Origin of the sequence: Aeromonas sp. ASNIH2, assembly GCF_002934795.1 — a bacterium.
In the GTDB taxonomy this organism is placed as follows: Bacteria; Pseudomonadota; Gammaproteobacteria; order Enterobacterales; family Aeromonadaceae; genus Aeromonas; species Aeromonas caviae.
On sequence record NZ_CP026406.1, the window covers coordinates 2,982,672 to 3,072,500 of the forward strand.

At 62.4% G+C, this 89,829-nt stretch carries 80 protein-coding genes, 14 tRNA genes and 1 pseudogene (2 of these 95 running past the window's edge); 64 read left to right on the forward strand and 31 right to left on the reverse strand.

What is annotated here, in order from left to right; genetic code table 11:
- The 28 genes from ruvA to C3F36_RS14315 form a co-directional block, all read left to right on the forward strand.
- Positions 1-527, forward strand: the 3' portion of a protein-coding gene (gene ruvA / locus C3F36_RS14180; RefSeq protein WP_010672867.1) for a Holliday junction branch migration protein RuvA. Its footprint begins 88 nt before the window's first position; 527 of the gene's 615 nt are visible here — the last part of the coding sequence; its start codon lies beyond the left edge, outside the window; its stop codon occupies positions 525-527.
- Positions 528-535: 8 nt separating this feature from the next.
- Positions 536-1,546: a Holliday junction branch migration DNA helicase RuvB gene (gene ruvB, locus C3F36_RS14185; protein WP_041211014.1), complete on the forward strand. Its 1,011-nt coding sequence runs from the start codon at positions 536-538 to the stop codon at positions 1,544-1,546.
- A gap of 10 nt (positions 1,547-1,556) precedes the next feature.
- On the forward strand, positions 1,557-1,799 hold the full coding sequence (locus C3F36_RS14190) for a hypothetical protein (RefSeq protein ID WP_029313687.1): 243 nt from the start codon (positions 1,557-1,559) through the stop codon (positions 1,797-1,799).
- Between the two features lie 686 nt (positions 1,800-2,485).
- Positions 2,486-4,042, forward strand: coding sequence for a cytochrome ubiquinol oxidase subunit I (locus tag C3F36_RS14195; protein WP_010672869.1), 1,557 nt, complete (start codon positions 2,486-2,488; stop codon positions 4,040-4,042).
- A gap of 12 nt (positions 4,043-4,054) precedes the next feature.
- A complete protein-coding gene (cydB, locus tag C3F36_RS14200; RefSeq protein ID WP_010672870.1) occupies positions 4,055-5,191 on the forward strand; it encodes a cytochrome d ubiquinol oxidase subunit II in 1,137 nt (378 codons plus the stop codon).
- 14 nt (positions 5,192-5,205) lie between these two features.
- Entirely contained in the window at positions 5,206-5,322 is a 117-nt protein-coding gene (gene cydX / locus C3F36_RS14205; protein WP_005331536.1) for a cytochrome bd-I oxidase subunit CydX, read from the forward strand.
- Complete coding sequence (locus C3F36_RS14210) at positions 5,309-5,620, forward strand: cyd operon YbgE family protein (protein WP_039039483.1); 312 nt, start codon at positions 5,309-5,311, stop codon at positions 5,618-5,620. The genes cydX and C3F36_RS14210 overlap by 14 nt, the downstream gene beginning before the upstream one ends.
- Before the next feature lie 286 nt (positions 5,621-5,906).
- Positions 5,907-6,314 (forward strand): tol-pal system-associated acyl-CoA thioesterase, encoded by a 408-nt coding sequence (ybgC, locus tag C3F36_RS14215; RefSeq protein ID WP_010672872.1) that lies wholly within the window; start codon positions 5,907-5,909, stop codon positions 6,312-6,314.
- Positions 6,304-6,990, forward strand: coding sequence for a protein TolQ (gene tolQ / locus C3F36_RS14220; protein ID WP_010672873.1), 687 nt, complete (start codon positions 6,304-6,306; stop codon positions 6,988-6,990). The genes ybgC and tolQ overlap by 11 nt, the downstream gene beginning before the upstream one ends.
- Positions 6,990-7,436, forward strand: a complete 447-nt coding sequence (tolR, locus tag C3F36_RS14225; protein WP_010672874.1) for a protein TolR — start codon at positions 6,990-6,992, stop codon at positions 7,434-7,436. The genes tolQ and tolR overlap by 1 nt, the downstream gene beginning before the upstream one ends.
- Positions 7,437-7,441: 5 nt before the next feature.
- On the forward strand, positions 7,442-8,569 hold the full coding sequence (gene tolA / locus C3F36_RS14230; RefSeq protein WP_104455274.1) for a cell envelope integrity protein TolA: 1,128 nt from the start codon (positions 7,442-7,444) through the stop codon (positions 8,567-8,569).
- 89 nt (positions 8,570-8,658) lie between these two features.
- The gene (gene tolB, locus C3F36_RS14235; RefSeq protein WP_104455275.1) at positions 8,659-9,984 is read left to right on the forward strand and encodes a Tol-Pal system beta propeller repeat protein TolB; all 1,326 of its coding nucleotides are present in this window, start codon (positions 8,659-8,661) and stop codon (positions 9,982-9,984) included.
- Positions 9,985-10,032: 48 nt separating this feature from the next.
- Positions 10,033-10,557 carry a peptidoglycan-associated lipoprotein Pal gene (gene pal, locus C3F36_RS14240; RefSeq protein WP_010672877.1) on the forward strand — a complete coding sequence of 175 codons (525 nt, stop codon included), beginning with the start codon at positions 10,033-10,035 and terminating at the stop codon, positions 10,555-10,557.
- A gap of 157 nt (positions 10,558-10,714) precedes the next feature.
- Positions 10,715-11,524 carry a tol-pal system protein YbgF gene (gene ybgF, locus C3F36_RS14245; protein WP_042014605.1) on the forward strand — a complete coding sequence of 270 codons (810 nt, stop codon included), beginning with the start codon at positions 10,715-10,717 and terminating at the stop codon, positions 11,522-11,524.
- Between the two features lie 174 nt (positions 11,525-11,698).
- A tRNA-Lys gene (locus C3F36_RS14250) sits at positions 11,699-11,774 on the forward strand.
- 32 nt (positions 11,775-11,806) lie between these two features.
- Positions 11,807-11,882 (forward strand) — tRNA-Val (locus C3F36_RS14255).
- A gap of 48 nt (positions 11,883-11,930) precedes the next feature.
- Positions 11,931-12,006: transfer RNA gene (locus C3F36_RS14260), tRNA-Lys, on the forward strand.
- A gap of 19 nt (positions 12,007-12,025) precedes the next feature.
- Positions 12,026-12,101 (forward strand) — tRNA-Val (locus C3F36_RS14265).
- 48 nt (positions 12,102-12,149) lie between these two features.
- Positions 12,150-12,225, forward strand: a tRNA-Lys gene (locus C3F36_RS14270).
- A gap of 19 nt (positions 12,226-12,244) precedes the next feature.
- A tRNA-Val gene (locus C3F36_RS14275) sits at positions 12,245-12,320 on the forward strand.
- Between the two features lie 21 nt (positions 12,321-12,341).
- A tRNA-Lys gene (locus C3F36_RS14280) sits at positions 12,342-12,417 on the forward strand.
- Positions 12,418-12,436: 19 nt separating this feature from the next.
- Positions 12,437-12,512 (forward strand) — tRNA-Val (locus tag C3F36_RS14285).
- A 22-nt stretch (positions 12,513-12,534) separates the two neighbouring features.
- Positions 12,535-12,610, forward strand: a tRNA-Lys gene (locus C3F36_RS14290).
- A 19-nt stretch (positions 12,611-12,629) separates the two neighbouring features.
- A tRNA-Val gene (locus C3F36_RS14295) sits at positions 12,630-12,705 on the forward strand.
- Positions 12,706-12,726: 21 nt separating this feature from the next.
- A tRNA-Lys gene (locus C3F36_RS14300) sits at positions 12,727-12,802 on the forward strand.
- A 19-nt stretch (positions 12,803-12,821) separates the two neighbouring features.
- Positions 12,822-12,897: transfer RNA gene (locus C3F36_RS14305), tRNA-Val, on the forward strand.
- A 21-nt stretch (positions 12,898-12,918) separates the two neighbouring features.
- Positions 12,919-12,994: transfer RNA gene (locus tag C3F36_RS14310), tRNA-Lys, on the forward strand.
- Between the two features lie 19 nt (positions 12,995-13,013).
- Positions 13,014-13,089 (forward strand) — tRNA-Val (locus C3F36_RS14315).
- Between the two features lie 47 nt (positions 13,090-13,136).
- Here C3F36_RS14315 and C3F36_RS14320 read toward each other — a convergent pair.
- Positions 13,137-15,242 carry a methyl-accepting chemotaxis protein gene (locus tag C3F36_RS14320; RefSeq protein WP_104455276.1) on the reverse strand — a complete coding sequence of 702 codons (2,106 nt, stop codon included), beginning with the start codon at positions 15,240-15,242 and terminating at the stop codon, positions 13,137-13,139.
- A 142-nt stretch (positions 15,243-15,384) separates the two neighbouring features.
- Between C3F36_RS14320 and nadA the strand changes: the two genes are divergently transcribed.
- Positions 15,385-16,458 (forward strand): quinolinate synthase NadA, encoded by a 1,074-nt coding sequence (nadA, locus tag C3F36_RS14325; RefSeq protein ID WP_052816503.1) that lies wholly within the window; start codon positions 15,385-15,387, stop codon positions 16,456-16,458.
- Positions 16,459-16,528: 70 nt separating this feature from the next.
- On the opposite strand, the gene C3F36_RS14330 is transcribed toward nadA, so the two are convergent.
- The gene (locus C3F36_RS14330) at positions 16,529-17,389 is read right to left on the reverse strand and encodes a D-hexose-6-phosphate mutarotase (protein WP_042864408.1); all 861 of its coding nucleotides are present in this window, start codon (positions 17,387-17,389) and stop codon (positions 16,529-16,531) included.
- 105 nt (positions 17,390-17,494) lie between these two features.
- Positions 17,495-18,490 carry a type I glyceraldehyde-3-phosphate dehydrogenase gene (gene gap / locus C3F36_RS14335; RefSeq protein ID WP_010672882.1) on the reverse strand — a complete coding sequence of 332 codons (996 nt, stop codon included), beginning with the start codon at positions 18,488-18,490 and terminating at the stop codon, positions 17,495-17,497.
- Positions 18,491-18,836: 346 nt separating this feature from the next.
- On the opposite strand from gap, the gene malQ reads away from it, so the two are divergent.
- From malQ to msrB, 4 genes are all read left to right on the forward strand, one after another.
- Complete coding sequence (gene malQ, locus C3F36_RS14340; protein ID WP_104455277.1) at positions 18,837-21,026, forward strand: 4-alpha-glucanotransferase; 2,190 nt, start codon at positions 18,837-18,839, stop codon at positions 21,024-21,026.
- A gap of 82 nt (positions 21,027-21,108) precedes the next feature.
- Entirely contained in the window at positions 21,109-23,286 is a 2,178-nt protein-coding gene (gene glgB, locus C3F36_RS14345; RefSeq protein WP_104455278.1) for a 1,4-alpha-glucan branching protein GlgB, read from the forward strand.
- Positions 23,286-25,427, forward strand: coding sequence for a glycogen debranching protein GlgX (gene glgX, locus C3F36_RS14350; RefSeq protein WP_104455279.1), 2,142 nt, complete (start codon positions 23,286-23,288; stop codon positions 25,425-25,427). Before glgB ends, glgX begins: the two co-directional genes overlap by 1 nt.
- A 145-nt stretch (positions 25,428-25,572) precedes the next feature.
- The gene (msrB, locus tag C3F36_RS14355) at positions 25,573-25,959 is read left to right on the forward strand and encodes a peptide-methionine (R)-S-oxide reductase MsrB (protein ID WP_042074125.1); all 387 of its coding nucleotides are present in this window, start codon (positions 25,573-25,575) and stop codon (positions 25,957-25,959) included.
- Between the two features lie 72 nt (positions 25,960-26,031).
- Here msrB and chrA read toward each other — a convergent pair whose 3' ends face one another.
- The 3 genes from chrA to C3F36_RS14370 form a co-directional block, all read right to left on the reverse strand.
- Complete coding sequence (gene chrA / locus C3F36_RS14360) at positions 26,032-27,174, reverse strand: chromate efflux transporter (protein ID WP_104455280.1); 1,143 nt, start codon at positions 27,172-27,174, stop codon at positions 26,032-26,034.
- A gap of 172 nt (positions 27,175-27,346) precedes the next feature.
- Positions 27,347-27,787, reverse strand: coding sequence for a nucleotide triphosphate diphosphatase NUDT15 (locus C3F36_RS14365; protein WP_104455281.1), 441 nt, complete (start codon positions 27,785-27,787; stop codon positions 27,347-27,349).
- Positions 27,788-27,965: 178 nt separating this feature from the next.
- Entirely contained in the window at positions 27,966-28,970 is a 1,005-nt protein-coding gene (locus C3F36_RS14370) for an NADP-dependent oxidoreductase (protein WP_049635933.1), read from the reverse strand.
- A gap of 176 nt (positions 28,971-29,146) precedes the next feature.
- Between C3F36_RS14370 and C3F36_RS14375 the strand changes: the two genes are divergently transcribed.
- The 3 genes from C3F36_RS14375 (at position 29,147) to C3F36_RS14385 (ending at position 30,304) form a co-directional block, all read left to right on the forward strand.
- Positions 29,147-29,572, forward strand: coding sequence for a MarR family winged helix-turn-helix transcriptional regulator (locus C3F36_RS14375; RefSeq protein ID WP_029313694.1), 426 nt, complete (start codon positions 29,147-29,149; stop codon positions 29,570-29,572).
- A 35-nt stretch (positions 29,573-29,607) separates the two neighbouring features.
- Positions 29,608-29,838 (forward strand): hypothetical protein, encoded by a 231-nt coding sequence (locus tag C3F36_RS14380; RefSeq protein WP_104456060.1) that lies wholly within the window; start codon positions 29,608-29,610, stop codon positions 29,836-29,838.
- A gap of 148 nt (positions 29,839-29,986) precedes the next feature.
- Complete coding sequence (locus tag C3F36_RS14385) at positions 29,987-30,304, forward strand: hypothetical protein (protein ID WP_104455282.1); 318 nt, start codon at positions 29,987-29,989, stop codon at positions 30,302-30,304.
- Positions 30,305-30,440: 136 nt separating this feature from the next.
- On the opposite strand, the gene C3F36_RS14390 is transcribed toward C3F36_RS14385, so the two are convergent.
- Positions 30,441-30,917, reverse strand: a complete 477-nt coding sequence (locus tag C3F36_RS14390) for an Lrp/AsnC family transcriptional regulator (RefSeq protein ID WP_010672894.1) — start codon at positions 30,915-30,917, stop codon at positions 30,441-30,443.
- Positions 30,918-31,226: 309 nt separating this feature from the next.
- Positions 31,227-31,850, reverse strand: a complete 624-nt coding sequence (locus tag C3F36_RS14395; RefSeq protein WP_010672895.1) for a helix-turn-helix transcriptional regulator — start codon at positions 31,848-31,850, stop codon at positions 31,227-31,229.
- A 148-nt stretch (positions 31,851-31,998) separates the two neighbouring features.
- Here C3F36_RS14395 and C3F36_RS14400 point away from each other — a divergent pair, with 148 nt between their 5' ends.
- The 3 genes from C3F36_RS14400 (at position 31,999) to C3F36_RS14410 (ending at position 35,354) form a co-directional block, all read left to right on the forward strand.
- Positions 31,999-33,237: an MFS transporter gene (locus C3F36_RS14400; protein ID WP_104455283.1), complete on the forward strand. Its 1,239-nt coding sequence runs from the start codon at positions 31,999-32,001 to the stop codon at positions 33,235-33,237.
- 328 nt (positions 33,238-33,565) lie between these two features.
- Positions 33,566-34,483 carry an IS5 family transposase gene (locus tag C3F36_RS14405; protein ID WP_104454370.1) on the forward strand — a complete coding sequence of 306 codons (918 nt, stop codon included), beginning with the start codon at positions 33,566-33,568 and terminating at the stop codon, positions 34,481-34,483.
- 67 nt (positions 34,484-34,550) lie between these two features.
- Positions 34,551-35,354, forward strand: coding sequence for a Cof-type HAD-IIB family hydrolase (locus C3F36_RS14410; protein WP_267893461.1), 804 nt, complete (start codon positions 34,551-34,553; stop codon positions 35,352-35,354).
- A gap of 54 nt (positions 35,355-35,408) precedes the next feature.
- On the opposite strand, the gene C3F36_RS14415 is transcribed toward C3F36_RS14410, so the two are convergent.
- Positions 35,409-35,972, reverse strand: coding sequence for a DUF2799 domain-containing protein (locus C3F36_RS14415; protein WP_042015786.1), 564 nt, complete (start codon positions 35,970-35,972; stop codon positions 35,409-35,411).
- 199 nt (positions 35,973-36,171) lie between these two features.
- Between C3F36_RS14415 and C3F36_RS14420 the strand changes: the two genes are divergently transcribed.
- From C3F36_RS14420 to C3F36_RS14430, 3 genes are all read left to right on the forward strand, one after another.
- Complete coding sequence (locus C3F36_RS14420; protein ID WP_104455285.1) at positions 36,172-37,011, forward strand: isopenicillin N synthase family dioxygenase; 840 nt, start codon at positions 36,172-36,174, stop codon at positions 37,009-37,011.
- 209 nt (positions 37,012-37,220) lie between these two features.
- Entirely contained in the window at positions 37,221-38,534 is a 1,314-nt protein-coding gene (locus C3F36_RS14425) for a sodium-dependent transporter (protein WP_010672900.1), read from the forward strand.
- A gap of 412 nt (positions 38,535-38,946) precedes the next feature.
- Positions 38,947-40,260: a sodium-dependent transporter gene (locus tag C3F36_RS14430; RefSeq protein ID WP_104455286.1), complete on the forward strand. Its 1,314-nt coding sequence runs from the start codon at positions 38,947-38,949 to the stop codon at positions 40,258-40,260.
- A 36-nt stretch (positions 40,261-40,296) separates the two neighbouring features.
- Here the strand turns inward: C3F36_RS14430 and C3F36_RS14435 are convergent, their stop codons facing one another.
- The 3 genes from C3F36_RS14435 to C3F36_RS14445 all read right to left on the reverse strand — a co-directional run bounded on the left by C3F36_RS14435 (position 40,297) and on the right by C3F36_RS14445 (position 43,944).
- Positions 40,297-41,934, reverse strand: coding sequence for a hypothetical protein (locus tag C3F36_RS14435; RefSeq protein WP_104455287.1), 1,638 nt, complete (start codon positions 41,932-41,934; stop codon positions 40,297-40,299).
- Between the two features lie 142 nt (positions 41,935-42,076).
- Positions 42,077-42,541 (reverse strand): hypothetical protein, encoded by a 465-nt coding sequence (locus C3F36_RS14440; RefSeq protein WP_104455288.1) that lies wholly within the window; start codon positions 42,539-42,541, stop codon positions 42,077-42,079.
- A 29-nt stretch (positions 42,542-42,570) separates the two neighbouring features.
- On the reverse strand, positions 42,571-43,944 hold the full coding sequence (locus C3F36_RS14445) for an aminotransferase-like domain-containing protein (RefSeq protein ID WP_104455289.1): 1,374 nt from the start codon (positions 43,942-43,944) through the stop codon (positions 42,571-42,573).
- 116 nt (positions 43,945-44,060) lie between these two features.
- On the opposite strand from C3F36_RS14445, the gene C3F36_RS14450 reads away from it, so the two are divergent.
- The 4 genes from C3F36_RS14450 (at position 44,061) to C3F36_RS14465 (ending at position 47,597) form a co-directional block, all read left to right on the forward strand.
- Positions 44,061-44,657: a LysE family translocator gene (locus tag C3F36_RS14450; RefSeq protein ID WP_039039402.1), complete on the forward strand. Its 597-nt coding sequence runs from the start codon at positions 44,061-44,063 to the stop codon at positions 44,655-44,657.
- Between the two features lie 102 nt (positions 44,658-44,759).
- Positions 44,760-45,350, forward strand: coding sequence for a LysE family translocator (locus tag C3F36_RS14455; protein WP_010672906.1), 591 nt, complete (start codon positions 44,760-44,762; stop codon positions 45,348-45,350).
- Positions 45,351-45,485: 135 nt separating this feature from the next.
- Positions 45,486-46,178, forward strand: a complete 693-nt coding sequence (locus C3F36_RS14460; RefSeq protein ID WP_104455290.1) for an aspartate/glutamate racemase family protein — start codon at positions 45,486-45,488, stop codon at positions 46,176-46,178.
- A 216-nt stretch (positions 46,179-46,394) separates the two neighbouring features.
- Positions 46,395-47,597: an aldose 1-epimerase family protein gene (locus C3F36_RS14465; protein WP_104455291.1), complete on the forward strand. Its 1,203-nt coding sequence runs from the start codon at positions 46,395-46,397 to the stop codon at positions 47,595-47,597.
- A 60-nt stretch (positions 47,598-47,657) separates the two neighbouring features.
- Here C3F36_RS14465 and C3F36_RS14470 read toward each other — a convergent pair whose 3' ends face one another.
- Positions 47,658-49,448: an AMP-dependent synthetase/ligase gene (locus C3F36_RS14470; protein ID WP_104455292.1), complete on the reverse strand. Its 1,791-nt coding sequence runs from the start codon at positions 49,446-49,448 to the stop codon at positions 47,658-47,660.
- A 181-nt stretch (positions 49,449-49,629) separates the two neighbouring features.
- Here C3F36_RS14470 and C3F36_RS14475 point away from each other — a divergent pair, with 181 nt between their 5' ends.
- Positions 49,630-50,172, forward strand: a complete 543-nt coding sequence (locus C3F36_RS14475; protein WP_104455293.1) for a hypothetical protein — start codon at positions 49,630-49,632, stop codon at positions 50,170-50,172.
- Between the two features lie 73 nt (positions 50,173-50,245).
- Here the strand turns inward: C3F36_RS14475 and rimI are convergent, their stop codons facing one another.
- Together rimI and C3F36_RS14485 are read right to left on the reverse strand one after the other, a co-directional pair.
- Positions 50,246-50,695: a ribosomal protein S18-alanine N-acetyltransferase gene (gene rimI, locus C3F36_RS14480; protein ID WP_103261185.1), complete on the reverse strand. Its 450-nt coding sequence runs from the start codon at positions 50,693-50,695 to the stop codon at positions 50,246-50,248.
- A 74-nt stretch (positions 50,696-50,769) separates the two neighbouring features.
- Positions 50,770-51,207 (reverse strand): DNA polymerase III subunit psi, encoded by a 438-nt coding sequence (locus tag C3F36_RS14485; RefSeq protein WP_104455294.1) that lies wholly within the window; start codon positions 51,205-51,207, stop codon positions 50,770-50,772.
- Positions 51,208-51,422: 215 nt separating this feature from the next.
- On the opposite strand from C3F36_RS14485, the gene C3F36_RS14490 reads away from it, so the two are divergent.
- Together C3F36_RS14490 and viaA are read left to right on the forward strand one after the other, a co-directional pair.
- Positions 51,423-53,036: an ATPase RavA domain-containing protein gene (locus C3F36_RS14490; RefSeq protein ID WP_041211041.1), complete on the forward strand. Its 1,614-nt coding sequence runs from the start codon at positions 51,423-51,425 to the stop codon at positions 53,034-53,036.
- Between the two features lie 95 nt (positions 53,037-53,131).
- Entirely contained in the window at positions 53,132-54,586 is a 1,455-nt protein-coding gene (viaA, locus tag C3F36_RS14495) for an ATPase RavA stimulator ViaA (RefSeq protein ID WP_104455295.1), read from the forward strand.
- A 12-nt stretch (positions 54,587-54,598) separates the two neighbouring features.
- On the opposite strand, the gene C3F36_RS14500 is transcribed toward viaA, so the two are convergent.
- Positions 54,599-55,603, reverse strand: a complete 1,005-nt coding sequence (locus C3F36_RS14500; RefSeq protein ID WP_104455296.1) for a sensor domain-containing diguanylate cyclase — start codon at positions 55,601-55,603, stop codon at positions 54,599-54,601.
- 195 nt (positions 55,604-55,798) lie between these two features.
- Here C3F36_RS14500 and C3F36_RS14505 point away from each other — a divergent pair, with 195 nt between their 5' ends.
- The 5 genes from C3F36_RS14505 to C3F36_RS14525 all read left to right on the forward strand — a co-directional run bounded on the left by C3F36_RS14505 (position 55,799) and on the right by C3F36_RS14525 (position 62,490).
- On the forward strand, positions 55,799-57,661 hold the full coding sequence (locus tag C3F36_RS14505) for a diguanylate cyclase (RefSeq protein ID WP_104455297.1): 1,863 nt from the start codon (positions 55,799-55,801) through the stop codon (positions 57,659-57,661).
- Positions 57,662-57,748: 87 nt separating this feature from the next.
- The gene (locus tag C3F36_RS14510; RefSeq protein WP_041205620.1) at positions 57,749-59,086 is read left to right on the forward strand and encodes an IS4-like element ISAeme15 family transposase; all 1,338 of its coding nucleotides are present in this window, start codon (positions 57,749-57,751) and stop codon (positions 59,084-59,086) included.
- A 259-nt stretch (positions 59,087-59,345) separates the two neighbouring features.
- On the forward strand, positions 59,346-60,935 hold the full coding sequence (gene prfC, locus C3F36_RS14515) for a peptide chain release factor 3 (protein WP_089503670.1): 1,590 nt from the start codon (positions 59,346-59,348) through the stop codon (positions 60,933-60,935).
- 168 nt (positions 60,936-61,103) lie between these two features.
- Positions 61,104-61,442: a nuclear transport factor 2 family protein gene (locus C3F36_RS14520; protein ID WP_041211044.1), complete on the forward strand. Its 339-nt coding sequence runs from the start codon at positions 61,104-61,106 to the stop codon at positions 61,440-61,442.
- 103 nt (positions 61,443-61,545) lie between these two features.
- Positions 61,546-62,490, forward strand: a complete 945-nt coding sequence (locus C3F36_RS14525; RefSeq protein WP_041214550.1) for a bile acid:sodium symporter family protein — start codon at positions 61,546-61,548, stop codon at positions 62,488-62,490.
- A 56-nt stretch (positions 62,491-62,546) separates the two neighbouring features.
- Here C3F36_RS14525 and C3F36_RS14530 read toward each other — a convergent pair whose 3' ends face one another.
- Both C3F36_RS14530 and C3F36_RS14535 read right to left on the reverse strand, forming a co-directional pair.
- A complete protein-coding gene (locus C3F36_RS14530) occupies positions 62,547-63,458 on the reverse strand; it encodes a MarR family transcriptional regulator (RefSeq protein WP_104455298.1) in 912 nt (303 codons plus the stop codon).
- A gap of 192 nt (positions 63,459-63,650) precedes the next feature.
- Positions 63,651-64,688 carry an alkene reductase gene (locus C3F36_RS14535; RefSeq protein WP_199769601.1) on the reverse strand — a complete coding sequence of 346 codons (1,038 nt, stop codon included), beginning with the start codon at positions 64,686-64,688 and terminating at the stop codon, positions 63,651-63,653.
- Between the two features lie 167 nt (positions 64,689-64,855).
- Here C3F36_RS14535 and C3F36_RS14540 point away from each other — a divergent pair, with 167 nt between their 5' ends.
- On the forward strand, positions 64,856-65,422 hold the full coding sequence (locus C3F36_RS14540; protein ID WP_104455300.1) for a TetR/AcrR family transcriptional regulator: 567 nt from the start codon (positions 64,856-64,858) through the stop codon (positions 65,420-65,422).
- A 340-nt stretch (positions 65,423-65,762) separates the two neighbouring features.
- Here the strand turns inward: C3F36_RS14540 and C3F36_RS14545 are convergent, their stop codons facing one another.
- Both C3F36_RS14545 and C3F36_RS14550 read right to left on the reverse strand, forming a co-directional pair.
- The gene (locus C3F36_RS14545) at positions 65,763-66,098 is read right to left on the reverse strand and encodes an endonuclease domain-containing protein (RefSeq protein ID WP_104455301.1); all 336 of its coding nucleotides are present in this window, start codon (positions 66,096-66,098) and stop codon (positions 65,763-65,765) included.
- A 440-nt stretch (positions 66,099-66,538) separates the two neighbouring features.
- Positions 66,539-67,450 carry a LysR family transcriptional regulator gene (locus tag C3F36_RS14550; protein ID WP_048206938.1) on the reverse strand — a complete coding sequence of 304 codons (912 nt, stop codon included), beginning with the start codon at positions 67,448-67,450 and terminating at the stop codon, positions 66,539-66,541.
- A gap of 146 nt (positions 67,451-67,596) precedes the next feature.
- Here C3F36_RS14550 and aguA point away from each other — a divergent pair, with 146 nt between their 5' ends.
- Complete coding sequence (gene aguA, locus C3F36_RS14555; protein ID WP_104455302.1) at positions 67,597-68,694, forward strand: agmatine deiminase; 1,098 nt, start codon at positions 67,597-67,599, stop codon at positions 68,692-68,694.
- A gap of 127 nt (positions 68,695-68,821) precedes the next feature.
- Positions 68,822-70,525: an amidase gene (locus tag C3F36_RS14560; RefSeq protein ID WP_104455303.1), complete on the forward strand. Its 1,704-nt coding sequence runs from the start codon at positions 68,822-68,824 to the stop codon at positions 70,523-70,525.
- 78 nt (positions 70,526-70,603) lie between these two features.
- On the opposite strand, the gene C3F36_RS23330 is transcribed toward C3F36_RS14560, so the two are convergent.
- Positions 70,604-71,110 carry a hypothetical protein gene (locus tag C3F36_RS23330; protein ID WP_158656120.1) on the reverse strand — a complete coding sequence of 169 codons (507 nt, stop codon included), beginning with the start codon at positions 71,108-71,110 and terminating at the stop codon, positions 70,604-70,606.
- Positions 71,107-72,222 (reverse strand): hypothetical protein, encoded by a 1,116-nt coding sequence (locus C3F36_RS23335; RefSeq protein WP_128318365.1) that lies wholly within the window; start codon positions 72,220-72,222, stop codon positions 71,107-71,109. The genes C3F36_RS23330 and C3F36_RS23335 overlap by 4 nt, the downstream gene beginning before the upstream one ends.
- Positions 72,223-72,713: 491 nt before the next feature.
- Between C3F36_RS23335 and C3F36_RS24180 the strand changes: the two are divergent.
- Positions 72,714-72,794 (forward strand): annotated as a pseudogene (locus C3F36_RS24180) (subclass B2 metallo-beta-lactamase); the annotation flags it as partial.
- Positions 72,795-72,884: 90 nt separating this feature from the next.
- Here the strand turns inward: C3F36_RS24180 and C3F36_RS14575 are convergent.
- The 3 genes from C3F36_RS14575 to C3F36_RS14585 form a co-directional block, all read right to left on the reverse strand.
- Positions 72,885-74,204, reverse strand: coding sequence for a ferredoxin reductase family protein (locus C3F36_RS14575; protein ID WP_104455305.1), 1,320 nt, complete (start codon positions 74,202-74,204; stop codon positions 72,885-72,887).
- Between the two features lie 216 nt (positions 74,205-74,420).
- Positions 74,421-75,683, reverse strand: a complete 1,263-nt coding sequence (locus C3F36_RS14580; protein WP_104455306.1) for a DEAD/DEAH box helicase — start codon at positions 75,681-75,683, stop codon at positions 74,421-74,423.
- A gap of 174 nt (positions 75,684-75,857) precedes the next feature.
- The gene (locus C3F36_RS14585; protein WP_104455307.1) at positions 75,858-76,364 is read right to left on the reverse strand and encodes a hypothetical protein; all 507 of its coding nucleotides are present in this window, start codon (positions 76,362-76,364) and stop codon (positions 75,858-75,860) included.
- Positions 76,365-76,511: 147 nt separating this feature from the next.
- Between C3F36_RS14585 and C3F36_RS14590 the strand changes: the two genes are divergently transcribed.
- On the forward strand, positions 76,512-77,420 hold the full coding sequence (locus C3F36_RS14590; RefSeq protein ID WP_039041304.1) for an SAM hydrolase/SAM-dependent halogenase family protein: 909 nt from the start codon (positions 76,512-76,514) through the stop codon (positions 77,418-77,420).
- 270 nt (positions 77,421-77,690) lie between these two features.
- On the forward strand, positions 77,691-79,586 hold the full coding sequence (locus C3F36_RS14595; protein WP_104455308.1) for a PhoX family protein: 1,896 nt from the start codon (positions 77,691-77,693) through the stop codon (positions 79,584-79,586).
- Positions 79,587-79,645: 59 nt separating this feature from the next.
- Here C3F36_RS14595 and C3F36_RS14600 read toward each other — a convergent pair whose 3' ends face one another.
- From C3F36_RS14600 to C3F36_RS14610, 3 genes are all read right to left on the reverse strand, one after another.
- Entirely contained in the window at positions 79,646-80,983 is a 1,338-nt protein-coding gene (locus C3F36_RS14600; protein WP_041205620.1) for an IS4-like element ISAeme15 family transposase, read from the reverse strand.
- A gap of 268 nt (positions 80,984-81,251) precedes the next feature.
- Positions 81,252-83,201, reverse strand: coding sequence for a MacB family efflux pump subunit (locus tag C3F36_RS14605; RefSeq protein ID WP_104455309.1), 1,950 nt, complete (start codon positions 83,199-83,201; stop codon positions 81,252-81,254).
- Between the two features lie 2 nt (positions 83,202-83,203).
- A complete protein-coding gene (locus tag C3F36_RS14610) occupies positions 83,204-84,361 on the reverse strand; it encodes an efflux RND transporter periplasmic adaptor subunit (protein WP_104455310.1) in 1,158 nt (385 codons plus the stop codon).
- A 148-nt stretch (positions 84,362-84,509) separates the two neighbouring features.
- On the opposite strand from C3F36_RS14610, the gene C3F36_RS14615 reads away from it, so the two are divergent.
- Entirely contained in the window at positions 84,510-85,190 is a 681-nt protein-coding gene (locus C3F36_RS14615) for a response regulator transcription factor (RefSeq protein WP_104455311.1), read from the forward strand.
- A gap of 14 nt (positions 85,191-85,204) precedes the next feature.
- Positions 85,205-86,524 (forward strand): HAMP domain-containing sensor histidine kinase, encoded by a 1,320-nt coding sequence (locus C3F36_RS14620; protein WP_233759658.1) that lies wholly within the window; start codon positions 85,205-85,207, stop codon positions 86,522-86,524.
- 89 nt (positions 86,525-86,613) lie between these two features.
- Here the strand turns inward: C3F36_RS14620 and C3F36_RS14625 are convergent, their stop codons facing one another.
- From C3F36_RS14625 to C3F36_RS14635, 3 genes are all read right to left on the reverse strand, one after another.
- Positions 86,614-87,024 carry a DUF6515 family protein gene (locus C3F36_RS14625; protein WP_104455313.1) on the reverse strand — a complete coding sequence of 137 codons (411 nt, stop codon included), beginning with the start codon at positions 87,022-87,024 and terminating at the stop codon, positions 86,614-86,616.
- 1 nt (position 87,025) lies between these two features.
- Positions 87,026-87,319 (reverse strand): hypothetical protein, encoded by a 294-nt coding sequence (locus tag C3F36_RS14630; RefSeq protein ID WP_042877801.1) that lies wholly within the window; start codon positions 87,317-87,319, stop codon positions 87,026-87,028.
- Positions 87,320-87,465: 146 nt separating this feature from the next.
- Complete coding sequence (locus C3F36_RS14635) at positions 87,466-88,026, reverse strand: gamma carbonic anhydrase family protein (RefSeq protein WP_010672952.1); 561 nt, start codon at positions 88,024-88,026, stop codon at positions 87,466-87,468.
- A gap of 221 nt (positions 88,027-88,247) precedes the next feature.
- Between C3F36_RS14635 and C3F36_RS14640 the strand changes: the two genes are divergently transcribed.
- Positions 88,248-88,889 carry a ribonuclease T2 family protein gene (locus C3F36_RS14640; RefSeq protein WP_104455314.1) on the forward strand — a complete coding sequence of 214 codons (642 nt, stop codon included), beginning with the start codon at positions 88,248-88,250 and terminating at the stop codon, positions 88,887-88,889.
- A gap of 201 nt (positions 88,890-89,090) precedes the next feature.
- Positions 89,091-89,829: the 5' portion of an NAD(P)H-dependent flavin oxidoreductase gene (locus tag C3F36_RS14645; protein ID WP_104455315.1), read on the forward strand. It continues 308 nt past the right edge of the window; 739 of the gene's 1,047 nt are visible here — the first part of the coding sequence; it begins with the start codon at positions 89,091-89,093; the stop codon falls past the right edge of the window.

Here is an 89,829-nt window from a genome sequence, read left to right on the forward strand (position 1 = left end):
TGCCCATGAGCTGCTTCTATGATCTGCCCGAACTCGGGAAGGAGGCCGTCATTCACACCCACTTCGTGGTGCGTGAAGATGCCCAGCTGCTCTACGGCTTCAACCACAAGCAGGAGCGGGCGCTGTTTCGCGAGCTGATCAAGACCAACGGGGTCGGCCCCAAGCTTGCCCTGGCCATTCTCTCCGGCATGACGGCCACCCAGTTTGTGATGAGCGTCGAGCGCGAGGAGATAAGCTCCCTGGTCAAGTTGCCCGGCGTGGGCAAGAAGACCGCCGAGCGCCTGGTGGTGGAGATGAAAGACCGCCTCAAGGGCTGGGTCAGCCACGATCTCTTCTCCCCGGCCGAAATCACCCTGCCCGCGAAAGAGAGCCCGCTGCGTGCCCCAGATGCGAGCGAGGAGGCGGCCAGTGCACTGGTGGCCCTCGGCTACAAGCCGCAGCAGGCCAGCCAGATCGTCAGCAAGGTGGCTGCCGACGGCATGTCGGTAGAGGAGATCATTCGTGAATCCCTGCGCAGCCTGGTGTGAGGTAGACAATGATTGAAGCGGATCGCCTCATCTCGGCCGGTGCTGCCCGTGAGGACGAGATCATCGATCGGGCCATCCGGCCCAGAAAGCTGGCCGATTACACCGGACAGGATCACGTCTGCGATCAGATGGAGATCTTCATCGAGGCCGCCCGCCAGCGCGGGGAGGCCCTCGATCATCTGCTGATCTTCGGGCCTCCCGGCCTTGGCAAGACCACGCTGGCCAACATCGTCGCCAACGAGATGGGGGTCAACATCAAGACCACCTCGGGCCCCGTGCTGGAGAAGGCCGGCGATCTGGCGGCGCTCCTCACCAACCTGGAACCGAACGATGTGCTCTTCATCGACGAGATCCACCGTCTCAGCCCGGTGGTGGAGGAGGTGCTCTATCCGGCCATGGAGGATTATCAGCTCGACATCATGATAGGGGAGGGGCCAGCGGCCCGCTCCATCAAGCTCGATCTCCCTCCCTTCACCCTGATCGGTGCCACCACCCGGGCCGGCTCCCTCACCAGCCCCCTGCGGGATCGGTTTGGCATCGTGCAGCGCCTCGAGTTTTACAACGTCAAGGACCTGACCGACATCGTCTCTCGCAGCGCCCGCTGCCTCGGGCTCGACATGACGGAAGACGGCGCTCTCGAGGTAGCCCGTCGCTCCCGGGGGACACCGCGGATTGCTAACCGTTTGTTAAGGCGGGTACGAGATTTTGCCCAGGTGAAGTCTGACGGGCGAATTGACGGACCCATTGCGGCCCGAGCTATGGACATGCTGGACGTGGACAACGAAGGTTTCGACTTCATGGATCGCAAGCTATTGTTGGCCGTCATCGACAAGTTTATGGGGGGGCCAGTCGGGCTCGACAACCTGGCCGCCGCCATCGGTGAGGAGAAGGACACCATAGAAGACGTGCTGGAACCTTATCTGATCCAGCAAGGCTATCTGCAACGTACACCCAGAGGGCGGATCGCAACTCAGAGAGCCTACGCACACTTTGGCCTGGAACGACCGGCAGATCAGTAGACGTTGCGATATGAACCAAAAAGCCGCCCTTGAGGCGGCTTTTTGTTTTGCGGGCAAAAAAAAGCCCACGGCACAGGCGGTGGGCAAAGACAATTCAGGATGGATGTTCACAGACAGTGAGCGCGTCTGCAGACCGGTCGGGAAAAAACAGAGGAGCCGTCGCGAGGCTTCAGAGTCGGTTCATTTGATAGAGTTGAACGAAAGAAAGCTTGTAGTAACGGATGGTCTTGGCAACAAACTTTTTCATCATTAATCCCAACAAACAGGTTCGAAATGTTCATCGAATACGTACCGGGAACCCGGAATGACCGGCCTGTATTCAGAGGTATGCCCTCACTGCGAGGCGCATTGTAGGAGCTCTTTCCGGGTGGGGCAAACAAGAAAATCTATGGGCTTTTGATTAGATAAACTAATGACTTTGGTGGGGGTGTCAATCCGCATAAACATGTGTTTTTACTGGGTTTAAATTGATTTTTGGATGAGCCTGGCCATTTATTGAAATAATCGAGATGCGAAGGCTTTATTCCCGGGGTTGCGTATTTGTTTAACAGAATTGAAACTATTTCGGTATGTCATAAAATTGATTTAAATCAATTATTTACGGATTGGTGTTTTTTGTGATGAAGCTCCCATAATTAATGGGAAAAGCCCTATAAGTTACCTTGAAAAAACATGTATTGAGGGTGGTTTTACATTGATTTCAATCAAATAAAGGTGATATAAAACAGCGATCATTATAGGCGGGAATAGAACCCTGGTTATTGTTTATTAGATGTTAAACATTAGCTTTTTTTGTTCCTGTATATTGCCTTGTTGTTAATGTAGTGGCAGTCGAATCCGGTCAGACCGCGAGGGGTGACCGACCGTTCGGGGACTTCCAATGGAAGCTTTGTCCTTAAAACTTAAAATAGCCGTGCCAATAATCGGTGAGGAAACATCATGATTGCTGAGCATGTGGTAGACCTATCGCGGTTCCAATTTGCTGCGACGGCCCTTTATCACTTCCTGTTTGTACCCCTGACGCTGGGGATGGCCTTCATCCTGGCGATCATGGAGTCTGTCTATGTGATGACCAACAATACAGTGTACCGGGACATGACCAAGTTCTGGGGCAAGTTGTTCGGTATCAACTTTGCCCTCGGGGTTACCACCGGGCTCACCATGGAGTTTCAGTTCGGTACCAACTGGGCTTACTACTCCCACTATGTCGGCGACATCTTCGGGGCCCCGCTGGCCATCGAAGGCTTGATGGCCTTCTTCCTGGAGTCCACCTTCGTCGGTATGTTCTTCTTCGGTTGGGATCGTCTCAGCAAGCGCCAGCACCTGGCGGCTACCTGGCTGATGGCGCTCGGGACCAACCTTTCCGCACTCTGGATCCTGGTCGCCAACGGCTGGATGCAGAACCCGGTGGGTGCCGAGTTCAACTTCGAATCCATGCGCATGGAGATGGTGAGCTTCGCCGACCTGGTGTTCAACCCGGTTGCCCAGGTCAAGTTCGTCCACACCGTGGCGGCAGGCTATACCACGGGCGCCATGTTCGTGCTCGGGATCTCCTCCTATTACCTGCTGAAGAATCGTGATGTGGCGTTCGCTCGTCGCTCCTTCGCCATCGCGGCCGCGTTCGGCATGGCCTCCATCCTCTCCGTGCTGGTGCTGGGTGACGAGTCCGGCTACGAGACCGGGGAAGTGCAGAAGGTGAAACTGGCGGCCATCGAGGCCGAGTGGAACACGGAGCCGGCTCCGGCATCCTTCACCCTGTTCGGGATCCCGAACCAGGAGGAGATGCGCACCGACTACGCCATCAAGATCCCCTATGCCCTCGGCATCATCGCCACCCGTTCCCTGGACGGTCAGGTGACCGGTCTCAAGGATCTCAAGAGCGAGCACGAGCTGCGCGTGCGCAACGGCATGACCGCCTACGACCTGCTGACCAAGCTGCAATCCGGTGACAAGTCCGACGATACCCGCGCCCGCTTCGACGAAGTGAAGCAGGATCTGGGCTATGGTCTGCTGCTCAAGCGTTACACCCCCAACGTGACCGACGCCACCGACGAGCAGATCAAGGCCGCCGTGGATGACTCCATCCCGCAGGTACTGCCGCTGTTCTTCGCCTTCCGCATCATGGTCGCCTGCGGCATCCTGATGCTGGTGCTGATCGGTCTGGCCTTCTATGACAGCACCCGCCACAAGATCGGCGAGCGCAAGTGGCTGCTCAAGGCGCTGCTGTACGGCATTCCGCTGCCCTGGATCGCCATCGAGGCGGGCTGGTTTGTCGCTGAATACGGTCGTCAACCTTGGACCATCGCCGAGATGCTGCCGACTTATGTCTCTGCATCCAACATTCCTGCGTCCGAGATCTGGTTCTCTCTGATCGGGATCTTCCTGTTCTACACCGTACTGCTGATCATCGAGATGTACCTGATGTTCAAGTATGCGCGCCTGGGCCCAAGCAGCCTGAAGACGGGCAAGTACCACTTCGAACAGAGCAAGGCATAAGGAGAGTGACCCATGTTTGATTACGAACTGTTGCGTCTGGTCTGGTGGGTGCTGGTCGGCGTGCTGCTGATCGGGTTTGCCATCACCGACGGTTTCGATATGGGGGTGGGCGCCCTGCTCCCCTTCGTCGGCAAGAAGGATGTGGAGCGTCGCGTGATGCTCAACACCATGGGGCCGCACTGGGAAGGCAACCAGGTCTGGCTGGTGACCGCCGGTGGTGCCCTGTTCGCCGCCTGGCCCATGGTCTATGCGGCGGCCTTCTCCGGCTTCTACATCGCCATGATCCTGACCCTGATGGCGCTGTTCTTCCGTCCGGTCGGCTTCAAATACCGCTCCCTGCAGGAAGACGCCAAGTGGCGCTCCAACTGGGACTGGGCTCTGTTTGCCGGTAGCGCCATTCCCCCTGTCATCTTCGGGGTGGCGTTCGGCAACCTGCTGCAAGGTGTACCGTTCAGCTTCAACCAGTTCCTGATGATGACCTATCACGGCAACTTCTTCGGTCTGCTCAATCCGTTCGGCCTGCTGGCCGGTCTGGTGAGCCTCTTCATGATCATCACCCAGGGTGCAACCTGGCTGATGATGAAGACCGAAGGTGAAGTGCTGGCGCGCTCTCGCACCGCCGCCATGATCTTCTCCCTGCTGACCCTGGTGCTGTTCGCCCTGGCCGGTGTCTGGGTGAGCGGCATGGATGGTTATGTGATTGTGGGCTCCGTCGCCACCGACGCCGTCACCAACCCCCTTCACAAGGAAGTGGTGGTGCAGGCCGGTGCCTGGATGCAGAACTACAACCTCTATCCCTGGATGATTGCCGCACCCGTGCTGGGTCTGGTGATGTGTCTGCTGACCGCCGTGGCGGCCAAGCTGGACAAGGGTTGGGTGGCGTTCCTGTTCTCCTCCCTGGCCATCGCCGGCATCATCCTGACCGCGGGCTTCTCCATGTTCCCGTTCGTGATGCCCTCGAGCCTCGAGCCGTCCCAGAGCCTGACCATGTGGGATTCCACCGCCTCCTTCAACACCCTCAAGGTGATGACGGTAGTCGCAGTCGTCTTCGTGCCGACCGTGCTGGCTTACACCATCTGGACCTACATCAAGATGTTCGGCCGGGTGAGTAACAAGCACATCGAAGACAACCAACAATCGCTCTACTAAGAAGGTGCCCTGATATGTGGTATTTCACCTGGATCCTGGGGCTGCTGCTGGCCTGTGCGTTTGGGATTATCAATGCGCTCTGGCTGGAGCACACCGAGAACCTGGATCGTCAGATTGATGAAGACAAGTGACAGGCTCGCCCGGCTGGCCGCTCCTCTGGAGCGCCAGCCATGGCAAGGTCTGATGCTGCTGGCGGCGGCCCTGCTGGCTGTCGCCATCTTGCAGGCGCCCAACCTGGTCGCGGCCAACACCAGTGAGCACGGCCTCTGGCTTGCGCCCTGGCTGATGTGGGCGGTCTGTTGCGGTGTCATGCATGGACTGGGGTTTCACCCGCGCAGCCTGGTGGGTCGCGTGCTGTTCTTCCCCTGGCTCGCCCTGCCCAGCCTGCTCTGCGGGCTCTGGCTGACCAGCAGCTACTACCTGCCATAAATGATGAAGGAGGTCGGCATGAGCCCACCTCCTTCTTCTTTTTTGAGGGGCGTGCCGTCGCCCGGTCAGAGCGACCGAACCTTGCTCGTCACGCCGCTCGCAGCCACTTCTCTTGTCCGCTTTTCTTGCTATGCTGACAGCCCTGTGGTCTTCGGCCTGTCGGCGCCGCAGCACACCATAAAAAACAGGGAGAGAGGGGATTTCCCTGTCTCCCCCTGCTTCTTTCCTATTCAGCCCTGCGCTATGATAGCCCCCCATCTGACTGTCGAATGGATCACAGATTTTTATGGGGGAAGTCTCTGAGTTTCCGGTGCGTGTCTACTACGAAGACACGGATGCCGGAGGCATCGTCTACAACGCCAATTATCTCAAGTTTATGGAACGGGCCCGCACCGAATTCCTGCGCGCAGGCGGCATCGAACAGGATGTCCTGCTGCAGGCGGGGATCGCGTTTGTGGTGAGTCGCACCGAAATCGACTTCCGCGCGGCGGCCCGTTTCAATGAACTGCTGACCGTAATGACGCAAGTAACTGAAGTGAAACGCGCTTCCATGCGTTTTTCACAGCAGATCCTGGCGGCTGATGGACGGCTGATCACTCAGGCCATGGTACAGATCGCCTGTGTCAGTCATCCGCAAATGAAACCTGTTGCAATACCTGAAAAAATCAAGGGAGTGCTGTTAAGTGCACGCTGAAATTTCGTTTATTGGCCTGTTCTGGCAAGCCAGTCTGTTGGTGAAACTGGTCATGATGACCCTGATGGGCATGTCGGTCGTCTCCTGGGCGCTGATCATCCAGCGCTCCAAGGCCATCAAGGCGGCCAACCTCGCCTCGGAGCAGTTTGAAGACAGATTCTGGTCCGGGGTCGACCTCAATCGTCTCTACCAGGAGTCCTCCTCCCGTCGTGACGACATCGAAGGCATGGAAGACATCTTCTACTCCGGCTTCAAGGAGTATGCCCGCCTGCTCAAGGCCGGTGCCCGTGGTCAGGATGCGGTGATGGACGGTACCTATCGTGCCATGCGCGTCTCCCTGTCCCGTGCAGTGGACGATCTCGAGTCCAACCTACCGGTCTTGGCGACCATCGGTTCCATCAGCCCCTATATCGGTCTGTTCGGTACCGTCTGGGGGATCATGAACGCCTTTATCGCTCTGGGTCAGGTTCAGCAGGCGACCCTGCAGATGGTGGCACCGGGTATCGCGGAAGCGCTGATCGCCACCGCCATGGGTCTGTTTGCCGCCATCCCGGCCGTTATCTTCTACAACCGCTTCACCAACAAGGTCGAACGGCTGGAAAACGCCTACGCCAACTTCATGGACGAGTTCACCACCATTCTGAACCGCCAAATCGCACAGCAGGGTGAGAAGTAATGCAAACCTATCAGCGGCTCAAACGCAAGAAGGTCGCCGAGATCAACGTGGTGCCCTATATCGACGTCATGCTGGTGCTGCTCATCATCTTCATGGCGGTCACGCCCGTGATCACGCAGGGGGTCAAGGTCGACCTGCCTCAGGCGGAGTCCGAGCAGTTGCCGGAAGACTCCAAGCCGCCTTTCATCGTCAGCGTCAATACCGAGGGTGAGTACGTCATCAAGGCCGGCGAGGCGGATGACGAACCCGTACCGAGTGGCACCCCAGAGGCGATGCAGCAGTACATCACCGAGAAGGCCATGGGCTATCTGGCCATCAACCAGAACGCACCCGTGGTGGTCGCCGGTGACAAGTCCGTGCGCTACGAGGAGGTGATCCTGCTGATGGTGGCCCTCAAGAAAGCCGGTGTGCCTCAGGTTGGTCTGATGACGGATCCGGTGAACTGACGGAGATGGATGTGAAGCGTGGTATTTCCGGTTATCTCGTCGCGTCGCTGCTGCTGCATCTGATCATCGGCATCATCCTGCTGGTTGGCATCGACTTCAGCAAACCCAAGCGCCCCGAGTCCAAGGGACAGATCGTCAATGCGGTCATGATGGACAGCGAAATGCTGGAGCAGCAGATGCAGCAGGTCCAGCAGCAGAAGCAGGCCCAGCCCAAGGCTGCACAGCAGCAGAAGGACAAGGAAGACGCCGAGCGCGTCAAGCGCGAGCTGGCACAGGAGCAGGAGCGCCTGCGCATCGCCGAGACCAAGCGCAAGCAGGCCGAGGAGGCGACCCGCAAGGCCGAGGCCGACAAGCAGAAGAAAGAGGCTGAACAGAAGCAGGCGGAAGAGAAGGCCCAGAAAGCCGAGGAAGCCCGCAAACTCGAGGAGCAGAAGACCAAGAAGGCCGAAGCCGAACGCAAGGCGGCGGAAGAGGCCAAGGCGCTGGCGCTGAAGAAAAAGAAAGAGCTGGAGAAGAAGCAGGCCGAGGAGAAGGCCAAGGCGGAAGAGGCCAAGGCCAAGAAGGCGGAGGCCGAGAAGAAGGCCAAGGCCGAAGCGGAGAAGAAAGCGAAGGCGGAAGCCGAGAAGAAAGCCAAGGCGGAGGCCGAGAAGAAGGCCAAGATCGAGGCTGACAAGAAGGCAAAAGCTGACGCAGAGAAGAAGGCGAAGGCCGAGGCCGAGAAGAAAGCCAAGATAGAGGCGGAGCGCAAACGCAAGGCGGCCGAGGAGGCCAAGCTGCAAAAAGAGATGGAAGCCATGATGGAGCAGCAACTGGCGGCTGAAGCCAATGCGCGCAGTCAGGCTGCGTCTGCTGCCGCCAAGGGCGAGGTCGACAAGTACGCCGCCCTCATCAAGGCCACGGTCGAGCGTTACATGATTTTGGATCCCACCATGCGGGGCAAAACCTGTACTATCGGTGTCAAGTTGGCCAGCAGCGGCTTCGTCATCTCGGTGGACAACGGCCAGGGCGACCCGGCAGTCTGCCGCTCCGGCAAGGCGGCGGTGCTGAAGGCCAATCAGTTGCCGGTGCCGAAGGATCCGGCGGCATTCGAAATGATGAAGGAGTTGAGTCTTCAGTTGGCTCCGAAAATTTAAGTGATTACAAAGAAAGCACTGCTGCTTTGGTTAACAATATTTTGTTGGTCAGAGAGTCGAATCTCAAATTGGAACTGAGAGTTTAAGCCATGATAAGAAAAGTGTTTTTTGCTTTGGTTGGCTGCCTTCTGCTAGGCCAGAGCGCTCAGGCGGCCTTGGACATCGTCATCACCGGCGGTATCGACAGTGCGCGCCCCATCGCCATCGCCCCCTTCAAGTGGGAGGGCAATGGCCAGTTGCCGCAGGACATCGCCGAGGTGGTTTCCAACGACCTGATGCGCAGTGGCAAGTTCAAGCCCCTGTCCCGCAGCCAGATGCCGCAGACCCCGAGCACCAGCGGCGAGATCAACTTCGCGCCCTGGGCTTCCCAGGGGGTGGAGGCCGTGGTGGTCGGCTCCATCGCCGCGGTGGGTGACGGCACCTACAAGATCAACTTCGAGCTGGTCGATGTGCTGAAGGGCCAGCTGGCCAAGACCCAGGGCGGTGAAGCGAACGGTTACATCCTGGACAGCCGCATGGCGACCATCCCGGGTGCCCAGATGCGCCAGTTTGCCCACCGCATCTCCGACATCGTCTACGAGCGTCTGACCGGTGAGCGTGGCGCCTTCCTGACCCGGTTGGCCTATGTGTCGGTCCAGCAGGGCACCCAGTTCCCGTACCAGCTGCGCATCTCCGACTACGACGGCTACAACGAGAAGACCCTGCTGCGCTCCCGCGAGCCGCTGATGTCCCCGGCCTGGTCGCCGGATGGCAGCAAGCTGGCCTACGTGAGCTTCGAGAACCAGAAGTCCGAGATCTATGTGCAGGACATCTACACCCAGCAGCGCAGTCTGATCACCAGCTTCCGTGGCATCAACGGTGCGCCGGAGTGGTCTCCAGATGGTCGTCGTTTGGCTATTGTTCTGTCCAAAGATGGGCAGCCTGACATCTATGTCGTTGATGTTGCTAGCAAGCAACTCACTCGAGTCACAAATAACCGCACCATCGACACCGAACCCTCCTGGATGCCGGACGGTCAAACTTTGCTGTTCACCTCTGAACGTGGTGGCAAACCCCAGATTTATAGCGTAAATTTGGCGACTGGCATGACTCGCCGGATGACCTGGGAAGGGGATTCCAACCAGGGGGCATCCATCACACCGGACGGCAAGTCCATGGTGATGGTGACCCGGGTTCAGGGACAATATCGCATCGCTCGCCAGGATATGGAAAATGGAGCCATGCTGGTACTGACCCAGAGTGCTCTGGATGAATCGCCAAGTGTGGCTCCCAATGGCAGCATGATCATTTATGCCACCATCTATCAGGGTCGTAAGAGTCTTGCATTGGTGTCGACCGACGGTCGCTTCAAGGCAGTGCTTCCGACCAGTAGCGGTGAAATTCGTGCACCAGCTTGGTCGCCCTTCTTGAATTGATAAAAATCGATTGTTTTTTGTTTTGTTATAAAGGTTTAAGGAAATAGCATGCAACTCAATAAACTGCTCAAGGGTCTGGCCATCGCACTGCCACTGTTCACCCTGGCTGCCTGTAGCTCCTCTTCCGACTCCGACGCCGCTGGCGCCGAGTCCGGCATGACCGACGGCATGGGCGGTGTACAAACCGGCGGCGCCAACGGCATGTTGTCCCCGGAAGAGCAGATGCGTCAGAAGTTCGAAGCGCTGCAACGCGACAACGTGATCTACTTCCCGTACGATGGTTACGACATTCAGGGTCAGTACGCCGACCTGCTGGATGCCCACGCCAGCTACCTGCGTGAACGTCCGAGCGTCAAGGTACTGATCGAAGGCCACGCCGACGAGCGCGGTACGCCGGAATACAACATCGCGCTGGGTGAGCGTCGTGCCAAGGCTGTTGCCAAGTATCTGCAAACCCTGGGTGTGCAGGCCGAGCAGCTCTCCATCGTCAGCTATGGCGAAGAGAAGCCGCTGGATCTGTCCCACACCGAGGAAGCCTTTGCCAAGAACCGCCGTGCGGTCCTGGTTTACTAAGGTTTGAGTCGAACGAAGTTCGTTTATATGCAAGCGGCCATTTCGATGGCCGTTTTATTTGCACTAAACGTCAAGGTTTGATCCGAATGAAATCTGTATCAGCGAGCGACTATGCGCTGGCCGTTTTATTTGCACTAAACGCTAAGGTTTGATCCGAATGAAATCTGTGTACAAGCAAGCTGGTGTTGCGCTGGCCGTGTTGGTTGCTTTGAATGCGCAAGCGGCGGCACCGGTGAGCGATCTGAGCGGGGATTCTGGCAGCAGCGGCGTGGTGCTGAGCGGCAACAATGGTGCCATCGTACCGACCGGTAGCCTGGAAGACCGGGTTGCTCTGCTGGAGCGTACCCTCAATGCCCGTCTGCGTCTGCAGGCCGAACTGCAGCAACAGGTCGACTCCCTGCAAGGGGAGGTCTCCGAGCTGCGTGGTCAGCTGGAACAGCAGACCTACCAGATGGAGCAGTCCCAGGAGCGCCAGCGCCAACTCTACCAAGAGCTCGACAAGGTGGCCAACAGCCAGCCTGCCGCCGCGCCCGCAACACCTGCTGCAGGTGCTGCAACGCCTCCTGCCGCGGCAGCCAACTACTCCACCAACCAGGATGAGAACCAGGCCTACGACGCGGCCGTGAACATGGTGCTCAAGGAGAAGAACTATGACAAGGCCATTCCTGCCTTCGAAGGGTTCATCAAGCAGTTCCCGAACTCCAGCTATGTTCCCAATGCCCACTACTGGCTTGGCCAGCTGATGTTCAACAAGGGCGACAGGGCGGGGGCCGCGAGCCAGTTCTCTACGGTGGCGAACAAATACAGCAAGTCACCCAAGCGGGCCGATGCCCTGCTGAAACTCGGCATGCTCGCCCAGCTTGACGGCAAAAAAACAGAGGCCAAGGCCTTCTATGAGCAGGTGATCAAGGGTTACCCCAACACCTCGCCGGCCCAGCTGGCCAAACAGAGTCTGGCCAAGCTGTGACATTGCTGCATGTCACTGTTTTCGTAACACTCTTGTAAAGAACTCTCTGCTTTGTATGCGCAGTGAACAATCAGATTTAATTTAAGATTTTTCTATTGCGCCAGGATGATAAATCCGTAATATAGGCCGCCGTCAGAGCCGGAGCAGTAATACAGTCGGCACTGGTCGTGGTGAGGGTCGTTAGCTCAGTCGGTAGAGCAGTTGACTTTTAATCAATTGGTCGCTGGTTCGAATCCAGCACGACCCACCATTTCTTCACAGCAGGTGAAGACAATATTCCCAGGTCGTTTAGCTCAGCTGGGAGAGCACCTCCCTTACAAGGAGGGGGTCACTGGTTCGAGCCCAGTAACGACCACCATGTTGTAACACTGGCCGCCACATGCGGTTCGTGAAAGGTTCAGGATGTGGGTCGTTAGCTCAGTCGGTAGAGCAGTTGACTCTTAATCAATTGGTCGTAGGTTCGAACCCTACACGACCCACCACTCTGAACATTGAATCCCAGGTCGTTTAGCTCAGCTGGGAGAGCACCTCCCTTACAAGGAGGGGGTCACTGGTTCGAGCCCAGTAACGACCACCATGTTGTAATACTGGCCGCCACATGCGGTTGGTGAAAGGTTCAGGATGTGGGTCGTTAGCTCAGTCGGTAGAGCAGTTGACTCTTAATCAATTGGTCGTAGGTTCGAACCCTACACGACCCACCACTCTGAACATTGAATCCCAGGTCGTTTAGCTCAGCTGGGAGAGCACCTCCCTTACAAGGAGGGGGTCACTGGTTCGAGCCCAGTAACGACCACCATGCTTTAAAAATGATTTAGATGGGTCGTTAGCTCAGTCGGTAGAGCAGTTGACTTTTAATCAATTGGTCGCTGGTTCGAATCCAGCACGACCCACCATCATTTCAGTCATATCCCAGGTCGTTTAGCTCAGCTGGGAGAGCACCTCCCTTACAAGGAGGGGGTCACTGGTTCGAGCCCAGTAACGACCACCATGCTTTAAAAAATGATTTAGATGGGTCGTTAGCTCAGTCGGTAGAGCAGTTGACTTTTAATCAATTGGTCGCTGGTTCGAATCCAGCACGACCCACCATCATTTCAGTCTTATCCCAGGTCGTTTAGCTCAGCTGGGAGAGCACCTCCCTTACAAGGAGGGGGTCACTGGTTCGAGCCCAGTAACGACCACCATGCTTTAAAAATGATTTCGATGGGTCGTTAGCTCAGTCGGTAGAGCAGTTGACTTTTAATCAATTGGTCGCTGGTTCGAATCCAGCACGACCCACCATCATTTCAGTCTTATCCCAGGTCGTTTAGCTCAGCTGGGAGAGCACCTCCCTTACAAGGAGGGGGTCACTGGTTCGAGCCCAGTAACGACCACCATGCTTTAAAAATGATTTAGATGGGTCGTTAGCTCAGTCGGTAGAGCAGTTGACTTTTAATCAATTGGTCGCTGGTTCGAATCCAGCACGACCCACCATCATTTCAGTCTTGTCCCAGGTCGTTTAGCTCAGCTGGGAGAGCACCTCCCTTACAAGGAGGGGGTCACTGGTTCGAGCCCAGTAACGACCACCATATAGAAAAGCCCGCAGCGATGCGGGCTTTTTCGTTTCCGTCTCCCATCAGGTTCGCAGTCGATCCAGCTCGCTTGCCAGGGTGGTGGCCGCCTGTTCCAGTGCCTCGCTCAGGCGCTGGCTGGCATTGGCCTCTTGTCCCAGGGTGGTGGCGGCGTCGCCGATGCGCATCAGGTTCTGGTTGATGGTGTCGCTCACGGCACTCTGCTGCTCGGCGGCGGTCGCCACCTGGCTGATGTGATCATGGATCTGCTGGATCTGGGTGACCACCTGATTGAGTGCCTCGAAGGCCTGCTCCGTGCCTTCAACCGTGCTCACCGAGCGGGCGATCCCCGTGCTCATCAACTGCTGGCTACTGGTGACCTCGGTTTGCAGGCTGCCGATGAGCTGCCCTATCTCGTCGGTGGATGAGCGGGTCTTGTTGGCCAGCGCCCTCACCTCGTCCGCCACGACGGCAAACCCCCTGCCCATGTCGCCGGCCCGCGCCGCCTCGATGGCTGCGTTGAGGGCCAGCAGGTTGGTCTGTTCGGCAATGGCCCGGATCACATCGAGGATGTGGCTGATATTGGTGCTGCGCTGGGCGACCTGGGCGACTGCCTTGTCGGCCTGATGCATGTCCTCAACCAGGGTATGGATCTCGTTGCGGGCCCTGCTCAAGGTCTGCTGGGCCGTGCTGACATGGTGGGTCGCCGCTTCCGACTCCTGCGCCGCCTGTTCCGCATAGCCCGCCACGCTGACTGCCGTGGTGCTCATCTCGTGCATGGCGCTGACCACGCTCTCCAGCTCCAGGCTCTGATCATCCAGGCTGCTGCGCATGGCATCGGCCGTCTGTTTCATGCCCCTGGCCTGCTGATGCACCTGTTGCCCAATCTGCTTGCTGCCCTGCACCATGGCCCTCAGCTTGCCGAGGAAGGCATTGAGATGCCTGCCAAGCTCGATGAGCTCCTGGTGGGTGTCGATGCGCATCTGCTGGGTCAGGTCGCCCTCATTGCTGGCGAGGTGGGAGACGTGGCGGCTGATGAGGGAGAGGGGCGCCGTGATGGTCTGGATGAACCAGACAAGCAGCCCCAGGGCCACCAGGGTGATGACAACGATGGCGATCAGCTGCTGCTGCTGGGTCGCCTGCAACAGGCTGCCGAGCTGCTGGCTGATGGTGTTGGCCTGGCTGAGGGCGAGGGCCTTGGGCACCTTGATCATCAGCCACCACTGGTTGTCGGCAGCCTCGATCCGTATGGGCTGCTGCAGGATGAAATCGCTGTCGGTATCGGCGGGGTGTCCATTCGGGGCAACCAGTCCGGCCTCTGTCAGGGGGCGCCCCAGTTTGTCCGAATGGCGGTTGCTGCCGACGATGAAGCCCGTCTTGCTGACCAGGGTGACCTCGGCCTGGTTGTCATAGAGGCTCTTGCCAAGGTGCTCGGCCAGTTGCTGGAAGATGGGCAGGTTCATGTCGACCCCGGTGATCCCGGCAAACTTGCCATCCTTGAGGACGGGCACCGTCAGGCTGGTCATCAGCATCTTCTGACCAGGGCTTATCTCGTAGAGGTAGGGTTCCATCAGGCAGGGGCGACGTGTCTCGCGACCGCAGAGATACCACTCGCTGTTGCGAATGCCGAATTCATTGCGCGAGGTGTCGAACTTGGTGTCACTGGTGGCGGCATCTATGGTCTGCTGCGCGATGTTTCCGTTCTGTTCCCGGGTGAAGTAGACCTCGAGACTGCCCTTGCCGGCAACCGAATGGCTGGCGCCCGTCTGCCAGTCGGCGTCCTGTTCGTCGTAACCGTTGGGTTCGAACTGGGCGTAGATGGAGCTGATCCCGTTTGCCTGGTGCAGGCGGCTGCCAAGCAGGAGCTCCACTTGCGGGCGACTCAGCCGCTGGTCCGGCTGGGCCATGCTTCCTTCAAGCTGCGCCGCCATGCCGAGCGGTATCTGATAGGCCTGCTGCAACTGGTCTTCGATCTGCACGGCATACCGCTCTGCCTGGAATTGCAGGGAACGGGAAACCTCCTGCTCCAGGGCGCCACGGGTCTGCGCCATGATGTCATCGCGCAGGCCGTTCAGCGAGGAGGACTGTATCCATGTCATGGCGACGCCACTGGCGAGAAAAAGTCCCAGCGTGAGCAACAACAACTTGGTCTTGAGCGAACGTTGTTTCATTCGACAACTCCTTTTGGCAAGAATGACAACGATATGGTCGGAGCGGGTCCTGACAGTTGTACTGTACTGGATTTGTTGATGGGTTTGTGCACGGCTTCTGGTTATAATTTTGGCCTTCCCGAGCGTTGATGGAACAGTCGCAATGAGCAATGCACTGAGCAGTATTCCGCCGGTAGTCGAGATGGACTACCCCTTCCCGGCCAAACCACAGCCCCTGACTCCCGAGCAGAAGGCGACCCTGATCGCCGAGATCAAGGTGCTGCTCGAGGCGCGCCAGGCCGTGCTGGTTGCCCATTACTACACGGATCCCGAGATCCAGGCCCTGGCAGAAGCCACCGGTGGCTTCGTGGGTGACTCCCTGGAGATGGCCCGCTTCGGTCGCGACCATGCGGCCCAGACCCTGATCGTGGCCGGTGTGCGCTTTATGGGAGAGACCTCCAAGATCCTGAGCCCCCACAAGCGGGTGCTGATGCCGACGCTGGAGGCCGAGTGCTCGCTTGATCTGGGTTGTCCCATCGACCAGTTCTCCGCCTTCTGCGATGCCCACCCCGATCACATCGTGGTGGTCTATGCCAATACCTCGGCAGCGGTGAAAGCGCGGGCCGACTGGGTGGTCACCTCCAGCATTGCGCTGGAGATCGTCGAACATCTGGACAGTCAGGGTCACAAGATCATCTGGGGCCCGGACAGACACCTCGGCGCCTACATCGAGAAGAAGACAGGGGCCGAGATGCTGCGCTGGCAGGGTCACTGCATCGTGCACGACGAGTTCAAGGCCAAGGCGCTGCGCGAGCTCAAGGCCCAGAACCCGGATGCCGCCGTGCTGGTGCACCCGGAGTCCCCGGCCTCCGTCATCGAACTGGCGGATGCGGTGGGTTCTACCAGCCAGCTCATCAAGGCCGCCAAAGAGCTGCCCCAGCAGAAACTGATCGTGGCGACCGATCGCGGCATCTTCTACAAGATGCAGCAGGCCTGCCCGGAGAAAGAGATGGTGGAGGCGCCCACCGGCGGCGATGGTGCCACCTGCCGCAGCTGCGCCCACTGCCCCTGGATGGCGATGAACGGCCTGGTGGCCATCAAGGAGGCCCTGACCGACGGCGCCGAGCGTCACGAGATCCATGTGGATGAGGCACTGCGTCTCAAAGCGCTTGTCCCGCTCGACCGCATGCTGGATTTCGCCGCCGAGCTCAAGCTCAAGACCCAGGGCAACGCCTGACTGACGCTGATGGCAAGATGCAAAGAGGGCTCCCGCGGGAGCCCTCTTTATTTATCCGTCATCTGTATCGTCAGATGATGACGGTGGAGAAGCTGTGCTCCTCGTCGGGCGGGACGGTGATCCCGTCCTCGGCGGTGATGGCCGCCTCGACACAGAGCATGGTGCGATAACCGTCGTCACTCATATCGGCCATGGCGCTGGCCCCTTCCTGCCAGGGGGTCCAGACCACCACGCTGTCGTGGTTGCCGCTGACCACCCGGGTGGTGCGCTCACCATCCTGCACGCTGACCATGGCATCGGGCTGGCGGTAGATGCGATCCATGGCTGCGGTGACGGTCAGCGCTCCCTGTTGCAGTTCGTTGCGGCCGGTCAGCTTGTCCAGATAGGGTTCGCCGAGGCCGGTCACGGTTACCGCTTCCGGCGCACTGATCTGCAGGTAGGTGTGCAGGGCGGCATTGTAGGTGAGCGCTGACTTGCCGGTGTTGCGGGTGGTCAGCACCAGGGAAAGCTCCTTGCCGACCAGTACGTCCAGCTCCAGCTCGAAGGCATGGGGCCAGAGCGTCCTGCTGGCATCGTTGTCACGCAGGGAGAGGTGGACGAGTGTGCCATCCCCGTGATCGGAGACCCCATCCAGCGTCCACAGGCAGTTGCGTGCGAAGCCATGAGCCGGCTTGCCGCTGCCAACGCGAGCGGGGGAGGGGCCGAACCAGGGCCAGCAGAGGGGAATGCCGCCGCGAATGGGCTTGCTGCCATCCAGTATCGCCTTGTCGCTGAGCCAGAGAGAGGCCGGTTCACCATGGCGTTGGTAACGCAGCACATGGGCGCCAAACAGGCTTATCTCGGCCCTGGCGTGCTCATTGTCTATGGTCAGCAGGGGCAGGCCATCCTGGCTCAGGGTGCAGTGGGCAGTCAGCGTACGTGTCGGTGTCATAAAGGCTCCAGTGCTCGGGGACATTCAGAAAGGGTCCGTGATTCAGAATACAAAAAGGCGGCCATTGGCCGCCTTTTTTCAAGCTACGCGATTGCGCATCCCAAATTACTTGGAGATGTGAGCGATCAGGTCCAGAACCTTGCTGGAGTAGCCCATTTCGTTGTCGTACCAGGAGACGACTTTCACGAAGGTCTTGTTCAGCTGGATACCAGCCTTGGCATCGAACACGGAAGTCTGACGCTCACCCAGGAAGTCGGTGGAAACCACTTCGTCTTCGGTGTAGCCCAGCACGCCCTTCATGGCGCCTTCGGAGGCAGCCTTCATGGCCTGGCAGATTTCAGCGTAGGACGCTTCTTTCTTCAGGTTGACGGTCAGGTCAACAACGGACACGTCCGGAGTCGGCACGCGGAAGGCCATGCCGGTCAGCTTGCCGTTCAGTTCCGGGATGACCACGCCAACAGCCTTGGCAGCACCGGTAGAGGACGGGATGATGTTCTGAGCCGCACCGCGGCCACCGCGCCAGTCTTTGGCAGACGGACCATCAACGGTCTTCTGGGTAGCAGTGGTAGCGTGAACGGTGGTCATCAGGCCGGATTCGATACCGAAGGTATCGTTCAGAACCTTGGCGATGGGGGCCAGGCAGTTGGTGGTGCAGGAAGCGTTGGAAACGATGTCCTGGCCAGCGTAGGAATCCTGGTTGACGCCCATGACGAACATCGGGGTAGCGTCTTTGGACGGACCGGTCAGTACGACTTTCTTGGCACCGGCAGCGATGTGCTTGCGAGCGGTTTCGTCGGTCAGGAACAGACCGGTTGCTTCGGCAACAACGTCAACACCGATTTCGCCCCATTTCAGGTTGGCCGGGTCACGTTCAGCGGTAACACGTACGGTTTTGCCGTTGACGATCAGGTTGCCGTCTTTGACTTCAACAGTGCCCTTGAAGCGACCGTGAGTGGAGTCGTACTTCAGCATGTAAGCCATGTAGTCAACGTCGATCAGGTCGTTGATACCAACCACTTCGATGTCAGCACGCTCAGCGGCCAGACGGAAAACGAAACGACCGATACGGCCAAAACCGTTAATACCTACTTTGATAGTCATAATTGGTTACCTAACTGTTCAGTAGTCAAAGAAAATTCCGTTTGTAAATTTACTAGAACTCCCTCGCGAGTCAACCAACAATCTGCGCGAAATTGCGCTATATCATGAAAAACTGTGAAATTTATTTTCGGTTTATGTAACTGGCTACCAACTTTTGTTGAATGCATCATCAGCAAAGTCGGTGGCAGAGAACAACAATAGTGCCTGCCCGGTCACACATCCAGCCGGGGAGATATGTAAAAATGTGCGCGGTTCAGCATGGCCAAAGAGCCACTGTTCAAGTACCAACCATAAAAATTAATCACAAAATAGCGTAGACAGAATCCACAGCGGGAATTCTCAAACTATGACCACCCTGATTGAACAGCTGGCTGCCGCCAAAGGCATTGCCAGTGAGTATGTTGATGCCTGGGGCCAGCCGGCCCTGGTATCGGAAGAGAGCAAGGCCGCCATGCTGGGCGCCATGGGCTACCGCGTCGACGACGAGGCCGCCCTGTCCGAACAGCTTGAGCAGGAGCACCGCCAGCACTGGCTGCGCGCGCTGGATCCCGTGATGGTGGTACGCAGCGGCGACGCCGTTACTCTTGAGGTTCGCCTCCCCATCGAATTCGTCAACGATGCCCTCACCTGGCAGCTCCAGCAGGAGCAGGGTGCAGTGCTGTCCGGTCAACTCACCCCCATCGAGGGTGAGCTGGTCGGGGTGGCCGAGTTCGAGGAGATGGAGTGCCAGGCCTATCGCGTCACCCTGGATGTGCAGCCTGCGCTGGGTTATCACCAGCTCATCCTGCTTGAAGAGGGCAATGACGAGCCGCTGGCCACCATGCGTCTCATCGTCGCCCCCAAATCCTGCTACAAGCAGGCGCCCATCGCCAATGGTCGCAAGGTGTGGGGCCCGAGCGTCCAGCTCTACTGCCTGCGCAGCCGCCACAACTGGGGCATCGGCGATTTCAGCGATCTCGGCCAGCTGGTTGAGAATGCCGCCGCCTGGGGAGCCCACTTCGTCGGTCTCAACCCCATCCACGCCCTCTATCCGGCGAACCCGGAGAGTGCCAGCCCTTACAGCCCCTCTTCCCGTCGCTGGCTCAACGTCGCCTATATCGACGTGGAAGCGGTGCCCGAATTCCTGGGCAACGATCGCCTGAAAGCGGAAGTGGCGAGCCCGGCCTTCCAGCAGCACCTCACCTCCCTACGGGTCAAGGACAATGTGGATTACACCGGCGTCATCCAGACCAAGATCGGGATGCTGCGCCAGGTGTTCGACCAGGCCAGCTTCAGTGCCGAGCGTCAGGCTGCGTTCGATGCCTTCGTGGCCGCCGGTGGCGACAGCCTGCAACAGCAGGCGGCGTTCGATGCCCTGCAGGCCCACTTCTATGCCAAGGGCGACAACGCCTGGGGCTGGCCGGTCTGGCCTGAGCAGTTCCGTGACTACCACAACCCGGCCGTTGCCGCCTGGATGGCCGAGCACAACCAGGACGTGGCCTTCTACCTCTACCTGCAGTTCCTGGCCGACGAGCAGCTGGCCCAGGCCGATGCCCGCGCCAAGGCCGCCGGCATGGTGATGGGGATCTACCGGGATCTGGCGGTGGGTGTCTCCGAAGGCTCCACCGAGATCTGGGCGAACCGGGATCTCTACTGCCCGAAAGCCTCGGTCGGTGCGCCGCCCGACATCCTCGGCCCCCTCGGCCAGAACTGGGGCCTGCCCCCCATGAACCCGAACCAGCTGTTCGAGGCGGCCTACCAGCCCATGGTGGATCTGTTCCGCGCCAACATGCGCTCCTGCGGTGCCCTGCGTATCGACCACGTGATGGCCTTGCTGCGCCTGTGGTGGGTGCCGCCCGGAGAGTCCGCCGCCAAGGGTGCCTACATCTACTACCCGGTCAACGATCTGCTGGGGATCCTGGCCCTCGAATCCCACCGCAACCAGTGCCTGCTGATCGGCGAGGATCTCGGCACAGTGCCGGAGGGGATCGACGTGACCCTGAAGGAGAACGGCGTCCACTCCTACAAGGTGTTCTTCTTTGAGCGCTCCAAGGACGATGGCGGCTTCATCTCCCCGGCCCACTACGCCGAGCAGGCGATGTCGGCCCTGACCACTCACGACATGCCGACCCTCAAGGGCTTCTGGCATTGCGACGATCTGGCGTTGGGACGCGAACTGGGCCTGTATCCGGATGAAGAGGTGCTCAAGACCCTGTATGCTGATCGCCACCAGGCCAAGCAGCGGATCCTTGACAGCCTGCATGCCCATGGGGTCATCTCTGGCAATATCAGCCACGACGTGAACTGGGTCGGCATGAACACCGAGCTCAACCACGGTCTGCAACTGCACATGTCCCGCGGCAGCTGTGCCCTGTTCAGCACCCAGCTGGAAGACTGGCTGGAGATGGACAAGCCGGTCAACGTGCCGGGCACCAGTTACGAATACCCCAACTGGCGTCGCAAGCTCTCCCGGGATCTGGAGGATATTTTCGCCGACGAGGCGCTCAAGAATCTGGCGGGCAAGATGAGCCGGGCCCGTGACGAGGCCAGCCGTTGAGCCTTAATCGCCAACATGTGACTCACTTTCATCCGCTTCGGCCTAGGCCGAAGCGGATGTTCAGCCATCAAAGGAAATGTCGATGCCCGTTGAACGTTTAGTTGCCGCCCGCTGTGCCGATCCCTTCTCCCATCTAGGCCTGCTGGCCAATCCGGATGGGCCAGGCCTGAAACTCACCGCCTGGTTGCCCGATGCGCTCGAGGTCCGGGTCAGAGACCTCAAGTCAGGCAAGATAGTTGCCACCCTGACCGCCGCTGACGAAGCGGGCCTCTTTGAAACTGTTTTCACCCGCCGCAAGAATCCCTTTCCCTACCAGCTCATCGCCAGCTACGCCGACGCCAGTGCCGACATCATAGACCCCTACCAGTTCCAGGCCGCCGCCTGGGAAGGGTTGGCGGAGCTGACCTGGCAACCGGAAAACCTCTACCACACCCTCGGCGCCCAGTTGCGCACCGTGACGCACCTCGGCCAGCAGGTGGAAGGGGTACGCTTTGCCGTCTACGCGCCGAGCGCCACGGCGGTGAGCCTCATCGGGGATTTCAACTTCTGGGATGGCCGCCGTCACCCCATGCAGCGCAGCCAGTGCGGCCACTGGGTGCTATTCGTGCCGGGGCTCAAGGCCGGGGATCGCTACAAGTTCGAACTCAAGGACCCGGCGGGCAATCGCCTGCCCCACAAGAGCGACCCGGTGGGCTTCTACTGCGAGCAGTACCCCTCGTTCGCCTCCGTGGTCTATGACCACGGCCAGTACCAGTGGCAGGACGCCGCCTGGCGCGAGAGTCAGCTCAATGACAAGCGCGAACAGCCCCTTTCCATCTACGAGCTGCACGTGGGTTCCTGGAAGCGTCACTCCAACGGCGACAGCCTGAGCTGGCGCGAGCTGGCGGTGGAACTGGTGGATTACATCAAGGAGATGGAGTACACCCACATCGAGCTGCTGCCGGTCTCCGAGCACCCCTTCAGCGGCTCCTGGGGCTACCAGCCGGTGGGCATGTTCTCCCCCACCAGTCGCTACGGCACGGCCGACGATTTCAAATACTTCGTGGATCAGTGCCACCAGGCGGGGATCGGCGTGATTCTGGATTGGGTGCCCGCCCACTTCCCGTCCGATGCCCACGGCCTGGCCCGCTTCGACGGCACGCCGCTCTACGAGTACGAAGATCCGCGCCGTGGCTGGCACCCGGACTGGAACTCCTACATCTATGACTTCGGTCGCGACACCGTGCGCCAGTTCCTGGTGGCCAGCGCCCTGTTCTGGCTCGACAAGTTCCACATCGACGGCCTGCGGGTGGATGCGGTCGCCTCCATGCTCTATCTGGATTACTCCCGCAACGCCGGTGAGTGGGTGCCCAACGTCGATGGCGGCAACCACAACTACGAGGCGATCAGCCTCTTGAAGTGGACCAACGAGGAGGTGTACGGCAAGTACCCCCACGCCATGACCATCGCCGAGGAGTCCACCGCCTTTGCCGGGGTCTCCCGTCCCACCTTCCTCGGTGGCCTGGGGTTTGGCTTCAAGTGGAATATGGGCTGGATGCACGACACCCTCAGCTACATGCAAAAAGAGCCCATTCACCGTCGCTACCACCACAACGACATGACCTTCTCCATGGTGTACCACTATGACGAGAACTTCATTCTGTCCCTCTCCCACGACGAGGTGGTCCACGGCAAGCACTCCCTGCTCTACAAGATGCCGGGGGACGAGTGGCAGCAGGCCGCCAACCTGCGTGCCTACATGGGCTTCATGTATGCCCACCCCGGCAAGAAGCTGAACTTCATGGGTACCGAGATCGCCCAGAGCAACGAGTGGAACCACGACGCCCAGCTGCCCTGGCACCTGTTGCAGTATCCCAAGCACGGCGGCCAGCAGCGGCTGATCCGGGATCTCAACCACCTCTATCGTCACGAGGCTGCCTTGTATCAGGCCGATTATGAACAGACCGGCTTCCGCTGGCTGGATCACAACGACGCCGACAACAGCATCTTCGCCTGGCTACGGGCGGACAAGCTGGGGGCGCATCCCCTGATGGTGGCCTGCAACTTCACCCCGGTGCCTCGGGTCGGCTATCGCCTCGGGGTGCCGGCGGCCGGCCACTATCGGGTGGTGCTCAACACCGACAGCGAGCATTACTGGGGCAGCAACTATGATGTGGGTCTGGTCTTCGTCGCCGAGCCGACGCCCTGGCAGGGCATGGCGCACAGCATAGTGCTGGATCTGCCGCCGCTCGCGACCTTGTTCATCAAACAGGAGTCTTGATGTTCGCAATGGAAAACGGGGTGGATCACCCGCTGGGCGCCCGGCTCGACGAGACGGGCTGCCACTTCTGCGTCTGGGCACCGCAATCGGACAAGGTGGAGCTCTGCCTGTTCGACGAACAGGAGCAGGAGCAGGCCCGGCTGGCCCTGCCCGGCCGGCGAGGCCAGTACTGGTTCGGCCATGTGCTCGGCGTCAAGGTCGGTCAGCGCTACGGTTATCGGGTCCATGGCAGTCCCCAGGACGGCCTGTTGTTCGACCCGGACAAGCTGCTGATCGACCCCTATGCCAGGGCACTGAGCCGTCCTACCTACTGGGACGACGCCCTCTATCAGGGGGACAGCGCGGCCATGGTGGCCAAGTCCGTGGTGGTGGACGATGCCTTCGACTGGCAGGGGGTCGGCAAGCCCGGCATCCCGCCCGAGCGGGTCGTGCTCTACGAGACCCACGTCAAGGGTTTCACCCGCCAGCACCCCGGGATCCCCAAGGAGCTGCAGGGCACCTATCTGGGCATCAGCCACCCGCTGATGATCGAGCACCTGCAGTCGCTGGGGGTCACCTCGGTGCAGCTGATGCCGGTGGCGGCCTTCATGTCCGAGCCCAGGCTCGAGCAGCTCGGGCTTACCAACTACTGGGGCTACAACCCCATCGCCTTCTTCGCCCCCGAGCCGCGCTACGCGGCGAAGGAGGCGGTAACCGAGTTCAAGACCATGGTGCGCGAGCTGCACCGGGCCGGGATCGAGGTGATCCTGGACGTGGTCTACAACCACACCGCGGAATCCGGCTTCGACGGCCCCATGCTGTCGTTCAAGGGGTTCGACAACGCGGGCTACTACGCCTTCGAGTCGGGGGCCCACGGCCCGGACTACCACCGTCACGCCAACGTCACCGGCTGTGGCAACAGCGTCAATCTGGATCATCCCAACACCCTGCGGCTGGTGCTCGACGCCCTGCGCTACTGGGTCACCGAGATGCAGGTGGACGGTTTCCGCTTCGATCTGGCGGTGACCCTGGCGCGGGAGGCGGGGGAGTTCGATCCCATGAGCGCCTTCTTCAAGGCCATGATGGCGGATCCCGTGCTGGCGCGGGTCAGGCTCATCGCCGAGCCCTGGGACATAGGCCCCTTCGGCTATCGTCTCGGCCAGTTCCCGAGCCAGTGGCTGGAGATCAACGACCGCTATCGCGACACGGTGCGCGCCTTCTGGCGCGGCGACGCGGGCAAGATGGGGGACTTCGCCACCCGGCTGGTGGGCTCGCGGGATCTCTTCCCGAAGAACTGGCGCGCCCCCCACACCAGCGTCAACTACCTCTGCTATCACGACGGCTTCACCCTGGAGGATCTGGTCTCCTACAACCAGCGCCACAACCAGGCCAACGGCGAGGACAACAGAGACGGCCACGGCCACAACCTCTCCCATAACCACGGGGTGGAGGGGCCGACGCTCGACCCCAGGGTGAACAACCTGCGCCAGCAGCAGAAGCGCAACCTGATCGCCACCCTGCTGCTCTCCCAGGGGACGCCGCACTTCCTCGCCGGGGACGAGATGGGCCGCAGCCAGCTTGGCAACAACAACGCCTACTGCCAGGACAACCAGATCAGCTGGGTCAACTGGCAGTTGCGCCCGGAGGACGAGCGGCTGCTCGCCTTCACCCGTCAGATGATGGCGCTGCGGGCGGAATCCGGGGTCTTCTCCAACCTGCAGCTGAGCGACGACAGCTGGAATGGCAAGGCGACCAGCTGCCACCAGGTCAACTGGTACCACCCGGACGGCCACCAGCTCACCGATCAGGACTGGCATGCCCCCATGGGCCAGGCGTTCGCCATGGACATCGGCATGATCGGCTGCACCGGCGAGCGCTGGTTCGTGCTGTTCAACGCCAGCGATTACGACATCCAGTTCCGCCTGCCACCGCCGGGGGAGGGGATGGAGTGGATCCAGACCATCGACACCGCCACCAACGACGGCCTGCCCTTCCTGCCGGACGACATCAAGCGGCAGGTGGCGGTCGGGCGCGCCCACTCCCTCAAGCTGCTGGAGCGGGTCGCCCTGCCGGCGGTGGCCCTGGCCAGGGAGGGGGTAGTCGCCACGCAGGATGTTGCCGCCGTGTTGCCAACGGGATCACAGTTCCCGCTGGCGGGGTAGAGTGAAACGGCCTGACTCGGTATGCTGGTCACCGCTACCCATGGCAAGGAGTCCATATGAATGGCAATAATCCTGGACGGTGGCGTAGCAATCCCGAGAACCGGGCAGTTTCATATCTGCCCGGTCAGCATGACGAGGAGTCAGTATGAGCGGTAACAATCCCGAGCAGTGGCGCAGCAAGTTGAGCGCCGAGCAGTTTCACGTCTGCTGGGAGAAGGGGACGGAGCGGCCCTACAGCGGCGCCCTGCTGCACAACCGCAAGAGCGGCGACTACCTGTGCGTCTGCTGCAAGAGCGTGCTGTTTCACTCGGATGCCAAATTCGATTCGGGCTGCGGCTGGCCCTCGTTCGATCGGGCCATCGAGGGGACAGTAACCTACACAGAGGACAACAGCCACGGCATGAAACGGGTGGAGATCACCTGTCGCCAGTGCGGCTCCCATCTGGGTCACGTCTTCCCGGACGGGCCGACCGAGACCGGCCAGCGCTACTGCGTCAACAGCCTGAGCCTGGACTTCGATCCCGACGCCTGACGCTGCCCGCCTCGAATGCAAAAAACGGCGCCCCTGCCAGCAGGGGCGCCGTTTTCTTTTGCCGTCTCAGCCTCAGGCCTGCAACAGGGCGGCGCCTACCAGCAGGGAGGCCAGCGCCAGTATGGGCAGCTTCTGCACGCGCAGCAGATAGAAGCCGACGGCGGCCAGCGCCAGATCGGTCTGGGCCAGCACGGCGCTCTGCCACACCGGCTGATAGAGGGCGGCCAGCAGCAGGCCCACCACGGCGGCGTTGATCCCCGCCACGGCCCCCGCCAGGCGAGGCTGGGCAAGCCAGCGTTGCCAGCAGGGGCCCATGGCCCACAGCAGCAGGAAGCCCGGGAGGAAGAGGGCCAGGGTGGCCAGCAGGGCGCCCGCCAGCGGGGTCTCCGGCAGCAGCATGGCTCCGAGGTAGGTGGCCAGGGTGAACATGGGGCCGGGCACCAGCTGGGCCAGGCTGTAGCCGGTCAGGAACTGCTGCTGGCTGAGGCTGTGCCCCACGCTTTCCTGCAACAGGGGCAGCACCACGTGGCCACCGCCAAACACCAGGCTGCCCGCCCGGTAGAAGTCGGCGATCAGCTGGCTGGCGGGGCCGCTGGCCACCAGGGGCAGGCCGACAAATAGCAGGGCGAACAGCAGCAGGGTCGGCCAGTGAGGCTGGCTCGCCAGATCCTTTGATGGGGCCTGCGCCGCCTCGGCCTGCTCACGATAGGCGCAGAGCAGGGCCGCCCCGAGCAGCAGGACGAGCTGGGTCAGCAGGCCGGGCTGCCACCAGAGGGCGGCAGCGGTCACTACCATGACCCCCTGTTGCAGCGTGGTCTTGCAGAACTGGCGGCTCATGGTGAGCACGGCATCGGCCACCACGATGAGCGCCAGCAGCTTGAGACCGTGCAGAGCGGCCTCCAGCCAGAGGTTGTTGCTGAGCAGGCCCACGCCGACGGCGGCAGCCAGCAACAGCAGGAAGGAGGGGAGGGTAAAGCCGACGAAGGCGGCCAGGGCGCCGCCGATGCCGGCGCGGTGGCGGCCGATGGCAAAGCCGAGCTGGCTGGAGGCCGGACCCGGCAGCAGTTGGCACAGGGCCAGCAACTGGGCGAACTCCGCCTGGCTCAGCCAGCCCAGCCGCTGGACAAAGGTGCGCTGAAAATAGCCGATATGGGCGGCCGGCCCGCCAAAACTGATGCACCCCAGCCACAAGAACTGCATGAATACCTGTCCCATCTTCCCCTCCTCGTCATCATCCTGGCCCGGATAATATGACAAAAAAGTGACAGTTTGGTGACGGTACGCCCTCCCGCGCTGCCTGCCATCAACAGGGGCTGGCGGGGGGCTGGTCGCCTCCGCCAGCAGACGAGAGGTACCGGGGTGACGCGCGGCAGCCTGCCGGTGAGGGTCAGGGGGCCGGTTGTGCCTGGGGCAGGTAGCATTGTCCCGCCAGCCAGCAGGCGATGGACTGGCGACTGGCATCGAAGTGAGGCTCGGGCAGAGTGTGCGGGTCGCACCAGCTCCAGCCCTCGCATTTTTCCGGCTCCAGCAGTTGCGGCTCCCCGTCCACCTCTGCCAGCAAGGTGACCGAGATGTAGTGCAGGCCGCTCTCGCGCCAGGTCTCCAGGTTGTTGGTGACGGCGATGACGCGAGGCTGGTGGATGACGAAGCCGGTCTCCTCCGCCACCTCCCGGATGGCTGCCGACTCGAAGGTCTCCCCCAATTCCAGATGACCGCCTGCGATGGACCAGTAGGGGGCATGGCTGCCCTTGCGCTTGCCAAGCAGTACCTGGCCCTGGCCATTGGTGAGAATGACGCCGACACCGACGCGGGGATAGGGGGTAGACATAGGGGAGGCTCCTTGCTGAGACGGCGGGGTGCGCCAGGGAAAACGGGCCTACCTTAGGGGGGATGGGCCCGTTGTGCAAGCCGCCTGTTCAAGGGCGATCGGATGCCGATTTTCCATCGCTTAAATGGATGGGTCTGGCGATATTCTATCTGTTAAATAGATGGGAAATGCCTCCGGATCAGGGCAGTCTGACCAGCATCTTGCCGGTATTGCGGCCCTGGAACAGTCCGATAAAGGCTTGCGGCATGCTGGCCAGCCCCTCGCTGACGGTCTCCTCGGCCTGGAGGGTGCCCGCCTCGAAGGCCGGCATGGCCTCGGCCAGGAACGCCCCGTAGTGTTGCCAGTGATCGGAGACCAGCAGCCCCTGCATCAGGATGCGCTTGCGGATCACCTGGGAGAGGTTGCGCGGGCCGCTGGCCTGGCCGTTGCTGTTGTACTGCTCGATGAGGCCGCACAGCACGATGCGCCCGTGCACCACCAGGTGGTTGAGGGCGGCATCCAGCATGGCGCCCCCCACGTTCTCGAAGTAGACGTGGATGCCTTCGGGGGCGAGGCGGGCCAGCTCGGCGTCGAGATCCGGGGTCTCCCGGTAGTTGATCACCGCATCGGCTCCCAGGGTCTTGAGGTAGGCGACCTTGTCGGCCGAGCCGGTGGAGCCGATGACCCTGGCCCCCGCCTGCTTGGCGAGCTGGACCGCCATGGTGCCGACCGCCCCGGAGGCTGCCGAGACCAGCAGGGTTTCACCGGCCTTCAGGTGTGCCACCTTGTGCAGGCCCGCCCAGGCGGTCATGCCCGGCATGCCGAGGGCGCCGAGGAAGCGCTGGGGCGGCAGGGTGGTGTCGGGCAGGCGGGTGAGCTGGGCGGCGTTTGCCACGAAGGCATCCCGCCAGCCCAGCATGCTGCTCACCTTGTCCCCCACCTTGAAATCGGGATGGCGCGATGCCTGTACCGTGCCGATGGCGCCGCCGTCGAGGGGACCGTTGAGGGGGAAGGGGGGAACGTAGCTTTTTGCCTCGCTCATGCGGCCGCGCATGTAGGGGTCCACCGACAGCCACTGGTTGGCGACCTGTACCTCTCCCTCCTGCAGGGCGGGCAGGGGCACGTCCCGGAGGGCGAAGTCCTCCAGGGTGGGGAGACCGGTGGGGCGACGCAGCAGTTGGATTTGATGGCTGATGGCATTCATGGGCATTCTCCGGCAGTGGGGCCGCGCGTCGGGCGGCGGCCTGGCATTTTTGTTTGTGTGCAAACTAAAATCAGGGTAGCCCTGAACGCGGGGGCTGGCAACTGCTTTGTGTGCAAACTATTCAGCCCCGAAGTTGATGGGGTATACTGCCCCCCTTGTCGTCAGCGAGGTCCTCCATGAGCGAATTGAAAAAGCAGGTCTGTTTTGCCCTCTACAGCGCTTCCAATGCGGTGATGCGTGCCTATCGGCCGCTGCTGGACAAGCTGGATCTCACCTATACCCAGTACCTGGTGATGCTTTCGCTCTGGGCCCGGGACGAGGTCAGCCTCAAGGAGATAGGGCAGGAGACCGGACTGGATGCGGGCACCCTGACCCCCATCGTCAAGCGGCTGGAGAGCAAGGGGTGGCTGACCCGCACCGTCTCCCACGAGGATGAGCGGCAAAAATGCATCAGCCTGACCGAGGCGGGACGCCAGTTGCAGCAGGAGGTCAGGGAGTGCTGTCTGGCGGACAGCTTGCGCAATCAGGTGGATCTGGCCGATGCTGAGTTGGCCCAGCTCAAGCAGCTTTGCGATCGCGTGGCGGCGCAGCTGGGGCGCTGATCCCTTTCCCCGTCAGGAGTGACCCGATGAAACCCATGCAATCCCTGCTCCCTCTGTTCGCCATCCTGCTGTGCGCCTGCGCCGATACCTCCTATCCCCGTTCCGAGCTGCAGATCGACGATGCCGATGCCTGGCAGGCCATCTGCAAGGGCGGGGTCCGGGTGCGGGCGGTCACCGACGAGGGGATCTGTGCGGATCACCGCGGGGTGGCCATGTGGACAAATAAACCAAGGGCTGCACGGATGGCAGAAGAAGCGGCCAAGTAGTGTGACCTGTACGACATAAAATGACATGACCGGCCATGGAGCCGGTTTTTTTCGCGATCTTGCCAGCACTTTGGCACCTTGTTCATGGTGCACTCATTTTTCTCTTCCCATACTGGCCCTCAAGGTAGCAAACCAACAGGAGAGAGAGATGCACTCATCCATCGTCGGGCTCTCCATTCTGTGGGGGCTGGCCAGCTTTGGTGTACAGGGGGATTTCATCGAGAGCCGTGATACTGCCTCCCCCTCCTGGCAGGCCGAGTCCAGAGTGGAGATGGAAGGGTACTTGATGGAGTCGTTGGGCGCCGATCGCTGGGTGTTCGACAACGGCAGCGAGAGCCTGGAAATCTCTCTGCCCAAAGGGCAGTGGGTGTCGACCGGTGAGCGGCTTCGGCTGCGCGGCGAACCCCTGCAGGAGCAGAGCGGCTGGTTGCTGCAGGTGCAGGACGTCAGCCAGGTCGAGGCATGACCAGGCGTTCGCCACCTGGCGGCGCGATGGCGCCCGCGGGGCGGTGTTGACCGCGAATACCCTTGATAGCAGAGACAAGAAGAGGAGGCCCGGGCCTCCTCTTGCTTTTGGTGCTCCCCGGATGAGGGGTGGGTTGTCAGCCCAGGTGGTTGAGGGGCAGGGCGGTCTTGTGCTTGATACGGCGCAGCACGAAGCTCGAACGCACCCCGGTCACGCCGGAGATGTGGGTCAGTTTGTCCAGCAGGAAGTGCTGGTAGTGCTCCATGTCCCGCACCACCACCTTGAGCTGGTAATCCGCATCGTTGCCGGTGATGAGGTCGCACTCCAGCACCTCGGGCAGATCCTTGACGGCGCGATCGAAGTTCTCGAACCGCTCCGGAGTGTGCCTGTCCATGGAGATGTGAATGTAGGCGGTGAGGGTCAGCCCCAGCTGGCGGGCATTGAGCAGAGTGACATGGGTATCGATGAGACCGGCATCCTCCAGCGCCTTGACCCGGCGCGAGCAGGGGGAGGGGGAGAGCCCGACCAGCTCGGCCAGCTCCAGGTTGCTGATGCGGCCATTTTCCTGCATCAGCTCCAGAATATGCCTGTCTATACGATCAAGTTTCAGCATTCTCCGTACCTCTTCGCAATTATTAATCCACTTTTCCTAGATTAAGGGTGAACTATTGCAAAAACAACTGAAAATACCTGCTACTTCACAACCACTCACCGCATCGCGGGGAGTACCATGGTTACATCTTCCGGTGGCAAGACAGGCGCCCGACCAGGCACCTGTGGTGAAGGACCTTACCGGGTCAAGAGCCCCATCAGCCGTTCGACCTTATCGGGAAACAACGGGCTGGAACGAGAGCACCCCCTCCCCGAAGGCAACAAAGCAGGCATCCCGGCGCCTGCTTTGTTGTTTTTGCGTTCCGCCCGCTCAGGGGCGGGGCGGCCGGATGCGATAGAGGCAGCGGCTGTCCCCCTCCAGCAGATACTGCTCCCGCTCCACCTCGGCCGGCGCCAGCAACCGGCGAAACAGCGCCAGCTCGCTGCGGCAAAAGCCCCGACAGGCCCTGGCTGCACTGCAGATGGGGCAGTGACTCTCCCACCACAGCCAGCTGCCGTCCTCCTCCTGCGACATGTCCGCCATATACCCCTCCTGGGTGCGCAGCGCCTTGAGCGTCATCAGCCTGTCTGCCAGCGCCGGCTGGGTCAGCCTGGATTCATAGCGTGCCTGCATCTGCTGCTCCCGCCGCGCGATGAGCTGCTCCATGCCCGCGTCGCCAAACACCTGCCGGATGTCGTCGATCAGCTGCAGGGTCAGATCGCCATGGGTGTCGGGGAAGCGTTGCCAGGCCTGGTCGGTGAGGTGCCACAGACGCACCGGGCGACCGCGGCCGCGGGCCTCGTCGCTAAACCCCACCCAGCCCTCGGACTCCAGGGCCATCAGGTGCTGGCGCGCCCCCATGGACGTCATCTGCAACTGGTCGCCGAGTTCGGCGGCGCTCTGGGGGCCGCGGGTTTTCAGCAGATAGAGGATCTTGTCGGTACTGGCGTTCATGGGGGCTCCGGTGGTGGGTATCGGTGCGGTGACCGCCTGGATGAGGTCATTATGGGGAGCAGGGCGATTTAAATCAACAATCTGCTTTACTTAATGGACGACCCCTCACAATATAAATAAACCGATAACTTTATTTAATGAGGTGAAGATGGAAGGGATCAAGGGACAGGTGACCCTCTGGGTATTGGTGATGACGGTGACGCTGGCGGTGGCGGGATTCAGCCTGCCTTCCCCCGTCCTGGCGCCGCTGCTGCTGGATCCGGCCCAGGGCATGTTGACGCCACAGGCGTCGGACTGGAGCCGCAAGGTGTGGCTTGGCGTCATCATGGGGCTCTATCCACTGTTTCAACTGCTGGGGGCCCCCTTGCTTGGCCGCCTCTCCGATCGCCATGGGCGCAAGCCGGTGCTGACACTCTGTCTGGTGGGGGTGCTGGCGGGGTATGTGCTGATGGCCCTCGGCATCGCCTGGCGTTCCCTGCCGCTCCTGCTGCTGAGCCGGGTGGTGGAGGGCTTCTTCAACGGCGACATCGCCATCGTGCAGGCGATGGCGGCGGACATGAGCACGGCCAGGACCAAGGCCCGCAACTTCGCCCGCATCAACATCGGCATGAACCTGGGCTGGGTGGTGGGCCCCATGATCGGAGGCTATGCGGCCGTGGTCTCGGGGGATTACAGCCTGGCGGCCTGGCTGGCGGTGGGGATGACGGTGATCAACCTGCTGCTGGTGCTCTGGCTGCTGCCCAATCGTCCCCCGGTGCCGGCGACCCGGGATGAGGCCCCCCTCTCGACCCGCCAATTGCTGTTGCAACCTCGTCTCCTGCCCTACTTTGCCCTGACCCTGGCAAGCTACGGGGCGGTGCAGCTCTACTTCACCTACTTCAATGTCTGGCTGGTGGAGCGGCTGGCATGGGATCCGGTGCAACTGGCCCAGGCCGCCGTGCTGGTGAGCGTGCCCATGATGCTGGGCTCCTGGATCGGTGAGCAGCTGGCACGGCACTGGCGCGGCAGCTCCCTTGGCATCGTCGGCCACCTGGTGATGGCGGCGGGCATGCTGATGTTCATCCTGCCGACCCAGTGGTGGGGGCTCGCGCTCACCTTCATCCCGACCGGCATCGGCATGAGTCTGGGGGAGCTGGCCACCTCGGTGGCGGTCTCCAACCGCAGCCATGCCAGCCAGCAGGGGCAGGCGATGGGGCTCTACCGCGGTCTGGCGGTGGGCAGCGAGATCCTGGCGGTGGTGCTGGGCAGCCTGGTGCTGCTGGCGGGGACCGAGTGGCCCTTCTACCTGGCCGGCCTCTGCGGCGTGATCTGTGCCCTCGGTTTCTACGGATTGCGCAGACGGGCGGACAGGCGAAACGCCGTGGCCGGGTGCGCCGAGGCGGGCTGACGAAGGGCGCGGGGATCACAGTTCGGCGACGGGATGGCGGGCCGGAGTTGCATCGCGGCGCCGAGTCTGGGACGGTATGGCTCTTTGCTCCGCTGTTCCCGCCCCCCGGCGAGCGCGTCTCCCATCATGGGCCTTGCCATGCCCAGTCCGCATTCCCGGCGGTGAGATGTGTCGTCATGGCACTGGAAACGGGAGGGGATGGCGCCGCACCCGTCTCGACATTCCTGGAGGTGATATGAGTCGTTATCAGGGGCCTTGTTGCTCAAATCGGGGAACTATCTGTCATCTCGGTGATCTGATCCTGTAGCGCAGTCTCCGAGAGCATCAGATGGGCAAGTCCAAGCACAAGATCAGCAACTGGCAGCAGTACAACCAAGCCTTGGTGCAACGCGGTTCGTTGACCATCTGGATGGACGAACAAGCCATTAAGCAGTGGCATTGCCTGGTCCACCATGGCCGCCGAGGGAGAGGTTTCCACTACAGTGACACCGCCATTGAGACGGCCCTGATGCTAAAAGGCTTGTTCAAGTTGCCGCTGCGGGCGCTAGAAGGCTTCATTAACTCGTTGTTCCAACTGATGGCGGTGCCTTTGCAGTCGCCGGACTATAGCTGTATCAGCAAGCGCGCCAAGACCGTCGACATCAAGTACCGCGTCCCCAGCCAAGGCCCGGTGGCTCACTTGGTCATTGATGCCACCGGCCTCAAGGTCTATGGCGAAGGCGAATGGAAAATTCGCAAACACGGCAAGGAGAAGCGACGAGTGTGGCGCAAGCTCCACTTGGCGGTGGATGCCACAACCCATGCGGTCATCGCTGCCGAAGTCAGCCTGGAGACGGTGGCGGATAACGAGGTGTTACCGACGTTGCTCAACCCCTTACGACGCAAGATAAAACAGGTCAGCGCCGATGGTGCGTATGACACCAAGGCCTGTCATGCGCTACTGAAGAAGAAGGGGGCGAAAGCCACCATACCGCCGAGAAAAAATGCGGCACCGTGGGAGGAAGGCCATCCCCGCAACGAGGCGGTGACGGCGCTCAAGGCCGGTGAACTGAAGCAATGGAAGAAAGACTCCGGCTATCACCAGCGCTCGATAGCCGAGACCGCCATGTACCGGTTCAAGCAACTCATCGGGCCAACGCTGAGCCTGCGGAACTACAACGCCCAGGTGGGCGAAATCCTGGCTGGCGTGAAGGTGATGAACAAGCTGATAGGGCTTGGTATGCCTGTTCGCCAGCCAGTGAATTGAGTGGTATCAACGGGTTGGGGAACGGCCATCCAGCGACGGATTTGATCAACAACGCCGTTATCAGGCCATTGCATTGGACATGGACGGTACCCTGCTGAACCGGGATCACAAGATCTCGTCCGCTACCCGGGCGGCCCTGGCCCAGGCCCGGGCCCACGACATCAAGGTACTGCTGGTGACGGGTCGCCACTTCATGACGGCCCGTCCCTTCCACCACGAGCTGGCCCTCGACACCCCCATCATCTGCAGCAACGGGGCCTATCTCTATGATCCGGTACAGGAGAGGATCCTCGCCGGGGATCCCCTGGCCGTGGCGCCTCTCACCGCCCTGCTGGAGGAGGTGCAAGCCCAGCAGATGGGGGCGCTGTTCCACCTGGGGGACGGCATCGGCTACCTGGGCTGCGAGGAGCACGTGGGCCGGATGCGGCGCTGGTCGGCAACCCAGCCGGATCACCTCAAGGTCTCCCTGCTGCCCGCCGAGGATATCGAGTCCTGGTTGCAGTCCCCCATCTGGAAGCTGGAGTTGTTCAACCAGGACCCCGGCCGGTTGCACCGTTTCGTCGGGGAGGTGGTGGAGAGACTGCCCTTCACCCGTGACTGGGCGGCCCCCTATGCGGTGGAGCTGGTGCAGCCAGGTTGCAGCAAGGGCAACCGGCTGGCCCAGTGGGCGGCGAGCGAGGGGATCGCCATGGAGAACCTGGTGGCCTTTGGCGACAACAACAACGATATCAGCATGTTCGAGCAGGTGGGGCTGGCGGTGGCCATGGGCAATGCGGCGCCCCAGATCCAGGCCCATGCAGACCGGGTCACCGCGGATCACAACGAGGATGGCATCGCCCTGGCGTTGCAGCGCTGGGTCCTGCCCGCCTGAGGGGAAAAACAGTCTGCGGCATAAACAGAAAGGGACCATGTCGGCCCCTTTTTGTCAGCTCCCGAAGGAGAACTGGATCACCCGATCCGGGAAGCGCAGCCGGTTATAGTCCCGGTATACCCCTTCGTAGTGACGGATGGCGCGCTCGCGCTGGGCACGGTAGTAGTCGCGCTGGCGGCTGTCGCTCTCGCCCCGGATCTGCTGATCCAGCTGGTGGATGCTCCGCTCGGTGCGCTCCAGCTCCTGCTGCAATTCGCCGAGGCGCTGCTCCAGCAGGTACTCCTTGCGGCCGCGCTCGAACTGGGTGAGGAAGCTGGTGTCGTTGGGACAGACCCCCAGGTATTCGCTCCCCTCCCGTCCCTTGCTGTAGGCAAGCTCGGGGATGCAATAGAGCTCCAGCCCCTTGGCGTAGCCGCGCTGCCACTCCGCCTCATCCACCCTGAGGCCGTACTCCCCGCAGGTCTTCTGATAGTCGCGGGTGGCGCTCCGGGTCTTGCCCTGCTCCCCGTCCTGATAGCCCTGGTTGTACCAGCTCATGGCACGGCACTCCTCCTCCGAGAGGGAACTGCACCCGGCGAGCAGGAAGGGAAGGGTCAACAACAGGATCTTGGGGGACATGAGGGGGCTCCGACAGCATAGGGGTGGGGCATTCTAGAAGAGGAGGCCCGTCCGGGACAAGCTCCGGGCGAGGGGGCCGTATCATGATGTTTTTATCAGTATTTTCAAGCCGTTGTAGACGGGCTTTTGGCAGCCTTTTCTTGCCGGGGGAGGCAGGGTAAACTGCGCCTACTTTTAACTGGCATGTAACATAAAAACAATGAAAGTCCTGACCGTCGATTATCGCTCCCCCGATGCGGCCGAGCGCTTCACCGAATCCCTGCGCACCACCGGCTTCGGAGTGCTGACTCACCACCCCATCCCGAAGGAGCTGGTGCAGTCCATCTATGACAACTGGTATCGCTTCTTCATGAGCGAACAGAAGCAGGATTTCCTGTTCAATCGCGAGACCCAGGACGGCTACTTCCCGCCCTCGGTGTCCGAGGTGGCCAAGGGCCACAGCCAGAAGGACATCAAGGAGTACTTCCACATCTATCCCTGGGGCCAGATGCCGGCAGAGCTGAAAGAGCAGGCGATGGAGTACTACCGCCTCGCCAACGATCTGGCCGCCGAGCTGCTGGGCTGGGTGGAGCAGCACACCCCGGGTGACATCGCCGCCCACTACAGCTGCCCGCTCTCCTCCATGATCGAAGAGAGCCAAAAGACCCTGCTGCGGGTGCTGCACTACCCGCCCTTCGACGGCACCGAGGAGCCGGGTGCCATCCGCGCCGCCGCCCATGAAGACATCAACCTGCTGACCATTCTGCCCGCCTCCAACGAGCCGGGCCTGCAGGTGAAAGGTTCAGACGGGGAGTGGATGGACGTGCCCTGCGATTTCGGCACCCTCATCATCAACATCGGTGACATGCTGCAGGAGGCCTCCCGCGGCTACTACCCCTCCACCACCCACAGGGTCATCAACCCGACCGGGGGCAGTGCCGCCAAGTCCCGCATCTCCTTGCCGCTCTTCCTGCACCCCCGTCCGGATGTGGTGCTCTCGGAGCGTCACACCGCCCACAGCTATCTGATGGAGCGGTTGCGGGAGCTGGGGGTGATCTAATCCCGCCAGACCCGGGCAGACAACAAACCGGAGCATCCCCGCTCCGGTTTTTATTTTGTGGCACGATTGGTGGGTTATCCGAATTTTATTGGTCAATGATGCTAAAAACTGAGTTTTATATCGGATATACGCCGAGTGATTGCGCACCCGCGGGCGTACTCTGAGCGCCATTTCGGGCCTCGCTGGCAGGCCTTTCGCGTGGAGTTCTTATGAAGCAGTCCCAATGGTCATCCCGGCTCGGTTACATCCTGGCCGCCGCAGGTTCCGCGGTCGGTCTCGGCGCCATCTGGAAGTTCCCCTATGTCACCGCCGCCAACGGTGGCGGCGCCTTCCTGCTGGTCTTTCTGTTGTTCAGCTTCACCCTGGGGGTGGCGGTGCTGATGGGGGAGACCCTGATCGGCAGCCTGACCCGGCGCGGGGTGGTGGGCGCCTTTGGCGAACTGATGGGCAGGCGCTGGCGCTGGGTCGGTGCCATGGGCTTGCTGTGCAGCCTGCTCATCTTCTGTTTCTACAGCGTGGTGGGCGGCTGGACCCTGGGGTACACGGGCATGGCCCTGGCGGGGGAGCTGCAACAGGGGGACGGCGCGGCACTGACCGCCCGTTTCAACGACTACGTCGGTGATCCGCTCTGGCCGGTGCTGACCCACCTGCTGTTTGCCGGCTTGACCTGGTGGTTCGTGCGGGGCGGCGTGCAACAAGGGGTGGAGCGCACCCTGCGCTGGATGATGCCGGCCCTCTTCATCATGATCCTGCTGCTGGTGGCCTTCGGCCTCACCCTGCCGGGCGCCATGGGCGGGGTCCGCCACTTCCTGATGCCCGATTTCAGCAAGCTCGGCATGTCGGGTGTGCTGGACGCCATGGGGCTGGCCTTTTTCTCCCTCTCCATCGGCCTTGGCATCCACACCACCTATGGCGCCTACCTGCCTTCCAGTGAAGGGGTCGGTCGCTCCAGCCTCTGGGTGGTGCTGCTGGCGAGCGTCATCGCCGTGCTGGCGGGCCTGATGATCTTCCCGGTACTGGCGGCGACCGGCATTGATCCGGCCTCGGGCCCGGGCCTCACCTTCATGACCATGCCGGCGGTGTTCCAGCAACTGCCCTTCGGCCAGGGCCTGGCGGTGGTGTTCTTCTCCCTGCTGGTGGTGGCGGCGCTCTCCTCCTCCATCTCCCTGCTGGAGCACTTGCAGTGCTTCCTGTGCGAGAGCCTGGGCTGGTCCCGCCGCGCAGCGTGCAACCTGGTCATTGCCCTGGTGATGGCGGGGGGCATCCCGGTGAGCCTGTCGTTCGGTCCCTGGGCCACCCTGACCCTGTTTGGCAAGAACATCTTCGAGTTGCTGGACTTCATCACCTCCAACCTGATGATGCCCCTGTTCGGGCTGGCCCTGACGCTGCTGCTGGGCTGGCGGCTCGGTCGCCAGGCGCTGCCCGAAGGGCTGGCTCCCCACTGGCGGGCCCTGCTGATGGGCTGCTGGCGCTGGCTGGCTCCCCTGCTCATTGGCGGCATTCTGGTGCGCGGCCTGGTGTAGGGAGGGGTGGTCATCTCTGCCACTCCCCGGCCGGGCTGGCCGGGGAGTGGGGTGGCAGGATTGACTCTTTATAAAAATCTGTTAATTAAAAATAAACAGAGTAACGATCTGAAATTTAGATATTTTATTTTGGTTAAATCTGTTTTTGGTTCTGTTTTAGACTATTTTCTGTCAACTTCTCTTGCCATGGTTTAGGCTGTGGCTCCTTTTTACCGTGCAGGCGTCGCCCTCCCATGTCACCCCTTATCGCTCTCTGTGGCCGATTTAGCCCCTTCCTGGAGAGGTGACCTTGCAGGTGTCGTTTGTCTGACTGTTCATTGCAAAGGTCGCCCTCAGGCGGCCTTTTTTGTTGCGGCGCACACCGCGTCTAGCCATGGAGTATCGAACTGATGTTGTCTTGCCCGGAGGTTGTATGAGCCAGGTTCAGTGGTCTTCCCGTATTGGTCATGTGCTGGCGGCCGCCGGCTCGGCGATCGGCCTTGGCGCCATCTGGAAGTTTCCCTATGTGACAGCCACCAACGGGGGCGGTGCCTTCCTGCTGGTGTTCCTGCTCTTCAGCTTCACCCTGGGGGTCGCGGTGCTGGTAGGGGAGACCCTGCTCGGCAGCCGCAGCCAGCGCGGCGTGCTCGGCGCCTTCCACAAGCTGGTGGGGCCGAACTGGCGCTGGATGGGTTACATGGGGATCCTGTGTGGCTTCTTCATCTACAGCTTCTACAGCGTGGTGGGGGGCTGGACCGTGGGCTATGCAGCCCTGGCCGTGGGCGGCGAGCTCAACCTGAGTGAGGCGAGCACCCTCACCGCACTCTTTACCGGTTATGTGAGCGATCCCCTCTGGCCGGCCCTCACCCATCTCGTCTTCGCCGGGCTCACCTGGTGGTTCGTGCAGGGAGGGCTGCAACAGGGGGTGGAGCGGGCGCTGCGCTGGATGATGCCGGCCCTGTTCGTGATGATGCTGCTCCTGGTGGTGACCGGGCTCTCCATGCCGGGGGCCATGGCCGGGGTACGCCAGTTCCTGATGCCCGACTTCTCCCACCTGACGGGGCAGGGGGTGCTCGACGCCCTGGGGCTGGCGTTCTTCTCCCTCTCCATTGGCCTCGGGGTACACACCACCTATGGCGCCTACCTGCCGAGCAGTGACGGGGCGCTGCGCTCCGGGGTCTGGGTGGTCACCCTGGCGAGCTGCATCTCGGTGCTGGCGGGGCTGATGATCTTCCCGGTGCTGGCCTCCACCGGCATCGATCCTGCCGCCGGCCCCGGCCTCACCTTCATGACCATGCCGGCGGTGTTCAACCACCTGCCGTTCGGTCAGGGGCTGGCGGTGATCTTCTTCCTGCTGCTGCTGGTGGCGGCGCTCTCCTCCTCCATCTCCATGCTGGAGCACCTGGTGCGCTTCACCACCGAGGAGTGGGGCTGGTCGCGCCGCAATGCCTGCCGGGTGCTGACCCTGCTCATCATGGCCTGCGGCATTCCGGTCAGTCTGTCGTTCGGGCCCTGGGCTGACTACACCCTGTTTGGCAAAACCCTGTTCGATATGTTGGATTACCTCACCTCCAACCTGATGATGCCCCTGTTCGGTCTGGTGCTGACCCTGCTGCTTGGCTGGAAGCTGGGGGACAGTATTGTGCCTGCGGATCTCTCGCCGCTGATGCGTGGTGCGCTGCTCTGGTGCTGGCGGCTGGTCGCCCCCCTGCTGATCGCGGGGATCCTGGTGCGGGGCTTGTTGTAACACACCTGCCAGGGCGGCATGCACCGCCCTGGATGGCTATAGGCCCTGATGGGGACCGAGGGGCGGCAGTTTGGGGGCCAGGTGGGATCTCACCTGTTGCAGGGTCTCCCGATAGGCGTTCCCATGGTGTTCCAGGAAGGCGGCACTGTGGTTGAGACGCTGCTCCAGCCTGTCCACCAGGCGGGCCACCGCCGGGGCCGCCATGCCAGCGGGCCAGCACTGGGTCAGCAATACCAGCAGTTGCCAGGCATCCCCCGCCTGGGCCGGGAATCGCTCCTGCAGGGTCAGTGCGCTCTGCACGGCGAGCTGGAGCTGACCCGTGGTCATGGCCCGTTGCCGCTCCTCGCGCAGCTGGGTCAGCTGCTGCTCCCGCTGCGCCAGTTGCCGCGCCAGATCGTCGACCACCTGCAAAATGAGCCCCTGCAGCAGCGGGGTCTGTGCCACCGGTCCCTGATACTGGCCGAGCTGGGCCAGATAACGCTGGGCATGGTGGGGAAGCCCGCAGAACTGGCTGACGGCCACCCCGAGCAACTGGTTGAGGTGATTGTCCCGCGCTGCCTCCGGCGGGTGCTTGGCCAGCAGCATCAAGGCGTCATCGAATCGATAATCCAGACCCAGCATCAGGGCGCGCAGCAGCCCCTCCTCGTGGGCCCGCAGGGTCACGGCCTGCTGGCCGAGCTCCTCCAGGGCCTGCTGCAGCTCATGAACTCTGGCCTCTCCCGGTGGATGCCAGAGCACCGCCAGGGTCGCATCCAGCAGGCAGCGTTCGACGGAGTGGCGAAACGTCTGTTTGGGGAAGTAGCGCAGGATGAAATCGCTGGCCTGCGCCAGCACCTGACCTTCATCCCTTCGTAGCAAGGCCAGCAAAATGGCCACCTGGCGCCACTGCGGCTGCCAGGGGCAGCGTTGCAGCAAGCCTGACAAGGTTTCCCAGGCCGGATCCCACTGCGCCTCGTGCAGTTGGCAGGCGAGAACCAGCGCCTGATGGATGACGGGGGGCAGTCGCTCCCGGTTGCGGGCCAGATCCTTGTGGGCACTCTCCACCCGGTTCAGCCCGAGCAGGGCCTGGTTCAGCCCCTGGCGTGGCCACCAGGCATCGTGCTCCGTGGTGCAGATGGCGTAGTGCTGGGCGGCCTGCACCCGTTCCCCGGCTTGCAGCAGCATGTAGCCCTTTACCCTGTCCATCTGTGCTTCCAGCCCCTTGTGGCTGGCGTGCCGGTAAAGCAGATCCTCGCACTGGGCGCAGGCGCTGCGCCACTCCCTGAGCGCCATGGGGGTGGCCAGGGGGCGGGTCACCGTGGTCAGTGCAAGCAGCGCTTGCAGGCTGTGCGCCAGCTGCTCCGTGGTGAAGGGCACGGCCAGACGCAGGGCGAAATAGAGGTCGGAGGGGGGGAACTGGCCGGTGTCCTCGTCCTGCTCCAGCAGCAGGAGCACGCAGCCGGGCGCGAGCAGGCCCAGGTGGTGTGCTTCATGCAGCAGCCTGACTCCCTCATGGGCCTGGTGGTGATACTGGCGGCAAAGAATGGCATCGAAGGCGTGCTGGCGCAGCAGGGCGGGCAGGCTTGCAATCTCTTTGCAGTGGAACAGCTCGGTGGGAGGCAGCCCCAGATCACTCAATCCCTGGGTGAGGGTCGAGCCCATCATGGCATCGTCTTCGATGAGGAGGATCTGCATCTTTGACGCTCCTTCGCCGGTCGGGGGTGGCGAGGTTGGATTCAAAGGTAGCCTCCACTCTCCCGCGAGAGCCAGAGGGGGTCAATACCCCACCTGGGTCAGGAATGGCTCAGTGCCAGCCTTGGGCAGGGCAAAGAAAGCATCACTGAAGGCCGGGCCCCCTGGCCGAGAAGGGGCAGTCCCGCTGGGGGACACGCAGCTCCCCGGCTCCCGACTCTCCCTGCCAGGCGAGCTCGAGCTGGCCCAAGCGCCCGAGGCGGCGCAGCTCGAACTCGTAGCGCAGGCAGGGGTTGTCGGTGGGCAGCTGTGTCATTCCGGCGGGCAGCCGGTAGTCGTAGCGCAGCAGGGGGCCATCTTGCAGCCGGCTTTGCACGGGCACCAGTCCCTCCGTCGTCGGTGCGGGGGCCTTGAGATAGCGGCGCAGCGCCACCGGGGCGTCGATGGCTTTTTGATAGTGAAGGCCGTTCATGGCTGCCAACTCCTCCTCCAGCCGCGTCAGCTCCCCCTCCAGCCCGCTCAGGGCGGCGCCAAGCTGTTGATGGGCCGGGGAGGCGCAGCCTCCCAGCAGCAGGGTCGCGATCAGCAGGGCGGGACGGACGGCAGACATGAAGGTTCCTCGGGTGCCAGGGTCAATGACTATAGCAGGGGATTGGTGGGCGGCGTGCCCCTCAGCAGCCCGGCGAGGCGCTCCAGCCCTTCGGCGACGCGGGCGTCGGTGGCGGGCTGACTCAGGCTGAGGCGTACTCCCTGCGGGGCGGCAAACTGGCCGGCGGCGAAGTGTTCTCCGCTGGCGACCCCCACGTCAAGGGCGTTGGCGGCCTCCGCAAACTCCTGGCTGCGCCAGGGCTCGGGCAGCGGCAGCCAGGCGTGCATAGACCCCGGCTGCCAGCGCGCTCCCGGCAACAGGTGGTGCAGGAGCTCACCCCGGCGCGCCAGGATTTTTCGCTGGTGTTCGATGAGCGGCATGATCTGGCGCTGGCTCACCAGCTTGCAGGCCAGCTCGATGAGCAGCGGACTCACCATCCAGCTCGACAGCCGCATCGCCTGGGCGAAGCCGTTGCGAAGGGCGGGAGGGGACAACACGAAGCCGACCCGCAGGCCGCCGCAGGCGATCTTGGCGAGACTGCCGAGGTAGATGACCCGCTCCGGTGCCAGGTTGACCAGGGGAGGGAGCGCACTTTCGGGCAGCAGGCCGTTGACGTCATCCTCGACGATCAGCAGATCGTGGCGACGGGCGATGGCGACGATGGCGTCGCGTCGCGCCAGGCTCATGGTGGCCGTGGTGGGGTTTTGCAGGGTGGGGGTGAGGTAGAGCAGCTTGGCCCGGCGGGTACGGCACGCGGCATCCAGCGCCTCTGGCAGCAGTCCCTCCTCATCCATCGCCAGTCCCACCACCTGATTCTTGAGCTGGCGTGCATTGCCCAGCATGCCGGGGTAGCTCAGTCCCTCGCAAAACAGGGTCTCTCCCACGCAGCCGGTGGCCAGCAGGGCCAGCATGATGCCGTGCTGGGCACCATGGCTGAACAGCAGGCGATCTTCGCTCGCCGTGATGCCCTGCTCGGCGAGCCAGTCGACGAACAGCTGGCGCTGTGCGGGGCGTCCCGCCTCCTTGTCATAACCGAGCAGGCCGTTGAGATCCCCCTGCGCCAGCTCGGTGAGCAGGGGCCTGATGATGGCGCCCCTGTCCAGCTGGACCGGGAGGTTCTGCCACAACTCGATGCGCTGGCTGTCTTCATTGCGGATCACCCATTCGTTGGCGGGATCCGCCGCTCCCCTGACCCAGGTGCCGTGCCCGACCCGGGCCGCCAGCAGGCCCCGTCGCTCCGCCTCGGTGTAGGCGCGGGTGACGGTGCCCACGGTGACCCCCAGCTTATCTGCCAGGGCCCTGTGGGTTGGCAGCCGGGTCTCGGGTGAGAGGATGCCGGTGGAGATGGACTGCTCGATGGCCTTGACCAGTTTGAGGTAGAGGGGCCCCTCGAAAGGGGTGAGGTCGGGCGTCCAGATTGTCATGGTGACAATAAATCCATTGATCCAAGATTGTCCGCAATATAGCGTGATTATCAGCCTGTACACAACCAACAAGCACACATTGTATCGGTACAATGTGGCGAGAAAGGAGTCTCCCCATGACCATCGAATGGTATGCCACCCTGTTTGGCTTCGCCCTGCTCACCTGCGGCACGCCCGGGCCGAACAACCTGATGTTGACGGCGTCCGGCGCCAACTTCGGCGTGCGGCGCACCCTGCCCCATCTCATCGGGGTGGCGGTGGGCCAGCCTGTGTTGCAACTGGTGCTGGCGCTCGGCTTCTATCCGCTGTTTGAGCGCTGGCCCCTGCTCAAGCTGAGCCTGCAGGTGCTGGGCAGCCTTTACCTGCTGTGGCTGGCGTGGCGCATCGCGGTGGCAGGCGCCCCCGGAGATCCCGCCAGCCGTGCCCGCCCCTTGACCCTGCTTGAAGGGCTGGGCTTCCAGTTCCTCAATCCCAAGGCGTGGATGATGGGGATCTCGGCCATCAGTCTGTTCAGCCTGCCGGGGAGCGACTACTGGCCGAGCATGTGGGGCATCATGAGTGTCTTCCCCATGGCGGGGTTCCCGGTCTGCTTCGCCTGGGTGATGTTTGGCCATCAGCTCAGCCGCTGGATCAACTCGGACAAGGGGTGGCGTCGTCTCAACGGCAGCCTGGGTGCCTTGACCGCCCTGTGCGTGGTGATGCTCTGGTATTAACAGCACCTTGATTATTCATGCAAAGAAAATGCATTGCTGACCTTGTCGTCAGGGCGTCGGCTCTGCATATTAGGAGGCTTGCCGTATCTGAACGAGGTTGAGATGGATCTGAACTGGTTGCTCCCCCTGGCGGGCTTTGCCCTTATCACCTGTGGCACGCCGGGCCCCAACAACATGCTGCTCACCAGTGCCGGGGCCGCCCAGGGGTTTCGCCGCTCCGTGCCTCTGCTGGTGGGGGTGGTGGGGGGCATCAACCTGATGATCCTGGCCACGGCCCTGGGGCTCGGGGTGGTGTTCGAGCGTCTGCCCCTGCTGCACGACGGCCTCAAGCTGGTGGGGTCGGCCTACCTGCTCTGGCTGGCCTGGAAGGTGGCCAACGCCAGTGGCCCGGCGGAGGGGAACCGGCCGCTCATCCCGGCCCATCAGGGGGCCATGCTGCAACTGCTCAACCCCAAGGCCTGGATGATGGCGCTCTCCGCCATCAGCGGCTTCACCCTGGCGGGGGAGGCTTACTGGCCGTCCGCGGGCTGGGTGCTCGGCATTTTCTTCGTGACCGGCCTCTATACCGGTGCCTTCTGGGTGCTGTTCGGTGCCCAGGTGCGCCGCCTCATCCGCACCGCCACCGGCTGGCGTCGTTTCAATCTGGGCATGGGGCTCGCCACGGCGGCCTGCGTGCTGATGATCTGGGTTTAGGCCTCGGCCTGAGCCTTTACCGGCTGTCTTGTTGGCCCTTCGGGGCCTTTTTTATTGCCGGGGCGGTGCGATCAAACGCGCCCCCTGAGGGATTGCAGCATTGGTTTGCACCATCGGGTGACATAAGGAGATCCCATGAAATGTATCGGTCTGCTGGGTGGCATGAGCTGGGAGTCCACCGTCAGCTATTACCAGGCCCTCAACCGGGGAGTACGCGAGCGGCTCGGCGGTCTGCACTCGGCGCGGGTGCTGCTGAGCAGCGTGGATTTTGCCGGGATAGAGCGGTTGCAGCACGCCGGTGACTGGCCCGCCACCGCCCGTCTGCTGGCGGCCGAGGCCAGGGCCATTCAGGCCGGTGGCGCCGATTTCCTGCTGATCGGGACCAACACCATGCACAAGGTGGCGCCGGAGATCGAGGCCGCCATCGACATTCCCCTGCTCCACATCGCCGATGCCACTGTCCATCGCCTCCAGGCCGACGGGGTGACCCGGGTAGGCTTGCTCGGCACCCGCTTCACCATGGAGCAGGATTTCTACAAGGGGCGGCTCCAGGAGCGCTTCGGGCTGGAGGTGCTGGTGCCTGATGACGCTGCACGGGAGCGGGTGCACCGCATCATCTATGACGAGCTCTGCCTCGGCGATATTCGCGAGTCGTCTCAGGCCGAGTATCTGGCCATCATCGCCGATCTGGCACAGGCCGGTGCCCAGGCGGTGATCCTGGGTTGCACCGAAATCGCCCTGCTGGTGGGGGCGTGCCAGGCCGCCGTGCCTCTCTATGACACCACCGCCATCCACGCCGAAGCCGCGGTGACGCTGGCACTTGCCTGATGTGGTGCGGGCGGCGCCCCTCTCGGCGCCCGCCTGTTTTTTCCTCCTTTCATAACTGTGAGTCAGCCTTCATTTCAGCAGGGTTGAAGCCGTTTTTATTGTCAATCGGCTCACATTTCCTCTTTTTGTCTCTTGAGTCCGGGGCGTCAGACGCCTAGTTTTCGATCGCTGAAACGATTCAGCTTTCACAAAAACAAGAGACACGAGGATAAATCCATGTTGAAGAAACTCTCCATTGCCGTGCTGCTCGCCCTGGGCGCCACCGCGGGTCACGCCGCCGAATTTCTGCTGACCGACTCCCAGCAAGGGCTGGATGTGGGCGACTGGAAGATCACCAGCGAGAAGCTCGGCATCAAGAGTCCGGTTCCCTTCACCATCGAGAAGAAACGCCTGCACGGCGGCCGCCAGGAAGGGGTGGATCTGCTCATCGTCGACAACGGCGTCATGAAGATCACCCTGGTGCCGACCCGCGGCATGGGGATCAAGGAGGTCAAGGCGGCGGATCTGCGCCTAGGCTGGGATTCACCGGTCAAGGAGGTGGTCAACCCCGCCTTCATCGATCTCGAGAGCCGTGGCGGTCTCGGCTGGCTCGACGGCTTCAACGAGATGCTGGTGCGCTGCGGCTACGAGTGGACGGGTCATCCCGGAGTGGATGACGACGGCCGCCTCAAGAGCCTGCATGGCCGGGTGCAGAACATTCCTGCCTCCGTGGTCAGCGTGACCGTGGACGAAGAGCCGCCCTATGCCATCCACGTGCTGGGCCGGGTGGACGAGCGCACCTTCAAGATGAGCGAACTGGTCACCTGGACCCAGCTGAGCGTGGTGCCCGGTCAGGCGGAGTTTGCCCTGCAGGACAAGCTGACCAACCACGCGGATTACGAGAACGAGTACCAGATCATCTATCACGGCAACTTCGGGGCCCCCATTCTGGAGGAGGGAGCCAGGGTGAGCACGCCGGTGAAGCAGATCTCCCCGTTCAATGACTACGCCAAGGCCGGACTCAAGGGTTGGCAAACCTATCTGGGGCCCACCAAGGGCTTCGACGAGATGGTGTTCAACCTGGTGCCCTACAGCGACGCCGACGGCAATACCCTGGCAGTGCTGAACAACCGGGCCGGCAACGCCGGAGTGGCGGTGGGCTACAACACCCGACAGCTGCCGGTGCTGACCCTGTGGAAGAACACCGACACCCGGGCCCAGGGCTATGTGACCGGCATCGAACCCGGTACCAGCTATGCCTACAGCACCAAGTACCAGCGCCCGCTCGGGCTGGTCCCCAAGATCCAGCCGGGGGAGACCAAGACCTTCGATCTGACCTATCGCCTGCTGCAAAATGCCGACGAAGTGAAGCAGGCCCTGGCGATCCAGGGCGGTCGGGCCACCGAGCTGCGCGAGCAACCCCTGGTCAAGCTGCCATAAGGGAGAGACGCCCAGCAAAAAGCCGCTCCATGAGCGGCTTTTTCATATCAGGCCCGTCGATCAGACGTGGCTGTACATGGCTTCTATCTCGCGCTGGTACTTGGCCTCGATGATCTTGCGGCGCAGCTTCATGGTGGGGGTGATCTCCCCGAGCTCCATGGAGAAGGCGCTCGGCAGCAGGGTGAACTTCTTCACCTGCTCGAACTTGGCCAGCTCCTTTTGCAGATCCTGAATGCGGGCCTCGAAGAACTCCATCACCCGGGAGTGGCGCAGCAGCTCGGTCTTGCACTGGTACTGCAGGTTGATGGAGCGGGCGTACTCCTCCAGGGATTCGAAGCAGGGCACGATGAGCGCCGACACGAAGTGGCGGGCATCGGCGACGATGGCAATCTGCTCGATGAAGCGATCCTTGCCGAGGGTCCCCTCGACCAGTTGCGGCGCCACGTACTTGCCGTTGGAGGTCTTCATCAGCTCCTTCAAGCGCTCGGTGAAGTAGATGTTGCCCTCGTCATCCAGCTCGCCTGCATCGCCGGTGCGCAGGAAGCCATCCTCGGTCATCACCTCGGCGGTGGCCTCCGGCTTGTTGTAGTAGCCACGCATCACGGTGGGGGCGCGCACCAGCAGTTCGTTGTTCTCGCCGAGTTTCACCTCGATGCCGTTTAGCGCCGTGCCGATGGAGCCCAGCCTGAACTGGGTGTCTTCATAGCAGCAGACGGTGGCGGTGGTCTCGGTCATGCCGTAGCCGTACTTGAGGTTGAGCCCCATGGCCTGGAAGAAGAGATTCACCTCGTCCGCGAGACGGGCGCCCGCCACCGGCAGGAAGCGGGTGCGACCGCCGAAACGGGCGCGCAGTTTGCGAAACACCAGGCGCTCGGCAAGCCAGAGCTGGCCATAGAGCAGGGGAGAGGCGGACTTGCCCGCCTGACGGGTGGCGACCATCTGTTTGCCCACCCGGGTGGCCCAGCCGAACAGGGCGCGGCGCAGGCGCGGAGCCTGGGCGACCTTGGCCTGGATCATGGCGTAGGCCTTCTCGTAGAGGCGGGGCACGGCGCACATCACGGTGGGCTTCACCTCGCCGATGACATCCATCACCTTCTGCGGGTCGCGAATGTAGACGTTCTCGGCGCCGCAATAGAGCACGTAGTAGCTCCAGGCACGCTCGAACACATGGCTCAGCGGCAGCATGCAGAGGGAGACATCCTGCTCGCTGAGGTCGAGGCGAGCGTCATGCATCTCGAAGCAGGCGGCCATGTTGGCGAAATCGAGCATGACCCCCTTGGGTTCGCCCGTGGTGCCCGAGGTGTAGATGAGGGTCAGCAGGTCGTCCATGCGGTAGTAGCGCTCGCGCTCGCGCAGCACCTGCTCGCTGGGTTGGTGGTTGCCGGAGACGAGGAAGGCCTGGAAGTGGCTGGCCGAGGCGCAGCCGCGCAGATCGACGGTGCCGTCCAGGGCGACGATGTGGCTTATCTCGCCGCTGTCGATGAGGTGCAGCGCCTGATCGAACTGGGGCTGCTCCCCCACGAACAGCATCCTGATGCCGGCATCCTTGACGATGTAGCGCAGCTGATCGAGGGTGCTGGTGGGGTAGATGGGCACGCTGACGCCGCGGGCGGCCAGGATGCCGAGGTCGGCCTGGGTCCACTCGGGCATGTTGCGGGCATAGATGCCGACCATCTCGCCGGACTGGTGGCCCGCCCGGATCAGTCCCTGGGCGCAATAATCCATGGCCTGACCCAGGGTTCGCCAGCCGATGGCGCGCCACTGGCCATCCTGCTGGACGCGCAGGGCGGCCTTGTTGCCAAGGCGGGCAATACGCTCACGCATCACTCTAACCAGATGAAACTGCGACATCTCACGCATCCTCAAGTAACAGTTGTGCGCCCGCAGGGGCACCAAAATCGGGGCTGGAGTTTAAACTCTAACATTACAGCTTACAAGTGTGCGCCATTTGTCCTGGATCACAAAGTCGTCAACCAGATGAGAGTGAGGCATGATAGGGGGCAGGGATCGGATTCATTCAGGGAGTTGCACCATGAATATCGGGATCAAGAGCCTGTTCACCGGCGTGTTGCTGCTGTTGGCGGGGGCAGGCGCCCTCTGGTATCTGCTGGGGGGCGCGGGGAAGCAGGAGAATCCCTGGCTGAGCGGCGCCGAGGGCTATGAGCAGGCGCAGCGGCTGGCGCTGAGGGAAGGATACCCCTTGCTCTACGTGATCGAGCGCGCCAAGTGCCGACGCTGCAAGGCGCTGAATACCAGGCTGTGGCGTGCCCCCGAGATGCAATCCGCCCTGGCGGGGCTGGTGAAGGTGCGACTCAACCCGGATGCGGGGGATGGCAGCGAGCACATTCTGCGCCGCTTCCCCCAGGTTGCGACGGCCCCTGGCATCTATGTCCAGCGACCGGGTGAGCCGCTTCGCCCCATCAAGATCGCGGTGGATATCGAACAGATCTGGATGCCCGGCATCACCTATGGTCGAGGCTTCTTCATGCCTCTCTCGGGAGCCGCCTTCGAGGCCGTGCTGAGGGTGACCCTGAGCCTGGAAGACCCCTCCATCGACAACGCGCCCCTGCCCTGAGGGGGAAGCGAAGCGGGGGAGTCAGGGAGGTCAGAGAGGGTGTTGCCCGCTGACAGCGGTCTGCAGCGGGTTGTCAGCCGAAGTCGAACAGACGGGACATCAGCACGGCATCCTCCCTCTCCTGCCCGGTGCCATAGTAGTCGGCACGGCGGCAATACTCGGCAAACCCCTCGCTCTCGTAGAGGTTGATGGCGGTGCGGTTGCCGGCCCTGACCTCCAGGAACCAGGCCTCGGCCTTGCTGGCCTTGCTGCGGGCCAGGTACTCCCTGAGCAGCGCCCGCCCCAGCCCCTTGCCCTGAAAGTCGGGGTGTACGCAGATGTTCATCAGGGAGCTGTCTCCCGCCACCAGATCCGAGATGTAGAAACCGGCCGGTCGTCCGTCCACCAGCATCAGGCCGTTGAGATAGCGCGGCCCGAAGCAGGAGAGCAGGTTGGCCTGGCTCCAGGGCTCCTGGTGGGCGGCCTGCTCGATGGGGTAGATGGCTTCGAAGTCGGATTCGAGCAGGGGGCGAAAGTGGGGCAAGAGGTCAGACATGGTCACTCCGGACGGGATTCAGGCTTGCGATGGACACCATGGCCGTGCCATGGTCGTGAGCATCAAGGGGTGTGGCGCTGCCGGCACTGCTGCCAGAGGGCGCGCTTGTGTGCCCCATCGGGCTTGAGCGGGCAGACCAGGGCATTGGGCCAGCGAGGGTCCGGCGCCGTCAGCCAGAGCAGGGGCGAAGTGGCCCCCGCGGGTAGGGAAGGCATCTCGGACAACAGGGAGACCTCGTCCGTGCCAAGGCCGAGCCAGCGGCAGATGTCCCCGAGCAGGGAGGGCGCGGGCAGCGTCTCTGCCAGCAGCCAGAGCTTGCCGGTCGGCAGAGGGGCAGTCTCCTGCGGGGCCAGCACCTCGTCGGCGGGCGTGTTTGCCGGCTGTGCGGCGCCGTCGGGGCTGGTGCCTCCCGCCAGGAGTCGGCCTCTTTGTTGCCAGAGGGGGATGCCCATGCGGGCCAGAATGCGCTGGCGCAGCGGGTCCAGCAGGGGATCTTGCATGGCGAAGGCTCACTCTTGATCTGCGTTGGGGTAAATAATGATGCGCAGAGTACACTCTCGCGGGATTTGCTGCACCCCGGACGTGCGCTTTTCGCCCTGTGGCGATGGCAAACGAGCGCCCCCCGGGGGCAGAGATGACAGACAATGAGAGTGGGGCGGGGCCAGAGGCCGGACCCCGTCACCACGGATGACCTATCAGCTTCGGAACTGTGCCTATGCCGCCTTTAGCCCAGAATACTGTTCGTGCCACCCCCATTCATGAGCGCCTGCCACGGCTCCTTTCCGCCCTTGGCGAGGGACTGTATGAGCGCCAGGATGCCCTGCGGCTCGGCCTGCTGGCGGCCCTGAGTGGCGAGAGCGTCTTTCTGCTGGGCCCCCCGGGCATCGCCAAGAGCCTGATCGCGCGGCGCCTCAAGCTGGCGTTTCAGGATGCCCGCCATTTCGAATACCTGATGACCCGTTTCAGTACGCCGGAGGAGGTGTTCGGTCCCCTCTCCATCCAGGCGCTCAAGGAGGATGGCAAGTACCTGCGGTTGACCAGCGGCTACCTGCCGGAGGCCGAGGTGGTCTTCCTCGACGAGATCTGGAAGGCGGGCCCCGCCATCCTCAACACCTTGCTCACCGCCATCAACGAGCGCCAGTTTCGCAACGGCGACAGCCAGCATCCCATTCCCATGCGGCTGCTGGTCACCGCCTCGAACGAGCTGCCGGCCCCGGACAGCGGGCTGGAGGCGCTCTACGACCGCATGCTGGTGCGGGTCTGGATGGACAGGGTGCAGGAGAAATCCAACTTCCAGGCCATGCTGGCGAGCGATGGCCAGTCCCATCAGAACCTGACCCCCTCGGTGCAGATTCGGGGGGAAGAGTACGACGCCTGGCAGGATGCCATCGAGCAGGTGCGCCTGCCGGACGCCTGTTTCGAACTCATCTACCAGCTGCGCCAGCAGCTCGACAGTCAGCTCGGGCACGGCTGCTATGTCTCGGATCGGCGCTGGAAGAAGGCGGTGCGGCTCATCAAGGCGAGCGCCTTCTTCAATGGCCGCGACGAGGTGGCTCCCCTGGATCTGCTGCTGTTCAAGGATTGCCTCTGGCACGACGAGGCTTCCCGCACCGCGCTGCTGGAGATGATCGGCGAGTTTTCCCGCCTCTACGGCTACCAGCAACTGGCGCTGACCCGGGAGCTGCTCTCCCTGCGCGAGCAGTTCAAGCAGTTGCAGGGGGCGGTCGCCCTGCGCATCGGCTGCAAGGCGGTCAAGCGCAAGCAGTGGTTCGGCCGCCGCGCCCGCGGCACCGAACTGCCGCTGGCCAACGCCAGGCCGTTCGGCAAGCTGGTGCACTTCCAGCTGCTCACCCCGGCGCCCCTGGATGGCAGCGATCCCGAGCGCCTCACCGGCACCCTCACCTTCGATCGCACCCTGCTCTCTCACTGGCACCCCACCGGGGAGGCGCTGGTGGGCTGGCCCCTCGGCAACCCCAAGGAGGGGCACTACGAGCTGGTGCTGGACGAGCAGTTGCGGCTGCACGTGCTGGATATCCAGCGCCAGCCCGTGCCACTGATGCTGGTGGAGCGCACCCCCATCCCCGAGGTGGTGATGGCCCCCTGGCTGTCGGCCCTGGACGACCTGACGGGCCAGGTGAACCGGGTGCTGCAAAATCTCAAGGGTCAGCGCAACCTGTTCGACCGTCACCAGCCCCATCTGTTCGTGGGGGACAACTGGTTGCGTCAGGTGGAGGACAGCTTCTTCGTGCTGAGCCGGGACCTGGAGCGGCTGGGGGCCGAGCTGCAGCAGTGGCGGGATCGTCTGCCTCTTCTCGATGCACAGGGGTGACGTCGCGCCCGACGTGGGATTGGTGAAATAAACAGGATGAAAAACATGTTTCGTCAGCATGATACTCCATCACATCTCAACATCCGGGGTGGCCCATGCTAGAGATCGGCATGATGGACCTGGGGCTGCTCATGGGGGAGGGGGAGCTGGCGGGGGAGATGGCGCTGCTGCTTGCCTCCACCCCCAAGATCTCCGAGTTCCTCAAGCGCTCGCCCCTGCAGGGCAAGCTGCTCAGAAAGCGCATCCAGACCTGGAGCGAACAGCTTGGGGAGGAGATGCGTCACAAGCCGGTGCCGGTGGCTCTCGAGCGGGAATACCTGCTCTATCAGGCCCATCGGCAACTGCCCCTGCCGGAGCTGGTGGGGCGCCTGCCCGCCCTGCTGGAAGCCCTTGAGCAGCACAGCCCTTTTGCGGGGGATGCCCGCAGCCTGGTGCGCCAGATAGTGGCCCAGCCCACCGAGGGGTTGCGCCAGCTCTTCATCGAGAAGTGGCGTGCCAGCCTGGTGGGCAGCCTGTTGCAGTTGCAGCAGCAGATAGCGGAGGCGGAGCGGGAGAAGCAGCGCCAGGAGATAGAGGATCAACTGCTGGCCAACCGGACCCTGGCCGATGCCCTGGATCCGCACCAGATCTCCGCCGGGGGGCTCTGGGATCTGGCCCAGGGGAGCTGGCACAAGCGCAGCCTGGCGCTGGTGAAGCAGTACGCCCGCATGTTGCAGCAGGAGCCTTTGCTCGCGGAGATCGCCGCCCTGCTTGGGCGCAGCGAGCGGGAGCGGCACAGCGAGGACAGGACGCTGCCGCCGGTGCCTGTGCACGAGCTGGAGGAGGTGCAAAGTGACGATGTGCCCGACGATCTGGTGGGGGTGCACCCGGCCAGCGATCTGATGCGCCTCCTGCCGAGCGAGGCGGTGATGCTGGCGCTGCCGGAGCTGGAGCTGGAGTTCTATCGCCGTTATCTGGAGCGGCGCCTGCTGAGCTACCAGTCACGGGGCACCCTGCCGCGCCAGCGTCTGATGCTGCGCTCCCCCGAGCAGGGAGGGCAGGAGGTGCAGCCGCGTGGCCCCTTCATCGTCTGCGTCGATACGTCAGGTTCCATGGGGGGCTATCCGGAGGAATGCGCCAAGGCGCTGTTTCTCGCCCTGCTCAAAGGGGCGATGGAGGAGAAGCGGGGCTGCTATCTGATGCTCTTCTCCACCGAGGTGGCGACCCTGGAGATCACCGCCGACACCGGGCTTGAGAAGGCGGAGCGCTTTCTCTCCATGAGTTTTCACGGAGGGACCGATCTGGTGCCCTGCCTGGAGCAGGCCCTGACCCAGCTCGAACAACCCGCCTTTGCCAAGGCCGACGTGCTGGTGATCTCCGACTTCATCGCCCAGAACCTGCCCCACCCCCTGCTCGAGCGGATGAACCGGCGACGGGCGCAGCAGACACGCTTCCATGCGGTCGCCATGTCCCGTCACGCCAAGGCGGCCATTTTGCGGGTGTTCGACAACAGCTGGCTGCTCGATTGCGGCCTGCGTGGACGCCTGCTGCGGCGCTGGCAGCGCCATTGAGGGTGCTCAGGCTCAGAGAGTGGGCCTGTGGTAGAGGCCCCGTTCGTTGACCTGCTCCTGATCCAGCAGCGGCTGACCGCTTGGCTGGGCAATATAAAAACCCCGCTTGCCGCTGCGCTTGACCCTGTACATGGCCTGATCCGCCCGGGCCAGTGCCGCGCCGAAATCGTCCTGGGGCCGGATGGCCGCAATTCCCATGCTCAGTCCCACCGAGGCGTCCCCGTTGGGCAGCTCGAAGGGGGTGGCGATGGCATCGATGCACTGGCGGGCGAGGTTGCTGGTGCGGGGATCGTCGCACGCCCAGGGCAGCAGCAGCACGAACTCGTCCCCGCCGATGCGCCCCAGCCGTACCTCCTCGCCGCAGCAGTGGCGAAGGCGCTGGGCAAGGGAAACCAGCAGTTCGTCACCTGCCCGGTGGCCCAGGTTGTCGTTCACCAGCTTGAAGTCATCGAGATCGATGAAACAGATGGCCTGGTACTCCCCGGGAAAGTGGCGGTGCAGCGCGGTGCGGTTGAACAGGCCGGTGAGGGGATCCCGGTGGGCAAGCTGGGCGAGCTGCTGCTCGTACTCCTTCTCGTGGGTGATGTCGATGTGGGTGCCCATCACCCGGACGGGGTTGCCCTGATCATCCCGCTCCACCACCCGGCCCCGGTCCAGCACCCAGGTGGTCTTGCCATCCTTGGCGATCATGCGGTGCATCGCCTGATAAAACGGGCTCTTGCCCTCCAGATGATCGAAGAAGGCCTGCAGCACCTGCTCCCTGTCCTCCGGGTGCAGGTGGGCGCGCCAGACGTCGAAGTGGGCCGACAGCTCCTTGGGCTGGTAACCGAGCATGGAGCCCCAGCGCCGGTTGAAGATGATGAGTTTGCCGGTGGGCACATGGTTCTGCCAGATGCACAGGCCGGTGCCGTCCATGGCTGCGTCCAGCTTCTCCCGCGCGTCATCCGCGATGCGTTTGAGACGCTCGTTCTCCAGCAACAACCTGTCGTAAGCCTCCCTCAGCTCCTCGTAGGTCATTCCTCATCCCTTCCCCTGTTCGAAAGCATATATAGTCGATGCACTCTCTCCTTCTGTAAAGAAGGGGATAGGGGAGGCTCTCGTCCAACATGAGGAGTTTTCTCACCCTCTGGCGGCTGTGCGCCCAGAGTCTGTGGGGATATGATGACAGCGGTGAGCGCGGCGTCCGGCCAGTGAAGAGGAGAAAATGTCCGCATGAAGATCCTGATGGGAGGTGGTCTGTTGCTGGGGGTTGCCCTGGCCCAGGCGACGCCACTGGCTGGGGACGAGTTGCAACTGGCGTTGCAGCGACTGGAAGAGTCGACGATGCCGGTGCAGGTGTTTCGCGAGCGCGTCGCCGCCCTGACTGCCGAACAGGCACACTATCCGCTCGAGGTGCAGGGCCGCCTTGCCCGGCTGCAGTGCTGGGCCCAGCCGAGTGAACGGGACGAGGAGTTTCGCCGCGCGGTGGCGTTTGCCGAGCAGGGGCTGGCGCAGGCCCGTGCCCGCAAGGACAGGGTCACCGAGGTGGGGTTGCTCGCCTGTCGCGGCTATCACCGACAACTGCTCGGCAACATGGCCGGGGCCGGGGAGGATTACGACGCCGCCCTGACCCTGGCTCGCCGACTCGGGGATGAGCGCCAGCGTGCCGACATCCTGAGCCTGCGGGGGGAGATGTACTCCTACCAGGGGGAGCTGGCGGAGGGGCTGATGGAGCTCATCGATGCCCACCAGCGCTACGAGGCGCTCGGGCTGGAGGCCAAGGGGCGCGAGGTGCTCGCCAATATTGCCAATGCCTATCGCAGGATGGGGCTCTATGAGCGGGCCGAGAGCTATTTCAAGGAGCTGGAGCACGACTACCGGCAGCTCGGGGTCGAGGAGCACCTGGTGGACATTCACAGCCAGCAGGGGCTCCTCTACATCGACACCGAAGAGTACGACAAGGCGCTGCCCCTGATGGCGGAAGCGGAGCGTTACTATCTGGGGTCAAACCAGGAAGTGGTCCTTGCCTGGAGCCGGATCGAGCTGGCCACCATCCTGCAGAAACAGGGCAAGCCGGACCAGGCCATGACCAAGCTCGATCAGGCGGCAGCCTCCCTTCATCAGGAGGAGGGGGCGGACAGCGTTACCCTGGGCCACTGGCACCTCGTCATGGCCGAGGTCCTCGAGGCCCTGAACCGACCCGGCGAGGCGCTGCGGCACCTGGACGAGGCCGAGCCCATCTTTACCCGGGAGCAGAACCTGCGCTTCCTCGCCCGGGTGCATGAGACACGGGCCCGGGTGCTGGAGCGTCAGGGGCATATCCAGTCGGCCCTCACCAGCCTCAAGACCTATGTCGAGACCCGCCAGGCCCTCGAGCTCAGATTGCGGGAACAGCGCTCCTTGCAGATGCGTTTCGAGTTCGATCTCGCCCGCAAGGAGTTGGAAAACCAGACCCTCAGGTCCCAGCAGCAGTTGCAGGCGGAGAAACTCAAGCAGTTGCAGGAGCGGCGCTACTGGCAATACCTGGTGGTGGCCCTGCTGCTGGTGGTGATGGGTACCCTGGTGGTGCACCAGCGCGGGCGCACCCGCAAGATGCAGCGCCTCGCCATGACGGACGAACTGACCGGCATCCACAACCGGCGCCAGATCCAGGCCAAGGGGCGCAAATGGTTCACCCAGGCGCGGGAGGAGGGCAAACCCCTGTGCGTGCTGCTGCTGGATGTGGATCACTTCAAGAAGGTGAACGACCAGCTGGGCCACCACGTGGGGGACAGGGTGCTCACCGCCGTGGCCCAGTGCATCGAGGAGCAGTTGCGCAGCCTCGACAGGGTGGGGCGCAACGGCGGCGAGGAGTTTCTGGTGCTGCTGCCGGATACCCTCCTGAACGAGGCCGTCGAGGTGGCGGAGCGGATCCGCCAGGCCGTCGCCCGTCTCGAGATTGAGGGGGTGCCTGCGGATCACCCCATCCGCATCAGCATCGGCTGTGCCCAGTACAAACCCGAGGATGACAACCTGGGCGAGCTGGTGCGCCGGGCCGACGAGGCCATGTACGAGGCCAAGCTGGCGGGACGCAACCGGGTGATGACGGCCCGGTAAGGCCGCAATGCTGATCAGTTAAGGATCCATTGACCGATCCTTCTGCTGTAGGACAATCCGGAACCAATCACTAGTTCCGGATTTTTTATGTCTATTGCAAACGATTTGAACGATGTTGTTGAGGCATCTGGCGACATGCTGGCTCGGCTGGCCATTTTTGCCGACCATATTCCCGACGAATGGATTACTGCCGCTGCCGCCTTGTCTGAAAAGGCCACTATCCGCCGACGCCGCTTACCTTCTGATATGGTCTTGTGGCTCGTCGTGGGGATGGCCTTTTTCCGCAATGAGCCCATCTCCGAGGTCGCTCGGCGCCTCAACATCTGTGCAGAAGGGTTGGCCAATGATGCCTTGCTCGCGGACAGTGCCCTGTCTCAGGCCCGTCAGCGACTCGGCAAACAGCCGCTCGAGTGGCTGTTCAAACAGTGCGCCGATGTGTGGGGGCGGGAACGTTATCCTGAAGACCATTGGCACGGTTTACAGGTCTTTGCCATCGATGGGGCCCTGTTCCGAACCCAGGATATGCCTGAACTCAGAGCACATTTCGGCTCGGGTAACACCTCAACCAACCGGCAGACACCCTACCCGATGCTGCGGTTGGTCACGCTCATGAATGTCCGCTCGCATGTCATTGCCAACGCGGCCATCAGCCCGTACCGCAAAGGGGAAATCCCCCTGGCCAGCGAGTTCATTCACTCATTGCCGGACAAGTCAGTGACCCTGCTGGATAAAGGCTTCTTCGGTGCCGACCTGTTGCTGCGTATTCAGGCCGAAGACACCGACCGTCACTGGCTCATCCCGGAACGCAAGGGGCTGGTATACACGGAACTTGAGCGCTATGGCGACGGTGACCGTCTGTTGCAAATGACGGTCTCGCCTCAGGCTAGCAAGAAAAACCCGGCGTTGCCGACACACTGGCAAGTTCGCGCAGTGACCTATGAGGTGGCAGGCAAGGAGAAAACGGTCTTTACCTCCCTGCCCGTGGCGCGATTCAGTGCAGCTCAGGTGGCGACCCTGTACCACGAGCGCTGGGAAATCGAGCTGGGATACCGGGATATCAAAAGCGCGATGCAGCACAACGCCATCACGCTGAGAAGCAAGAAAGTGGACTTGGTCTATCAGGAGCTGTGGGGATTGCTGCTTGGATACAATCTGGTCAGGCGGGAGGCCAGCCAGGCCGCCGTAGCCCATCAGCGAGCGCCCAATGAGGTGAGCTTTAAGTTTGCCTGTCAGTTCATCGCGAACCAGATGGCAGTGATGGCGGGCGCGTTATCGCCAGCCCATACGCCACGGAGGTTGGCGGAGTTGCGGGGCTGCATAGGCGTCATGTTCATAGAAAAACGCCCCAGGCCATCGAGACCCAGGGCGGTGAAGATATCAAAGACCCGTTTTCCGGTAAATCGCAATGCGGCTCCGCTTAAGTGAACAGCATTGCGGTAAGGCCGACCCCGCGCCCCCGTGATAGCGGGCTGGGTATTTTTCACTCGCGCGGGTATAATGCCGCGCAATTTTGCTTTGATCCGGGGCCAGACCCATGTAATGCAACGCGCTTCTTCTGTCTCCACCGGCGGTCACTGACCCGCCCGCGTGGTGTCGTTGTCTGCATGGGCGCCCTGATTCCAAGGTGCTGTCCCGCATTTTTCCCACGGTGGCTCCAGGCCGCCGCTCAATAGAAGAACGTCGAATTATGTCAGCTGAATTTCTGAGTGAAGTCTCCAAGAGACGCACTTTTGCGATCATCTCGCACCCGGATGCGGGTAAAACCACCATCACCGAAAAGGTCCTGCTGTTCGGACAGGCCATTCAGCGCGCCGGTACCGTCAAGGGCCGTGGCTCGGGCCAGCACGCCAAATCCGACTGGATGGAGATGGAGAAGCAGCGCGGTATCTCCATCACCACTTCCGTGATGCAGTTCCCCTACGCCGACTGCCTGGTCAACCTGCTCGATACCCCGGGTCACGAGGACTTCTCCGAAGATACCTATCGTACCCTCACGGCGGTCGACTGCTGCCTGATGGTCATCGACGCCGCCAAGGGTGTTGAAGACCGGACCCGCAAGCTGATGGAAGTGACCCGGCTGCGCGACACCCCCATCCTCACCTTCATGAACAAGCTGGACCGCGAAGTGCGCGATCCGATGGAGGTCATGGACGAGGTGGAGCGTGAGCTCAACATCATGTGCGCCCCCATCACCTGGCCCATCGGCTGTGGCAAATCTTTCAAGGGGGTCTATCACCTCTACAAGGACGAGACCTACCTGTATCAGAGCGGTCAGGGCCACACCATCCAGGAGAAGCGGGTGGTCAAGGGGTTGAACAACCCCGAGCTGGATGCCGCCATCGGCGACGATCTGGCTGCCCAGCTGCGTGGCGAGCTGGAGCTGGTGCAGGGCGCCTCTCCCGAGTTCGATCACGATGCCTTCATCGCCGGCGAGATGACCCCGGTCTTCTTCGGGACCGCCCTCGGCAACTTCGGCGTCGACCACATGCTGGACGGCCTGACCGACTGGGCGCCTGCCCCCATGCCGCGCAAGGCCGAGAGCCGCGAAGTGGTGGCGACCGAGGAGAAGTTCTCCGGTTTCGTGTTCAAGATCCAGGCGAACATGGACCCGAAACACCGCGACCGTATCGCCTTTATGCGTATCGTGTCAGGCACTTACTCCAAGGGCATGAAGATGCGTCACGTGCGCATCGGCAAGGATGTGAACATCTCCGACGCCGTCACCTTCATGGCCGGTGACCGTGAACAGGCGGTCGAGGCCTGTGCCGGCGACATCATCGGTCTGCACAACCACGGCACCATCCAGATCGGCGACACCTTCACCCAGGGTGAAGATCTCAAGTTCACCGGCATCCCGAACTTCGCACCTGAACTGTTCCGCCGCATCCGCCTGCGTGACCCCCTCAAGCAGAAGCAACTGCTCAAGGGGTTGGTGCAGCTCTCCGAGGAGGGGGCGGTGCAGGTGTTCCGTCCGCTCATCAGCAACGATCTCATCGTCGGTGCGGTCGGTGTGCTGCAGTTCGACGTGGTGGTCTCGCGCCTCAAGAGCGAGTACAACGTCGAGGCCATCTACGAGGCGGTCAACGTCGCCACCGCCCGCTGGGTGGAAGGGACCGACGTCAAGAAGTTCGAGGAGTTCAAGCGCAAGAACGAGGTCAACCTGGCCCTCGATGGGGGTGACAACCTCACCTACATCGCGCCGACCATGGTCAACCTGCGCCTGGCCCAGGAGCGTCACCCGGACGTTCACTTCCGCCAGACCCGCGAACACTGATCACCCCGCCCGCGCACAGCGGGTGGCGGATGACCAGAGAGACCCCGCTTCGGCGGGGTTTTTTGTTATGGGGCGTTTCATTGGAAGGGGCGGCGATCCCCATCCGGGGCTTGATGGGTGAATAAAAATAAAGAATAAGTGATTTAAATTTCACACATGGAGAGAGACATGTCCGTCACCCAACCCGTAGAGGCGCAGTTTGCCGCCTACAATGCCCACGACCTCGACGCCTTCGTGGCCTGCTTTGCCCCGGATTTCAAAGGCTATCGCATGCCGACCGAGACGCCGAGCACAGTCGGCAAGGGGGCGCTGCGGGCCTTCTATGCGGAGCACAGATTCAACAACCCGCAGCTCAAGGCCGAGCTGCTGTCACGCACTGTCATGGGCAACAAGGTGTTCGATCACGAGCTGATCCACGGCCTCTCCCCCGAGCCCATCGAGAGCGTGGCGGTGTTCGAGGTGAAGGAGGGTCTTATCCAGACCGCCTGGTTCTATTTCCCTTCCTGAGCGCCGCTACACGGGCCTGCCGGCGACAAAGCTGGTATAAGAGAAAGTTCCCTGCGGGCATCCCCTGGTCTGCCCGCGTCTGGACAATAACAAGGAGTACACCATGCTTGGACGCATCACCCACCTCTTCCCGCTTTGGGCCCTGCTGTTTTCCCTGCTGGCCTACTGGCAGCCCGAGCCCTTCGTCGGCCTCAAGGGCCAGATAGTGCCGCTGCTGACCATCATCATGCTGGCCATGGGGCTGACCCTCAAACCCCAGAACTTCCTCGACGTGGTGCGCAACAAGAAGGCCATCGGCCTCGGGCTGGTATTGCAGTTCAGCGTGATGCCGCTGGCCGCTCTGCTGGTCAGCCTGTTGCTGGGCTTTGATGCCGAGTTGACCGTGGGCATGGTGCTGGTGGGCAGCGTCGCCGGTGGCACCTCTTCCAACGTGATGTGCTATCTGGCCAAGGGCGATGTGGCTCTCTCCATCACCATGACAGCTCTTTCCACCCTGCTCGGGGTGCTCGTCACCCCCCTGCTGGTGCAGCTGCTGGCTGGCAAGAGCGTCGACGTGCCGGTGCTGGACATGCTGCTGAGCCTGGTGAAGATAGTGCTGATACCCGTGGTGTTCGGGGTGGTTGCCAATGTTTTCCTCCACTCCCTGACTGCACGTATCGAGCCCGTGCTGCCGCTCGTCTCCATGGCCGCCATCGTCATGATCATCGCCATCGTGGTCGCCCTCAACGCAGGGCAGTTCGCCAGCATCGGCCCCATCGTGGCGCTGGCGGTGATCCTGCACAACGGCATCGGCATTGCGGCGGGCTACTGGGTCAGTCGCTGGCTGGGCTTTGAGGAGCGGATCTGCCGCACCGTGGCCTTCGAAGTGGGGTTGCAGAATTCTGGCCTCGCCACGGCGCTGGCCATGAAGTTCTTCACTCCCGCCTCGGCCATGGCTGGTACCCTCTTCTCGGTCTGGCACAACCTGTCCGGCTCGCTGCTGGCCGGGGTCTGGGCCAAGCGGCCGCTTTCCCGGCCTGCTGGGACCCTGGAGCAGAGCGCTGGCTGATCAGGGGGCGACAGATGAAACAACTAGGGGCCATGGGCCCCTAGTTGTTGTTTGAGCTAGTCGAGCGCCAGTACCATGCAGATCTCGCAGGCGTCGTGGCCCGTGCAGCCAAGGGGCCCCGGCAGGTGTTCGAAGCCCAGGGATTCATAGAGGGCGGTGGCTTCCCGCAGCACGGCGGTGGTCTCCAGATAGCAGCGCTGGTAACCCAGGGCGCGAGCCTCGGCCAGCGCCTGCAACACCAGCCGCCGTCCCAGGCCCAGCCCTCGCAGGGCGGGCAGGAAGTACATCTTCTGCAGCTCGCACACATCCGCTGCCCCCGCCAGCGGCGCTATGCCGCCCCCGCCGAGAATGGCGCCGTCCGGTCCCTCAATCACCCAGTAGCGGCTGCGCTCCCCCTGATAGGTCTCGTGGAGAAAATCGAGGTTGGGATCCGCCACCCCGTACCCCTTGTCGGCGGTGAGGCCGTATTCGGCGGAGACGGTGCGCACCACGGCGGCGATCCGGGGATTGTCGGCCGGGGTGATGGGGCGGATGACGAACCCCTGTTGGCGGCGGGTGCGGGAGAGGGCGCTGCGATAGAGCCGCATGCCCTCCCAGATCTGCTCGCACTCGGCGGGGGAGAGCTGGGCCAGGGCCCCCGCCATGGTCTCGTCCATCTGCCGGTGCAGCTCCTCAAGCTGTGCCTTGCCCGGCGCGGTGAGGCTCGCCTCCTTGCTGCGCCCGTCCGAGGGGTGGGGTTGCCAGGCGATCAGCTCCCGTTCGGCGAGGCGGGCCAGGGGGCGGCTGGCGTTGGACTTGTCGATGCGAAGGCGCTCGGCAAGCTGCTGGTTGGTGGCGGGACCGTTCTCCAGCTCGATGAGCAGGTGGGCCTCCAGGGGGCTCAGGGCCAGCGAGCCGCACTGCTGGGAGAGCATGCCGAGTTCGCGTACCAGTTCCCTCGACAGGGCGCGCAGGGGGCGGGGATCCATGGGGTTGTCTCCTTGTGATGGCATTTGGTTGTTATGCGCAACCAATACCATCTTTTGGTTGTTGATGACAACTATTTGCGTGAAAAAGGGCGAAAGGCAGGCAGAAAAAAGGGCCCGGGAGAGGGCCCAAACATTGGAAACCCGCGCGGGGGCGCGGATCCCATCCTTGGTCAGGCAAGGCGCCGGCGAGGGTTAGACCAGTTCTGCCAGCATGGTGTCGGCATAGGGGGTCAGCGCCTCCCCCTGCTTCACCTTGGCGAGGTAGTCCGGGTTGGCGATGAGGGGGCGACCGATGGCGACGAGGTCGAAGCGGTCCGCCTCGATGGCCTCGAGCGCGGTCTCGGCGCTGTAGTTGCCCACCCCCACCAGGTGGCCGTCGTAGCGGGCTCGCAGGTAGTCGGAGGCGTGGCCGTCCAGGTAGTCGAAGGTGAGGCTGTCATCGAAGATACCCAGGTGCAGATAGGCCAGAGTGCGCTGGTTCAGCTCGGCCAGCAGGTGGTCGAACACGGCGCGATCCCGGGCATCCCCTTCCAGATGCACATAGGCGCCGGGGGAGAGACGAAGGCCGGTGCGATCCCCGCCGATGCGGGCGGCGATGGCATCCACTACCTCCAGCGCGAAGCGGCTCATGTTCTCGGGGCTGCCGCCGTAGTTGTCGGTGCGCAGGTTGCTTGCGTGGTGCAGGAACTGATCGATGAGGTAGCCGTTGGCACCGTGGATCTCCACCCCGTCAAAGCCCGCCTCGATGGCGTTGGCGGCGGCCTGGGCGTAATCCTCGACCAGCTGGGCGATTTCGCTCCCGGTCAGGGCGCGGGGCACCTGATAGACCAGCTCGCGCATGCGCGGCACCGTGCCCTCATGGGCGATGGCAGAGGGGGCCAGCACTTCGGCGTGGTGGAAGAAGGGGTGGGAGAGACGGCCCACGTGCCACAGCTGGGCGAAGATCTTGCCGCCGTTGGCATGCACGGCGCTGGTCACTTTCTTCCAGCCGGCGATCTGTTCGGCGCTGTAGAGCCCAGGGGTATTGGGGTAGCCCTGCCCGTCCGGACGGATGATGGTGGCTTCGGAGATGATGAGGCCGATGTCGGCGCGGCGGCTGTAGTAGGCGGCCATCTGTTCGGTGGGCACCAGACCCGGGCCCGCCATGCAGCGGGTGAGGGGGGCCATCATGAAACGGTTCGCGAGGGTGAGGGTGTCGTTGAGGCGATAGGGCTGAAACAGGGTATTCATGATCGTCTGTCCTGAGGGAGTGATTCTTGAACGGGCATTCAAGACGTTTTTTGGTTTGTGTGCAAGTATTTTTTGAGCAAGCATTCAACATGGATTGACGGGGGAGGCTGGGGTAAACTTGCCGCCCTGTTTTTTCCGTCCCGCGGGACCTTGCCACCGGAGACCCCATGCGCAGCGCCGAATACGATCGGGATGCCGTCTTGCGAAACGCCATGGAAGCCTTTCGCGCCAAAGGCTATGCCAAGACCACCATGCAGGAGCTGGTGGCCGCAACCGGCCTGCACCCGGGCAGCCTCTATGCCGCCTTTGGCAACAAGCGCGGCCTGCTGCTGGCGGCGGTCGATCACTATGTGGCAGAGAAGGGGGCCCTGCGCCGCCGCTGCCTGGCACAGCCCAGCCCGCTGGCGGGGCTGCACGCCTTCCTCGAGCAGGTGGTGGACGATGCCCTGCAGGGCTCCTGCCTGCTGACCCGCACCCTGATGGAGCTGACGGAGCAGGACGAGGAGCTGCACCTTCGCTTCAAGGCCATCTATGGCGAGCTGGAACAGGATCTGGCCGGGCAGCTGGCCCTGGCAAAGGCGCAGGGGGAGCTGGCAAAAGAGGGGGACATCCCCACCCTGACCGCCTTCTTGCAGGTCCATATCCAGGGACTGGTCACCTTCGCCCAGTGCCACCCCGACCGCCCTCTGCTGGCCGGTGTCGTCGCCCGGATGATGAGCGCCCTGCGGGCGTGATGGCGAGGATGGAAACAACAAAGGCTCCCGCGGGAGCCTTTGTTGTTGCTGGGATGCCACACGCCGCCGGGTTGTTTGCTCCCTTCTCCCCTTGCGGGAGCCATGGTTGTTTCTGGGGGAGGTCGCACGCCGCTTGGTTGTTTGTTCCCTTCTCCCCTTGCGGGAGCCATGGCTGTTTCTGGGGGAGGCCACACGCCGCTGGGTTGTTTGTTCCCTTCTCCCCTTGCGGGAGCCATGGTTGTTGCTGGGGATGCCACACGCCGCCGGGTTGTTTGCTCCCTTCTCCCGCTCATCTACAAAAGAATGGGAGAAGGGCTGGGGATGAAGGGGAGGGCTCTGCTCAGCGCAATGAGAGCCAAATATGGGCCAGTACGGCCTCCATCCGACTCAACACATCGTTATTCCACACCCTGATCACCCGAAAGCCTTGCTGATTGAGGTAGGCCGTTCTTGCGCCATCATGTTGCCGCCCTGCCGGTTCGTTGTGCTGCGATCCATCGACCTCGATGATCAACCTCTGCTCAAGAGAGATGAAATCGACAATGTAGGGCCCGATGGGCATCTGGCGACGGAATTTCACCCCGGCCAGACGGCGGTCGCGCAATTGCAGCCACAGCTTCTGTTCGGCAAGGGTGGCTTCTCGCCTCATGCGCTTGGCAAACGGATGGGTTCTCATGGTGCCTATCCAGAGCTGTTTGACCCTATTAGATATAGCCATTCCCCGGTCTGGTGACTGAGTGGGTTGCTTCCCCTCACCCTGGCCCTCTCCCAGAGGGAGAGGGGACAGATCGAGTGACAGTTGTCATCTTGTTGGTCATCTCGGGGCCATCGTGAACTGATGAACTGATGAACTGATGAACTGATGAACTGATGAACTGATGAATCGACAGGTCGATGTGCTGGTGGGATGTATTCCGCCCTAGCAGACAGGTTGTTTGCGATGCTGCCAGTGGCGCAGATCCGCTCCCTTCTCCCCTTGCGGGAGAAGGGTTGGGGATGAGGGGGGAGTCACACGCCGTCGGGTTATTCAGGAGTCACCAGCTCTTTCATCAGATGCTTGAGCCACACCTGGGCCGGCTGCTGCGCATGCTGCTTTGGTATGCCAGCCGCTGCCGCTTAGCCCGGATTCACCAGATCCTTCATCAGCGCCTTCAACCAGATCAAGGCCGGTTGCTGGGCGTGGACCGGGTGCCAGACGCAGTTGAGGTGATAGTCCGGCACGTCGTCGGGCAGGGGCAGGCTTTTCAGCGGCCAGTGGCTGGCGAGCAGCTCGGCCACCATGCTGGGCAGTACCAAGAGGTGATCGCTCTGGCTCACGATGGCGGCGGCGGACATATAGCTCTGGCTGTTGACCGAGATGGTGCGGCTATGGCCCAGGCTCTGCAAATAGCGGTCGAGGCTCGCCTCCGAGGTGCCGAGCGGCGAGTGGAACACATGGGGCATCTCGATTAGCTGGTCGAGGGTGATGCGCTCCTCCTCCAGCTCCAGGGTGGCGCGCACCAGACCGGCCAGGGGTTCGGTGAGCCAGGTCTCCTTGCCCAGATACCCCGGCACCTGCATGTACTCGTCAAACCCCAGCACGAGATCTATCTCGCCGCTCGCCAGCTCGGCTTCGGGCAGGGTATCGCGCAGGATGCGGATTTCGATGGTGACGCCGGGGGCCAGCTTCCTGAGGCGCTGGATAAGGGGCGGGATCAGCACGCACTCCACGTAATCCGTGGTGCAGAGCACGAAGCGGCGCTTCGACTGACGCGGCGCGAACTCGTCCTCCTCCCAGAGTTGCTGCTCCAGCAGCCGCAGCGCCTGCTGCACCCCCAGATGCAGGCGCTGGGCCCGGGGAGTCGGCAACATCCCCTGGGGCGTGCGCACCAGCAGCGGGTCGCCGAGAAAGGCCCGCAACCGGCCGAGGGAGTGGCTCATGGCGGGCTGGCTGATAAAGAGCGATTCGGCGGCGCGCGTCACGCTCCCTTGCGTCATCAGGGCGTCAAAGGCGAGCAGCAGATTGAGGTCGAGCTGGTGCAGTTTCATGGGGGGGATTATTCGCCGTGTTTATGGGACAATTAATCCTATTCATTTGATGGATGGGCGCGCAACTTCTTACACTGCGACCCACTCTTATTTTTTCAGGGTTCCCAGGCAAATCGGGGGCCTCAATCCATGCAAGGAGCCTTGCGATGAGCATCAAGACCATAAATTCCACGCCGGCCGCCGACGGCTTCACCATGCCCGCCGAATGGGCTCACCAGCAGGCCGTCTGGATGATCTGGCCGTTCCGCCCGGACAACTGGCGGGAAGCCGGTCGCTTCGCCCAGGCCACCTTCGCCAAGGTGGCGGATGCCATCGGTGGCGCGACGCCGGTCTTTATGGGGGTGCCGGCCCAGTTTATGGAGCAGGCCCGTGGCATCATGCCCGCCCACGTTACCCTGGTGGAGATGGCCAGCGATGACTGCTGGGCCCGCGACACTGGCCCCACCATCGTCACCAACGCCGCAGGCGAGTGCCGTGGGGTTGACTGGGGCTTCAACGCCTGGGGCGGCCACAAGGGTGGTCTCTACTACCCGTGGAACCAGGATGAAGAGGTCGCTGCCCGGATGCTGGAACAGCACGGCATGGATCGTTACGATGCACCGCTCATTCTGGAAGGGGGCTCCATCCATGTGGATGGCGAAGGCACCTGCCTGACCACCGCCGAGTGCCTGCTCAACGAAAACCGCAACCCGCACCTGAGCAAAGAGCAAATCGAAGCACACCTGCGCGACTATCTGGGTGTGAAGAGCTTTATCTGGCTGGACGAAGGCGTCTACATGGACGAGACCGACGGCCACATCGACAACATGTGCTGCTTCGTGCGTCCGGGTGAAGTGGCCCTGCACTGGACTGACGACCAGAACGATCCCCAGTACGCCCGCTCCCTGGCCGCCCTCAAGGTGCTGGAAGCGGCGGTCGACGCCAAGGGTCGCAAGCTGAAAGTGTGGAAGCTGCCCCAGCCGGGCCCGCTGTTCTGCACCGAAGAGGAGTCTGCCGGTGTCGAGAGCGGTACTGGTGTGCCGCGCGAGGCAGAAGGCCGTCTGGCCGGCTCCTACGTGAACTTCCTTATCACCAACGATCGCATCGTCTACCCGCTGCTGGATGCCGCCACCGACGGCGAAGCCCAGCGCATTCTGGAAGAGATCTTCCCGGAGCATAAGGTCGTCGGTGTACCGGCCCGCGAGATCCTGCTGGGCGGTGGCAATATCCACTGCATTACCCAGCAGATCCCTTCCGGCAAATAAGCTGGTCGAAGAGTGTAGAAATTCAAAACCCCACGCCGTGGGGTTTTATCTCTTGATAATGTGATGGTCGCAGGCGCCGATGCGGCGATCATCATGACAAACAGTCACCCTTTTACAGGAGATCCCCATGATCGAAGTGACCGAGGTTTCCATTGCCGAGCTGCGTGCCGCGCTCGAATCAGGCCGCACCACCGCGGTCGAACTGGTCGAGGCCTATCAGGCCCGGATCGAGGCCTACAATGGCCCCGAGACACAAACCCGCCTCAATGCCGTCGTGGTGCCCAACCCCGATGCCCTGAAAGAGGCCGAGGCTTCCGATGCCCGCCGCGCCCGTGGGGAAACCCTGAGCCCGCTCGACGGCATCCCCTACACCGCCAAGGACAGCTATCTGGTCAAGGGGCTGACCGCCGCCTCCGGCAGCCCGGCCTTCAAGGATCTGGTGGCCCAGCGTGATGCCTTTACCGTTGAGCGCCTGCGCGCCGCCGGTGCCATCTGCCTTGGCAAGACCAATATGCCCCCCATGGCCAATGGCGGCATGCAGCGCGGCGTCTATGGCCGTGCCGAGAGCCCCTACAACGCCGACTACCTGACCGCGCCCTTTGCCTCCGGCTCCTCCAACGGTGCCGGTACTGCCACCGCCGCGAGCTTCGCCGCCTTTGGTCTGGCGGAAGAGACCTGGTCGAGCGGCCGGGGCCCTGCCTCCAACAACGGTCTGTGTGCCTACACCCCGTCCCGTGGCGTGATTTCGGTGCGCGGCAACTGGCCCCTGACCCCGACCATGGACGTCGTCGTGCCCTATGCCCGCACCATGGCCGATCTGCTGGAAGTGCTGGATGTGGTGGTCGCCGACGATGCCGAGACTCGTGGCGATCTCTGGCGCATGCAGCCCTGGGTGCAACTGCCCAAGGCCTCCGAAGTGCGTCCGGCTTCCTATCTGGATCTGGCTGCCAAGCCCGACGCCCTCAAGGGCAAGCGCCTCGGCGTGCCGCGCATGTTTATCAACAAAGATGAACTGGCCGGCACCAGCGACAACCCCGGCATCGGCGGCCCGACCGGTCAGCGCATCCATACCCGCGAGGCCGTGATTGCCCTCTGGGAAGAGGCGCGCAAGGCGCTGGAAGCCGCGGGCGCCGAGGTCATCGAAGTGGACTTCCCGCTGGTCTCCAACTGCGAAGGGGACAGACCCGGCGCGCCGACCGTGTTCAATCGCGGCATCGTGAGCCCGGAGTTTCTCAACGACGAGCTGTGGGAGCTATCCGGCTGGGCGTTCGACGACTTCCTGCGCGCCAACGGCGATCCCAAGTTGAACAAACTTGAAGATGTCGATGGGCCGAAGATCTTCCCCCACGATCCGGGCACCTTGCCGAACCGCGAGGGGGATCTCGCCGCCGGCATGGACGAGTACGTCAAGATGGCCAAGCGCGGTCTCAAGCGTTTCGACGAGATTGCCTCTGTGCCGGACGGCCTGCGTGGTCTGGAGAAGACCCGTAAGCTGGATCTGGAAGAGTGGATGGACGGGCTCAAGCTCGACGCCGTGCTGTTCCCGACCGTCGCCGATGTCGCCCCGGCTGACGCGGACGTGAATCCGGCCTCCGCCGATATCGCCTGGAGCAACGGCATCTGGGTTGCCAACGGCAACCTCGCCATTCGCCACCTCGGCGTGCCGACCGTCACCGTCCCCATGGGCATCATGGCCGATATCGGTATGCCGGTGGGCCTGACCTTCGCCGGCCGCGCCTATGACGACAACAACCTGCTGCGCTTCGCCTCGGCCTTCGAGTCCACCGGCAGCAAGCGCCAGGTGCCGCCGCGCACGCCGCCGTTGGTGTGATGTTCGTTACGGGCTAAATGTTCCTATTGGACCAGGTAATAAAATTTAAAGCCACCCGTATTATGGGTGGCTTGTATATTAAAGGTCATCGTTAACTTCTCTTTCTGTCTTTAGATAAAATAATTTACTGACGAATCGTAGAGTATTTATAATTACGCCTAGTATGGCTTTGGTTTGATTTAATGATAGATAGACAACAAATGTTGTTGATATGAGCACAACCCCCCCTTTATTCTCGATTACCAGATCTGAGTTTTTATATAAAAGGGAAAGCACTCCAAATAATAACGTGCATGTCAGTACGGATGCGGATGTTATTACTGTGAAGACGAGGCTCTTAACTTGCTCTGTACTTTCAGTTCCTTTGATGAGAGCTATTTTATCTGGATTGGTAAATGAGGAAATAGCTTCTGGGTATATATAGGCGATCCAGATTCCTGCAGTGGTAAAGACTGCTGCTGAGATGTTCTGCAATGTTGACAAAAGAGATGTCAAATCACTTGAGCTTATTTTTCCTGAGCTTAACCAAGACATAATAAAACTCATGAGTAGTAAAGATGCTTGTATGAAATAAATCTTTTTCATGATGCAATACTCTCATTGTCACCCCAATCGATATCATCTTCAATAGTGAAGTCGAGCAGGCTTTCTCGACAACTAGATAATGCATCCAGAACTGTTTTTGCAGGGAAGTAGCTATTGTTAACCTTACTACTCTCTGATAGTTGAATGCTTTTTTTCTCTATGTAAGAATCAAACCATTTTGTAGGTTTATCTCTTCCTCCACATTTAAAGCCTAGTTTATCCCAAATACTATCAGGGTTTCTTTCTTCCTGATAAACCTCTAGCATTTCATATAATGCTAAAGGTGTTAGCTCTTCATCGGTGATAATCTCAACTTGCTTGCTATTCGTTATGTCTCTTTTTTTATTTAATTTACCCCACAGTGTGAAAATGCCATCTCCTTCGACTCTCTTTGTTGATGAAATAGTCTCTCTAACAACGATGTGAGATATTTTATTTGCTAGTGATTTTATCTTTTCTTTTGTCACACTAAGTTCTTTAGTCTCAGCTTTAAATTTAAATGTAAGTGATGAGTCATCAGAAGGATCATTGTAAGTTACTCGTTTAGTGATAATGTCTCTTCCAGAATGATGGTTGTGAATTGGTGATTCATGAATTGTCTTTCTTGGATCATCAATTCTTAGCGTGACACAATGTCTTATATATTGAGCTACATCATCAGTATCAGATAATGAGTGGGGGAATTTTATAGATGCAAGGATGTTTTTTGATGGAATAAACCAGTAGTACATAGGTTGGCCAAGAATAAGATCTCTATCCCCAACCTTAGCATTTATTAAATGAGCGGCGTCATCTTTATCTCCAACAGCAGAATCCCCCACAATACCATTTACATTACCTCCATCTTCTCCATACTGTTTCCAAAAAACAAACAAGTAGTCATCTGTTTCATTATTATGAAATGTAGATTTGCAGTAAACTCTTCGCCTATATGGATTTGATGAAATATCCCATGGGATTGTATTCCTTACTTCTCGTTTGGACACCCATGTTTCAACCGCAGAAATAATATCTTTCATTGAGCCGCTATGAAAGATATGGTCTTGCTTTTGTTTTATTTTATAAAAGCCACAATGACTAACATCAAAAAAACTAATCAGTCCTTTTTCCATACAACTCTCCTTTTTATTATGAAGGATTGTAAGTGTCGCTTAAATTCCGTTCAATCCCCTAAGAACATATATTTTAAGGGAAAGATCCTGAGAGATTTTGGGACATCCACCATTTTGATAGGGGCGTAGCGGTCAGCTTGGCTTAAGCGACAGGTCGTTGGATTGAAGAGCGAAGCGTATTCGGACGATCGCGAATAGGTCGTGGCTGAGAGGTTGCTGAAATACAGGGGGCCGCCAGTATTGCCATGACTCGGTGTGCAGCGGTATGCGGACGATGACGCTGCGCTAATCGTCCCTGCGTGGTTTGGTCATTGCTTTCTATATCGCCTTTTGCGGGGCTGGTGATAACGCCTACCCGCAATTTCCCCAGACTTCACCTTGGCTTCACACAGCCTCATTCTCCCCTTACATATCCCTTCTATCTTCTGCCCACTGATAAATGGGCCCGCTTGCCACAGAGTGGCGAGGGCCAACGAGAGGGGAGCAAGACGATGAAATCCTGGATCAAATACGGGCTGGCCGGGGCCTTGATACTGGTGGCGAGCTTCTGGGGCGGCAGCGTGCGGGCGGCGGGGGCGTGGCCCGCTCAAGGGGGCCCGTGCCCGCCCGTCTCCCAGTTCCCCTAATATCAGGCCAATGACTGAACGCGCCGGGCTGGCCTGTCAGCGGAAGCGGAACAGCTCCCGGTGCAGCGGGGCTGCCAGATGGGTATCCAGAGTCTGGGCCATGGGCTCGGGGCCGCAGAACCACACAGGGGTGTGCTGGCGTTCACCCAGGGCGGCCAGATCCAGTCGGCCACGCTCTGACTCCAGATGCAGCCGGTAGTCGACCCCGGCCCTACGGCACAGCTCGGCCAGCCGCCTATGATAGGGGGCGGCCTCGGCGGTGGGGGCGCATTGCAGCAAGGTGGTGCCGGGGCGTTTTTCGCCGCGGCGCACCAGGGCCTCCAGCCAGGCGACGAAGGGGGTGATGCCGATACCGGCGCCCACCCAGAGCGCGGGGGCGGGATCCGGCAGGGCGAAGGCGCCATAGGGGCCGGTCACGGTGACCCCATCCCCCACCTTGAGGTGGCGGTGCAGCCAGCGGGTGTGATCCCCGAGGGCGCGCACCGCCAGTGTCAGGGTGCGGCCATCCGCCGAGACATTGACCAGGGTGTAGGGATGGGGCTCGCCGCGCCCGGCGAAGTCGAAGAAGGCGAACTGCCCGGGGCGGTAGCCGTGCAGGGGCGCGGTGAGGCCAACCCGGATCTCCAGGGTGCGCTCGTCCAGAGGGGTGAGGGCGCTGACCGCCCCTTGGCGGCGTGCGTCCCGCCCCACCCGGCCAAACAGGGAGTAGAGCGCCCCCAGAGCCCCCAGCCCGCCGCCGATAAGCAGGGTCAGGCCGACCGGGGTCAGGGCGCCGATGCGCGGCAGCAGGCAGAGCCCGTGCAGCCAGCCCATCAGATAGATGACCGGAGCCAGCCGGTGAACCACCTTGAAGCGCTCGTAGCGCACCACCGCCAGCAGGCTTACCACCACCAGCGCCAGCAGCAGATAGAAACTCCATTCCCCCAGGGTATTGCCGAGTTCGTGCCACAGGGCATCGTTACCAGCACCAGCACCAGCACCAGCACCAGCACCAGCACCAGCACCGCGGCGCGCCGGCCGGGTTAGCCAGTCGGCGGCGACGGCCCACTTGGGGGCTTCCACCAGCAGCCAGTGGGCCAGCAGGGTGCCGGTGGCCCAGAGGGCGCTGCTGCGGTGCAGGTGCAACATGCGATCCAGCCCGCCGCACCAGGCTTCGAGCCTCGGCAGGCGCAGGGCGAGCAGCAAAGAGAGGGTCATGGCGCCAAGGCCAATCAGGCCGGTCAGGATCAGCAGCTCGTGGCGCCAAGGCCAGACGCTGGCGGGCCACTGGGTGAGGCCAGCGAGCCAGAGCAGGGTGAGGGTCAGGGGCAGGGCCCAGACGAGGGATGCGGGTTTCATGATGCCCTCCTTGTCCATGCCTCCATTGCACGCCTGCTTTGTGGCGAAAGTGTGCCCCTTCACTACCTCTTTTGTAGCAGAGTGTGGCAAGGATCTGCCTGGGGGCGGTCTGGTCAGGGGAGCAAAAGGGAGAGAGCAAGAGAGGGGGTCGGCGGCGCCAGGGTTTCTCCCCGGGTCGGCGTGAGGGAAAGGGGAGCACCCGTGCTTTGGGGCTCCCCCGCAAGAGCCTCCATGTCAGGGCTTTCGGCCCTTGCCGCCCTTGCCGCCCTTGTTGCCCGCGAGGGCCTGCTTTCTGGCCTTCTGCTTCTGGGCGCCCTTGCTGGCGCGGCGCGGCTCGGGGTCGAAGCGGGTGAGATCCGGCTCAAAGCCCGGGAACCACTGCTGGGGTAGGCGGGCGTCGAGCACGGCTTCGACTTTTTCAAGCAGGGGCGCATCTTCGGGGCTGAACAGCGTGATGGCGAGCCCCTTGTTGCCGGCGCGGCCGGTGCGCCCGATGCGGTGCACGTAGTCCTCCGGCTGATGGGGGAACTCCAGATTGATCACATGGTTGAGATCGCTGATATCCAGCCCGCGAGCCGCCACGTCGGTCGCCACCAGCGCCTGCAGGGTGCCGGCGCGAAACTCCAGCAGCACCTTCTCCCGCGCGCTCTGGGACAGATCCCCGTGGAAGGCCAGCGCATTGATGCCCGCCTGGCCGAGTTGCTGGGCCAGCTTGTCGGCCCCCTGTCGGGTGCGGCTGAAGATCAGCGCCGGTGCCCAGCCCTTTACGGTCAGCATGTGTTCGACCAGCGCCACCTTGCGATCCCCATCCACCGCATAGACCCGCTGCTCCACCTCGGCCGCCGTGGTGTTGCGCGGTGCCACCTCGATCAGTTCGGGGTCGCGCAGCAAGACCTTGCTGAGCGCAAAGAGGTTGTCGTCGCAGGTGGCCGAAAACAGCAGGGTCTGGCGATCCGCCGGTATCTGTTTGAGCAGGGCGGTGATCTCGTCCATGAAGCCCATGTCGAGCATGCGATCGGCTTCGTCGAAGACCAGATACTCTAGCTGGCCCAGGCGCAGCGCCCCCTGGCGCAGATGGTCGAGCAACCGGCCCGGGGTGGCGATCAGCAGATCCACCCCGGCTTTCAGCGCCTCCACCTGGGCCGCTATGCTGACCCCGCCGTAGACCAGGGCGCTTGCAAGGCCTGTGCCCTGACCGTAGCGCTCGACGCTCTCGGCAACCTGCACCGCCAGCTCGCGGGTCGGCACCAGCACCAGGGCGCGGATGGGGCGAGGGGACGCCTCTTGCGGCTCCTGCATCAACAACTCCAGCAGTGGCAGCACGAAGGCGGCGGTCTTGCCGGTGCCGGTCTGGGCCCCCGCCAGCAGATCGCGGCCTGCCAGGATGGCCGGGATGGCGGCGGACTGGATCGGGGTCGGCGTGGCGTAGCCGAGTTCGCTCAGGGTTTGCTGCAAACGGGGAGAGAGCGCCAGGTCGGCAAAGGAGGCGTTGGACATAGGGGCACCAGTATGGGGTTATCGCGGCCAGGGGCCGAGACGGAAACGATCAGAGTGGCCGGCATGGTAACAGATACAGCGGCACGGGCAGAAGGCGGACCGGCGGGGCCGCAGGGTCAGATGCAGTGAAATACCTCTGTCAGCGCCTCGGCTGACTCTTCAGGCCGGGCTGGCTCAGTCAACCAGGGCGACGCTCCCGGCATCCAGGTGGTGCATCCACTCCCGCAGGATCAGCAGGGCGGCGGCGACGCGCCTCTCCCTCGGCAACTGGGCCGATGCCAGGGGATCCCCCTCCACCATGGCGGCCAGCTGGCCGAACAATCGCTCTATGTTCTCCCGGCTCTGCACCCGGTTGCCGAGCACCTCGGCCAGGGGCACCGGGCTTTGCAGCTGTACCAGGGGGTGAGGCGGAACATGGGCCGCGAGGGGCATCAGCACATCTTCCACCACCATGATGGCCTGCTCAAGCTCGAGGGGGGTCAGCAGATCCTCCGTTACCGGGATGGCCTGCTCCAGCTCCAGGGCGCTCGGCGGGTCCCGGCGAAACGGACCCGGGGTCAGGGCATCCAGCCCCAGGGCCAGCGAAAATGTCTGGCTGACGCCGTCCGCCCCGGTGATCTGCATTCGGCTCCGGGTTTCCCCCAGGCTCAGCAAAATGGTGTCGCGTTTCTCTACTGTCATGTGGTGCTCTCCTGTCGTCGAATGCCCATGGATACACCCGAGCGGTCCGGATTGGCGAGTCTTTTCCCCCCATTCGGGCATCAGGGGTTGCAAAGATCCCCTTGAGTGGCAATCTGGACGTCCAAACGTCTTTAAAGGAGCCCTGACATGGATATTCGTATCGTCCCCCGCGCCCTCGTGCTCGCTCTCTCTCTGGTGGGGGCGAGTGCCCTTGCCAACGAGGCTCTGGTGTTCCAGACCGACTTCGGTCTCAAGGATGGCGCCGTCTCGGCCATGAAGGGGGTCGCCTTCGGGGTGGACCGCACCCTGCCGCTCCATGACCTGACCCATGAGATCCCGGCCTACAACATCTGGGAAGCCTCCTACCGCCTCTATCAGACCCTGCAATACTGGCCCGCGGGTACCGTCTTCGTCAGCGTGGTGGACCCCGGTGTCGGCACCGAACGCAAGTCGGTGGTACTCAAGACCAGGAGCGGCCACTACATCGTCAGCCCGGACAACGGCACCCTGACCCTGGTGGCGGAGCACTTCGGCATCGAGGCGGTGCGCCAGATAGACGAGAAGACCAACCGCCTCAAGGGCTCCGAGAAGTCCTACACCTTCCACGGCCGCGACGTCTACGCCTACACCGGCGCGCGCCTCGCCTCCGGTGCCATCAGCTTCGAGCAGGTGGGGCCTCTGCTGCCCGCCGAGGTGGTGACCATCCCCTATCAGCCCGCGGTGGCCGAGCAAGACGGTACCCTCAAGGGCACCATTCCGATCCTGGACGTGCAGTACGGCAACGTCTGGACCAATATCGACGACAGCCTGCTGACCAAGGCGGGTATCCACAAGGGGGACAACGCCTGCATCAGGATCAGCGAAGGGGATGCGCTGAAATACGAGGGCAAGGCCCCCTACGTCAGCAGCTTTGGCGATGTGCCGGAGGGCCAGCCCCTGGTCTACCTCAACAGCCTGTTGCAGGTGTCGGTGGCGCTGAACATGGACAGCTTCGCCGCCAAACATCAGGTGCAATCCGGCGCCAACTGGCATATCAGCCTGAAGAAGTGCGGCTAGAGGCTGCCAGCTGTCAGCGGGTGCTATCCGGTACAAACGGGCATAGCAGTCTGAAGACGTGCGGCTAGATAGAGGGGAGAGCTTCTGTCGGCGATGTGTCTCTTGGGGCGGTGGGACTGGTGTCCACCGCCCCTTGTCGTTGGCGGTGGCGTCTTGCCGGGCCAGCCGGTTATCTCATCATTTGTCATCCTCGTTTAATAAAGCGCTGCCATGCTGTGGCCGGACGCCGTGATGACGCAATGATTGCGCCGAGATAACAAGGAAAAGCCGATGAGCCGTTTTGACGAGAAAGACAGTGCCAACCACCCCCGCGAGCAGGAGCCGGCATTCAACCGCCTCATCGAGGCGGGCCTGAGCCGCCGTGGCTTCCTCAAAGGGGTGGGCGCCGCCAGCATGGTGGCCTTCTTTGCCGCGAGCCCCGTGGCCCAGGCCGTGGCTGCCGCCACCCGGCCGCTGCTTGGCTTCCAGGCCGTGCCCGCCTCGGTGGCCGACACCATAGTGGTGCCGCCCGGCTACAAGGCCGAGGTGCTGATCGCCTGGGGAGATGCCCTCTTCCCCGATGCCCCCGCCTTTGCCCAGGGCAATGACGCCAAGGCCCAGGCCCGCCAGTTTGGCGACAACAACGACGGCATGAGCTTCTTCTCCCTGGGCCCGGATCGCGCCCTGCTCGCCGTCAACAACGAATACACCAACTACGAATACCTGTTTGCGGATGGCGGCAAGACCCTCAGTGCAGAGGCTGTCGCCAAGGCCCAGGCGGCCCACGGGATCTCCCTAGTGGAGCTGGTGCGCATCGGTGGCAAGTGGCAGGCCAACCCCAGGGGGGCCCTCAACCGCCGCATCACCGCCACGACCCCCATGACATTGAGCGGCCCGGCGGCGGGCCATGCCCTGCTCAAGACCCAGGCCGATCCCGAGGGGCGCACCGCCCTTGGCACCTTCAACAACTGCGCCAATGGCCAGACCCCTTGGGGCACCTACCTCACCTGCGAGGAGAACTTCAACGGCTACTTCGGCAGCGAGGGCAAGCCGGCGCTGGACCAGCGCGCCGCCCGCTACGGTCTGGCCGCCGAGGATGCGGGCTTTGGTTGGCACAAATTTGACGAGCGATTCGATCTCGCGAAGCATCCCCAGGAGCCGCACCGCTTCGGCTGGGTGGTGGAAATCGATCCCCGCGATCCCGCCTCCACCCCGAAGAAGCGCACCGCCCTTGGCCGCTTCAAGCATGAGAATGCGGCCTTCACCGTCAACCAGGATGGCCGCGCCGTGGTCTACCTCGGCGATGACGAGCGGGGGGAGCACATCTACCGCTTCGTCTCGAAGAACAAGGTGGCGCCGGGCAATGACCCCGCCAACCGGGATCTGCTGGACGAGGGCACCCTCTATGTGGCCCGCTTCGAGGCGAGGGAGGGGGAGCTCAAGGGCACCGGCCAGTGGCTGCCCCTGGTACACGGCGAGCATGGTCTGACCCGGGAGAACGGCTTCGCCGATCAGGGGGAGGTGCTCATCTTCGCCCGGGAAGCGGCGACCCGGCTCGGTGCCACCACCATGGACAGGCCCGAGTGGGTGGCCGTGCATCCCCACAGGGCCGAGGTCTACTGCACCCTAACCAACAACAAGAACCGCGGCCTCAAGGAGAACCAACCTCTCGATGGCGCCAACCCCAGGGCCGAGAACCCCTATGGCCAGATCATCCGCTGGCGCCCGATGGGGGACGATCACGGGAGCGACAGCTTCGAGTGGGATCTCTTCCTGCTGGCGGGCAACCCTGGCGTGCACAAGGAGGGGCTGATGGCGGGCAGTGCCAACATCCATCCGGACAACATGTTCAACAGCCCGGACGGCATCGGCTTCGACGAGGCGGGGCGGCTCTGGATCCAGACCGACGGCGACTACTCCAACGAGAAGCAGTTTGCCGGCATGGGCAACAACCAGATGCTGTGCGCCGATCCCGCGAGCGGCGAGGTGCGCCGCTTCCTGACCGGCCCTGTGGCCTGCGAAATAACGGGCCTCACCTTCACGCCTGACTGGCGCACTCTGTTCGTCGGGGTGCAGCACCCGGGTGAGGAGGGGGCGCCCTCCCATTTCCCGGACGGCGGCACCGCCATTCCCCGCTCCGCTGTGTTGCGGATCACCCGGGACGATGGCGGCATCATCGGCGCCTGATGGCCCGGGGTAACCGACTGGCCCGTGATGACAAAAGCCGCCTTCGGGCGCAATGCTGTTCACTTAAGCGGAGCCGCATTGCGATTTACCGGAAAACGGGTCTTTGATATCTTCACCGCCCTGGGTCTCGATGGCCTGGGGCGTTTTTCTATGAACATGACGCCTATGCAGCCCCGCAACTCCGCCAACCTCCGTGGCGTATGGGCTGGCGATAACGCGCCCGCCATCACTGCCATCTGGTTCGCGATGAACTGACAGGCAAACTTAAAGCTCACCTCATTGGGCGCTCGCTGATGGGCTACGGCGGCCTGGCTGGCCTCCCGCCTGACCAGATTGTATCCAAGCAGCAATCCCCACAGCTCCTGATAGACCAAGTCCACTTTCTTGCTTCTCAGCGTGATGGCGTTGTGCTGCATCGCGCTTTTGATATCCCGGTATCCCAGCTCGATTTCCCAGCGCTCGTGGTACAGGGTCGCCACCTGAGCTGCACTGAATCGCGCCACGGGCAGGGAGGTAAAGACCGTTTTCTCCTTGCCTGCCACCTCATAGGTCACTGCGCGAACTTGCCAGTGTGTCGGCAACGCCGGGTTTTTCTTGCTAGCCTGAGGCGAGACCGTCATTTGCAACAGACGGTCACCGTCGCCATAGCGCTCAAGTTCCGTGTATACCAGCCCCTTGCGTTCCGGGATGAGCCAGTGACGGTCGGTGTCTTCGGCCTGAATACGCAGCAACAGGTCGGCACCGAAGAAGCCTTTATCCAGCAGGGTCACTGACTTGTCCGGCAATGAGTGAATGAACTCGCTGGCCAGGGGGATTTCCCCTTTGCGGTACGGGCTGATGGCCGCGTTGGCAATGACATGCGAGCGGACATTCATGAGCGTGACCAACCGCAGCATCGGGTAGGGTGTCTGCCGGTTGGTTGAGGTGTTACCCGAGCCGAAATGTGCTCTGAGTTCAGGCATATCCTGGGTTCGGAACAGGGCCCCATCGATGGCAAAGACCTGTAAACCGTGCCAATGGTCTTCAGGATAACGTTCCCGCCCCCACACATCGGCGCACTGTTTGAACAGCCACTCGAGCGGCTGTTTGCCGAGTCGCTGACGGGCCTGAGACAGGGCACTGTCCGCGAGCAAGGCATCATTGGCCAACCCTTCTGCACAGATGTTGAGGCGCCGAGCGACCTCGGAGATGGGCTCATTGCGGAAAAAGGCCATCCCCACGACGAGCCACAAGACCATATCAGAAGGTAAGCGGCGTCGGCGGATAGTGGCCTTTTCAGACAAGGCGGCAGCGGCAGTAATCCATTCGTCGGGAATATGGTCGGCAAAAATGGCCAGCCGAGCCAGCATGTCGCCAGATGCCTCAACAACATCGTTCAAATCGTTTGCAATAGACATAAAAAATCCGGAACTAGTGATTGGTTCCGGATTGTCCTACAGCAGAAGGATCGGTCAATGGATCCTTAACTGATCAGCATTGCGCCTTCGGGCGGCTTTTTTTGTGGGTGTGGCGGGCGGGAGACAAAAAAAGACCGGGTACGGGACCCGGTCAAAGAACCCGCGCATTCAGGGAAGAAGTGCGGGCGTTCAGGCTTGGTGGCGGGGCCGGGCATCGGCCCCTGATCCGGTGTCGGGGTGAGTGGCGTCACCCCGGCGTCAATGCGGGCTATTCGCGCTCCAGTGCGTGGATGGGATCCAGCCTGGCGGCCCGGCGGGCCGGGGCGAAGCCGAATATTACCCCGATCAGGCTGGCGCAAAGGCAGGCCACCCCCATGGCGGCAAGGGAGTAGCTCATCCGGACGCCGCTGCTGAAGTGGTCGAACAGTTGGCCAAGCACCAGGGAGAGGGCGATGCCGAGCACGCCCCCCAGCAGGCAGATCAGCACGGCTTCAATGAGGAACTGCTGCTGGATGTCCCGGGTCCGGGCGCCGACCGCCATCCGCACCCCTATCTCCCGGGTGCGCTCGGTGACCGAGACCAGCATGATGTTCATCACCCCTATGCCCCCGACGATCAGGGAAATGAGGGCGATGAGGGCGATCAGCGTGGTCAGGGTGGCGCTGGTCTGGCTGATGGTCTGGCGGATGCTGTCGGTGTTGAGCAGGAAGAAGTCCTGGCTGCCGTGGCGCAGGGTGAGCAGGCGGCTGATGCCATCCTGGGCGGCGTCCAGGCTCACCTCGTCCCGCACCCGCACGCTGATGCTGCGCAGATGGCTCTGCCCCAGCAGGCGGCTCATGGCGGTGGTATGAGGGATCCAGACGTTGAGGGTCTCGTCGCTGCCAAAGCCGCTCTGGTTCTTGATGGCGACCCCGATCACCCGACAGGGCAGATCCCCCAGCAGGATCACCTGGCCCAGGGGGGACTGGGTCGGGGCGAACAGCTTGTCCCGGGTGTGCTCGTCGATCACCACCTCCTGGGCCAGGCTCTCCTCGCTCTGGCGATCAAAGCCCATGCCTTGGGCCAGGCGATAGCCCCTGACCTGGAAGAACTGGGCGCCGACGCCGTTGATGGTGCCGGAGACGGCGGTGTTGCCAAGACGCAGGGTGGCGCTGGTGCTGAGGCTGGGGGTGACGCTGTGCACGTAGTCCAGCCGGGCGATGGCCTCGGCGTCCCCGATCCGCAACGTCTGTATGGTGGCGGAGCGCATGTCCCCGAAGCCGCGGCCGGGGAACACCTCCAGGGTGCTGGTGCCCATGGCGTTGATGTTCTCCAGCACCCGCTCCCGGGAGCCCTGGCCGAGGGCCACCACGGTCACCACCGAGGCGATACCTATGATGATGCCGAGCATGGTGAGAAAGGTGCGCAGACGCTGGGCAACCATGGCCTTGAGGGCCATCTGCAGGGCATTCCCGAGCCCCGCCATCCGCGGGGTCTTCCCCCTGGCGGACGTCTTGGTGGCGGCCTGGGTCGCCTGGGGAAGGGCCTGTGGCTCGCGCGTGCGGCGATCGGCGATCACCCGGCCATCTTTCAGTTCGATGATCCGCTCGGCGTGGCGGGCGATGTCCATGTCGTGGGTGACGATCACCAGGGTGTGGCCCTGGCGATGCAGAGCTTGAAGGCTCGCCATCACCTCGGCGCCGCTCTGGCTGTCGAGGGCCCCGGTCGGCTCGTCGGCCAGGATCACCTCGCCGCCGTTGATGAGGGCCCGGGCGATGCTGACCCGCTGCTGCTGGCCGCCGGAGAGCTGGCTTGGCTTGTGTTCGAGCCGGCTGGCGAGGCCGAAGCGGGTCAGCAGGGCCTCGGCCCGCTGGCGTCGCTCGGCCGGATCCAGACCGGCGTAGAGGGCGGGCACTTCCACATTGGTGCGGGCATCGAGATCCGCCAGCAGGTGATAACGCTGGAAAATGAAGCCGAAGTGCTCCCGGCGCAGGGCGGCGAGCTCGTCCCGGCTGAGGGTGGCAGTATCGCGCCCGGCCACCAGATAGGCCCCCTCGCTCGGCTGATCCAGGCAGCCCAGCAGGTTCATCAGGGTGGATTTGCCGGAGCCCGAAGCGCCGACGATGGCCACCATCTCTCCACGGGCGATCGCCAGATCGATGCCATCGAGCACGGTGACGGTGCGCTCACCCTCTTTGAAGTGGCGGCGGATGCCCCGCAGTTGCAACAAGGTGCCCATGGTCACATCCCCATGGGGGGCGGCATGCCCCCGGCGGCGTTGCTCTGGCCTGCGTTCACTTCGCTGACGATGACCCGCTCACCGGTGCTCAGGCCCGACAGGATCTGGGCATCCACCTTGTTGTTCAGGCCGACCTTGACCCGGCGCAGGCTGATCCGGCCTCCGTCGTCGATCACCCTGACCTGATCCCCCTGCAGGGCGATGGCCGGGATCACCAGCGCATCTTTGAGCCGGGCGACCACCAGATAGACCTGGGCCGTCATGCTGATCCTGAGCTGACCATCCTGGTTGGGCACCTCGAACAGGCCGTGATAATAGATGGCGCTGCTGTCGCTGCTGCTGGTGGTGTCGTCGTCATTGATGGTGTCGGGGGCGGGCTCGATGGCCCGCAGGGATCCCTCGAAGCGGCGCTGGCTGTTGCCAAGAATGGTGAAATAGACCGGCATGCCGACCCGGACGTTGATGACGTCGGCCTCGGAGATCCTGGCCTCCACCGTCATGGTGTCGAGCTGGGCAATCTTGAGCAGGGTAGGGGTGCTCTGGCTGGCGTTGAGGGTCTGCCCCTCCTCCACCGGCATGGCCACCACGGTACCGGAGAGGGGGGCCAGGATCCGGGTATACCCCAGGTTGACCCGGGCTGTGTCCACCGCGATCTCGGCCTGCACCCGCTGGGCGTTGAGGGCCCGGATATCGGCCAGGGTCTCGTCCAGGGTCGCCTTGGCGCTGTCATGGTCGGCCGTGCTGCCAAGACCTCTTGCGACGATCTGCCGCTGGCGCTGGTATGCCAGGCGGGCATTGCGAAGGGTGGCCTCTTTGGAATCCAGCTGGGCCTGGAGGTTGTCGCGCTGGGCCAGGGCATCCTTGAGGGCGTTCTGCTGGGGCAGATCGTCGATCTCGACCAGCAGATCCCCCTGTTTGACCTCCTGCCCCAGAGTCACGTGCAGTTTCTTGATCTGGCCCGATACCTGGGCGCCCACGCTCACCTGCTTGCGCGCCTTCAGGGTGCCGTCCGCCATGATGAGCTGCTCCAGATCCCGGGTCTCGGTACTGGCGGTGATGTAGTCGCTGGCGGGTGCCTTGGCTTGGGGGCGCCAGGCCAGCAACAGGGCGAGGGCGCACAGAGGCAGCAGCCAAAAGAGACGAGGGGAGAACGTGGGCATGACAACCTGTATCCTGAATGACGATCACGGCGGCACTCTACCCCAGAGCCGGGTTAAGGCTCTTTGCGCCAAGCGTAAGGGTTTCGTAAAAATGGCTGCCAAGGGCGGAGCAAGCGGCGAAAATGGCCACCGACAAGGGAGACCCTATATGAAGATCCTGCTGGTGGATGACGACGCCGAACTGGGCGTCATGTTGAGTGAATACCTGGGAGGGGAGGGGTTCGAGACCACCCAGGTGCTGACCGGAGGGGAAGGGGTGCACCATGCCCTCTCCGGCCGTTACAGCGCCCTGCTGCTGGATGTGATGCTGCCCGATCTGGGGGGGACTGAGGTGCTGCGCCAGGTGCGCCAGCGCAGTCGCCTGCCGATCATCATGCTGACCGCCAAGGGGGACAACGTGGATCGGGTGGTGGGGCTGGAGATGGGGGCCGATGACTATGTGCCCAAACCCTGCTACCCCAGGGAGCTGGTGGCCCGGCTGCGGGCCGTTCTGCGGCGGGTCAACGAGGGGGGGAGCGCAACCCCCTCGCCGGATGCCCTCATCCTGGGGGATCTGACGGTCACGCCGGCCAACCGGGTCTGTCTCTGGCAGGGGGAGCCGCTGGAGCTGACCGCCACCGAGTTCAACATGCTGGTGTTGCTGGTGCGAGCACCGGAGCAGGTGGTTACCAAGGACATCCTCTCCCTGCAAGGGGTGGGGCGCCCGCGGGAGGCCTATGATCGCAGCGTCGATGTGCACATCTGCAACCTGAGGCAGAAGCTGCAACAGAAGGCGGGGGAGGCCGTCACCATAGAGACGGTGCGCAGCATAGGGTACAAGATACGGTGATCCTCAAGGGACGTTTGTTCTGGAAGATTCTGCTGGGGTTCTGGCTGGCCATAGTGCTGGTCAGTCAACTGCTCTGGCTCGGTTTTCGTGCCGAGCGTGACCCCCCGGAAGAGCACCTGGCCCAGCAGTTGGCGAGCCAGCATCTGGAGATGGCGGCAGCCGTGCTGGCAAAGGGGGGAATCGAGGCTGCGACGGCATTGAGCCAGGCCATGTCGCCGCCGTTGCTGCAGATAACACTCCTCGATGTCTCCGATGCGCCTCCCCGGCCAGCGCCCCGGGCATCCAGGTTGATAGCCTCCGGGGAACCTGGCCCGGGCAGCGTGCTGACACGCACCGTGATTGCCAGCGACGGGCAGACCTATCTGCTGCAGACCAGAGCGGACCCGCGCGTTCTCCCCGGCGGGCCTGCTCCCGGTCCCCTCTCCTGGCTCAACATTCCCCCGCCCATGCTCTGGATTGGCGGCCTGGGGGGACTCTTGTTCAGCATTCTGTTCGCCTGGCACCTGACCCGGCCCATGAACGCCCTGCGGCGCAGCTTCGATCGGGTAGCCAGGGGGGATTTGGGGGTCAGACTCTGGCCCGCTCTGCGCTGGCGCCGGGACGAGCTGACGGAGGTGGCGAAGGAGTTCGATCTCATGGTGGAGCGGTTGCAGCAGTTGGTCGAGGGGCGCGAGCAACTGCTTCACGACGTCTCCCACGAACTGCGATCCCCCCTGGCCCGCATCCAGATGGCCATCGGCCTGGCGGAGCAGCGCCCGGAGAAGGCAAGCGACGCCCTGGCGCGGATCCGGCTCGAGACGGAGCGGATGGACAGGATGATAGGGGAGCTGCTGACCCTCTCCCGTGCCGAGCAGGGCCACGGGCTTGAGCAGAGCCACTACGACCTGCTGGCGCTGGTGGAGACCGTCGTCCAGGATGCCAAGTTCGAAGCCCAGCAATCCGGAGTCGAGATAGCGCTCGAGGAGGCGCTGGGGGAGGGTTGTCTCCTGCTGGGGCATGCCGAGCTGATGCGCCGCGCCGTGGAGAACGTGGTGCGCAACGCCCTGCGTTTCTCGCAGTCGGGCCAGATGGTGAGTGTTCGCTTGCTGCGCCTGGGCCAGGAGGTGCAGCTCTCCATCGCCGATCGGGGGCCCGGGGTGGAGGAGGGGAAGCTGGCGGGGATCTTCGACCCCTTCGTGCGCATCGGCTCACCCCGCATGGGCAAGGGCTACGGGCTCGGGCTCGCCATCGCCCGCAAGGCGGTGATTCTGCAGGGGGGCACCATCCAGGCGCGCAATCGCGCACAGGGGGGTCTGAGAGTGACCATGACGCTGCCCCTGCATGACCCGTCCTGAGGTACGCGGCTCAGACCCGAGTGGGGTAAAACCCCTGTAATGAAAGAGGGGGCCAAGGCCCCCTGCTCGTATCTGTTCCTCCGTGCGATTCAGCGCAGCGCCGCTGGCGGCGGCACCTCGGTGTAGCGCCCGTCTATTTCTCGCAGGTAGTAGTGACCCTCCCTGACGTAATAGCGGCGGCCATCCAGATCAAGAGGGATGAGCCCTGTCTCTGCCACCACCAGGACCTGAGAAGGCGGGGAGACCACCACATAGTGGTTCTCCTGCCGGCGGTAGAAAATGCCGTCGAGCACATAGTAGGTGAGCCCGGCCAGCAGCAGGGTTTCCACCCCTCCCGGCAGCCTGTCGACGCGGTGGCCGAAGCCAGGACCAGCCCCATGGCCGTACTGCGGGGCAGGGCTCTCCCATCCGCCCGGTCTGCCCATGTTCCCCGGACCCGCCATGGCGGGCAGGGCGATAGCCATGGCAAGCAGCCAGAGTGAAGAGCGGTGCAGACTCATCTCACTGCCCTTTGAGCGGCGCACCGGCGGGCTGGGGTTTGAGTGGCTGGGGCGGCAGTTCGCGCACGCTGACCGTGACCTCGTAGCGGGTATCCGGCTTGGCGGCATCAATGTTTTTGGACAGCGCCTGGACCAGGGCCTGGGGATCCGCACCCTGCTTGCTGGCGTGATAGAGCACGGAGGGGGGCGGTGTCATGGGACCTCCCTGGCGGGCGCCCATCGGGGGCGGCATCTCGCCTGCATGAAGGAGCGTGGTGCCCAGCAGCAGGGCAAGGGCGACAGGATAGCGTGACATGATGATGACTCCATTGATGGGAACGCCCCCATCAAACGCGACGCGTGCGCCCGGCTCAACCACCTTTACACCCTCTTTTCGCCCTCTTTACAGTTGTGACAACGGGCGCCGTGGCGCCCGTTGTGTGTCGTGAACCGCTCACCGGATCAAAACTCGTTGGAGAGCGCCTTGTAACCCCTGACCAGGTCGATGTTGGTGTGAGCCACATCCTCGGAGAACTCGGTGGCGTCCACGGTGACGCGCGGGATCTGCGCCAGATCGCTCTGCTGGTTGATGCGGGTGGTGGAGGGGACATAGAAGCCGGGGGGAATATCGCAGCCATCGACCACGGAGTTGTGGCGCACCACGGACCCTTCGCCGATGTGGCAGTTGAACAGCACGCTGTTGAAGCCGATGAAGACCCGGTTACCCACTTCGCAGGGCCCGTGGACGATGCTGCGGTGGGCGATGGAGCTGAACTCGCCGATGGTGACGGCAGCGCCGGATTTGGAGTGGATGACGACGCCATCCTGAATGTTGGAGTTGGCGCCGATGACGATGGGTTCCATGTCACCGCTCTCGTCCACTTCGTCTGCGCGGATCACGGCATAGGGGCCGACAAACACGTTCTCCTTGATGATCACCTTGCCACAGATGATGGCGGTCTTGTCGATATAGGCGGATTCGTCGATAACGGGCAGGTGACCTGAGGGATTCTTGCGGATCATGTTACGTCCTGTTGCTGATGAAATCGGGGAAACGTGGCGCGTCATGAAGGCCCGCCGGAGAGCCAGCTTACGCCTCTGATCCGGCAGGGGAAACCTTTTACTGGTCTGACCCACAGTGAGTAAGGCCATTTTGAGCGATTGTTCTTTGACTCCCTGTTATGGGAGCATGAGGGCGCAAAATGGGGCGCCACCGGGTGCAAAGAGATGAGGGGGAACGAGAGATGAAGCAGGTCATGGTATGGCTGGTGGGGTCGCTGTTGTGGATCTCCGCCGCCCAGGGCAAAGGCTATGCGGGGGAGTTTGACTATTACGCCATGGCACTCTCCTGGTCGCCCGAGCATTGCGCCATCAAGCCAGGGGATCGGGAGCAGTGTGCCCGCAAGCTGGGGTTCGTGCTGCATGGGCTCTGGCCCCAGTATCAGCGCGGCTACCCCGCCAGCTGCACCCGCGAGCGGCTGGATGCGGACATGGAGCAGCAGTTTGCCGGGCTCTACCCCAGCCGCTTCCTCTATCGCCATGAATGGGAGAAGCACGGCACCTGTTCCGGTCTGAGCCAGGAGGCATTTCACCAATTGGCCAGCGATCTGCGCCAGAAGGTGAAGATCCCGGCCGCCTATCAATCGCCGGAAGAGCCGCTGCGCAAAAACAGCTTCCAGCTCAAGGCCGATCTGGCGAGCGCCAACGAGTGGCTGGCCCCCGATAACATCACGGTGGCCTGCGCTGATGGGGGCCGTTTCCTGCGGGAGATCTACATCTGCATCAACAAGCAGGGGACGGATGCCGTTCCCTGCTCCGACGAGATGCAGAAGCGGGAGCGCCGCTCCTGTGGCCAGCCGGACTTCCTGCTGCGCAGCGTGCGTTGACACTTCACGTTCGGCCCTTCGCGAGCCGATGTGCCATGAACCTCAAGGAGCCTGATGGATGAAAGCCAAGACAGGATGTCTGGCCGGGAACTGGACAGGCGATATCGCCAGACGACATGTCAGCACGTCAGGTGCGCTATGCCGACTCAACCCGCCTCTGGCGCACAATCAGACTGACCATCAGAAACAGGAAACCGTCATATGACGCTCTTTGCCGAACTGGGGATGCGCTATCCCGTCATTCAGGCCCCCATGGCGGGCGTGCAGAACAGCGCCCTGGCGATGGCGGCGACCAGTGCGGGGGCACTGGGCTCCCTGCCTGCCGCCATGCTGAGTGGTGCCGAGCTGCGCCAGGAGCTGAGCCGCCTCGCCGCCAGCGGGCCGGGCCCATACAACATCAACTTCTTTTGCCATCGGCAGCACGAGCCGGAACCGGCTGCGGAGCAGCGCTGGCGCCAGGTACTGTCACCCTATTACACCGAGTTCGGGGTGGATGCCGCGGCGCCGTCGCGAGCCCCCTCTCGGGCCCCCTTCAATGACGAGCATTCGGCCCTGCTTGCAGAGTTCAGACCTGCCGTAGTCAGTTTCCACTTCGGCTTGCCCGAGCCCGAATTGCTTGCCCAGGTAAAAGCCACAGGCGCAAAAGTGTTTGCCAGCGCCACCACGGTGGCAGAAGCGCAGTGGCTTGCTGACCACGGAGCCGATGCCGTCATCGCCCAGGGGCTGGAGGCGGGTGGCCATCGCGGTCACTTCCTGAGTGAGGATCTCAGCTTGCAGCAGGGCACCTTTACCCTTCTGCCACAGGTAGTGGCGGCAGTAGCGATCCCGGTCATCGCCGCCGGGGGCATAGTCGACGGCAAGGGGATCAAGGCTGCCTTGGCACTGGGGGCCAGCGCAGTCCAGGTGGGAACGGCGTTCCTCTGCTGCCACGAGGCGACGA

Excerpts from the sequence above, each read along its gene's own strand:
- ruvB (WP_041211014.1), top strand. The coding sequence starts at position 536 with ATGATTGAAGCGGATCGCCTCATCTCGGCCGGTGCTGCCCGTGAGGAC.
- C3F36_RS14190 (WP_029313687.1), top strand. The coding sequence starts at position 1,557 with ATGAACCAAAAAGCCGCCCTTGAGGCGGCTTTTTGTTTTGCGGGCAAA.
- C3F36_RS14195 (WP_010672869.1), top strand. The coding sequence starts at position 2,486 with ATGATTGCTGAGCATGTGGTAGACCTATCGCGGTTCCAATTTGCTGCG.
- cydB (WP_010672870.1), top strand. The coding sequence starts at position 4,055 with ATGTTTGATTACGAACTGTTGCGTCTGGTCTGGTGGGTGCTGGTCGGC.
- cydX (WP_005331536.1), top strand. The coding sequence starts at position 5,206 with ATGTGGTATTTCACCTGGATCCTGGGGCTGCTGCTGGCCTGTGCGTTT.
- C3F36_RS14210 (WP_039039483.1), top strand. The coding sequence starts at position 5,309 with ATGAAGACAAGTGACAGGCTCGCCCGGCTGGCCGCTCCTCTGGAGCGC.
- ybgC (WP_010672872.1), top strand. The coding sequence starts at position 5,907 with ATGGGGGAAGTCTCTGAGTTTCCGGTGCGTGTCTACTACGAAGACACG.
- tolR (WP_010672874.1), top strand. The coding sequence starts at position 6,990 with ATGCAAACCTATCAGCGGCTCAAACGCAAGAAGGTCGCCGAGATCAAC.
- tolA (WP_104455274.1), top strand. The coding sequence starts at position 7,442 with ATGGATGTGAAGCGTGGTATTTCCGGTTATCTCGTCGCGTCGCTGCTG.
- tolB (WP_104455275.1), top strand. The coding sequence starts at position 8,659 with ATGATAAGAAAAGTGTTTTTTGCTTTGGTTGGCTGCCTTCTGCTAGGC.
- pal (WP_010672877.1), top strand. The coding sequence starts at position 10,033 with ATGCAACTCAATAAACTGCTCAAGGGTCTGGCCATCGCACTGCCACTG.
- ybgF (WP_042014605.1), top strand. The coding sequence starts at position 10,715 with ATGAAATCTGTGTACAAGCAAGCTGGTGTTGCGCTGGCCGTGTTGGTT.
- C3F36_RS14320 (WP_104455276.1), bottom strand. The coding sequence starts at position 15,242 with ATGAAACAACGTTCGCTCAAGACCAAGTTGTTGTTGCTCACGCTGGGA.
- nadA (WP_052816503.1), top strand. The coding sequence starts at position 15,385 with ATGAGCAATGCACTGAGCAGTATTCCGCCGGTAGTCGAGATGGACTAC.
- C3F36_RS14330 (WP_042864408.1), bottom strand. The coding sequence starts at position 17,389 with ATGACACCGACACGTACGCTGACTGCCCACTGCACCCTGAGCCAGGAT.
- gap (WP_010672882.1), bottom strand. The coding sequence starts at position 18,490 with ATGACTATCAAAGTAGGTATTAACGGTTTTGGCCGTATCGGTCGTTTC.
- malQ (WP_104455277.1), top strand. The coding sequence starts at position 18,837 with ATGACCACCCTGATTGAACAGCTGGCTGCCGCCAAAGGCATTGCCAGT.
- glgB (WP_104455278.1), top strand. The coding sequence starts at position 21,109 with ATGCCCGTTGAACGTTTAGTTGCCGCCCGCTGTGCCGATCCCTTCTCC.
- glgX (WP_104455279.1), top strand. The coding sequence starts at position 23,286 with ATGTTCGCAATGGAAAACGGGGTGGATCACCCGCTGGGCGCCCGGCTC.
- msrB (WP_042074125.1), top strand. The coding sequence starts at position 25,573 with ATGAGCGGTAACAATCCCGAGCAGTGGCGCAGCAAGTTGAGCGCCGAG.
- chrA (WP_104455280.1), bottom strand. The coding sequence starts at position 27,174 with ATGGGACAGGTATTCATGCAGTTCTTGTGGCTGGGGTGCATCAGTTTT.
- C3F36_RS14365 (WP_104455281.1), bottom strand. The coding sequence starts at position 27,787 with ATGTCTACCCCCTATCCCCGCGTCGGTGTCGGCGTCATTCTCACCAAT.
- C3F36_RS14370 (WP_049635933.1), bottom strand. The coding sequence starts at position 28,970 with ATGAATGCCATCAGCCATCAAATCCAACTGCTGCGTCGCCCCACCGGT.
- C3F36_RS14375 (WP_029313694.1), top strand. The coding sequence starts at position 29,147 with ATGAGCGAATTGAAAAAGCAGGTCTGTTTTGCCCTCTACAGCGCTTCC.
- C3F36_RS14380 (WP_104456060.1), top strand. The coding sequence starts at position 29,608 with ATGCAATCCCTGCTCCCTCTGTTCGCCATCCTGCTGTGCGCCTGCGCC.
- C3F36_RS14385 (WP_104455282.1), top strand. The coding sequence starts at position 29,987 with ATGCACTCATCCATCGTCGGGCTCTCCATTCTGTGGGGGCTGGCCAGC.
- C3F36_RS14390 (WP_010672894.1), bottom strand. The coding sequence starts at position 30,917 with ATGCTGAAACTTGATCGTATAGACAGGCATATTCTGGAGCTGATGCAG.
- C3F36_RS14395 (WP_010672895.1), bottom strand. The coding sequence starts at position 31,850 with ATGAACGCCAGTACCGACAAGATCCTCTATCTGCTGAAAACCCGCGGC.
- C3F36_RS14400 (WP_104455283.1), top strand. The coding sequence starts at position 31,999 with ATGGAAGGGATCAAGGGACAGGTGACCCTCTGGGTATTGGTGATGACG.
- C3F36_RS14405 (WP_104454370.1), top strand. The coding sequence starts at position 33,566 with ATGGGCAAGTCCAAGCACAAGATCAGCAACTGGCAGCAGTACAACCAA.
- C3F36_RS14415 (WP_042015786.1), bottom strand. The coding sequence starts at position 35,972 with ATGTCCCCCAAGATCCTGTTGTTGACCCTTCCCTTCCTGCTCGCCGGG.
- C3F36_RS14420 (WP_104455285.1), top strand. The coding sequence starts at position 36,172 with ATGAAAGTCCTGACCGTCGATTATCGCTCCCCCGATGCGGCCGAGCGC.
- C3F36_RS14425 (WP_010672900.1), top strand. The coding sequence starts at position 37,221 with ATGAAGCAGTCCCAATGGTCATCCCGGCTCGGTTACATCCTGGCCGCC.
- C3F36_RS14430 (WP_104455286.1), top strand. The coding sequence starts at position 38,947 with ATGAGCCAGGTTCAGTGGTCTTCCCGTATTGGTCATGTGCTGGCGGCC.
- C3F36_RS14435 (WP_104455287.1), bottom strand. The coding sequence starts at position 41,934 with ATGCAGATCCTCCTCATCGAAGACGATGCCATGATGGGCTCGACCCTC.
- C3F36_RS14440 (WP_104455288.1), bottom strand. The coding sequence starts at position 42,541 with ATGTCTGCCGTCCGTCCCGCCCTGCTGATCGCGACCCTGCTGCTGGGA.
- C3F36_RS14445 (WP_104455289.1), bottom strand. The coding sequence starts at position 43,944 with ATGACAATCTGGACGCCCGACCTCACCCCTTTCGAGGGGCCCCTCTAC.
- C3F36_RS14450 (WP_039039402.1), top strand. The coding sequence starts at position 44,061 with ATGACCATCGAATGGTATGCCACCCTGTTTGGCTTCGCCCTGCTCACC.
- C3F36_RS14455 (WP_010672906.1), top strand. The coding sequence starts at position 44,760 with ATGGATCTGAACTGGTTGCTCCCCCTGGCGGGCTTTGCCCTTATCACC.
- C3F36_RS14460 (WP_104455290.1), top strand. The coding sequence starts at position 45,486 with ATGAAATGTATCGGTCTGCTGGGTGGCATGAGCTGGGAGTCCACCGTC.
- C3F36_RS14465 (WP_104455291.1), top strand. The coding sequence starts at position 46,395 with ATGTTGAAGAAACTCTCCATTGCCGTGCTGCTCGCCCTGGGCGCCACC.
- C3F36_RS14470 (WP_104455292.1), bottom strand. The coding sequence starts at position 49,448 with ATGTCGCAGTTTCATCTGGTTAGAGTGATGCGTGAGCGTATTGCCCGC.
- C3F36_RS14475 (WP_104455293.1), top strand. The coding sequence starts at position 49,630 with ATGAATATCGGGATCAAGAGCCTGTTCACCGGCGTGTTGCTGCTGTTG.
- C3F36_RS14485 (WP_104455294.1), bottom strand. The coding sequence starts at position 51,207 with ATGCAAGATCCCCTGCTGGACCCGCTGCGCCAGCGCATTCTGGCCCGC.
- C3F36_RS14490 (WP_041211041.1), top strand. The coding sequence starts at position 51,423 with ATGCCGCCTTTAGCCCAGAATACTGTTCGTGCCACCCCCATTCATGAG.
- viaA (WP_104455295.1), top strand. The coding sequence starts at position 53,132 with ATGCTAGAGATCGGCATGATGGACCTGGGGCTGCTCATGGGGGAGGGG.
- C3F36_RS14500 (WP_104455296.1), bottom strand. The coding sequence starts at position 55,603 with ATGACCTACGAGGAGCTGAGGGAGGCTTACGACAGGTTGTTGCTGGAG.
- C3F36_RS14505 (WP_104455297.1), top strand. The coding sequence starts at position 55,799 with ATGAAGATCCTGATGGGAGGTGGTCTGTTGCTGGGGGTTGCCCTGGCC.
- C3F36_RS14510 (WP_041205620.1), top strand. The coding sequence starts at position 57,749 with ATGTCTATTGCAAACGATTTGAACGATGTTGTTGAGGCATCTGGCGAC.
- C3F36_RS14520 (WP_041211044.1), top strand. The coding sequence starts at position 61,104 with ATGTCCGTCACCCAACCCGTAGAGGCGCAGTTTGCCGCCTACAATGCC.
- C3F36_RS14525 (WP_041214550.1), top strand. The coding sequence starts at position 61,546 with ATGCTTGGACGCATCACCCACCTCTTCCCGCTTTGGGCCCTGCTGTTT.
- C3F36_RS14530 (WP_104455298.1), bottom strand. The coding sequence starts at position 63,458 with ATGGATCCCCGCCCCCTGCGCGCCCTGTCGAGGGAACTGGTACGCGAA.
- C3F36_RS14535 (WP_199769601.1), bottom strand. The coding sequence starts at position 64,688 with ATGAATACCCTGTTTCAGCCCTATCGCCTCAACGACACCCTCACCCTC.
- C3F36_RS14540 (WP_104455300.1), top strand. The coding sequence starts at position 64,856 with ATGCGCAGCGCCGAATACGATCGGGATGCCGTCTTGCGAAACGCCATG.
- C3F36_RS14545 (WP_104455301.1), bottom strand. The coding sequence starts at position 66,098 with ATGAGAACCCATCCGTTTGCCAAGCGCATGAGGCGAGAAGCCACCCTT.
- C3F36_RS14550 (WP_048206938.1), bottom strand. The coding sequence starts at position 67,450 with ATGAAACTGCACCAGCTCGACCTCAATCTGCTGCTCGCCTTTGACGCC.
- aguA (WP_104455302.1), top strand. The coding sequence starts at position 67,597 with ATGAGCATCAAGACCATAAATTCCACGCCGGCCGCCGACGGCTTCACC.
- C3F36_RS14560 (WP_104455303.1), top strand. The coding sequence starts at position 68,822 with ATGATCGAAGTGACCGAGGTTTCCATTGCCGAGCTGCGTGCCGCGCTC.
- C3F36_RS23330 (WP_158656120.1), bottom strand. The coding sequence starts at position 71,110 with ATGAAAAAGATTTATTTCATACAAGCATCTTTACTACTCATGAGTTTT.
- C3F36_RS23335 (WP_128318365.1), bottom strand. The coding sequence starts at position 72,222 with ATGGAAAAAGGACTGATTAGTTTTTTTGATGTTAGTCATTGTGGCTTT.
- C3F36_RS14575 (WP_104455305.1), bottom strand. The coding sequence starts at position 74,204 with ATGGACAAGGAGGGCATCATGAAACCCGCATCCCTCGTCTGGGCCCTG.
- C3F36_RS14580 (WP_104455306.1), bottom strand. The coding sequence starts at position 75,683 with ATGTCCAACGCCTCCTTTGCCGACCTGGCGCTCTCTCCCCGTTTGCAG.
- C3F36_RS14585 (WP_104455307.1), bottom strand. The coding sequence starts at position 76,364 with ATGACAGTAGAGAAACGCGACACCATTTTGCTGAGCCTGGGGGAAACC.
- C3F36_RS14590 (WP_039041304.1), top strand. The coding sequence starts at position 76,512 with ATGGATATTCGTATCGTCCCCCGCGCCCTCGTGCTCGCTCTCTCTCTG.
- C3F36_RS14595 (WP_104455308.1), top strand. The coding sequence starts at position 77,691 with ATGAGCCGTTTTGACGAGAAAGACAGTGCCAACCACCCCCGCGAGCAG.
- C3F36_RS14600 (WP_041205620.1), bottom strand. The coding sequence starts at position 80,983 with ATGTCTATTGCAAACGATTTGAACGATGTTGTTGAGGCATCTGGCGAC.
- C3F36_RS14605 (WP_104455309.1), bottom strand. The coding sequence starts at position 83,201 with ATGGGCACCTTGTTGCAACTGCGGGGCATCCGCCGCCACTTCAAAGAG.
- C3F36_RS14610 (WP_104455310.1), bottom strand. The coding sequence starts at position 84,361 with ATGCCCACGTTCTCCCCTCGTCTCTTTTGGCTGCTGCCTCTGTGCGCC.
- C3F36_RS14615 (WP_104455311.1), top strand. The coding sequence starts at position 84,510 with ATGAAGATCCTGCTGGTGGATGACGACGCCGAACTGGGCGTCATGTTG.
- C3F36_RS14625 (WP_104455313.1), bottom strand. The coding sequence starts at position 87,024 with ATGAGTCTGCACCGCTCTTCACTCTGGCTGCTTGCCATGGCTATCGCC.
- C3F36_RS14630 (WP_042877801.1), bottom strand. The coding sequence starts at position 87,319 with ATGTCACGCTATCCTGTCGCCCTTGCCCTGCTGCTGGGCACCACGCTC.
- C3F36_RS14635 (WP_010672952.1), bottom strand. The coding sequence starts at position 88,026 with ATGATCCGCAAGAATCCCTCAGGTCACCTGCCCGTTATCGACGAATCC.
- C3F36_RS14640 (WP_104455314.1), top strand. The coding sequence starts at position 88,248 with ATGAAGCAGGTCATGGTATGGCTGGTGGGGTCGCTGTTGTGGATCTCC.